Raw genomic sequence first — 111,653 nt, forward strand, 5'->3', positions numbered from 1 at the left:
AATATCACAGATGCGTAATAAACTGATTTTATTATTTAAAATTTGGTGTTTTTAAATTTGTACATTTTGACTTCAAACGTGCTTAATTTTTAGCTTGTGATAAGAACACCAATAATGATGAGTTATTGGTGTTTTTTCTTTTTGGGCAAAGTGCGGTCAAATTTGAAATCGTTTTAGGAGTATTTTCCAATGAAGATAGCCTTAGGCATTGAATATAACGGAAAACAGTATTGTGGCTGGCAGCGACAAGAGAAAGTGCGTAGCGTACAAGAAGAATTAGAAAAAGCGTTATCTTTTGTGGCAAATGAAAAAATTGAAGTATTTTGTGCGGGCAGAACAGACTCTGGTGTGCACGGCACAGGACAAGTCGTTCATTTTGAAACCAAAGCGGTTCGCCCTGAAAAAGCCTGGGCATTTGGTACTAATGCGAATTTGCCTGATGATATTTCAGTGAGTTGGGCAAAAGTAGTGGATGATGAATTTCATGCCCGTTTTTCGGCAACCGCGCGTCGTTATCGTTATATTTTATATTGTAATAAATTGCGTTCAGCCATTTTGCCGGAAGGAATTACCCATTGCCATTTAGATTTGGACGAAGAGAAAATGCACCAGGCGGGGCAGTTTTTATTGGGCGAAAATGATTTTTCCTCTTTCCGTGCGGCACAGTGTCAATCAAATACCCCTTGGCGAAATGTGCATCATTTAAATGTGATGCGAAAAGGGCAGTACATTATTGTGGATATTCAAGCCAATGCTTTTGTGCATCATATGGTACGCAACATTGTGGGAAGCTTGATTGAAGTCGGTGCCGGTAATCAACCTGTTGAGTGGATGAAATGGTTGTTAGAGCAAAAAGATCGTAAATTAGCCGCTCCAACAGCGAAACCCGAAGGCTTATATTTAGTGAATGTCATTTACCCTGAAAAATTTGCGATTCCACAGAAAAATTTAGGGCCGTTGTTTTTAGAAGATAATCTCATCTGACTAGCAAATTTCGCTAAATTATGATTAAATACGCAAACTTTTCTAGTTAATAAAAAAGGTAAAAAATGAGCTGGATTGATAAAATTTTTAGCAAAGGAACCTCTTCCGCTACATCACGTAAAGCAAACGTGCCAGAAGGGGTTTGGACAAAATGTACCTCTTGCGAACAAGTCCTTTACGGCGAAGAAGTAAAACGTAATTTACATGTTTGCCCAAAATGCGGCCATCATATGCGCATTGATGCTCGTGAGCGCCTTTTAGCCTTATTAGATGAAGGTTCAAGCCAAGAATTATCGGCTGATTTAGAACCAAAAGATATTCTTAAATTTAAAGATTTAAAAAAATATAAAGATCGTATTACTGCTGCACAAAAAGAAACCGGTGAAAAAGATGCGTTAATCACAATGACGGGTACACTTTACAATATGCCTGTAGTTGTCGCTGCATCTAACTTCAGTTTTATGGGCGGTTCAATGGGCTCTGTTGTGGGTTCAAAATTTGTGAAAGCGGCAGAAAAAGCAATGGAATTAAATTGTCCGTTTGTTTGTTTCTCTGCAAGTGGTGGTGCACGTATGCAAGAAGCACTTTTCTCATTAATGCAAATGGCAAAAACCAGTGCGGTATTAGCTAAAATGCGTGAAAAAGGTGTGCCGTTTATTTCAGTATTAACGGATCCGACATTAGGTGGTGTATCTGCAAGTTTTGCGATGTTAGGTGATGTAAACATTGCTGAACCAAAAGCATTAATCGGTTTTGCAGGCCCACGAGTTATTGAACAAACCGTACGTGAAAAATTACCAGAAGGCTTCCAACGCAGTGAATTCTTACTCGAGAAAGGGGCAATTGATATGATCGTGAAACGTTCAGAAATGCGTTCAACCCTTGGAAACCTTTTAAGCAAACTCACCAATCAACCTTCACCTTTTGTTGAAGTAGAAGTTGTTGAACATGAGTAATATAATGAATTTAAAAGCCACTTCGCCACTCGCTGAGTGGCTTTCTTATTTGGAAAACAGTCACTTTAAAGCTATTGATTTAGGGCTAGAGCGCATAAAATCCGTGGCAGAAGAATTGGATCTCTTGAATCCCGCACCTTATGTGATCACGGTAGGGGGGACAAATGGCAAAGGCACGACTTGTCGTTTGCTTGAAACTATTCTGTTAAATCACGGCTTGCGTGTGGGTGTGTATTCCTCACCTCATTTATTGCGTTATAACGAACGTGTTCGTATTCAAAATCAAGACTTGCCGGATAAAATGCATACTGCTTCTTTTGATTTCATCGAAAAGCATAAAACGCAGTCCCTCACTTATTTTGAATTTAGCACTTTATCAGCGTTGCATTTATTCAAACAAGCGAAGCTTGATGTCGTCATTTTAGAAGTGGGGCTTGGTGGACGCTTAGATGCAACCAATATTGTGGATAATGATCTGGCGGTTATCACCAGTATTGATATTGATCATACAGATTTTCTAGGTTCAACTCGCGAAGAAATTGGCTTTGAAAAAGCGGGTATTTTCCGTACGAATAAACCGGTTGTGATTGGCGAACCTAATGTTCCGCAGCCTATGTTAGAACAAGCTGAGAAATTACATTGTCATGTTTCACGCCGAGATGTTACTTGGTCGTTTAAAGCTAATGAACAAACTTGGATGTGGCAGAGTAATAAAGTGCGGTTAGAAAATCTGCCGTTTTGCCAAATTCCATTAGCTAATGCCGCAACAGCTTTGGCAGCTGTTGAACTGCTGCCTTTTGATATTTCTGTTGAGACTATCAAACGTTCATTAATTGAAGTGGAATTGGTGGGGCGTTTCCAACAATTGAAAGGTAATCAGTTAGAAAAGCTAGCAGATCGCTTGAATGTATCCTATTCACAGTTGCCAAAAGTGATCATTGATGTTGGGCATAACCCTCATGCGGCAAAATATTTAGCCGAAAAATTGACCACACTTAAAACACAAATTTCAGGTCGCATTATTGCCGTTTGTGGTATGTTAAAAGATAAAGATGCCGAGTCGGTGTTTATCCAACTTACTTTCATTATTGACCAATGGCATTGTGTCACATTAGGTGGTTACCGTGGTCAATCGGGTGATGACTTGAATGCAAAATTAACATCAGTTTACCCATCAGCAAAAAGTGTTTCTGAAGACTCTGTCATTGAAGGTGTGCAAAGTGCGGTGAAAAATGCAGATAAAAATGACATTGTGCTGGTATTTGGATCTTTCCACACCGTAGGGGAATTTTTAGAATATTTAGCATAATGGGTTTGCAAAGTAAAAAGGCTGATAAAATGTCAGCCTTTTGTTTTTAAAGTATATTATGGAAATAATCACTTAATTCTGAATATTTGAATGTAAATCCACAATCTAACAAATGTTTTGGATAGGCATTCTGACTGTCTAATAGAATGCAAGTACGTTCACCGAGAAGAGAAGTGAGTAAAAATTGAGGCACGTGAGCAAAACAAGGACGATGTAATGCTTGACCTAATAATTGGTTAAAGGTCTTGTTTTTAACTGGATGTGGTGCAGTAAAATTAAATGCACCTTCACAATTATTATGATTAAGTAAAAAGAGCAGGCCTTCTACCATATCCTCTAACGCGATCCAACTCCAATATTGCTCACCATTCCCTAATTTTCCGCCTAATCCGAAGCGATAGAGCGGTAGAATTTTTGCAAAAGCCCCACCTTTTGGAGAAAGCACTAACCCGGTTCTCACTAAACAGACTCTTGTGTTGGCTTGCTTTGCCGCATTTTCCCAATCAATACAAAGTTGAGCGGTAAATTGAGTATTTGGATTTGTATTTTCAGTGATCTGCTCGTCACCGCAGTTTCCATAAATTCCCGTTGCAGAACCCGAAATCAAGGTGGGTGGATTATCACTTTGATTAATAAGTTGGACAAGCTGTTGTGTTAAATTAATTCGGCTATGACGCAGTTTTTCTTTTTGTTGAACTGTCCATTTTTTATCGAAGATTGGCTCACCGGCAAGATTAATAACCGCATCAAAGGTATTCAAGTCTTTGAGTGTTAAAAGTGCGGTCAAAAATTGAGGTGTTTTTTCAAGAAAAATAGATTGGGCTTTTTCAATAGAGCGAGTTAATACTGTCACGGTATCGCCACGTGAAAGTAGCGCTTCAACTAAGGGTTTTCCAACGAATCCCGTTCCGCCGGTCACTAAGATATTCATGATAGATTACTTTCAAAAAGCATTTGAATTTGCTCTAGAAGTGATTTGATTGTTATGTCTTTTGTTGGTGTTACAAAAATGGTGTCATCTCCCGCAATCGTACCCAAAATGCCTTCAGGTTTACCAATGGAATCCAATAAGCGGGCAATTAACTGTGCCGCACCGGGAGAGGTTTTAATGACGATAACGAAATCATTGTGATCAATATCTAAAACCAGATTTTTTAATGGGCTGCTAGTGGCGGGAACGCTTAATTCACTTGGTAAGCAATACACCATTTCCATTTTCGTATTTCTTGCACGAACTGCACCAAATTTACTTAGCATGCGTGAAACTTTAGACTGGTTAATGCTTTGAAATCCTTGGTTTTTTAAGGCTTCAACAATTTCACTTTGAGAAGCAAATCGTTCTTGATTGAGCAGTTCTTTAAATGCTTTAGTTAATTGATCTGACATAGATATTCTCATATAGGGGAATCTGCATAAGAATTGCATAAAAATTCATTTTAGGCAATTAAAATAAACCTGTCATTTGAAAAGTTTGAACTAGATCTCATAATTGAATTTCTCTGTTTGTAATTTATTAATGAAAACCTTAAAATCCTACCTAGTTAGGATTGATTAATACATGAGGAGTATTTTATGAAAGTTGCAGTATTAGGCGCAGCAGGCGGCATTGGTCAAGCATTAGCCTTATTACTTAAATTACAATTACCCGCTGAAAGTGAATTAGCACTGTATGATATTGCACCAGTGACACCAGGTGTGGCTAAAGATGTGAGCCATATCCCAACAGCGGTTAAAGTAGAAGGTTTTGCAGGAGAAGATCCAACACCTGCACTTAAAGGTGCGGATGTCGTTTTAATTTCTGCAGGGGTAGCTCGTAAACCGGGCATGGATCGTTCAGATCTTTTCAATATCAATGCAGGTATCGTGCGTAACTTAATTGAACATGTTGCAAAAACTTGTCCAAAAGCTTGTGTAGGTATTATCACCAATCCTGTGAACACGACGGTTGCGATTGCTGCAGAAGTATTGAAAAAAGCGGGTGTTTACGACAAACGTAAATTATTCGGTGTCACCACTTTAGACGTGTTACGTTCTGAAACATTTGTATCTGAATTAAAAGGCTTAAATGTTTCTCGTACAAGCGTACCGGTAATTGGTGGACACTCAGGTGTGACGATTCTTCCATTACTTTCACAAGTTCAGTATGCTGAGTGGAAAGAAGAGGAAATTGCACCATTAACTAAACGTATCCAAAACGCAGGTACTGAAGTGGTTGAAGCAAAAGCAGGTGGCGGTTCTGCAACACTTTCTATGGCTCAAGCGGCAGCACGTTTTGCGCGTTCATTAGTGAAAGGCTTAAGCGGCGAAACTGTGGTTGAATGTACTTATGTTGAAGGTGACGGTAAATATGCACGTTTCTTTGCTCAACCTGTACGTTTAGGTAAAGAAGGTGTAGAAGAAATTTTACCAATCGGTACCTTAAGCAAATTTGAACAAGAAGCTTTAGAAGCAATGTTATCAACATTGCGTGCGGATATTGAATTAGGCGAAAAATTTATTAACGGCTAATTTAATTCTATTTCTGGAGAAGAGGAGTAGTCAGCTCCTCTTTTTTTATACGAAAACGATTAAACATAAAAAAGTGAAGAAAAATCGTGATTTAGCTCACAAATTTGAATATTGCTATTTGCAATGTAAAGGACTTTGTCGTATTCTTTAATCACTAAAAACAAGTGCTATTTTTAAATAGCCGACATCTATTTTGCTTTCCGAGTAGTGCCCCAATGGGGCACTTTTTTTATGTCTATTTTTAACGAAAGTATAAAAAAGTGCGGTCGAAAAACACAAGATTTTCCGACCGCACTTTTAAAATGAATACTAAGCGAAAGAATTATTCAAACATTGCTGAAATAGATTCTTCATTGCTGATACGACGAATTGCTTCAGCAAGCATGGTAGAAAGAGTCAGTACGCGAACTTTACCAAGCGCTTGCATTTCAGGTGAAAGTGGAACAGTATCTGTCACGACAATTTCATCAATCGCATCGCTCGCTAAATGTTGTGCGGCTGCACCAGAGAATACGGCGTGAGTTGCGTAAGCAAATACACGTTTTGCACCACGTTCTTTTAATGCTTCAGCGGCTTTACATAATGTACCACCTGTATCAATCATATCATCGACAAGGATACAATCACGATCTGCGACATCCCCGATAATGTGCATCACTTGCGATACGTTTGCACGTGGACGACGTTTGTCGATAATTGCCATTTCGGTATCATTTAATAATTTCGCTACCGCACGTGCACGTACCACACCGCCGATATCTGGCGAAACAACGATAGGATTGACAAGATCGGTTTTCTTCAAGATATCATCAAGTAAAACAGGTGAACCGAATACGTTATCAACTGGTACATCAAAGAAGCCTTGGATTTGCTCTGCGTGTAAGTCACAAGTTAATACTCGGTCAATTCCTACTGTTGAAAGTAAATCTGCTACCACTTTTGCAGTGATTGGAACACGAGCAGAACGCACACGACGATCTTGACGAGCATAACCGAAATAAGGAACAACGGCAGTAATACGACCAGCTGATGCACGACGTAAAGCATCAACCATTACAATCAATTCCATCAGGTTGTCATTCGTTGGTGCACAGGTGGATTGAATAATAAATACGTCTGCACCACGCACATTTTCATTAATTTGCACTTGGATTTCACCGTCGCTAAAGCGTCCAACGGTGGCATCGCCTAATGAAATGTAAAGACGTTCAGAAATCTTTTTTGCTAGCTCAGGCGTAGCATTTCCAGCAAAGAGTTTAATGTCTGGCATTTTATATAACCTCAGGTTGAGTGTAGATAAATTAGTTGGTCGAGAGTTGTTTCAACATGGTATGTAATGGTGAAACGTTTAATCCTTTAGCAACAAAACCGAAAAATTCCTTCGGTTTTTGTTGGAAAACAGCTTGTGCTGATTTTTCATCATCAAATTCAGCAAAAACACAAGCCCCAGTTCCTGTTAATCTGGCTGGTGCATATTGTAGCAACCATAGTAGTGCTTTTTCAACTTCAGGATATTGAGTTCGCACGACTTTTTCGCAATCGTTTGCAAACGGTTGATTCAACAGTTCGGCAAGGGATCTTTTTTCTGTATTGCGTGGCAAATCGGGATCGCTAAAGACCACTGCAGTAGAAATCGAGGTTTCAGGTTTCAGTACTACATAATATTTTTCTTGCGGTTCACAGTATTGAATTTTTTCACCCACACCTTCAGCAAAAGCGGCTTGGCCATGAACAAAGATAGGCACATCAGCCCCAAGTTTTAGCCCAAGTTCGGCAAGTTCATCAATGGATAAATGGGTTTGCCATAAATAGTTTAAAGCAAGCAGTGTCGTTGCGGCATTGGATGAGCCGCCACCAATCCCCCCGCCCATTGGCAGAATTTTATCTAAATGAATTGTTGCACCGAGTGTACAGCTGGTTTTTTCTTGTAGGAGCGTGGCTGCACGATAGATTAAGTTTTGCTCTAGAGGTAAGCCAGGGATTTCAGGAGTGATCCGAATTTGTTTATCTTGGCAAATATCAATAGTGAGCCAATCGCCGAAATCAAGAAATTGGAAAAGGGTTTGTAATTCGTGGTAGCCGTTTGGCAGTTTACCGTTTATATAGAGAAATAAATTGAGTTTTGCGGGGCTTGGAAAGCGGTTAGGCTTTCCAAGCGAAGTTGAAAGTGCGGTCGAAAAGTGATGTGTTTTCATTAGAACGCCCATTCATCCACACGAATTTTTAGGGTTTGTGATGTACTTTTATTCTTTAACAGAATATTTTCAGGCATCGAATTATCGGCATGATAACTTAAGTAATCGGCTGTCCACATTGAGCCATCAAGTGGGTAGCTAAATTCGGATAAAAGATGATTCGTTCCAACTTGGTAATCTGCGTTATCTGCTGGCTGACCTTTTAACCAATAAGATAAGTGCTCTAATGGCACATCCATTCCGATGATTTCGCGTAACAATAATTTGGCATTTTTATCAGATTGTTGATTGCCTTTATTATCTGAAATCGTCATGCCATTAGGATGCATTTCCATAGTTAGCGTCGTTTTGCTAATCAGAGAATAAAGTTTTAACTTATAGGCTTTAGGGTTTTGATATTGCCATTCAAAGCGACTAGAAAAACGCTCTTGTGGACTGATGTAACCAATTTGTCCTTTTGTGCTATAAGATTGAATTTGTTTGATTTTTTTGAGGTGCTGTTGCCACGTAATATCGTTCTTATCGATATGTTGAACATCTGTTGGGCGTTCTGCATCAAGGGTACAAGCGGATAAGATCACACTTGCAAATACAGGTGCAAGAAGAGATTTTAATAATTTCATAACAAAATATTTACTAAAAAATTGCGCATATTGTAAGGGGTAGTTTACTTTTAGTAAAGCTGGATTAAGCATTTAAGTGAGTTTTCTCGGCTTTCACTGCGGCAATTCTTCGACGTGTTAATTCATCTCGAATACCTTGCTTTTCAAAACCATCGGAAATCACTTGTTGCACATCAACAGCTAGAGCAGCTTGATAAAGTGTTTTGAGGTAATCAATTTGCGGATATTCTTTATTTTCAAAGCCCGTTCGTCCGCGAGTATCAGATAAACATACCAATAAAAATTCCTCAAATCGCTGAGGTTTGCGCCAAACATCAAAAGTGTTAAAGAGTTTCACTACCGTTTCTGGACGAAGTTCTAATGCTTTGTGTGCATGCGTGTGATATTCACAAGTTAATTCAGCTAATTCTTGAAGATAGCCAGAGACTCTAAGACGTTTACATAATGAACGAGTCGGTTTAATCCCCGCTTTTTCATGTCCATGATGACTAGGCCAATTTTCTTTGGGTGTAAGGACTTTACCAAGATCGTGACAAATTGCTGCAAAACGGACCGCACTTTTATTCAAATTGGTATTTTCTGTCAGTTTAACGGCTTGCTGTAATACGAGCATGGTATGAACAAAGCTATCAATTTCAGGATGATATTTAGCTGGGTTTGGTACGCCATCTAAGGCGGCAATCTCAGGGAAGAGCACTTTGAGTGCGCCGACTTGATGCAGTGTTTCAAAATAAATTTCAGGATGCGGTTCGTTTAATGCTTTTTCCGTTTCCATCCAAACACGCTCAGCCGTTAAGTGTGCAAGTTCACCTTGTTCAGTAAGTTCAGCCATTAATTTAAGGGTTTCTTCGGCAATAGAGAAACCTAAATGATGGAATCGAGCCGCAAAGCGAGCGACACGTAATACACGAAGTGGATCTTCAGCAAAAGCAGGCGAAATATGACGTAAAATACGTTGATGAATATCCTCTACGCCATGATAAGGATCGTACAGCTTGCCTTCCTTATCTTTTGCAATGGCATTAATGGTGAGATCTCGACGAATTAAATCTTGTTCAAGTGTAATATCATTTGAAAAATCACAAATAAACCCCGTATAACCTTTGCCTGATTTTCGTTCTGTACGGGCAAGTGCGTATTCTTCATGGCTTTCAGGATTGAGAAAAACAGGAAAGTCTTTGCCAACTTGTTGATAACCTTGAGCCAGCAACATTTCTGGTGTAGCTCCCACGACAACCCAGTCACGATCTTTCACAGGCAAACTTAAAAGTTGATCACGTACTGCACCGCCGACAAGATAAATGTCCATTTTACTCTCCCATTAAAATATAAAGAAAAGGTAGGCGAATGCCTACCTCTGCGATGAATCATTACCAGCTATTACGACGTTTACGTCTTGGTAAAAGGTAAGGTAATATTAAACCGATTAATAAACCTACGCCTAATACCGAGCCACCATAAATAAACCATTGGATCGCAATTTCACGTTTATTGGCATCAAGCATTGCTTCTAAATCACGATTTTTATTTTTTATCATGTCTAATTCACGTTTAAGTTGTGCATTTAGTTCAAGTAACTCCCCACTTTGTTGCTCAGATTGCTTATTGCGACGTTGAATTTCACTTGTGCGCTGCTGCCAATCAGAATCAACACGATTTAATTTTAAAGTCAGTTCTTGAATTTGAGCTTTTAATTTTGGATTTTCTTCACGGCTACTTGGGGTAGAACTCAGTTCCGAGGTTAAAATCCATGCCTCGCGATTTTTATTATCACGAATCAGGGTATATTTTCCCTGTTGTTCCAATGCGGTCACAGCTTCACCAGATTGAATGGCGCCTGCGATCTTAAATTGATCGCCAGCACCACGACGTAAATATGTATTCAGATTTTCTGTCACATATTTTGTCTCTGCTTGTACTGTTCCAATAGTTGAAATCAATACAACGCAAGAAAATAAAACTTTATTGATTTTTGACATAATACTTCCCAAAATTGTAAATAAGCTAAGTGCGATTAAAAAATGTAATGAAAAATCACCGCACTTTTAATAATTATATTAGTGAAAAATTGCTCGAAGAACGTAGAAAATCATAATTGCAAAGAATGCACCAGCAGGTAATGTGACAACCCATGAACTAATGATGTTACGGATAACTGTTAAGTTAAGCGCCGCAATACCACGAGCGAAACCGATACCTAAGATTGCCCCTACTAGGGTTTGTGTCGTGGAGATTGGTAAACCCGTACCAGATGCCACTACAACGGTCATCGCTGTTGCAAATTGTGCGGCAAAACCACGGCTCGGAGTTAAATCGGTAATACCTGAGCCTACTGTCGCCATCACTTTTTGTCCCATCGCAATAAGACCTACTGCGATACCTAATGCACCTAAGGGTAAAATCCACCAAGTTAATTTCCCACCGCTGAGGATTTGCCCACCATTTTCTACGATTGATACCACCGAAGAAAGCGGACCAATTGCATTGGCTACATCATTAGAACCATGTGCGAATGCCATAGCACAAGCGGTTAAAAGCATTAAGATACTAAAAATCTTTTCTACTGAACCGAATGTGCCTTTTGTCGCTTTTTCAGTGAATCTTTTACTACGGAAGTAGAAGTGGCAGAAAATCATACCAATGATGCTGATTAGAAATGAAATACCGAGCGTTTCATTTGTTGATAGGTTTAATCCAACGTGTTTTAAACCTTTTGCCATGGTCACAATACAAAGTACGAATACGGTAATCGCCATGTAGTAAGGCCCGTATTTTTGTGCGTTTTTCAGCGGTTCTTCTGTATCGAAAATGAGTTTCTGGATACTTGCAAAGATGGTATAAGCTAAAAGTCCTGCGATCACGGGGGTGATAAACCAGCTTCCAACGATCCCACCGATAGTAGACCAGTCAACAGAACTTGGACCAATCGTAATACAAGCAAAACCAATTAAAGCCCCAATGATGGTGTGAGTACCTGAAACAGGCCAACCCATTTTAGTAGCAATAAATAACCAAGCGCCTGATGCAAAGAGAGCAGAAAGCATTCCTAATGCCAATACGTCTGGCATTTCGACAAATTGAGTGGGGTCGATCACACCACTTTTGATGGTTTCTGTTACTTCACCACCGGCTAAATAAGCCCCGGCAGATTCAAAAATAAGGGCAATAATAATTGCTTGTTTGGCTGTAATGGTACCAGAACCAACCGAGGTACCCATTGAGTTTGATACGTCGTTGGCCCCAATACCAAATGCCATAAAAAAACCGAATGCCGCGGTAATTAAGACTAACCACGAACCGTATGCATTAATAATTTCCATAGTGATTTCCTATGTTGTAGTTAATGTCGTCAAAATTAGGAACGAGCAAGCATTAATTCAATACGAGAGCCAACACGTTGAGCTTGATCAGCTAATACACCTACCCATTCGATGATTTTATATAGGAACATCACATCAATAGGATTATAATGACTTTCAATCGTATAGAGCATATTACGTAGCTTAATTTGCATTTGATCTGTATCATCTTCAATGCTATCAAGCTCTTGAATCATATTGTTAACTAATGTTAACTCACGTCCTTTGAAACCAGTTTCAAGTAATTTATCCATTTCCTCAATCACCAAGTGTGCTTGATGAATAGAATCTAAGCTACGCTGAACATAATGTAAAAATTCCTCCTGCATTTTCTCAGGAATACCAAATTGTCGACCAACCATACGACCAGCAATATCTTTGGCATAATTAGCTAATTTATCTTGTTGTGTAACTAATTCGAGCAAATCAGTACGATCAATAGGTAAAAATAAACCACGAGGCAATTTCAAACGAATTTCGCGTTTTAAGCTATCAGCCTCACGTTCACATTGAGAAATATCCAAACGTGTTTGTTCTGCATCATTCCACTGTTTTAAAAACGTATATTTGAAAAATGGAACCAGTAAGTCACAGCATTCTGTTACTTTTTTTGAGTGTTTTTGCAGAGGCTTCAAAGGAGAATGGGCAAATAATCCGAGAATATTATTCATTGCCATAGGGGAGGTACTCCATAACAAGGGTTAAAATTTCCGTTGCATATTACCTGATTTTATAAGGAAATACACGAAAAAGATCTTGATTTGTATAAAATTATCTGTATATTTAAACAGTTAAAATTGATAAGGAAAAATAAAATGAGTAATGAAGTTGAATTAAAACTTGCTGTCGCCCCTGACGCCTTCGACATCCTAAAAACACACCTCAATCAATTCAATATTTTAGAGCAAAATACGATCTTTCTAGGAAATACTTATTTCGATTATCCCGATCATTTTTTGGCAAAACAAAAAATGGGATTGCGTGTTCGTCGAGAAAATAATGATTTCACACTAACCTTAAAAACTGACGGAAAAGTGGTTGGCGGATTGCATAGTCGTCCAGAATACAATTTATCTATACCTGATAATTCCGTACCTACATCGGCACAATTAACCTCATTGTATCCATTTGAAAGCTTGCCTTCCGCTACATTACAACCAATTTTCTCAACAGATTTTAACCGCACTTTTTGGTTGATTGCATTTGGTGCATCAAAAATTGAAGTGGCTTTTGATCAGGGGAAGATTCTATCAGGGGAGAAAACACAGCCTATCTGCGAAATTGAATTTGAATTAAAAGAAGGGCTTGTTTCAGATCTTTTCTATTTTGTCTCACTTTTACCTTTTGAACAGGATGTGTATTTTAGTTCAGCAAGTAAAGCGAAACGAGGCTATCAACTAGGCAGTAAACCACTTCTGATTGATTGGTTAAATAAATGGCGGGATTTCTTAAAAGAAGAACGTGAGGGAAGTGCGGTTGATTCTCGCGAACAATTAAGTGCGGTCATGAAAATGGAGCAGCAATTGATTGAGGAAACGCTTTCATTCCCAACGGATGTGTTTGCTTTCGATTTTATGAAAACCGTTGAACGTGTCGGCGCATTTTTCAATCTTTATCATTATTATGATGATAACAAAGCCTTGTTTGAAAAACTGGAAGAAAATCGATCCGCTGAATTATTAGCAAGTAATCAATTTTTCCTTAATGAAATAAAAGGTTTGATTACCTTTCATAGCGAAACAAAAGATAATGTTCAAACTATTGAGAAGTTAAAAGCCTTATTAAAGCGCCGTGCGTATTTTGAAAGAATGCTTGGCTTAATGATGTTGATGGCGTAAAACGGGTTCTCGAAAGGATAATAAAAATGGCAAAAGCTCCTAAAACCGCTTACGTATGTAATGATTGTGGCGCAGAATTTTCGCGCTGGCAAGGGCAGTGTTCTGCCTGTAAAGCCTGGAATACCATTAGCGAAGTGCGGTTAATTTCAGCCTCAAATTCCACAAAAAATGATCGTTTTAGTGGTTATGCAGGAGAAACTCGCGCAAAAATCCAAACGCTTTCTGAAATTAGCTTGCAAGAGACACCGCGTTTCACCAGTGGATTTAAAGAATTAGATCGCGTGTTAGGTGGTGGGATCGTGCCGGGGAGTGCCATTTTAATTGGTGGGCATCCTGGTGCGGGGAAAAGTACCTTGCTACTTCAAGTGATGTGTGGATTAGCAAAAAATATGACCGCACTTTATGTAACAGGGGAAGAGTCGCTTCAACAAGTGGCAATGCGAGCTAATCGCTTGAATCTACCGACAGATAAATTAAATATGTTATCTGAAACCTCAGTTGAGCAAATTTGTAATTTGGCGGATCAATTAAAACCGCAAATTATTGTGGTGGATTCGATTCAGGTTATGCATCTTTCAGATATTCAATCCTCTCCAGGAAGTGTGGCACAAGTGCGTGAATGTGCCTCTTTTCTTACTCGTTATGCGAAAACCCGACAGGTCGCTATCATTATGGTTGGGCACGTCACCAAAGACGGTACCCTTGCGGGGCCAAAAGTATTGGAGCATGCCATTGACTGTTCATTATTGCTGGAAGGGGAGGCTGATTCCCGTTTCCGTACGTTACGTAGTCATAAAAACCGTTTTGGTGCAGTGAATGAGCTAGGGGTATTTGGTATGACCGAACAAGGCCTACGCGAAGTGAAAAATCCATCGGCAATTTTCTTAAGCCGTGGAGATGAACAAACACCAGGTAGCTCGGTCATGGTACTTTGGGAAGGAACGCGTCCGCTTTTGGTGGAAATTCAAGCGTTAGTGGATCATTCCATGCTTGCAAATCCGCGCCGTGTGGCGGTGGGGTTAGAGCAAAATCGTTTAGCTTTATTGCTTGCGGTATTACATCGTCATGGTGGACTACAAATGTCGGATCAAGATGTTTTTGTGAATGTCGTTGGTGGGGTAAAAGTCGGAGAAACTGGAGCAGATCTTGCGTTATTGCTTGCATTAATTTCGAGTTTTCGTAATCGTCCATTGCCACAAGATTTAGTTGTCTTTGGTGAAGTAGGGTTAGCCGGTGAAATTCGTCCGGTAACCAGCGGTCAAGAACGCATTAGTGAAGCGGCAAAACATGGTTTTAAACGCGCGATCGTCCCTTTTGCCAATAAGCCGAAAAGTGCGGTTGAGAATATGGAAGTTTTTACGGTGAAAAAACTCGCTGATGCACTTGCCATTTTGGATAATTTCTAAAAAAACGTTGTCCTATTGCTGTCTGATTACTGAAAGTTTTTGATAAATTAGATAGAATATACGCCGTACATAAGGAAAGGTTATGGAAAAGAAATTAAATAAAGCGTTAGATAGCATTGATATCAAAATCTTAAATGAATTACAACGCAACGGTAAAATCTCTAATATCGATTTATCAAAGAAAGTGGGGTTATCCCCAACACCTTGTCTAGAAAGGGTAAAACGCTTAGAAAAACAAGGTGTGATTATGGGCTATCGGGCACTATTAAATCCTGAATTATTGGATGCCCCTTTATTGGTGATCGTTGAAATTACGCTCGTGCGTGGTAAACCGGATGTTTTCGAAGAGTTTAATGCGGCGATTCAAGCGCTTGATGAAATTCTCGAATGTCATTTGGTATCAGGTGATTTCGATTATTTACTCAAAACACGTGTAGCAGATATGGCGGCATATCGAAAATTATTGGGTACCACATTATTGCGCTTACCTGGTGTGAATGACACCCGAACTTATGTTGTCATGGAAGAAGTGAAACAAACTAATTATCTCGTACTAAAATAAAAATGATTAAACGAATTACAAAACGATTTACACCGAAACAATATTTAGCAGAATTATTACTCGGATTGACCGCACTTTTAGGTTTATATTTAATCGTAGCATGGTCAAGCTATACGCCATTAGATAACTCTTGGTCTACAGCAAGTTTTCAGACTGAAACTATTAATAAGACAGGTGCTTTGGGTGCTTGGATGATTGATACGTTTTTTGTTTTTCTCGGCTATGTAGGTCATCTCATTCCGTTTGTCATTTTTATCGTACCGATTTATTTACTGAAAATCAAAGCGGTGCATTCTCTCTCTGTAACCCGTATTACATTACGTTTCTTTGGCTTTATTGCTCTCATCGTTGGCTTAACCATGATGGCAACATTGCTGCTTTCAAATACGAACTACTATCTAGCTGGTGGCGTATTTGGTGGCAGTTTAGTGGTGAATTTATATCCTACACTCGGTAAGTTTGGTTGTATTTTAGTGGGCTTTATCTGTGCAGTTGTAGGCTTTATTTTCTGTTCCGGTGCATCATTAATTCGTTTAATTGTGAAATTCTATCATTGGCTAACCATGAAAAATCAGCCGGCAGAAGAGGAGCATGCAGAACATACTTCTGTGGATGATCTTGAACAAATTGTGATTGAGGCACCTCAACAACTGGCTTTCTCTGATTCTCAATTGGAAACTGAATCTACAGAAGATGAAAAAGAGGAGGGTTCTGAAAATACCTTTGTTAAGCCTGAGCAACTCATTAATATCAGTGGGCTATACTCACCGAGTACTTCAGAGCCTGCAGATATTGAAAAATTAGAAGATAAGTTTAAAGGTTTCACGGTTGGATCTGACCATTTACCTCATGTATCTATTTCTACCGCTTCTTCCGTTGAATTACCAACAAAAGAAGATTTTTCAGCTACATGGAAAAACTCACAAGTGAATCATCAAAGTGCGGATGATTCAGATGATATTTTTGAAGAAAATGTCATACCAAAAGTGTCACTTAAAACACCTGAAAATACGACCGCACTTTATCCAACTTATGATGAACCTTTAGAATCAGATAATGATGGTTTAGAAGATGAATTAGCGCGTCAGTTTGCTGCGCAAGAGCAAGCTCGTATGCAAGAAATGGAAGTGCGAGCAAAAGCCTCAAATGCTGAAGATGCATTAAAAGTGATCTTGAATGAGCCGACAGCTTCACCAGTTAAAGCGCGTGAAATTTATACTGAGAATACCGATGAAATAACCTATAAGCCATATTCTGATACGCTTATACATCCAGCATTTCAACAACCAACGAATAAACGAGAGAAACCGACAACACCTTTACCAAGTTTAGATTTACTTGAGCATCGTCCTACACAGGCTCAAGATATTACGCGTAAAGAAATTTTAGACACATCCGCACGCATAGAACAACAATTAAAGAATTTTAATGTCAAAGCTACGGTACAAGATGTGTTAGTTGGCCCTGTGGTAACTCGTTATGAGCTTGAATTACAACCGGGTGTAAAAGCATCTAAAGTAACAAGTATAGATACCGATTTAGCTCGTGCATTGATGTTCCGTGCGATCCGTGTGGCAGAAGTGATTCCAGGCAAACCTTATATTGGTATTGAAACGCCAAATGCGCACCGTCAAATGGTACCATTGCGTGATGTACTTGATAGTAATGAGTTCCGCTCGTCAACATCATTACTTTCAATGGCTTTGGGGAAAGATATTGGAGGAAATTCTGTCATTGTAGATTTGGCTAAAATGCCTCATTTGCTGGTTGCGGGATCAACAGGTTCAGGGAAATCTGTTGGAGTGAATACTATGATTTTAAGTTTACTTTTCCGTGTCAGACCCGATGAAGTGAAATTTATTATGATAGATCCAAAAGTGGTCGAGCTTTCTATTTATAACGATATTCCTCACTTACTGACTCCAGTTGTGACTGATATGAAAAAAGCAGCGAATGCACTACGTTGGTGTGTAGATGAAATGGAACGTCGCTACCAATTACTATCAGCTTTACGTGTGCGTAATATTGAAGGTTATAATGAAAAAATTGAAGAATATGAAAAACTGAATATGCCTATTCCAAATCCAATTTGGAAGCCAGGTGATACAATGGATAAAATGCCGCCACCATTAGAAAAATTAAGTTATATAGTCCTAATTGTTGATGAGTTTGCTGACTTAATGATGGTAGCGGGTAAACAAATTGAAGAATTAATTGCTCGCTTAGCACAAAAAGCCCGAGCCATTGGTATTCACCTTATTTTAGCAACGCAACGTCCTTCAGTTGATGTTATAACTGGTTTAATTAAAGCCAATATTCCGAGTCGTATTGCTTTTACGGTAGCAAGCAAAATTGACTCTAGAACGATTCTGGATCAAGGCGGTGCTGAAGCCTTATTGGGGCGTGGTGACATGTTATATTCAGGTCAAGGTTCGTCGGATCTTATTCGAGTACATGGCGCCTTTATGAGCGATGATGAGGTTGCAAGAGTAGCTGATGATTGGCGAGCAAGAGGTAAACCGAATTATATTGATGGAATTTTAGACGGCGCGGATGATGAAGACTCAGGTGAGAAATCAACGGCAAGCAGTGGCGATCTTGATGTGTTATTTGATGACGTTGTGGAGTTTGTATTAAGTACTGGCAATACGTCAACCTCTTATGTTCAACGTAAATTTAGTGTGGGGTTTAACCGAGCAGCTCGAATTATGGATCAGCTTGAAGAACAAGGCATTTTAGGTCCTATGACAAATGGAAAACGAGAAATTTTAGCTCGACGTTCCGAATATTAATTCTCTTAAGTTTCACTTTACAAAAAGGAAAGTAGAATGAAAAAAACATTATTAAAAATGACCGCACTTACTGCACTTTTAAGCGCAAGTAACTTTGCCTTTGCTGATGCCGCAGATGAGCTACAAAATCGCTTAAATCAAGTAACGGTATTAAGTGCTGATTTCTCACAAACTGTGACGTCTGCTGGCGGTAAAAACGTTCAACAAGGAAGTGGAAAACTTCAAATTAAACGTCCAAATCTTTTCCGTATGGATACCAAATCACCGCAAGAAACACAAATTATTGCAGATGGTAAAACCCTTTGGTATTATGATCCATTCGTGCAACAAGTTACTGCTCAATGGGTGAAGGATGCGGTAAATAATACCCCTTTCGTCCTTTTAACCAGTAACGATAAAAACCACTGGAATCAGTATTCAGTGACGCAGAATGCAGATACATTTGTGCTAAAACCAAAGGCAAAAAATAGCAACATTAAACAGTTTGATATTCGTGTAGATACAAATGGTGTGTTAAAAAATTTCAGCACCACAGAAAAAGATGGTCAAACCAATCTTTATGTGTTGCGTAACATTACGAATCAAACACTAGCTGATAGCTTATTCCAATTTAGCGTACCAAAAGGCGTGGAATTGGATGACCAACGTAAAGGTAAAAAATAATCCATAAGGTGTGAATGATAATCTTCACACCTTTTGCTTATTAAGGAAAGAATATGTCTAATCTTAATTTTGATTTTGCTGAAAATGACTTTCGCCCTTTAGCAGCCCGTATGCGTCCAACAAATTTGGAACAATATTATGGACAGACGCATTTAATTGGGGAAGGAAAGCCGCTTCGTAAAGCAATTCAAGCAGGGCATGTTCATTCTATGATTTTGTGGGGACCGCCGGGTACAGGTAAAACAACACTGGCGGAAATTATTGCTCATCGTATCAATGCAGAAGTTGAACGGATTTCAGCGGTAACAAGTGGCGTGAAAGAAATTCGAGAATCAATTGAGCGCGCGAAACAAAATCGACTTGCAGATCGACAAACGATTTTATTTGTGGATGAAGTGCATCGCTTTAACAAAAGCCAACAAGATGCATTTTTACCCCATATCGAAGATGGTACGATTATTTTTATTGGTGCGACAACGGAAAATCCTTCCTTTGAATTAAATAATGCATTGCTTTCTCGTGCCAGAGTGTATCTCCTTAAGTCATTGACAGTGGCTGAAATCGAACAAGTTCTACAACAAGCGATTTCTGATCCTGAGCGAGGATTAGGTAAAGAGCGGTTAGTTTTAGAAGAGAATTTGCTACAGGTTTTAGCTGAATATGTGAATGGTGATGCTCGCCTGGCTTTAAATTGTCTTGAACTGATGGTTGATATGGCTTCTGAAACTGAAAACGGTAAAAAATTAGACCGCACTTTGTTGCAAGAAGTATTAGGAGAACGACAAGCGCGTTTTGATAAACAAGGCGATCGTTTTTATGATTTGATTTCTGCTTTACATAAATCTATTCGAGGCTCAGCAGCAGATGCAGCACTTTATTGGTATGCACGAATTATCACTGCAGGCGGCGATCCTCTTTATGTTGCACGACGTTTATTAGCGATTGCTTCAGAAGATGTGGGTAATGCGGACCCTCGCGCAATGCAAGTGGCGCTAGCGGCTTGGGATTGTTTTACGAGAGTGGGCGCTTATGAAGGAGAGCGAGCTATTGCTCAAGCCATTATTTATTTGGCTGTAGCGCCGAAGAGTAATGCGGTTTACAACGCATTTAATGCAGCCAAACAACATGCAAAAGATTTTCCTGATTTTGATGTGCCGCCTCATTTACGTAATGCGTCAACGGCTTTAATGAAAGAATTAGGTTATGGCGCTGAATATCGTTATGCTCATGATGAACCTAATGCTTATGCTGCTGGAGAAAATTACTTCCCAACGGAACTGAAAGATACGCAGTATTATTTCCCAATTAACCGAGGCATGGAAATTCAGATTAAAGAAAAACTTGAGCGTTTACAAGAGCAAGATAAAAACTCGTTAAAAAAACGCTATAAATAGTTTCTTTAAAAACAGTAAATATAAAAAGAACGGTCAAATTGATCTGACCGTTCTTTTTGTTATCACTTAAAAACGCATTATTTTGCTGCTTTTAACTCTTGGTAATACTGTTCATAGTATTGAATTGCATCACCTACATCATCTTGCCAGTAGCTTTTTTGAAGGATTTCTGCTGGTGGATAAATAGATGGATCTTCTGTAATTTCTTTTGGAAGTACTTTTTTCGCTTCAAGGTTAGCTGTTGGGTAACCAATTGCTAAAGTCAATTTTTCCGCTGCTTTTGCACCTAATAAGTAGTTAATTAACTTGTGTGCACCATCTGGGTTTTTAGAGGTTTTAGGAATCGCTAAAGTATCAACCCAAAGAACAGGACCTTCTTTTGGGAACACCATATTTAATGGCGCTTGTTCTTTTTTTGCGATACGTACAGAACCATTCCATAACTGACCTAATTCCACTTCACCAGAGATAAAAGAGTTTGCAGGGTTATCAGAATTGAAAGAAAGTACGTTTGGACGTAGTTTTAACAACTCTTCATAAGCTTGCTTGATAATTGCAGGATCTTTGGTGTTTGGATCTTGACCAATTTTTAATAACGCAATATTGAACACTTCACGCGCATCATCTAATAATTGGATTTTGTTTGCATATTCAGGTTTCCAGAAATCGCCCCAAGAAGTGAAGTCAGAACCTTTATAGGTATTGGTATTAAATGCAATACCTGGCGCACCTAACAACTGAGGAAGTGAGTATTTATTGCCTTTATCATAAGGCTTGTTGAGCCAATCAGGGTCTAATTCTTTGATAACAGGTAATTTACTGTGATCTAATTCTTGTAGCATGCCTTCTCGTGCCATTTTAGATACGAAGTAGTTAGATGGTGCAATCACATCATAACCGCCCGCATCACCTTGGGTTTTCATTTTGGCATACATCGTTTCATTAGATTCAAGACTTGCTACAATAACTTTGATACCAGTTTCTTTTGTGAAGTCATCCAAAAGACCATCTGGTACATATTCAGTCCAAGTATATAAATACACAGTATCATTTGCTGGAGCCTGTGCTTTTGTTGCATCAGACTTGGCTTCTTTGTCGTTACAAGCAGTTAATGTAGCGGCAACTAAACCAGCAGTAAGCAAACCTGCAAATTTTTTCATTTTTCTCTGTTCTCCGTAAAAGAGGGGTAAAAAACCACCTGCATTAATGCAGGTATAAAAAAACGCCTTGATTGTGCGTCAAGGCGTATTCTATTTGATCTTAAAAGATTTGTGAAACCTTTTTATATCAATGTTTAATGATTATTTTTACGTGCAATTAATTGGCTTAAAATGACTAACCCTAATGAAAGCACGATCATAATCGTTGCTAATGCGTTTACTTCCGGTGTTACACCTGTTTTTACAAGTGAGAAGATACGCAACGGTAGGATTTCATAGCTTACACCACTTACGAAAGAGGATACAACAACATCATCTAGTGAAATAGTAAAGCTTAACAACCAACCAGATACGACAGCCGGTAAGGCAAGTGGTAGAATAATTTTACGTAAAATCGTGACTTCACTCGCACCTAAATCTTTTGCTGCTTCAAGCATTCTTGCATCAAAGCCATTTAAGCGAGAGAAAATCGTCACGGTAACATAAGGTAAACAGAACGTTACGTGCGCCAATAATAATGACCAGAAACCTAACGAAATTCCTACAACCATGAATAAGGCAAGTAGAGAAACCGCCATTACGATATCTGGTGACATCATGACGATAAATAACATACCGCTTACGGCTTGTTTTCCGCGGAAACGATAGCGATAAAGTGCAATCGCGGTCAAACCGCCCACAATAGTTGCTAACGTAGCGGCAAAGAAAGCAATCGTGACAGAGTGGAATGCAGCTTGGATTAAGGTATCATTATTAAATAAACGCTCATACCAGTTCCAACTAAAACCTTTCCAACTTAAACCATAACGGTCTTCGTTGAAGGAGTTAGTCACCAAAATAATAATTGGGATATACAAATAAGCGTATACCACAAACATAAAAATATTACGCAGTAAACGACTCATTATTCTAACTCCACTTTCTTATTCAACAATTTATTTGCACGATAGTAAACGAAAATCAGCAATGCCATTAAGATAGTTAAACCGATGCTGATCGCCGAACCGAATGGCCAGTTACGGGAAATTAAGAATTCACTCTTAATCACGTTACCAACTAATAATACTTTCGCCCCACCAAGCAAGTCTGCTACATAGAACATCCCCATTGCTGGTAGTAATACTAATAAACAACCTGCAACAATACCCGGCATGGTTAATGGCAGAATAACACGGAAGAAACGTTGAACTGCATTCGCCCCTAAATCTCTTGCCGCTTCTAATAAGCGTCCATCTAATTTTTCAATAGCAGAGTAGAGCGGTAGAATCATAAATGGTAAAAGAAGATACACTAAACCAATGATTACAGCTACTTCGGTATTTAAAATACGAATAGGCTCATTCAAAATCCCCATATCCATTAACATGGTATTTAACACCCCTTTCACACCAAGGAATACTTTCATCCCATAGATACGAATGAGTGAGTTTGTCCAGAATGGCAATACCACAAGGAATAACAAAAATGGACGATATTTAGGGTTAATTTTGCTGACCATAAAGGCAAATGGATAGCCAATGAGTAAGCAAATAATTGTCGCAATGCCAGACATATACAATGAATTCCACACAACCTGTGCATAAAGCGGATTAAACAGGTTCGTGTAGTTATCTAAAGTAAATGGCAAAGCATAAAAGTCGCTACCATCTCGGGTTAAAAAACTTACGGTTAAAACCAATAAGTTTGGAATTAGCACAAAGAAGATTAACCAACTGAAGATAATTGCAACAGTAATTTTCTGGAATTTATTATTGATTATCTTCATCGTTGAGTACAACCTCCCAACCTTCGTGCCATGTAATACCTACACGTTGACCAACGCTGTGATCCATATGCGGGTCATCTTCGTTAAAGAATTCACTCACTAATACGCGTTTACCGTTGTGATCAAATTCTACTGTAGACTCAAGAGTCATCCCTTTATAGGTACGATCTACAATACGACCAATAATGGCATTTGAGTGCTCATTTTCGTCAAGCTCCTCAATCACAATATCTTCTGGGCGTAACAACACTTGTAGCTTTTGATCTTTTTCAGCAGAGATACTGGTGTGAATATCACATACACGACCTTCTACGTTAGCAAGTAATTCATCGTCAGATTTACGTTCAATCACAGTAGCATCAAATACGTTGATTTCACCAATGAAGCGAGCGACGAATAGGTTAGCTGGATCTTCATAGATTTCACGAGGTGAACCATCTTGTGCAATTTTACCTTTACGTAATAAAACGATACGATCAGACATGGTGATTGCTTCTTCTTGATCATGAGTAACGAAAATAAAGGTAATGCCAAGTTGACGCTGTAATTGTTTAAGTTCATTTTGCATTTGTTTACGTAACTTATAATCCAGCGCAGATAAAGATTCATCAAGTAGCAACACTTTTGGTTTATTCACAACAGCACGAGCAATCGCGATACGTTGTTGCTGACCACCAGAAAGTTGGGTTGGCTTACGATCTGCCATTTCTTCTAATTGCACCATACGCAATGCATCCAGAACGCGAGATTTAATTTCGCTTTCTGCCACTTTTTGCATACGCAAACCAAAAGCTACGTTATCAAAAATGGTCATATGCGGGAATAATGCATAACTTTGGAATACGGTGTTAATGTGGCGTTTTTCTGCCGGAACATTAGTAATATTTTCACCGTCCAAAATAATATGACCTTCATCTAATTCTTCTAAACCTGCTAATAAACGTAGCACTGTAGTTTTACCACAGCCTGACGGGCCAAGAATTGTGACGAATTCACCGTTATTAATGGTTAGATTAAAATCATTAATAATTGTGTTAGAACCATAGGATTTTTTGATTGAACGAAGCTCAATAATAGGCTTTTGAACCAGATTTTCCACTAGCTTTGGTTTTCTCCCTAATTTCACCAATTTAATCGGTACTGAGTAGAAATGAACCTGCAAAAATGATGCAGGGGCGACATAAAATTGAACAGCTATGATATAGCGAATTGTTAATGATGAAAAGGATTTAATCACGTTTTTAGGAAAAATTTTATTGAAATACTGACCGCACTTTTTTCAGAAAATTTTATAACTCTTCACTTTCTTGTTATATATCAAGAACAGCAAGGATTTTTGGGATTAGACTAGCAGTAAAACAAAGGAGAATATCAAAATGGAAGAACAAGATTATAATAAATTACTGGAGCGATTTTTAACTTATGTTGCGTTTGATACGCAATCTAAATCGTCTGCAAAGCATTCACCAAGTTCAGTAGGGCAAATGAAGTTGGCTTTACATTTGCAGCAAGAATTAATTAAACTTGGTTTACAAGATGTCAATGTGACTAAGCATGCCGTTGTCACAGCTTATTTACCTTCAAATCATCCCGAGTTAACACGAACTATTGGATTTATTTCCCACCTTGATACCTCACCACAATGCAGCGGTAAAAATGTTCAACCCGAAGTGATTGAAAATTATCGGGGGGGAGATATTGCATTAGGTTTAGGAATTGAATTTATTAGTCCCGTGTATTATCCATTTTTACATCAGCTTATTGGTAAAACCTTGATTGTGACAGATGGAACGACTCTACTTGGTGCAGATAATAAAGCTGGAATCGCAGAAATTATGACTGTACTTTCTATCTTGCAACGAGAAAATATAGCACATTGTAATATTAGGGTTGCATTTACACCAGACGAAGAAATTGGCTTAGGGATGCATTATTTTCCATTGGACGATTTTCCTTGTGATTGGGCATATACCATTGATGGTGGAGAAGTGGGTGAATTAGAGTATGAGAACTTTAATGCTGCGACTGCAAAAATTACCTTTAAAGGTCGGAGCATTCATCCGGGTTATGCTAAAAACAAATTAGTGAATGCGCTTACGTTAGCTTGTGAATTTCAACAAGGTTTTCCAAAAGATGATGTCCCTGAAAAAACATCGGGTAAAGAGGGTTTTTTCCATTTAGATGATTTTAAAGGGGATATTGAGAAAGTTGAGCTACATTATCTCATTCGAGATTTTGACCAAGCTCATTTTGAGCAACGCAAGGCGTTTATTTATCAATTAGTGGAAAAATTTAATAGAGAGAAAAGCCTGAAAGAGCCCGTGGAATGTGTCATTGAAGACAGTTACAAAAATATGTATGACACAGTTAAAAATGTTCCACTGGCGATTAAACTTGCGGATGCAGCAATGAAAGCTTGCGGTATTACACCAAATCACAAACTAATACGCAGTGGAACGGATGGGGCATTTTTAGCGGAAAAAGGATTAGCTTGTCCAAATATTTTTACTGGTGGCTATAATTTCCATAGTAAGCATGAATTAATTACTCTAGAAGGAATGGGAAAATCGGTTGAAGTAATACTACAAATTATAAAGGTTTGTAAATTAATGTAAAGAAAAAACTTGCATTTGTTATAGCGTAACAATATAATAGTTAATGTTTTATCGAGATTCCTTTGATAAAGCTAAACTTTAGAGATTTTATTCATAAATTCCTTTTTGGTGCTCCTAAGAAATTAGGAGCTTTTTTTTAGCCAAAATTCAGATCTTTACTTCAAAAACGGATTATTTTGTTTCTCTTGTCCAATAGTTGTGTAAGGACCATGCCCTGCAACAATAACCATGTCGTCGTTTAATGTAAATAATTTATTTTTAATTGATGAGATCAATGTATCGAAATTCCCACGAGGAAAGTCTGTACGCCCAATGCTATTTTGAAAAAGGACATCGCCAGTAAAAGCGATATTTTTTTCATGCTCAATAAAGCCAATGTGACCTGGTGTATGGCCTGGAAGGCGAAAAATTTCAAAGGTTAATGTGCCAATTTGAATTTCTTCGCCTTCTTGATTAAACCAGCGATCAGGTGTAAATGCGGAAACATAAGGTAAACCAAATTGTTGAGATTGCTGTGGTAGACTTTCAAATAGAAAACGATCTTCTTCTTGCGAACCCCAAATTTCAATGTTGAAATGATCACGAATCGCTTCAGCGGCACCCACATGATCAAGATGTCCATGTGTTAATAGGACTGCTTTAAGGTTTAATTCGAGTTCTTCAATGCGTTGAATAAGCTTTTCCGCATTACCACCAGGATCGATAATTGCTGCATTTTTTTCATCATCCCAAATAAGTGAGCAATTTTGCTGAAAGGCTGTAACTGGAATAATTTCAATATTCATCTTTTTTCCTTATTGTTGATAACAAAAAAACACACAGAAGTGCGGTTTTAATCACATTTTTCTATGCACCACGCCATGCTCTTATTGGTCCAGTATCAACATGAATAAAATTACTATAGGGATAATATCCTACGCCACCACTCTTGAGATTTTCAGCGGCCTGACGTAATTTAGCTAAAGGGATAGCGGGTATTCTAAAATCAATCGCTTGTCCTTTAATATGATAGCTATTACTTGCTACACCACGACTTTGGCGATGGCGTACAGCATTCGTTTTAGCACTACGATAACCACAAATTACATCAATTTGTGCAGTACGTAAGCCCAAATCACTTTGTAGATGATAAAACTTCATGAAGAGATTGGGATCCATACGACGCACTTGGTCTGTACGGCGATCTCTCATAAAATAATCAAGTTTAGCAAGTAGTGAACGACTAAACCCTGTGGTTGCAGAGAATTCACCACTTAATCGTTCATTGGTGTTGACATTATAAAAGCTGATAATGCGAGGTTTGGGTGTAGAGACCATGGCTAATACCGAAGTTGGCATCATGCTTGCGCCTAAAGCAATGCCGCCTAATGAAATCCATTTGCGACGATTATTATCAATTTTAGTCATTTGCTAGTTTCTTTTTTATTAATGTTTAACTTTAGACAATTTCTATCAGAAAAAGTTCTAATTTGTATGTTTTCTAAAGGTATTTTTTTACGATATTCCAGTCAATACCGCTAAAACTTGCCGCGTCATCATATTTATAAATATCGGGTAAAACTTGTATTTGACCATTTTCTACCCATGCGGTGACATAATATAAGAATACAGGGTCATTTGTACGAATATTCGCAGAAGTCGTTTTCTTACTTGCTAAAACATTGCGTTTTTTATCATCTGACCAGCCCGCTTCTTGTAATAAAAGGGAGGCTAGTTGGTCGGATTTTTCTACGCGTACACAGCCAGAACTTAATGCGCGATCTTTTTTACTAAATAAACTATGATTTGGTGTATCGTGAAGATAAATTGCATCAGAACTTGGCATATTGAATTTATAGTTACCTAATGCACTGTCACCAGCAGCTTGACGGATGCGATATGGAAATTTATCACCAATACGACTCCAATTAATAGAGTGAGGATCAATGGCATTGCCTCGGCTATCCAAAATAGAATAGTTGTGAGCTGTTGCATAGCTAGGATCACGTTTTAGTTTCGGTAAAATATCCTCATTGATTAAGCGTGTAGGAGCATTCCAAGGCGGGTTAACCACTACATTGCTTAAGCGACTATACATAACAGGTGTACGGCGTTCATTTTTTCCTACGATAACACGTGATTCTAAGATTGCTTTCCCATCACGGTAATATTTTAATTTATAACTCGGAATATTGACAAAAATGCCATTTTCAAAATCAGGAATAACACGTAAACGCTGCGCATTGAGAGCAAGTTTTTTACCCATTGCAGAAATACCTGAAGATGAAATCATTGACGGGAGCGATTGTACAGTTTCACGGTATAAACGATTATGATTGGATAATCCATTCACAAAGTCAGAAACCGCATTGTTTTTAACCGCACTTTGCCATTGGTCAATAATTTCTTGATTTGGTAATTCTGGTTTGTAAGCATTCGTTGTATATAACCAACGTTGTGCTTGTTGATTTACATTCTTGCTGTAATACAAGTAATCAAGGAAAGCATCACTTAGTAATACATCATAGGTGAGCCCGCCCGTTTTTTCAGCGTTATGTAAATTAATTAATGATTGCGCAGAACGTTTAGAAATGCCTGATGCTACCATGGCGGCATATTCACGTAGGAATTGTTTTTCTGCAGCCTTGTCTTTCCACATTAAGTCATATTTATTATCGGCATATAATTTTGCCAAAATTGGTTTGAACTGCAGATTTTGTTCGCCAATTTCATGGGTTAATGACATCTCTAGCATAGTTTGCTTTTCAGCTGCTAGGCGAGCTTGGTCTTCTTTGATTTCCGCTTCAAGTTTTGCACGCTCTTCAGGGCTTAATTTAGACATATCAACGCCTTTATTTTCGGCTTGTTGAGGTTGCCCAACTGTTTTTGCCCAGTCTGCTAACGCACAACCTGACGTCATCATTGATAATGATAAGACTAATGTGCTTAATTTCATTGTTCCTTTTAACATTACTGTACCTTTAAAAATATTCATAAAAATAACCGCACTTCAGTTTTTTTATCTGCTAAAGTGCGGTCAAAATAATCGTTATTTTGTTGCTTTTGTCGCTTCTTGTTTTATTTCAGCATCCACTTTTTGTTGATTAGCATTGAGTTTTACTAAATCAGCTGCCATTTTTTCCGCTTCTTTTAAGAAGAAATCTGGCGCTTCATAGTCTTTCGGTAAATCATCAATATCTTTTAATGCTTTTTTACCTTCACGTTTAAAACGATCATTGAGATCTTTTAAACGTCTTGCATCATCTTTGTCATTTTCCGCTTTGCGTTCTTGGAAATTCAATGACAAGAATTTGCGCTCACGACGTTCATCACGGATTTTAAGATCTTCATTTAACGCAATAAACTCAGGATCTTTTGCAATACGCTCAAGATGTTTTTCATTTAATGGTTCAACATCTTTACGCGCTTTATTGGTTTCAGAATAAGTCGCTGCAGGAATTTTATCCCAAGGCAATGCGTTATCTTCTTTTTCTTCACCAATTTCTTTTGCATCGATAATTTCAGGGAAATTGATATCTGCTGCCACACCTTTTAATTGGGTTGAACCACCATTAATTCGGTAGAATTTTTGGATAGTATATTGCAACACACCAAGTGGTGTTTGATCTAAATCATAAACAAAGTTTAATGAACGACTTTGTTGTACTGTACCTTTACCAAAGGTATTTTGCCCAATAATGATACCACGGTTGTAATCTTGCATTGCGGCAGCAAAAATTTCAGAGGCAGATGCACTGAAACGATTAATCATTACCAGCAATGGCCCTTTGTATTGCTGAGCATTGTCGTCATCTTCGTGTACACGAATACGTTGATAAGCATCACGAACTTGAACCACCGGACCATCAGTAATGAATAAACCACTCAATGCGACGGCTTCCGTTAACGCACCGCCGCCATTTTCACGAAGATCCACAATTAGGGCGCCAATTTTTTTCTTCTCAGCATCCACTAATAATTTTTTCACATCATCAGTTAGACCAATATAGAAACTTGGGATTTTAATGACGCCAACCGTTTCACCCTCAACTTTAGAAACAGTGAGTTTGGCTGCTTGATCTTCAATACGGACTTTATCGCGCACTAAAGTGATAATACGGCTTTTTCCACCCTTTGCAGGTTCAATTTCAAGACGAACTTTTGTCCCTTTTTTACCTTTGATTTTGTCAACGATATCTTCTAAACGCCAACCGATAATATCTTCGATTTCACCTTTTTCTTGACCTACACCAATGATTTTATCGCCCGCTTGTAATTTTTTACTGCGTTCAGCAGGCGCACCTGGCACTAAAGACTTGATGCTGGTTTCGTCATCTTCAGATTGTAATGTTGCACCAATTCCTTCTAAAGAAAGGTTCATACTTTCATTAAAGCTTTTTGCGGTACGTGGCGCAAGATAGCTTGTATGCGGATCGATTTCTCGAGCAAAGGCATTAATATAAATCTGAACAATGTCATCAGCCTTGGTTTGAGTTAATCGACGGATGGCTAAATTGTAACGTTTAGTCAGTTTTTCTTTAATTTCAGGCCATTTTTTATCTTTTAACTTCAGACTGATTACATCATTTTTGACTCGTTGTTCCCAAAGCTTGTTTGCATCTTCTTCGCTTGCTGGAAAAGGTGCTTTTTCACGGTCGATCTCAATTTGATCATTACCTTTTAAATCAGGTTCTTTATCTAATAAGGATAGTGCATAAGCATAACGCTCATAGCGACGCTTCATCATCAGATCGTAAATCGCAAATGCAGCTGAAAGATCACCCTCATTAAGTTGATTATCTAATTTAGAACCATATTTAGCACGTAAATCATCAATATCTGATTTTAAAAAGGTGTTATGGCTGTAATCTAAGCTTTTAATGTAACGATCAAAAATCTTGTCGGAAAAGGCGTCATCAAGCTGGAATTTGCGATAATGTGATTGGGTTAAACGTGTTGTTGCACGCTTTGTTGCCAACTGATTTGCATCAGTTGCGGAAGGAATCGTAATATCATTTTGCTTTAATTTCGGCTGCACAGCAAATGTGTCAGACGAATGAAGAAATAACGCACCTAAAATTGCTGTCGCAATAAGACTTTTGGTTGTATGTAATTTCATTTAACCTTATCCCGATAAGAAATAAATTATTAGGCAAATAAACGATCTGCGGTGACTGTCATCACTAAACCATTTTTAAGTTCTACGCGTGCGCCATCTTTTTCCAAATTTAATACGGTCGCATTTTTTGCTTGCTCACCAACTTTTACTTTAACTTTACTGCCAGTAGAAAGTGTCGTGAAATCAACCGCACTTAGTTTCACTTGTGGTGCTTTCGGTTTGCGAGTTGTTTGATTTGTATTTGGTTTACGAGCAGGGCGTTTTTGTTGTGTTTTTTTCGCTGCTAATTCTGCTTTGCGCTTGTCTGCAAATTTTGCCTTTGCCTCAGCTAATTGCTGAGCCGCATGAGAAACATGTTCTGCATCTAAGACACCTGCAGGATTGCCGTATAAATCCACACGCTCAGCACCTTCGCGACAGCCGTGTAAATAGCGCCAGTTAGAGGTGTATTGACGTAAAGCCTGACGTAATTGAGTTTTGCTGACACGTTCATCATCTTTTAATGCTTCAGCAAGATCTTGGAAAAGACCAATTTTTAATGGTTTAGCTTCACCTTCTGCAATAAAGCAAAGTGGGAATTTTTCCACAAGATATGCAATGATCGCTTTTGTATCAGTTAATTTTTGAATGCCTTCAGCACTATTTTCAACTTGGGCTTCAACTTGAGAATCTGTCATTTCTGAGTTTTCCTAGGATAAAAAATAAAAACTTGCACAGTTTACCGCACTTTTATAAGAATTGACAATGGCTGGACAGAATAATTCCGTTTCTAGCTCAAATGTATAACTTTACAAATTCCCTTAATTCAGGCTAAAATAGTCCACTTTTATAATTTCTCAAAACATAATGACAAAAACACCTGATTTTTCTCATGCCACTTATAAACTCGTGCGTTGTATCGGATGTGATGCAACGGTGTCTGTTTGTCGTCCGCAAGAAGGTGAGTATGCGCAATGTCCGCGTTGCCATCATAAATTGCAATCGGGAAGTCGTTGGTCTCTTAAACGTTGTTCATTAATCGCCCTTTCTATCTTAATTTTAATGCCATTTGCTTTAGGTTATCCTTTATTGAGCTTAGATTTACTGGGTACTAAAATTGATGCTTCTGTTTGGAAAGGGATTTGGAAAATGGCAGTAGAGGGATATTCCTATACTGCATTTATGATTTTTATCTGTGCTGTTTTAATGCCTGTATCTTTTGCGATTTTAGTCATTATGTTGCAGCTTTCTAAATTACTCAAAATTAAGCCTCGTAATGTCTTATTATTTTTGGGTTATATTAAGCCTTGGGTCATGTTTGACGTGTATTTAGTTGCACTCGCTGTTACCATGTTTAAAGTGCGCGAATATGCCACGTTAGAAGTAGATGTATATTTAATTGCTTTTGTTTTTACTGCACTTTTAACCACTTTATTGTTTATTAAAATTAATTTAGATGACTTATGGCATGATTTTTATCCCGAGCAGAAACCCGTTACTCAAAGTGATAAGCCGTTAGTACTTTGTACAGCTTGTGATTACACTTTTTTAAAAGAAGATCAAGAATATGATCACCGTCATCGTGCAATTTGTCCTCGTTGTGAATCAGTTATTGATATACCCGATAGTATTAAGTTACAGCGAGTTTGGGCAACATTAGTCTCAGGGGTTATTATGCTTTTTCCCGCAAACTTACTTCCTATATCAGGTGTTTATTTAACAGGTAGTCTATCAGAAGATACTTTAATGTCTGGTGTTATTTCCTTTGTTAGTATGGGCAGCTATTTTGTTGCCTTCGTGGTATTCTTCGCCAGTGTTTTTGTTCCAATAAGTAAAATTCTCATTATGGTATACTTGCTTGCGAGTGTACATTTTAAATGGCGACATTCGATCAAATGGCAAATGCGGTTATTACATATTGTTCATTTTGTAGGACGTTGGTCAATGTTAGATCTTTTTGTGTTAGCTTTGATGATGTCTCTAGTAACACGCGGACAGATTATTAATTTTACTGTAGGCCCTGCCGCATTTTATTTTGGCGCAGCTGTGTTTTTAACTATGATTTCAACTTCTCAGTTTGATAGTCGATTAATTTGGAAAATTTATGACAGAAAACAATAAACCAGAATCTCAATCTATTGATGAGCAATATAACAATGTAGAAGCGTTATTACGCAAGAATAAACGCATCTCACCGTTTTGGTTGTTGCCTTTTATTGCATTATGTATTGGTGCCATTTTATTTTTCCAAATTGTGCAAGAACGAGGGAAGACTATTACGATCACGTTTTCCAATGGCGCAGGACTCGTTGCAGATAAAACGCCTATACGTTACCAGGGTTTGCAAATCGGTGTTGTGAAGAAGGTTAACTTTACCGACAACATGCAAAAAGTGAAAGTTGAGGCTAACGTTTATTCTGAAGCCACCGATGTGTTAAAGGAAAATACCAAATTCTGGCTTGTCCAACCGAGTGTATCGCTTGCGGGGATTTCGGGTTTAGACTCTTTAGTGTCAGGAAATTACATTACGCTTCAACCGGGTGATGGCGATTCAGAAGATGAATTTATTGCTGAAGAGCAAGGCCCTATTGCACAAGTCAATCCTGGCGATTTGCTCATTCATTTAATTTCAGATGATTTAGGCTCAATTTCGATTGGCGCTTCCGTGTATTTCAAAAAAATGCCGGTCGGGAAAATTTATGATTACCGCTTCAATAAAGAGAATAAAGTAGAAATTGATGTGGTAATTGATAAATCTTTTGCACATTTTGTGAAGAAAGATTCACGTTTTTGGAATATTAGTGGTATTAACGCAAACATTAATTCATCAGGGATGCATGTGGCAATAGAAAGTTTAAATTCTGTGGTGCAAGGTGCGGTATCATTTGACTCGCCAGCAGATAGCACACAGGCCGTTGCAGACAGTAATTACAAACTTTACTCTAATTTACAAGCAGCCAAACGAGGGATTGAAGTAAGTATAACAATTCCGGTCACAGCGGGTTTACAGGCAGAGCAGACTTCGGTTTATTATGGTAATGAACCGGTAGGTATTCTTTCATCTTTAAGTGCGGTTGAAAATAATGAAGAAATTTTAAAAGGCACATTATTAATTGATCCAAGTCAAGCTAGCCTGTTAAAAACAAATACACGTATTGTGTTAAAAAATCGTAAGTTAGATTTGGGTGATGTGGCTAATCCGAAAAAATTCTTCCGTGGAGATTATTTTGAAATTATTCCGGGTAGTGGAGAAAGCAAAACGCAATTTGATGTGATTCGAGAATATGAGTTATTACTCAAAGCACCGAATACTTTAGTCTTAACTTTAACCGCACCAGAAACTTATGGTATTGCTGAAGGGCAATCGGTGTTTTATAACAATATTGCCATTGGTCAAATTGTGAAGCAGCACTTAAATGTTGATGGTGTGAAATTTGAAGCGGCAATTGCGGCGGAATACCGCAATCTTATTCATGAAAATACTCAATTTGTGGCAGCCTCTAATTTTGATGTCAGTTTTGGTATCGACGGATTACGTTTTGAATCAGCAATGCCATCAAAATGGCTACAAGGTGGGGTGAGAGTATTACCCAAAAAAGGAAGTGGTGCCCCACATTCAAGCTATCCACTTTATAAAGATATTAGTAGTGCAGAAACGGGCATTACGGGTAATTTGGTAAATCCAACTATAGTATTACATTCGACTAATTTACCAAGTATTAGTAAAGGTTCAATCGTGCTTTATCGTCAGTTTGAAGTAGGTAAAATTATTAACGTAAGACCGAAAGCCAATAACTTTGATATTGATGTGTATATTTATCCGGCTTATCAACATCTTCTGACAGATAAAAGTGTATTCTGGGTAGAAAGTGCAGCACAAATTGATATTACGCCAAAAGGTATTAGTATCCAGGCATCACCGGTTGCGCGATCATTAAAAGGTGCAATAAGCTTTGATAATACAGGTTCAGGTAAAAATAAAACGCTTTATCCAAGTGAATTGCGAGCAAAATCAGCAGGGCAAGTGATTACGTTACTCACAGATGATGCAACGGCTTTAAGTAAAGGAATGAGCTTACGTTATCTTGGTATGAATGTGGGTGAGGTCGAGCAGATTGCTCTTGATCAAAAGACAAACCGTATCACAGCGAAAGCATTAATTAACCCAAGTTATATGGGGATGATTGCAAAAGAGGGTACTGTATTTAAAGTGATTTCCCCACAAATCTCAGCGGGTGGAATTGAAAACTTAGATAGCCTTTTACAGCCTTACATTGATATTGAGTTAGGCAAAGGTCCATCAAAAACACAGTTTAATTTAGCACAAACTGCACAACCTCGAAATAAATACAGCAATGGCGTGCCATTTATTTTGGAAACCAGTGATGCGATGAATTTAACGGAAGGCTCACCAGTGCTTTATCGCGGTGTTGAAGTGGGAACCGTTCGTAAGTTTGAATTGAATTCTTTAGGCGATCGTGTGTTGGTACATATTGCGATTACACCGAAGTATCAACATTTGGTACGTAAAAATTCAGAGTTCTGGGTTTCATCGGGTTATGATTTCAACCTTGGTTGGAAAGGCGCAGAGTTTAATACTGGTAGTGTACAACAATTGTTAAAAGGCGGTATTTCGTTCTCGACTCCATCGGGTACGATCGTTCAACCACAAGCAACGGCAAATCAGCGCTTTATGTTACAAGTGAAGAAACCCGCTGAAGCACCGACTTGGAATTCAGGTGCTTTACCGGCAAATCAATAAAACATAAAAAGAAATAACCGCACTTTTGAATAATCAAAGTGCGGTTATTTTTTTAGGTGTTTTGAGGAGTGCTATTGGCCCATATTTTTGACGGATTTTAAAAAACCTTTGGCTGAAGTATAGACTTCATCTTTGCCCTGAGCATGTAAAATCATATCAGACATTTCACGGAATGCACCTTTTCCGCCGCCAAGTGAAAGCACATAATCCACAGCATTTTGCACATAAGGTGCAGAGTCTGCCACAGCAAAAGAAAGGCCACAGGTTGCAAAAGCGGGGAGATCGACACTGTCATCACCAATATAGGCCGTTTGTTCAGCAGTAACACCAGCTTGTTTCATGAGATCTAAACAAGCACTTTCTTTTTCAAGCTTACCTAAAAAGAACAACTTAATTCCGAGATCACTAATTCGCTTACGCAGAATCGCCGAATCTCTGCCCGATAATACGGCTACTTGAATACCCGCATCCATCAACATTTTGACACCAAGCCCATCGCGCACATGGAAACTTTTAATGGCTTCGCCATTTGCATCATAATGGAGTAGTCCGTCAGTTAATACGCCATCAACATCGGTGATGACCAATTTAATTTTCTTTAATTTTTCGTTAATCATTAGCTTGAGAACTCCACTAAGCCCACAACATTATTTTCATCATTGACCACAACAAGAGAGTGAATTTTCTTCTCTTTCATTAAGTCTTCTGCTTTTGCTAAGAATTCATTTTCATGAATAGTTTTCGGTGACGAGGTCATCAATTCTTTCGCGGTTTTATTAAGCGTGTCAGCTCCGTTAGCCGTTAATGCTCGGCGCACATCACCATCGGTAATAATACCTTTAAGTTGTTGGTTTTTCATGACTAATGCCACACCCATACGACCTTCATTCATAATAGTTAAGCAATCAGTGAAGCTGGTATCTGGTGTGGTAATCGGTAGGCGAGTTTGCATTTGATCTTTTACTTTGCATAACAAACGACGACCAAGGCTACCACCCGGATGGAATTTCGCAAAATCAGCTGGTTGGAAATGACGCGCAGTAATCAATGAAACCGCAAGAGCATCGCCTAAGGCTAACGTGACTAACGCAGAAGTGGTTGGTGCGAGATTGTTTGGGCAGACTTCACGCTCTACCGTGATATCTAAAACATAATCCGCATGGCGAGCAAGCGTAGAGTTTTTATTGCTGGTTAAAGCAATAATTTTATTACCAAAGTTTTTCAAACTTGGAATGAGCTTATTTACATCATCTGTCTCACCGCTATAAGAAATCAGCATCACAATGTCGATCGGTTTTAGCATACCTAAATCGCCATGAAAGGCTTCAGTCGGGTGAAGGAAGAAACTTGGCGTCCCTGTAGAAGCAAAGGTCGCCACCATTTTTTTGCCAATTAGCCCCGATTTACCAATACCACCGATGACTAAACGACCTTCGCAAGTAAGGATAAGATCGACAACTTGAGAAAACGCATCATCCAAACGTTGGCTTAGTTGAGCGAGCGCTTGGCTTTCAACGGAAAGGGTTTCTCGTGCGATTTGTAAATAATTCATAGGAAATCCTTATGATAAAAGTGCGGTTGAAAATAACCGTGTTTTGTAGGGCTATTTTAACGGAAGTTATTAAAAATAAGAATGAAAATTTGACCGCTCTTTGAATTCCCCCTATACTACGCCGCGAGTTGGTTAGACAATCGCTGGTTTATTGAAGCCCTTAACCGTGTTCGCACGACCTAGTGGGACAAGTAAACGAGAGGAAAGTCCGAGCTACAAAGGGCAGAGTGCCGGATAACGTCCGGGCGGCGTGAGCCGACGACCAGTGCAACAGAGAGCAGACCGCCGTGAAAACGGTAAGGGTGAAAGGGTGTGGTAAGAGCACACCGTGCCGTTGGTAACAACGTGCAGCAAGGTAAACTCCACTCGTAGCAAGACCAAATAGGAACTCAATGGATGGCCCGTCCAGAGTTCGGGTAGGTTGCTTGAGCGGCAGAGTAATTTGTCGCCTAGAGGAATGATTGTCCACGACAGAACTCGGCTTATCGACCAACTCAACAAGTTCATCAAAAAATGACTGCACTTTTGTTTTTTAGTTATCCAACTCGGGATGGAATGAATAAAAGTGCGGTCATTTTCTTTTGTGTTTTACCACAAGCTCATTTGTTCTAAATGGCTTTCTTCTGGTAAATTCACGTGTAATCCAACGAGACGAATGGATTTCCCATGGCTACGTTGCCAAATTTGTTCCAGTAATTGCTGAAAGCTTTTTAACGATAAAGTTAGGCCAGTTTTTTCTAAGGTTGTCACCTGAAAATCTTCAAATTTTAATTTCACCCCAATTTTGCGAAAAGCGGTTAAAGGGATATTCGGCGCGCTTCGTTCAATGCGACGAATAAGCTCGGTATAGAGATTATCTAACAATGCTATGCCTTGTTCGAGATGACGAACATTTTCGGATAAAGTGCGTTCTACGCCGATAGATTTTCTCTCCCGATGCGCTTGAATTTCACGATCATCAATGCCATGGCTAAAATCCCAAATTCGCTTGCCCATTTTACCGAAGATATTTAACAAAATAGATTGGTCGAGTTTTTGCACATCTTCGCAAGTTTCTAGCCCCATTTTCAATAAACGTTCAGAGGTGACTTTCCCCACACCAGGGATTTTCTTCAATGGTAACGTTTTTACAAACTGCTCAACTTCATGAGGTTTAATCACAAATTGCCCATTCGGTTTATTCATATCGGAAGCAATTTTGGCGAGAAATTTAAGGGGAGCCACACCAGCAGAGGCAGTCAGCTTTAATTCATCAAAAATGGCTTGGCGAATTTCTTGTGCGATCCAAGTGGCGGATCCTGAACATTGTGTACAATCCGTAACATCTAAATAAGCTTCATCTAAGGAAAGTGGCTCAATAATAGAAGTGTAGCGTTGAAAGATATGATGAATATGTGCGGATACCTGTTTATAAAGGGGCATATTAACTGGCACTAAAATTAGATTCGGGCATTTTTTGATAGCTTGTGCTGTCGGCATCGCACTGTGCAGTCCAAATTTTCGTGCTTCGTAATTACAGGTAGTGAGTACACCACGTTGTCGAGAACTTCCCCCCACCGCGACAGGTTTTCCCTGTAGCGTTGGATTTTCACGGATTTCAACAGAGGCATAAAAGCAATCCATATCAATGTGAATGATTTTTCGGGTGGAATTCATAGTTGAAGTGCGGTCAAAATTAGGCGTGTTTTTAGTATATCGAAAAGAAAATAGCTGTTCAAGTATACAGTTGTTAAAAGCCCGCATTGCGTGGGCTAGATAAAAGAATTAACGATCAGAAAGGATAGTTTTATCGGAGAATTTTACAATACGTTCAATCGTATAAACGTCAATTTTTTCTTGTTGATTCATAAAGGCTTTGCGTGCGTCTTCAGCCAGTTGAACAAACGGGATTTGCAAATTAATATTTAAAGATTTACCTGGTTGTAATGGGCTTTGTAAATTGATTTGCATATCTTGGCTGTAAATAACTTTACGGTTATTCACATACACGCCTACCCATTGAATATTTTGGATTGGCTTTTGCCCAATGTTAGTGATTTCATGTTTGAATGCACTTAATGCTTGACCATTTTCATCAACCACCATTTCACGGTTACCAATATTGATGGCAAGGTATTTGTCGATGTTATCACTCGCTTTTGCTACTTGTTGGGTTGCTGGTGTCGCTTCTTTTGCAATAACTTGCGTGTTAAATGCTAAACATAATACACCTAATGAAAGTGCGGTCAGAGATTTTAATGTTTTCATTGATTTGATTCCTTATAAAAAAGTGGCAAAATTTTACCTTGACTTTCCTGATTAATAAATAGCATCTTTTCCTTTCTTGAATTTTTTGATAAAATACAAAAGAATTTTGGGGCTGATTTTGGATTCGACGGGATTAGCGAAGCCCAAGGTGCACGTCGAGGTGCGGTAGGCCTCGTAAATAAACCGCAAAAAAATAGTCGCAAACGACGAACAATACGCTTTAGCAGCTTAATAACCTGCTCATAGCCTTCGCTCCCCAGCTTCCGCTCGTAAGACGGAGATAAAGCGGAGTCAAACCAAAACGAGATCGTGTGGAAGCCGCTGTTTGAGGATCGAAGCACTAAATTGAATCAAACTAGCTTAAGTTTAGCGTGTCTGTCCGCATGCTTAAGTGAAATTAAAGACGAGACTAAACGTGTAGTACTGAAGGTAGAGTAATTTCGGACGCGGGTTCAACTCCCGCCAGCTCCACCACTAAACAACATCATAAAAGATCACAAACGGTCAAATTTATTGAAAAATCAATAGTTTGACCGTTTTTATTTAGTGTCTTAATACTGCTCAAAAGATCAGTTAATTTCACAAGCGATCATATTTTTTAGTAGTAAAAATGGAAGTAAGAACTTACAATGCGCAAAATCTTACTACCATTTTATGAAATTCCTACCATGGCAAAAATCATCAAACAGCTAACTATTGCGCAAGTGAACAACGCCAAAGCGGCAGAAAAGATCTATTATTTATTTGATGGGGAAGGGCTGAAACTTGTCGTCAAGCCCAACGGGGTGAAAACGTGGGTGTTTAATTATACACGGCCCCACACATTAAAACGCACAGAAAAAACCATCGGCGCTTATCCCACTGTATCGTTAAAAGATGCCCGCCAAAAAGCACTCGAATTTCGCCAACTTTTAGCCAATAAGATTGACCCGCACGAATTTGAGCGTAAACAAGCCATAGATGCACTAAAAGAACAACAAAGCACATTCGCCCATGTTGCAAATGAATGGTTGCTCTATCGTGCGAAAATCGGTAAAGAACAAGGCAATTACACAGAAAAGACAAGGATTGATACCGAAAGACGTGTCAATTCCGCCATTGATTTAATTGGTAACGTGCCTTTTAAAGAATTGACATTAAAACACGGCTTATCCGTGCTTGAACCTTATCGCCAATCAGGCGCAACGGCTGAATTGAAAAAACGTTACTTGGTTTTAAAGTCAATCGCAGAATATGCCGAACGTTTTGAATATTGGGAAAACAACAAATGGAAATATCTTGGCGATGATCTCCCTGCAGTGAATAAAAATAAACATCACCCGTCAATCCATTACAAAACTTTACCGGAATTTATGATCAGCCTTGCACGGGCCAACATATCCCAAACAGTGCGACTTGCAATTTTGTGGGGATTGCTCAATGCCACAAGGGCGAGCGAAACTGTCAGTGCAAAATATTCTGACATCATCGAACACGAACATTTGCCGAATGGCAAAGTGTGGCAAGTGGAAATTTCAAAAGGCGGGAAAGGGGAGCGATTGCACCTTGTGCCATTAAGTAAACAGGCAGAAACCTTGCTTTCATATATCAAGCAACATACAAGCAAGGAATATTTATTCCCGTCCACTTTGTCAAAGGCGAGAAATGAAAAGCATATAAATAGCCAAACGCCGAATGAAGTGATTAAAACAATGGACGGCGGCAAATACAAAGGCACCATGACAAATCACGGCATACGGTCGCTATTCAGCAGCTATTGCAATGATAATCGCCTAGAACTCGGATTAGATAAAGAAGTCATCGAAATTTGCCTAAGCCATTTGAATTCAGATGAAATACGAAACGCCTATAATCGGGCAGAATATTTGCCTTACCGATTAAAGACGTTTCAAGAATGGGCCAACTATGTTGAAAAATGCGCGAATGGTTTATTCAAAGAAATTATTGCCGACAAGTCTTAATGTATTCGTTCAAGTCGCTTTCCGCAATCTTGCGGGAGCGACCGAATTTATAAGACTTTAACTTGCCGCTAGAAATCCAACGTTTCACCGTTGCTTCTGAACAAATTCCCGTCTGCACGATCTCTTTAATTGAAAAATAGCGTTCCATTATAAATCACCTTCTTTCACAAACACGCCGTCAATCATACGCCCTTTGCGGTCCTTGATTTCGTTATATGCTGCGTTTAAGCAGCTCTCAAAATTAAACTCGAAATTCAATGCGATTTTACTTATATAATAAATAAATCTAAGCAAGATATCTGCCAATCTAGACTTAGATTCACTACTCGTCATATACATTAAATAACTTGATGCATTACCTAAAACGCTAGATGCTCTCAGACAAATAATTTCGCTATTTTCCGTTGAAAAATCCGCTGCTTTGTACGCAGTTATAAAATTAAGATTATCTGCGTTTAATTGTTTAGTTAAAATAATAACAACAACCGCGCAATCACCAATACTGTCTTTGATTTTATCTTTATCGTTTCGTGCGATACCTGCACATAGCTCCCCGAATTCTTCCATTAATTTAATGAATTGTTTTTTCGGTGTAGAACCTTCAATCAAATTGCGAGCTTCTGCCCAATTTTCGATATTTTTAATAAGTTTTGTTAATGTTGTCATTTTATAGTTCTCCATAATGTTTAATATTGAATTTTTAATTCTCGGCATCGCTCTCTTGTTCTTTCAAGTGCAATATCGCCTTGTTCTTTAGTTAAAAATCTGAATAATTCATGAATTAAAATAGAATGAAATGAAAGTTTCTCTTTTGCTTGACCAATAATACCCATTTTCTCTTTTATCACATCCTTTTCTTTTGCTAATTCTGAAAGACGATCAATATAAGGTTGCTTTAATTTTTTATGTTCATCAGCCATAGCAACCATCAGAAGCTTCTTGTCTCTATCTGATAAATCTAGATTTTGAATTTTTTTAAAATTTCTCTTATGTTCAACATTAATCTTGCGTAATTCATGATTAATTTTATTAATAGCAAATAAAATATCTCCAAGTTCATCGCACCGCTCGATTCTTGCATCTTCTCTATACCCAAGATTTGGGCGATACACGGTGAAGTATGCAGTTTTATTAATCGGTTCTGAATGCGTTGCAAACACTTCTGGTCTCATTGATCCCCCTATTAATCTATATTTTTCCCAATTTTTCCCAATCTTTCCCAAAATCCAGTCACTTTCTGACTAAATTTTTTCACAGAAAAGAGCGGTATTTTTTCTTCTTTAATGAAAACGTGGTCGTTTTCATAACAAATCCACTGAAAGTCATTAAGCCGTAACCGTTTATGTTTGATTAATAGGTCAATTTGTGAACGATTTATCATAAAACCGACAGGTAAAAGTGCATTTTTTACCTTTTGTTCAATTTCTGAACGGTTACAGTTACTGACACAAGTCCAAGCGTCGCTACGCTCCTTGTTTGTTTCGGTGGTCTCCGCATTGGCATCAGTTGCAACATCTGCCACTATGCCTTTTTTGATAACCCAATTTTTTAATTTTGTTCTTATGCTTGCTAAACTGAAACGATTTTTCACCCCCACAATTTTCTTTCTTGTTTCGCCGTATTGATTAGGCTCGCTTTCTTCATATTCCACGCACAACGGCTGATCTTCACGTTTAGCCATTGCGCCCCCTTGTAAATCTAAATAACTGGCAAAACAAGCCACATCACAAATTGCTTGAGCGTCTGCAATGGTCTTGTCATCAACATCGTCTAACTGCCATTTCTCTAATTTGCGTAATTCACGCCACACAGAAATTGGCGGATTGCCGTAAAACTGGAATTGACGAATGCCCCAAAGGTTCGCCCACGCACGCACACGTTGCACGTTTTCGTCTAGTTTCAATCCTTCCACTTCGTCTGATGTTTCGTCTTTTTGATTGCCCGCATAAATGTTTTTAGCAATGTATTTCGCAATATAAGAAACGGCAGAACCTTTTGCAGGGTCAATTTCATCTACTCTGCAGCGGTGTTTTTTCGCCCCGAATTCATCGCCGTCTAACTCTAAGGTTTTTGATTTGAATAAACGGATCACTTCTTCTTTATCTTCCGCTTTCACATACACAAGCAAGTGCCAGTGCGGTGTGGCGTCATGGTGTGGCTCAACGCCACGCATACCAAAAAAGCCGATGCCACGTTTAGCGAACAAGGCACGCAACTGCGCCCAATTCTTACTTAAATAAGCGTGCGTTGTGCGTGGGTCTGCGCCTTTCCATTTCTTGTTATTTGTGCCGTTGTTATGGGTTGCATGGAACGATGAAGGGGCGGTCATGGTAAGGAACAATGACACATAGCCTTTTTCTGTCGCCCATTCGTCCACGCCACGCAAGCGGTTCATCATCTCGTTAAAACGAATGGCAGGATTACCGGAAGATTTTTGCCACATTGCCATCAATTCCACCTGTTCGGATGGATCGTCAATGTTTTCAATAATCATCTGTTTTAAATATTCAAGATTGGCTTTTTGTTGATTGCGGTAATCGCTTAATGCACCTGTTGAAATGTAAGGGCTAACTTTTGCCGACACTTCACCGCAACCAATCGCCAAATGCTCGATAAGGCGTTTTTGCGTGCTGCGTAATGTGCGGAACCAGTATTTTTCGCATACCACACGCAACAATTCGCCTTCTTGTTGTTGCACAGAAAGGCGTTTCCCTTCTTCAAGGCGGTGTTGGCTTTTAAGTGGAAAGCCAATGTTCTTGCAAACATCAGCACAAAGGCGGTGCAGATCACTGCTTAAACGTGAAAAATCGACCGCACTTAATAGCCCAACGGCTTTTTGATTGGCACAATCTTCCACGAAATCGCTTTGCAATCCGTTGAAGTGCAAGGCGAGTTTATAGGCGATTTCTTTTAATTGGCGTTCACCTAATAGATAAAAATGCAAGCCTTGACTATCCACAGGCTTTTGCATGGACAAATTGGCGGAATAGCGTTTGCGTTCAAGCAACCACGAAACAGAAATGCGATATTGCTCAAAAACGGCTTCCAAACGATTGGTCAAAACATCACGCAAGGTTGTATTTGCAATGCGGGCTTGTTTATTGCCTAAGCTAAAACTAATTGACCCATCATCTTTCACACTGCGATAAGCACGCAACCACACATTGCGGAAGTGTTCACGTTGGCGTTTACGTGGTAAATCGGAAAGCAGTTTTTCAACATAATCAAAATGATTAGGGGCAACCGCAAACAACTCCATTTGTGCGGCTGTTGCTTGTGGCAAGTCTAAAGTGCGGCTAGTTTTAACCGCACTTTCCATTCTTGCCAAACGAGCTTCTTCCATCGCCAAATCACGTTTGGCGATGTTATTGTCTCGTTGTTGCTCCCAGTTCATCATTTTCTTTCTATGCTCTTTGTACGTTGGCTAAATATTCATTGTGTTGATCAAAGTAATCTTTAATGGCTTGATTGGTTGAGTTGATCGCACTTTCCATTTCCGTCAGTGAAAGCACTTCATATTGTGCTAAGGCAAAGTTGCGGACTTCATTCACTGCACCAATAATGGTGTGATGTAATCGTCCAATCACTCTTGCTTTTTGTTTTCGCCAACCGTCACTATCTGCCACGATTTCTAATACTTGAAAGCGGTCGCCAATCTTGGTGATTTGCAATTCCGCACCGCAATCTAAATTGATGTAAATGTCAGTACTCATTTTGTTTTCTCCTTAAAAGTGCTTGCTTATCCAACTTGCCAACCAACACAAGGCGGCATCTAATAAGGCGGCGGCCATAAAACAGCCCAACATCACCACCGCTAATCCAATGAAAAAATCACTCATTGCCTTTCTCCAAAAAATCCTTGAAATCTAACTGTCTGCTTTTTCTTACCTTGATTGCGCCTGTATCAATGGCGGCTTTAAAACAATGATCTGCACGTGCAAAGCACCAATCTTCATCCTGTGTACTTGGTGCCAACTGATAGGCTTTTCGCCAAATCTGTGCGGCTTTTAAATATTGTTTAGTGCGTTCTGCTTCTGCTGCAGTTTCGCTTGCCGTTCTAAAGGCGATGAATTTTGTTCTCATGCTGTTTTTCTCCGTGGATTGGCTTGCCATTGCTCCCAATCGCTGTATTTTTGTAAAAAGATTTGGCGGGCTTTTGTCGCTAAATCACCGTTTTCAATAAATTCGTTAAATGCTTGTTTTGCTTGTTCTTCATCGCCTTTATCTAAGTGATAGATATAAGCGAATAATTTTTCCTGTGCCTTATCGAGTTTTTGATAATATTCCTTTGCGACAATGCTCAATGCGCCACGGCTCAAAATCACGGTTGCCATACTTCCCCCTAATTCAATGCTTTATCAATCAATGTGAATTCGCGTTCGGTAATGCCTTCCGGAAATTTTTTTGAAAGCTCCCGTACTTTGAAACGAAACGCCCTGCCAATTTTGCGTCGTCCGTTTACGGTGAAGTGGTGTAGTTTCTCGCCTGAAAATGTGCTGCTAACTAAATCATTGATGTCGAGTTCTGCCATTGCCAACAGGATTTCTCTTTCGCCTTGTAAAAGGTTGCTGAAAGCGTATTCCACGCGATAGCGACTTTTGCCGATAACATGGCGGCAATCGCCCCAACTTTTCACTGGCTCAACCGCAATTTGATTTTCTTTGCAGAATTTTTCCGCCGCACTTTCGTTGCCTGAAACGTACATCACACGCCCCTTTGCTTATTTACCTTGCACCCAACTTAACCAACGACCAAACATCCCTTGCTTTCTCCAACTGGCTTTTTCAAGCAATGCCACACGGTCGTGAAGGCTTTCATTCAATAGCACTTGTTGTTGGTTTAATCCTGCTTGATGATTAACGTGACGGCTGATGATTTGAATTTGCGCTTCCAACTTTTTCACACGTTTTTCTAACTGATACACATTCACACGTCCTTTGCGTGTTTTCCCGTTGTCGTACACATAGTTTTTACGTGCCATTTTCTTGTTCTCCCTAAATTTTGGTTGCAAAAATCCTGTCGAATGAATTTCTTCAAACGACTGGCTTTAAATTAATGTTTAAAAATTAAGAATTAATCGGTTGGAATTTCGACTTGTCGAGTGTCCGTCTCGTCTAATGGCTTACTGCCTAACATGGCTTGCTGATTGGTTTCAAAGCTTGCTGTTTCAACTTCGACAATTTCACTAATCACTTTAAAACGACACTCACGACAGCCACTGCAATAGCCAAATGTTTGCGTGGTTAACTTTGATAATCTTTCTGAGGTTCGCACATAGATATTTTCTGAACCGCATTTCGGGCATTTAACATTAACTTTCACTTTTTCCACCTTTATTTTTTAATTGGTTGATAACGTCTAACAATTTCCATCACATCGGCAAAAACATTTTCATTGGTTTCCCATTTAATCGATTCAGTGTTATGCTTAAATTTCTCTAATGCCACAATAAGCTGAATACTGTACGTTGCCAGCGTGCCAGCATAGTAAGAAAGTGCAGTAAATAAAGGAGTGTCTAATGGATTACTACGCAAATGACCCATTTCATCCTGGTAATCAGAACATAATTGATCTAGAACTTGAGAGACTTCGACAAATTTCTCGGGACAAGCGAGATAGTACAGCGTTTTGTCTGCTGCAAAGCCTTGTTCGAGCAATGTATTGCAATACGCCAATCCAGCATTTTTGTAAGCAGACCATTTTGCCAATCTATCAAGCAGTAATGTCTGCGAAGTTGATAACCCACAAGGAACTTGCTTATCACATTCATTGCTATTGCCTTGAACTGGCAAAAGAGAAACGTCCACAACAAGCTCGCGGATTATTTGCGTTAGCACTCTCACTAGATGAACACTTGGCTCGCGAATTGCGAGTTCTTCCGCCGTTAGATTAATTGTTTCACACATACACACCACCTTTTCTATTTAACTATTCCGAATCACTGACCAATTAATTGACTTGCTAATAAAATTAGCAAATAATCAACACCATAAAGCACGATACAGTTGAAAATAACGCTACAAGGTATGCCATGCTGACTCGATTTTTACGATTTCTCATATTTATCCTTAACTGGTCTATTGTTGCTGGAATTGTTTGGCTTAATTTCATCTTATTAAGTAACAATCCCACTCTTACCCTGCTTGATTACACCTTTAACCCACGCCAACTGTGTTTTTTAAATGCGTTGTTAATGGGTTTATTCACTTACAAAGAACGCCACTGCATAAAACAAGAAATCATTCGTTTCGTTCATTGGTTTAAAAATCTTTAATTCCCTTCAAACACCTGTTTCAGACTTTCGTAAATTATTGACCAATCTAAATCGGGTCTAAGTTCGATTGGGTTTACTTCATATTCTGTGGCTTGGATGATGGATGGGATGTATTTCACATCCATACTCGCACCATTTATCCATCCATTTACAGTAGGCTGACTAACTCCACATACTCTTGCTAAGGCTGATTGATTGCCGCAAATTTCTGTAGCTAGTATCACTTTTTCATTCATTTAAAATCGCCTATAAGTTTTCCTTTAAGTGTATTATAGGAAAACCTTTAATAAATGCAAGAAATATTTTATTGTTTTATTCAAGGTTTACCTATAACTTATACACAAGGAGAATTTATGTCTGATTTATCAACCCGATTAAAGCAACTACTTGATGATAGAAACTTATCTATGAATGCTTTTGCAAAGCAGCTTGGAGTATCTCAACCATCAATTAGCGATATAGTGAATGGTCGAACTCGGTCACCTAAAAATATTTTAGAAATTGCGACCGCACTTAATGTGGACCCGCATTGGCTAAAAACAGGGGAAGGCGACCCTGATCCGTCTTATCGCATTGTAGAAGTGAGCGAACCGCAAAACCCAAACACAGTGCGGATTGATATTTTGGATGTGGAAGCGAGTGCCGGAAACGGAGCGTATTTAAGCCCAACCGAACAAGGCTTACTTTCACAAGAATTTAATTTAACGTTCTTCCGTCAACAATTTGGACGTGCTGATGCAAAATATTTGAAGTTGATCACAGTGAAAGGGGATAGCATGGCGCCAACCCTTGAAAGCGGCGATCTGCTTTATGTGGATATTTCCGAAAATTACTTTGCCGCCGATGGGCTTTATGTTTTCACCTTTGACGGCCAAACATTCGTCAAGCGTTTGCAAAAAGTGGGAAAAGAAATGCTCGTCATTTCCGACAACCCAACCTACAAAGAATGGACATTCACGCAAGATGACGATGTATTTATCCACGGCAGAGTAATATTCAGCATGCCGATGAAGTGGCGGAAGTGGTGATAAAATGACGGGATTTCTAGCATTTTTAGTTTTTGTAGCAGCGACTTACGGCTTTTATTATATTTTCCTCCTAAAAGCCGAATGGACTCGATTGGCTTCAGCGCCTCCTGCGGTGATTCTTGGTTGGTTGTTCATGGGATTGTTTTATGCCTTCGCCACAACGGAACATTATTTTATTGCATTTGTTGCATTTGTCTTATCAATAGGCGTTTTTGGCAAAGGTGATGAATTGAAAAAGCAGAAAGAAACAAAAACAAGTGATGTTTCATCTTCTGCATCTATTTTATCATTTGAATCTAATTCTTTAGATAGTTCAAATTCAAGATTTCGTACACAAGGTAAAAACATTATTGAGTTTACATATACGAATGCAGACGGTGACACTAAGCATCGAGAAGTGCGAGTGGATTATACCGATGATGTTTATATTGAAGGTTATTGTTATATAGCAGGGGATAATAGAACTTTTCGTCTTGATCGTATAGATGGATTAATTGAACAAAATGGTGAATTTTATACTGTAGATGAGTGGTTAGAACAACGTGGAATTCGAAAAAATCAATATCAATCCAAATTATCTAGCAAATACACATCAAGTCAGCTTGAAATTTGTTTTACCGGCTTTTCAAAAGTAGATCGGGAATATTTAGAAACCCTTGCCGAAATCCACGATTTCAAAGTGCGTAAAACTGTTACCAAAAACCTTAATTTTCTTATTATGGGTGATAATGCAGGACCGACAAAAATCAATTCTGCAATAGATGTTGGTGCGATTTTGCTTGATGAAAATGAATTCAAAACAATGATTGAAACAGGGGAGATACCGCAATGAAAAAACTATTCGCTTTAACATTATGTGCCATGGCTGTGGTGGGGTGTAAAACAGAAATCGAGAAAGATGTGTCCTTGAACACGCTTTTAAATGATCCAATCAAAACCGAAACAGCATTGTTAAATGTTGAAGTGTCGGCTTGTGGTTCGCATGAAGATAGCCGTAAACCATCCGATAGCTTAATTAAAGTTCAACAAAAAATCCCAACAGTATTTACTCAAGCTAAATACAAAGAATGTTACCAACAGAATATGACATCTTATGCCAGTTTTGAAATTCCTATTGGTGTTGGTGTCGCACCTGAAACTGGTGACATAAAAGATGAGATTAGTATTTATAGTTTTGGCGATAGAAAATTGAACGTCAGAACACAGCAAGCTTTGGCAAAAAGAATTCGTGATTTTGTTAAATCAGAATATATTTCCAACTTAGAAATGATTATCTCATTGAACGTAATTAATGATACTCAACAAGATCAGGTTTTTTCTGTACTTTCATCTTATGTTGATGGCGTACCAGTATCTTATTTCCCCAAATTGCCTTTAAAGAAAGGTCAGAAAATGAACATTCGTTTATCTAATGTTTCTGCGGATATGTTGTGGAAAAATACGAATCAAAGTCTGAATTACACGACAGTTCTAACTTCGCCATTTAATATTAATGAGATAAGTAAATGAAAAAACTTCTCATAGTTTTAACCGCACTTTCCCTTGCTTTCTCAACAGCAACTTTTGCCAAAAGTAAAAAAGCAGATGCAGAACAGTTTAGTTGTTCTGACAGTAAATATTGCAAAGAGATGAGTTCTTGCGCTGAAGCTAAATTTCATTTAAACGAATGTGGTGAAAGCCGCTTGGATCGTGACCACGATGGTGTGCCTTGTGAGAATGTGTGTAAATAAGTCATTGGCTATAAATTCAATTTGGTTAGGTCATTGTTCACAACAAAATAAGGATAAAAAATATGTCTGATAATAATAAACTCCTCAATAACGATGAAAAATTGGCAATATTGACTGCGCAATTAATGCCGGACCCTTATGAGGAGGACGCTGATGACGACAAACGAGAAAATGACCAACAAGACGATTAATTTAGAGGTAAGAAAGAAAAATCTGCTTTTTAGCATAGAACGTTCGATTCGTTACAATACGAAAAGACAACGTTTTTTTGAATGTTGGGAGCGTGGCACGAATTTCTTATCGGTATTATTCAGTTCCGGTACGCTTTATGCTACATTGCAATCATACCAATCCGTTGCGATAGCGGTGAGTATTGCTCTAACTGTATGTTCTTCTTTGAGTTTAGTTATTGGATTTAGTGAGAAAGCACGTGATCACCGTGATTTTAGCCAACAGTTTTTACGGTTAAAAGAACGCTTAATTGCAGAACCGCTAACACTAGCACTTTGTAATGAAATTAAAATCGGAATCAATCGAATAGATTTAGAAGAGCCACCCGTTTTAGTGGTGTTAGAGCAAATTTGTTATAACGAACAACTTAATGCCGAAGGGCTTCCACGAGAGATGATGACAAAAATTAAATGGTATCAAAGGTTATTTGCGAATTATATTGATATTTTTCCTCATAGTTTATTGAAAAAATAGCGGTCAATCGACCGCTTTATTTTTTCTCTTTCTTCACATCCACTTCTTCATCTTCCACCTTTAATTCGCACTCAATTTGACTGGTAAAACCACCGTCTGAAAGATTGTGTGTCACTTTAGTGATTAGCCAGTTGGTTGCGTCAATTTCGGCTTTAAAGCCTGAAAGCTCAATGGGTGTTTCGGGGATTAAATCGGGTTCTCCAAAGGCAAGATTTAGGCTAAATGTTGCCACGCCTCGTTTGAGTTTATCAAAGGCGGATTTTGCGGCATTGATGGCGGTTCTTTCGCTTGCATAAGTGTGGCGGAGTGATTTTATTTGCGCATTATCACTGGTGATTGGCTCTTGTTGCTCAATAGTGTTGTATTTGCGTTTGCTTAATCGTCTTCCTTTCACTGTGCCATTTTTCAGCGTTCTGCCTTTCGTCATACGCTGTTTTTTCACTATCTTGGTGTTTTCATCCACCGTGATTTCGCCACGTTTGCCTGTGTCCGTATCGTGCCAATACGCCCGCACGGCTTTGTAGTTTTCGCTTTCTGCAATGGAGAAAGTGTAGCTGTCACCACTTTTGCGAGTGATTTTTCGTAGTGGAATCGGCTTGCCTGTGGCGGTTTTGCCTTGTCCTAGCGGCATAAATAATAGCGTGCCATTTTTAACGGTGCACATTGCCCCGTGCTCTTCTGCTAGGCGGCTTAATAGATTAATGTCGCTTTCGTTGGTTTGGTCGATGTGCGCAATAAAGGTGTTAGCCAGCTTTTTCTCGCACTGGCTTTTGAGTTGGTTCTCTTTGGCGATGGTGTCAATAATTTCGCCCAACGTTTTTTTATCAAATGACCGCTCTTTTTGTTCGGAAAATGAGCCTTTTAAATCAGCCGCTCTTGCTCTGATGGTTAATCGGTCTGCCGATCCTGCACCGCCTGAAAATTGCACTTCATCCACTGAATATTGCCCTTTGTCAATCAGTGGTTTGCCTTTCCAACCTAGCGCAACTTGGATTGTGGCATTGCGTGGCGGTAAGGCGAGTTTGCCGTCATGGTCGGATAATTCTAGGTCGAGTGTATCCGCTTCTAAGCCGCGATTATCGGTTAAAGACAAATTGATCAGACGGCTTGATACCACTTGCGTGATGTCTTGCTGTTTGTTGTCTTTCGTGGTGATCACCACTTTAAAAGCGGGTGTGCGGTGATTGTCGTTAAAATCTAAGCCTAACATTACAGATTACTCATTAAACTGTCTGCAATGGCAATCAACATCGGATCGTCAGTGCGTTTTAGGTTCATGGTGAAGTCAATGGCACGGGGAGCACCATCGCCAAAAAATTCTGTTCGGGTTTCTTGTACGCTTTCGATTACAAAAAAACCGATAATTTCAAAGGTTGCACCGTCAATTAGTGGGAACGCACCGCCACTGTCTGCCATTAATTCCAACGCTTTAATGGAAAATCTGCCGCCCGTGATTTCAGGGATAAGTCGCCCGCCGATTGTCACGGTTTCGCTTTCCTTACCGGTGAATTGTGTTTTTGGCATTGCCCCGACAATGGCATTGGTTGGATGCCGCCAATTTGATGTGCGGTCTAAACTTTGAAAAGGCACGGTTTTCCGAGTGAACACAAACATGCCCAATGTGGCAAGTGCGAAGTTTTGGAACATTATTTTTCTTCCTTAACTTTGACTGTCATTAATGCCAATAAAACATCAATAAAAATAATCCAACCCCACCCGTCAATGTTGTGATACATCAAAAAAGTGGCGTACCCTGTGACGGCAATAATTGATAAAAAATAGAAAAAGAAGATTAGAATTGATTTCATGTTCTATCCTAAAGAAAAATGCGGTCAAAAATCCCGTGATTTCTGACCGCACTTGATGAATTAGCGAAAGAGAAATGCAATGCCGAAAATCACAAGCAACCAAAAGTTAATGGAAAGAATGAAGATTCCACGCCATACAATATACCGTGGCATATTTAATAAATAATCAATCAGTTTCTGTTTCATTTCGTTCTCTTGCTTTTTCTCGCCATTGCATTAATTCGGAAAATGTCATTTGCTCAAAGGCTTGTGGTGGCCAATGAAAAATCAGTGCAATGTCCGCCATGGCATCTTCTACCGTGGCGGCAATCATTATTCGGTCGCTTCGGTTTCCACTTCCGAGTTCTTCCCTAAAAAACCGACAGCCGCCGCAGCAAGCTCGGTAAAATCCGCCACTTCCATAGTGACAAAGTCGGATTTGTGTAAAACAGGTGTGGTGACACGTACAAGTAACACTTGTAATGCGTCCACATCCATTTGCAACACATCAAACATTTTTAAGCCTTTTAATGCGGGTACCGTTGGTTTATTGACGGTGATTTCCGTGATTTGGTTTTCGCCACGAGTAATAGGGTTGGTTAAGGTGATAATTTTGGTGTTTTCTGTTTTCATTTTATGTTTCCTTTAAAATCCCTCTTTTTTTTGTAAAGAGGGGAGGGGGATTTAATAAAAGCCCCTTTCGGGGCAAGGTGTGTGTGAATTAAATGCCGATTGCTGCGCGATGTTCTGCGAGACGATCAACGCCACCGACAATGAAAACGGAATTGATTAGGTCAATTTCCACGAGGTCTTTGCCGTTTTCGATGATTTTGTAGTAGGTTAATGGCACGGTGTAGCTTTGTTCGGTGTCATCGCCCGATTTACTGGTGCCGTTGTCAATTTCGCTGAAACGACCACGCATGACCAGTTCGATTGAAACCACTTCTTCGGTGTCATCTTGTTGATAGGCGCCCGCAAAACGTAATGCTGTGCCGTCAATTTTTCCGCCAAATTCTTTGATAAGTTCGGTCATGTAACCGCCCATCTTGAATTGCGCTTCCAAGCCTTCTACCCCTAAATTCACTTTCACTGGGCCAAACATTCCGCCTGCGCGGTATTCTTCCAGTTTCATGGCTAATTTAGGTTGGGTGATTTCGGTGACTTGGCCACGGTAAGAATTACCGTCAGCCAAAAAATTCATTAATTTGAGTTTACGAGGTAATGCCATTTTTTACGCTCCTACTTTTGCAATGTTTGCGGCAAATTCCACAAGGTATTCATCGCTAATGTATTGGTTGAAACCAAGTTGTTCTAATGGTGGAACAGGGCAGTAGTCATAAGCCACAAGTAATTTTGCATCTTTTAAGGTTGCGGCAGTATTGAGGTTGGCTTTGATAAATGCTTTCCCACCGATTAAATAACCTTGTGTCACATATTCACGCCATTTTGCGTTGATCGCTTCTACGATTTCTTTTACCAGATTCACAGAAATGTCTTTATCCATCGCCCAGTCAAAGGATTGCGCAATGGTGTCTTTCAACACTTGTGCCGTGCGAGTGTAGTTTTCGTAGATAAATAATTTGTCAGCCGAACGAGTGCGTAATCCCCAGAACTTAAAGCCATTGTGGTTTACACAGCAAGTAATGCCTTGTTCGTTGAGGTAATTCACGTCTGTTGCACTGTCGTTAATATCAAAAGAAAGTGGCTTGGTGACACCCGTTACGCCAGTTAAACCTTTGTTTGAAATTGAAGTATGCCAGCCATATTCTTTGTCTTGATATGCACGCATTGCGGCAGCACGAACAACGGCATAATCCACTTCGGTTTGTTTTGTTTTTGGGTTAAACGATAAGAAATCACCGAAAATCAGCATTAATTCACGTTGTGAGAAATTGCGACCGTATGTCACTGCTTCTTCTTTGGTTTTTGCTGAACCGCACGATGCATACACAAAGCCATTCAATTTTTTAGCCACGCTTAAAAGCTCGGTGGTGACGTCTTGGCTGTCATATTTCGGGATACAGAAAATACGTGGTTTGACACCACAAACTGCAGCAGACACGAGGAACGCTTTTAATCCAGTATAATTGCCTTCGTTATCGACTGAACCTATCACATTGGCTTTCATGGTGCTTTCATCTTCGTTTTCTTCCACGCGAATGACGACAACTTTACAATTCACAATGTCCGCAATGCCATCTAACGCACGTGATAGTGTGCCTTGTTTACCGGCTTTCGCTTGTACTTCAGCGGTGATACCTGTTAAAAGAGTGGGTTTGTTGAGTGGGAAAACAGTTGCGTCTGCATCTGCTGCCGTTGCCACTAAACCGATCACGGCAGTGGATGATGTGGTGAGTGTTCGCAAGGCTTCGGCAATTTCCGTTACCTTGACCCCATGGAGATATTCATCTGTCATAATTTTAGCCCTGTTGTTGAGAGATAGGGCTATTTTGTAAGGATTTAAAAACGAGTGGTAGCGCTTGGCGTTGTGGTATTTAAACTAACAAAGTGCGGTTGGGTAGAGTCGGATGGATAAAACGGCGGAATTACCCGCCGTTATTTTTATCACCCCACCTCAGTCTCAAAATCCACATGTCCCTCTTGGTCTGCAATGGCAATAAAATAAACCGGAAAAGCATCTTCATCTTTTGGTATTTCAAAATAGTCATCCAACTGTTCAAATGTTGGAGCATAATGCCCCTGTTTAACAGCACAAATTTTATTGACCAGGTTAGGATTGACTTTGATTTTTACCGTCCCGCCAAAAACCGTACCTGGTTTAGCCGTCACTTTTTGCACCCATTTGGTTTTTGTCCCCTGTTGAGCGGTAGCGGCGGCTTGTAATGCTGCTACAGCCTCTTGTAATTGGGTAATATCTTTGCCAACCTGATAGGCAAATCTTCTCGCTTGCACTGCCTAAAGGCACGATATCGCAATCAAATCGACTGCCGGGAAAATCTAAGGGTTCGCCGTTTTCTTCGGTAAAAACTAAGGTTTCCGCTTCATCATCTCCGCGAATCCAGTTAAAGATAATATCAGTCATGTTGCACCGCCTTAAAGCGTTCATCATGTTGTTTGCCCGAAATCTCGCTTTCATAGGCCGTTTTACAGTGATTGCGGTCAAAGAAAAGGCCGTTAATCAAACGATACAACACACGCCAACGTTTTTTTGGTTGCTCGGCTAACATGGCACCGCGATAAGTGCGGCTAGAAAGAGTTTCATCTGCTGCGCCACCTGTTAAGGCGTTAAACAACTGGTCTAAGGCGATAATAACGTGATAGCCATAGCGTGTTAATTTGTTTGGAATTGCCATTGCTCAATCTCCTGTTCAAGTGCGGTTAATTCCTCGGGTGTTTTTAAAGCCAGCAAACGGTCTTCAAATGCCTGACGTTGCCCAATAATGATGCCAATAACCACAGAAAACTGAGCGGATTTTTCAATCACTTTGCTAATTAGCATATCCAGTGGCACACCACGTACACGCGCAATTTGTGCAAGCATTGGTGTGGGTGTACTGTGGTCGGCTTGCCATGCAAGAGCCTCTTTTTCCTGACGGTAAAAACTTTCGATTTCCGTTTGTGGATACCCTGCCAGTAGGATATTTTTAAGTTGGTCGGATTTGTCCGCTAACTTATTGAGTAAATCTTCTTTTTGTTGTGCTAAAAGTGCGGTTTGTTTTTCGGCTGAAATTTCCCATTGTAAGCTGTTAGGATTTAACACATGTGTCTCACTGGGTTGTGGGTCAACTAAAACCGGATCACCTTGCTTATTGGCAATAATTTGCTTACCGGCGGCTTGTCCATCTAATAAAGTGCGGTAGGTTTCGTCCGTGATTTCTATTGCACCTTTTGGAATTTCATGAATACCGTCAATATAAAATCCGTTCGTTTCTTTGTCGTAAAAGTACATTTTTAAACCTCGTTAATATCCAATAGCAAACCAATATGCCGATGTGCTAGTATGTCCGGTTGAGTTCATTTTGAATGTAAATTTTGTATTAGTTACATCAAGCGCTACTAGGTGTGTGGCGTTCTCTGCAACGGTACGCATTTGATTTTCAGTTAATTGAATATTAATAACCTGAATCGGGAATGCGATTGGGAAAACAATATCGGTGCTTTTCCCATTGTGATTTACGGGTGTTTGACCCCATTGAATAATTAACCCGCTAGGAAGCTTTATCCAACCTGTTTTACCTAAATAATATGAATATCCTTGTTCGGCTGCGGTCGGCCATCTAGTCGCGAATGCAGGTTTCCCATATATCTTGTTCCACGGTGTTGATCTAGTTTCAACCCAACTTCTATATGCGACTATTTCACTGTTATCCCCGATAGTTGGGAATGACAAGTAAACTACCTTATCTCCGTTATACTTCATATTGAATCGGCGGTTTTCTGAAGTATGTGAATCTGGATGAACTTCTAATTCCCACAAGCCTATTTTAGAACCAAACTGAATCTTGCTCCAACTTCCATTTTGGCCATTAATTCTAAAATCGCCGTCAATCACATCTCCGCTTTTAGAAACTCTACCGTTTGCATTGGTGTTAGCATTATCGGCAGAACGCTGTGCGTTATCTGCTGCAGTTTTTGCTTCAACTCCTTTATCATAAGCAATTTTAACTGCTGATGATGTCGCCACATTGTCATTGCTGTTGCTAGTGACTGAATTTGATTTTTTGTTGTTTGGAATGTAATTACCAAGGGCGAGTTGAACCTTGCTGATTAGCTGTGCCAGTTTTTTGCCTGCTCTTGCTGATAATCCTAGCTTATCACTGTCAAGCCCTGTGTCATTTGTGAGTTGTACAATTCCCGCTTTTGTTGTGTCGGCTTTTTCGATTTCGTGTGTATGCCCGCTTTCATCAAATCCGTTTGTGGTTGATGATGTGATTTTTTGTGGAGTTAATTGCTGACGTGTAACAAAGATTACCGAATTATCAATGCTTAATGTAACGGCTTGGGAATTGCTTACTTTTAAAATCATCCGCAACACTTGTACTTTGCCGCTTCCGCTTTCGAGTCTTGGCTTAAAGCTTTCAGGCGCATTTGCATAAGCCACTAATTTGTTTGTGCTATCGAAAACGCCCATTTCTCGGATATAAAAACCGCCGATATTTTCAGGAATGGTTAATTCCACAATAATTTGTTTATTATTGCGTGGGTCGAGAGAGACGGCGCTTACAGGTGCAATGTGCGTTTGATGTACAAGTGCTGTGGCGCTGGCCTTTGGTGTGACAGCTTTCCCATTGCCATCGCCCACTGCAAATTTGGTGAGTTGTAACGGTTGCCCTTGGCTTAATGCTTGGACGAAAGCACGTGTTCCGTATTCGGTTAATATTGCAAAATATTGTGATGCCATAAATATTCCTATTGTGGATATACAGTGATGATTTCACCACAATGCTGACCAATAAAGGTTCTGAGTACCCCTGTTGGTGAGATTGCGATAGCGAGCTGATTGAGATGTCTTGATACCGGTTTAACATCGTTAATAAGTCGCACGAGTTCGTTATAGGTTTGTTCATTTAAACCACTTTCAGACACTTCCACTGTTAAGCTAAATGTTCCAGGCGTGCCTTGCGGATTAGTTTGAAACCATTCTTTCAGTTCAATAAGATAGCCTATTGGCTCAACCACACGTTTTACTGCGCCAATTGTGCCTTTGTGTTTGTGCACAAAATAAGACTGTTTAATCGCAATGCGTTTAACTTCTTCCGTCCAGTTTTCGTCCCATTTATCCACCGAAAACGCCCAAGCTAAATAAGGGAGTAATTCAGCGGGACAACGTTCAGGATTGATTAAATCTGCAATAACAATGGGATTTTCTACCGCACTTTTTAGAATTTCAGCCGCACGTTTTTCTAATGGGGTTGAGCCTATCGGCAGTAAATGATTAGTAATCATCACTTGTCACGATCTCCAAATTAATTGCCGTGCAGTAGGCTGATTTTGAGCTTGGTAGCACAATGTCGGCGGTAGGTGAGAGAAGTTCTACCCGTTGCACCCCTTCTAAATGTAAGGCAGCATAAATACCCGATAGGCTAATGTCTCGCCCTAAACGGTGTTTTTCTTCGGTGTAAGCAGTCAATTTTTTTAATGCTGCAGCTTTGATTGGCTCGTATTCAGGGCCACGATAAAGATGTAATTTGGCGCGGATTTCGTAAGATTGAATTACTGCACTTTGTACAATAACTCTGTCGCCAATAGGGCGGATGTCATCATCGTTGAGTTTTGCTCTAACTACATTTAACAGGCTTTCGTCAGCCTCACCTTGACCATTGCGGCTTAATATCGTGACGGTGACATTGGCAGGCTGTGGTGATACCACCGATACATCTGCCACATCAGGGTGTGCAGAGAGCGCGTGGAAGATATAAGCAGAGCGAGGACCCGCCACAGAAAGCCCCTCAAAGGCTAATTGCGTACGCAATCTTAATGAGGTGTCATCTTCTAAAATTTCGGGGATTTTAGGCGTAACATTATTATTCGCCTCTTGAATGACTTGTCTTTTTACATTGTAATTGGCGGCAATTACATCTAAATCTGAACCGCTTGCATAGGCTAACATTGTGGCTTTTGCCGCGTTGTTGATGCGGTTTCTTTCCATCAGCTGTAAGTAAACCACTTCTTGTAATAATTTCGTGATAGGTTCACTTTCTAAACTTAATCGGGACTGCCAAAATGCTCTTTCATATTGTGGGAAAAGCGCGATAAATTCCGCTTTTCTGTCTGCGAGCAAACTTTCAAAATCTAAATCTTCTAGCACTTTTGGTGAATCTAGTTTTGATAAATCGACTAATTCGCTCATTGTTTATGTCCTAAAAATAGTTTTTCGTTGTGCATTTCTTGGTTATCTTTACGACTACGTGCGACATAACTTGCCACAATGCCACCTTCAACCAATTCTGGTTTAAATTGTGTGATCTGTACTCTAGGCTCCCAACGATTAATCGCGGTGACGGCACAAGCCGCCAGTTGTAATAACAATGTGTGGCTAATAGGGCGGTCTATTAACATTGGGATTAAACTGCCATATTCACGCCGCTGAATACGCGAGCCAACTGGCGTTAGCAAAATATCGGCAATGGATTGTTTAATGTGGTCGCTTTCGTTTTTTAATGTTTCGCCAGTGTATCGATTCATTATTCTGGTTTTCCTGTTTTACTTGGGCCACCTTGTACGCCACTGTGTTTATGGTTAATTTGACTGATTCCCCCTGCGACCATATCGCCTGTTGATGTTACCTTTCCGTCAATATTCACATTGCCTTTGATATTGATAGTGGGGCAGTCAATGTCAATTTGATTAGCGGCAGTAATACTGGCGGTTTTGATGCCTGTGACAACCAATGCGCCACTTGATTGGTTGTAAGTGATTTTGGCGCCGTCAGCAAATTCAATTACGTGTTCATTGGGCGATTGGCTAGGGCTATTTTGTGTATAAAGCCCAACTAATATGCAAGCAGTGGTAAATTCGCCACTAACCGATAACATTACACATTGTTCGCCCACCGTAGGTGGCGACCAGGTTTTAGTTGTACCCGCACGAGGTGTGATGAATGGTAAAAACTCTGTGAGAATGTCACCGCTCTTTACGCGAGCACGTGCGGTGGCGTGATTCACTTCAGCAATCACCCCAAAGCGGATAATGTTGTCTAGTTTTCGTTGTAATTCAGCAGACATAGGCATTCATAGTTAAAGAAAATGCCTTATTGTTGGCAATATTGTGTGGCGTGGCGAGTGGGGGAGCGTGTGGAATAGTCGGTAACAAAAAAAGGGCTTGCGCCCTTTGATTATGCTCTGTCCCACATTGAACTTCTAGCCCTTGCTTGGCGTTGGTTTTCGATGCGTTGTATTTCTTTTGCTACTTGTTGTGCGATGGCTCGTTCGTCCATGCCTTGTGCAGCATGGATTGTGATGTTTACACTCATTGGCTGATTGGATTGAGTCATTACTGGACGAGTGGATATTGGTGCGCGAGTATCAACTTGCACAGGGGCGGCGGTTACAACACTGATCCCTAATCCACCCGCAATAAGTGCTTGTTTACCGTAATTAAGGGCGTTGAGTGTATTTATGCCAAGTCGAGATGTGGCTTCTTTCGTCATCACGTATTCGCCACCGTGGACAATGCCCATGGGTTCATATTTGCCGCCATTGCCGGTGTAGCCGCCTGAAGAATACATATTCCAATCAGAAAGTGCATCGAGCGTTCTTTCAGTTGTACTCCCTGATTTGATAACCTTGTTTGTTTCTTCATTTCTTGATTGTTTAGCATTTTCAATAATTTTTGCTCCCGCCTGAATACCTGGCATATTATCGATTACCCATTTAATTGGTGCACGAGTATCAACTTGCACAGGGGCGGCGGTTGCAACGCTGATCCCTAATCCGCCCGCAATAAGTGCTTGTTTGCCGTAATTAAGGGCGTTGAGTGTATTTATGCCAAGTCGAGATGTGGCTTCTTTCGTCATCACGTATTCGCCACCGTGGACAATGCCAGCTGGTTCGTATTTGCCGCCGTTGCCAGTATATCCTCCAGTTGCCCAGCCTTTAACAAAGCCGCCTTTCCAATGTTGTAGATCGGGGTCGCTTAAGATCTGCATTGTTCTTCCCCAAAAGCCATTACCAAATGCTTCCGTAATGCCTTCGCGTTTGATTTGTTGGGCTTGTTGGGAAATTTGATTGCCTTTGTCGATGGCTTTTCCGATTCCCTCAACGCTTGGCATATTGTCAACAATCCATTTGATGCTATCCATCACCCATTGCAATGGTTTTGTGACCAAATCAATCCCTGCTGCAAGCCATTCGCCAAATTTTTTACCCGCACTTGCGGCAGCATCTAAATCTTTTTGAGTGGTTTGCACTGGTGAAAGTAAATCCGTAAACCATTTTACGGCTTTTTCAATCCAGCCAACGACTACGCCAAAGAGATTGCCAAGTGGTTTAAATTTTTCAATAACGGGCGCAAGTCCTAATTTTAAGCCCTCCCAAAAACCGCCGAAAAAGGCTTTAATAGGTTGCCAGTATTTATAAATTAATGCAGCAACGGCCAATAAAGCTATCCCTAGTGGACTGATAGCCAGTGCAATTAATTTTAGCGGAGAAAGTAATCCTCTTAAGATGAGCCGACCTGCAGATGATAAATGTCCTGAAAATTTAGGAAGAATTACGTTTAATTTGGATAAGCCTAAAAATAGCCGGGCGGCTGGGTAAAGTATAAAACTTAAAGCAAGGCTTAATGCACCAAATAGACTTAAACTTCCCCCGATTGCAGCTGCTGTTTTTGCTATAGTAGAGGTTAATTTAGGATGTTCATCAATCCATGTCTCGATTTTATCAAGCAAATTGCCAACCCCGTCCATTAAGCTAGTCATCGAATCTTTTAAACTGGCTCCTACAGAACTATTTACGTTGAATAAACGATTTTTAAATAATTGCCATTTTGCTGATAAAGTAGTCATTCTAGTTTGAAATTCCCTAGCCATACTATTTTTAGCTTCTTCACTATTTGCCAGTTCAATTTGTCTGCGCCATTCTTCGGTATTGGCAACAAGCCCTGCTAATTGGGTATTATAATTTCCTCCTGCAATATCGCTAATTACGCCAGCCTGTAAATGTTTAGGCAATTTTTTTATTTTTTCAACAATCATCATTAATGTGCCTTTGGCATCTTTTACCATTGCTTTTTGAATCGCTTTTGGATCTAAACCTAACGCTTTTAGTCCGTTATTAACCGGTTTCATTCTAGTGGCTTTACTTAGACGGTTGAACGTACTTTCGATTGCTTTGGCTGATGTACTGGCGTCGTTTCCTGCAGTTAATAAAGTTGAACCAAGTGCAGCAAGATTCTTTTCACTAATTTTGACTAAATTACCAATTCCTGATGTATTATTTAGGAAATTAATAATATCTGTCCCCTTTGAAATGGCATTATCATCTAAATAGTTAATAGTATCGGCTAGCTCTTTGGCATCTTTGGTGGTTAATTTAAAGTTTTTCTGTACTTTACCAAATAACTCTACTAATTCATCGGGGTTTTCTGCATCAAATGCTGTTGCCATTTGGGTATTTAAGCGAATAAAATCTTCCAATTCATTTTCCTGAATATCCATTCTCGCTGCAGCAGTAACCATATCACCAATTTGATTTGTGGTAAGAGGTAATTCGGTTGAAAGCTGTTTAATCTTGTTTTTCCATTCATCGTATTTAGGGGTAAATTGCCCAAATTTGTCTTTTAGCCCTGGAACTTGGCGAGCAACCCCCGCCATAACATCTTCAAACGACATAAAATCTCGAATGGAATTGACAATTGGTGCTGTGATCGTTGTACTCGCAGCAGAGGCTTGAGCGCCAATAATTTGTGCTTTTCCACTAATATTTTTGAGCGTTTCAACTTGTCCACGGTATTGATTGTAAGCAGCCTGTTTTGCGTTGAGTTTTTTCAATGCGGCTTCTTGATTTTTAATTTGATCCGTTGCACTTTTGGTGTTTTTCTGTAGTTCTCTTTGTTTTTGCGCGAGTTTCTCTGCGGAAATGCCTGATCTTGCTAATTCTTGGCGTGCTTGCTGTAATTTATTTGCTGCATCAATTTGTTCTTGCTTGAGTTTGTTTACCGCACTTTTCGCTTTCTCTACTTCCTTTTGAAAGCCTGCAGTAGGATGTTGAGCATTCTTCATATATTGAGCATAAGATGCGGCTTTTTGTTTTGCTTGCTCTAATTCTTGATTCAGTGAATCTAATTTTGATTTCAATGGGTTGATAGCAGAAGCATATTGTTTCATTGCAGCTTGATGCTGCTTATTTTGCTGATTTAGTTGTCGATGAATCGATTTGCTTTCTTTTAGTTTTGCCGATAGCTCATGAACGCTTTTAGATGCACTGCGAACTGGAGCAGACATTTTATCAATGGCATTTAATAAGACGGTAAGTTGTAAATTATTCATTTTTATTCACTTTTCTATTGACAAGATTAATTATTTAGCTCAATAATCGAGTAAGCAAAAGGGGGGGATATGATTGCGATACTTTCATTATTTATTCTGTCTGTTGGCTTACTTGGGCTTGCAATTGGTTTTGGTGTAATTGCAGTGCCTTGGTTTGTTTCTCTGATCATCGCTGCTCCAGCTATTTTCATTTATATGTTGATGATTGGCTCAGTATTGTGGCTTGTCGAAGTTAATTTTTTTCTCGGTATGGCTGCATTAGTTGTTTATGCCTATTGGATACACATCATTCGCAAACACCTCAAATCTAAAGGCTTAATTTCTCAATAATTAAATCTTCAATCATTTCTAAATCACTATCACTAAAGCCTAGTAATTCACGCTGGGCATATTGCACTTTGAAATCTTTATTTTTAGATGGGCTAGCACTTAAACCGTATTGATGCACTGCAGCAATGGCAGCACTTGAACCATTAAAACCCACTGAAACTTCGTTACCATTTGACCGCACTTTTAAATGACGGGCGGTGCGGAGTTTGGCGAACATGGCTTTGCGTTTGATTCGTCCTTTCTTTTTTCCAAATTCTTTACGTGGTTTTCTCGGTTTAAAGACAGAACCATCGGGATTTTGTTGGCGTGCAATTCGGTTTGATTGGCTTTTTCGCAAGGCTTGCCCGATTTTTCGCCCAAGCTGTCTGCGGGCCTGTGGAGAAAGATTGGCTATAAGTGCGGTCAATTTTGCCTGAACTTCTTCTACTGTTGCCATTAGACGATATCACCCTCAAAAATTAATGAATCCCAGTTTTCCAAATAGACTTTTACGCGGGTTGGTTCGTCCCATACTGGTTCTTTTGCATAATGGATCTGCACGTTATTCCCGTCTTTTTTCGATACGACACGTTCAGTGAGTTGGATTTCGAAACTAATGTCAGCGGTGTTGTTATTGTTGTAATCCACCTGGAATTTAAATGCATTCTCTCGAATTTGTGGATTTTCTAATATTTCAGGTTGATTTGTGCGCAGATAAGCCATTATTGGCACAATCAAGGTGGCAATATCGCCTGCATAATCAGTCACCACGACATTGAGTGTGTAACGATATTCAAAACTAAATGATGCAGCACCCGTTGCGACAATTTGCCCACCGTCCACATAAAGTTGTAGATGGTCGGGATTTTTTACAAAGTCGGCGTGACTTTGTTCAAGGATTTTACGCAGTTGGTTTGGTTTTTTCATTTGCGAAAATTCCGTTGTTGCATTTCAAATCTTTGTTGGCAAGCTACGCAACGTGTTACGCCTTGAATCATTTGTCTGCGCTTTTCGGGGATGGGGGCATCGCAATCTTCACAATAAAGGCGACTTACCGCCTGGAAAGTGCGGTGTTTTTTGAGGGCGATTTCACGTTGCATTTCTTCGAGCTGTTGTGCTCGGTCGAATTGATCTGTCATGGCTGTTCCTTTTTATTAAATTCATCAATGCATTTCTTTAATGCTTGATTTTCAACAATGCATACACTTAGCTTTTGTTGGCTTTGTAGATAGGCGCTCGCCAAATCGCCGTTAGTTTTAATTGTGGTGGCAAATGTCGTACATTCTGCAACTTGCGGGCATAGAATTGGCTGTTTAATGATTTTCGGGGCTGTTGAACACGCTGCTAATATCATCAGGGATAAAAGTGTCAGCCCAATCTTGGTGTTTTTTAAGTGCATGTTTTAAATCCTGTGTTTGCTTGGTTTGAGAGATTTTTAATTGATTTACGGCTTCCGTGAGTGCTTTTTGTTGCTTATTGAATTTATCCACGCTTTCATTCAATGCCATGTAAGATTCTACCCACTGTAATTTTAATTGTTCTTCTTTGGTGGCTTCGGCTCGCCAGTGGTTAGCTTGCCACCCTTGAAACAGGATAATTGCCACAAGCATGAGCGGGCCAACCAATAAAATGTATTTTTCTTTTTTCGTTAAGAACCCAAACATAATGCCGTCTCCTTTTGTCGTCTTTCAATTAAGCCTTTCAGTGGTTTTCCGTCTGCGTAAATCCATCGTCCAAATTGACCGCACATTCCTTTGCTGTATCCTTTCCGTGCCATTTTAAAAAGGGTGCTATTTTTTAATCGACCACATCCAACATTGAATGTGATTGATGTCAACGCATCAAATCCCCCTTGTGGCATAGCTTGACCGTTTGCATAGGTATTCACGCACTTTTCGGCTTGCTTAATGCCTTTCGTGTATAATTCGGCTACTTCTTGCAAGGTGTAAATTTTATTTCGATTAATTCTTTCTACTGCATCCGTTGTGCCAATCCCAACAGTTAAAACATCAGCGGGGCATTGATAGGGTTTTTGCATGCAACCTTCTGCATTGCCAATCAACAACAAGCCTTTTTCTGATGTGCGAATTTCATTCCCATGAGTGGCGATAACAAGTCCAACAACAGCCGTGACGGCACAGACGTATTTTGCTGATCGTTTAATCATGGTGATGGTTCCGTTGATTTAATTCTTTTTCTTTTAATTCAAAATCTTTTTTCTTGTAATACCAATTCACAAGAAAGGTCGCGACACCAATCACAATACCTGTAACCGATGCGACATCAGCCCAATTTACATTTGAGAACATATCGGCAATGCGTCCAATTAAGAAAGCGAATATTCCTGATGTGTAAGACGCTCTTGATGGTGTGTCGTGCATATCAGCTCCAAAGTTGAATTGTGTCATTTGCCACACTAATTTTTTCTGTATCAGCTTCTGGCAATATGACTGGGGTACCTATGGGAATAATGGGCTTGTCCATTAAATGCGGATTGAGTTCGCATGTTATTTCGAGCAAGCCTTCACTGCGCCCAAAATGTCGATAAAGAATGGCGTCTAAATTGTCATTTTGTTGTGCGTAAACTTGCATTAGATTAACTCCGCATCGACGCGTTTTCGGCCCAATATGTCGCTAATCGCAAAGCGAGCATCACGACGTAATTCATCAATGCTGTCTTTGAGTTGCGCCATTTTCTTTTCGCCATCATTGGTGCTGTCATAGCTTGCATAGCGTTCATAAAGGTTTGCTAGTGCCAAGCAACTTACCGCACGTTTATAACGATAAATCAGCACGCTTTCGCCATTGATTGATGGGGCAGTGATTTGTTCTAAACTGTCGTGTTTGCTTTGGGTTTTAAACGTGGAGAGTTCCGCATTGACGCTTGCCATGCCCTCAATCAAGGCATCTTGTAAACGTTGTGTGGTAATGGTGCCGTCTGCACGGTATTGATTACGAAATTGAGCAAGTGACATATCGGGGAAGAAACTATCATTACTGATAATGTCATCTGACGTATCGTCATCATTTAACTGTTGCTGTACTTCGCCCATTTCATAATCGGGGGCAAGTTTGACTGATATTGCGCCGTCGCTCATTGATTTACCCTTATAAAAAAAGTCGGGTGAGGATTAAATTAAGCACGGCCAATAAATCCGTCAGAATTTGACCGCACTTTTAATCCGCCCGACGGCTGCGTGGTTTGCTCTTTACCAAAACCGATTATTCATCGGCTTTGTTTAATTGCTTACGTAATTTTTTAATATCGCCTTTCACGCCAATTTTCTGATCTAAACCCAAAGCACGTTCTAAATATGCCAGTGCTTGTTCAGGGTTCTTTTCAACCAATAACAAGCCCAATTCACGCAATAATCGCGCACGGCTTTCATCGGGCATATCGCAATCAGCGGTGATGCGTTGGACTTGCTCTAAGTAAGCCACTTCAAACGGTTTATTGGCGGCTTGTGCGGCTTTGGCTTGGTCGGCAAATTCTTCTGCCAACAAAGTGCCAAGTGTTCGGGTGAATGGCTCGGGCAAGCGTAAATCATGAAATACGGCATAATCGGCAATCTGTAAGGCGAGATGATATTCGCCACAGTCAATCGCCCACACGCACCATGTCATCAAGACATTATCTTGTTTACCACTTCCGACCGATAACGCCCCTTCAATCCATGGTAGATAGTCAGGCAAAATTTGCTTTTTAAATGCGCCTTTGCGTTCCGTTGATTGGATGTTTTTCAAATCCTTTCGATGTCTCGCAAGAATACGGCACATTTTTTCATATTCCGTAAAGTCGCTTAGATCTTCGGTTTCCGCTGCGTGAGCCACAGCAGCGGAAATGGTACGAAGATGAATTTGTGCGGGTGAAAGACGTTCAGCCATTATTGATGTTCTTCAGAAGTTGATTTTTTTTCTTCAACATCTTCAAACGTGATGTTTTCGATTAATGCCGCGCAACCGTATTCTTCGACTTTGTAGTCGATGTTTTGCGACAAGTAATCTTCTACACGGTTGCGTTTCGGATTATTCTTAATGAAACGGCGCATTGACCCTTCCTGAATGTAGATGGATAAATTATCCAATCGGGTGATCAGGATTGAGTTTTTCGGGAAGAATGGGACGCGGATCGCTTTTAAACCACCGATTTGTTTTTGTGAGATGATCACTTGGCTTGCAAGGTCATCCGTTGGTTTTAAATCCGTGTTAACGATGTTGAAGTATTTATCGTTTAAGATTTCACGACCGCAGATAACCACCAATTCGGTGTCATCGGCGTAAACTTCATCAATTAAGGTGTTGACTGCATCAAGCACTAAGGCATCAATGTTTTCATATCCGTGGTTTTTGGCTTGACCTTTACCCACTTTGATTTTGTTCTCAGTATTTGCACCGTTCATTACATGTGTTGGCATATCGTCACGTAATTGTTGTAGCCAACCTTTTTTCACGTCTTGCAGTTTCGGATTTGAAGACAAATCGGAGGTTTCACTGCGACTTGTGCCGTTTAGCCCCATCATAATGAGGTTTAAGGCGATGGTTTTTTGCGTTAAATTCGCCAATTTTTTCTGGAAGTCAGGGTGTTTCGCCCATTGGTCGAGTTTTGCCCATGGAATATGCGTGTCGAAATTGACTTGTTCGCATTTATATTTGCGACCAGTCATTTTGGAAATATCTTTGGTTTCGCGCTCTTTGGTATTGGTGTCAGTGGTGCTTGCAATCGCGGAAGCCACTTCAAGACCGACCAATTCCGCTTCCATTAATGGATCACGAACGACATTAATCCATTGTAAGAAGTTCGAACTTAACATTACTTTTTCAATCAGTTTTTGCTCTACGCTTGGGGTGACGGAAAATGTTTCTGCCACATCATTACTTGTTACACCGTTTAATTCGGCGACACGGGCCACATAGGCATTAAATTTCTGTTTAGTTTCGTTTCGCATGGTTGTTCCTTTAGCAATCGGTTAAAAATTCTGATTTACCTTCACCGGCAACGATTGGACGTTTGCCAAAGTCGGCGGACGGTGTTTTTTCAAGCGTGGTGAATTTGGCTTGAATGCTTTCATTGGTTGCTTTCACTTCTGTTAATTCGGTTTGCTGTTTTGCTAAATCGGCAGAAAGTACGGTCAATTTTTCCAATGTTTCTTTGGTTTGTCCCGCTAAAAGCTCAATGGCTTGCGTTTGGTCGGCAAAGCGTTCATCGTCGGTTTTTTCTTTGTCTGCAAATAATGCGCGGATTTTGGCAAAGACAGACAGCCCTTTTTCTTTCACTTCTTCAAACTCTAATTCGGTTTCAATTGCGGCAGTGAAAAGGTTTTCGGCTTTTTCTTTGCGGTTGTTGAGAGGATTTGCGCTTGCACCGGCAGAAAATACCAACATTTCTGTGCCAAGACTTGCAGGATTGTCCGTTACAGCCAAACCGACTAAATAGGCTTCACCTGTGTCGGCGAAATTAGGATCACATTCAATTGATGTGTAGATTTTTTGGCGTTCTTTATTGAGTTTGATTAAATCGTCCGTTGGGTCGATTTGAGCCAGTAACTGCAATTTACCTTCAGCATTTTCTTCCGTTTTTAAACCAACCACATCACCATAGCATTTTGAGTGCGGATCATCGTTCCACATATAACGCCATTTAATGTGTTCAAGATTAATGCGTGCACCGTATTTTTTAGGGTCATAATTTGCCGCCATTTGTTCAATCAAAGTGCGATTGATTGTGCGACCGTCTGTAGTTGCCCCTTCCGTTGCGACTACAAACCATTTTGAAGTTTTTGCCATTGCTTATCCTTTGTTTGGTTTGATTCAAAGATTGCCATTATTCTGAAAGGTTTAATTTTGGTGGTCTATGAGTTGCTTTTGTTGTATGCCGATTCACAGAGCAAGCGGAAAGACTAACATTCGCCTCCTTTCTATTATGCGGTTGTAAATTGAAAGGATGATGAATGGACGAACAAGTTATCAATCAAGCTTCGCCCGATGTAACGGCGGAAATAAAAAGAAAAGCACAACAAATGTATTTTAGCGGTTATAAAATCGCTGAAATATCTCGTCAGCTTGATATTCCTGCATCAACGATTGCCAGTTGGAAAGACAGAGAAAAGTGGGACGATATTGCGCCTGTCGGTCGGGTGGAATTAGCACTTGAGACAAGATTAAATTTGCTGATTGCGAAAGAAGAAAAGAGCGGTTTAGATTACAAAGAAATTGATTTGCTCGGGCGACAAATGGAACGCATGGCGAGAGTGAAAAAATATTCTTTCGGCGATGGCAATGAAGTGGATTTAAATCCGAAATTGGCGAACCGCAACAAGGGCGACCGCAAGAAAGCCGAGCCCAATGCCATTGATCAGGAACAAGAAGAATTGCTGATTAATGGCTTTCTTGATGGGATGTTTAATTATCAGCGTGTTTGGCATAAAGCGAAAGAAAACCGCATTAGAAATATTTTAAAAAGCCGACAAATCGGGGCGACTTACTATTTCGCCCATGAAGCTTTTATTGATGCGCTGACGACGGGCCATAACCAAATTTTTCTTTCAGCTAGTAAAAAGCAGGCGTTGCAGTTCCGTTCTTACATTGTGGAATATGCGAAAAAAACCGCAGATGTGATATTAAAAGGAGAAACTATTAAGCTGCCAAATAGCGCGGAGTTATACTTTTTGGGAACGAATTCTGCAACCGCACAATCCTACCACGGTAACTTGTATTTCGATGAGGTGTTTTGGGTACCGAAATTTGATGTGATGCGGAAAGTCGCCAGTGGTATGGCGGCCCAAAAGATTTATCGGCAAACCTACTTTTCTACACCTTCGACAATCGCCCATCCTGCCTATGCGTTCTTTTCCGGGAAATCGTTTAATCGTGGACGGGCGAAATCGGAAAAAGTAGAAATTGATATTTCACATGAAAATTTGGGCATGGGGAAACTTTGCGGTGACCGTCAGTGGAAACAGATTGTGACGATTTATGATGCTTTAGAAGGTGGTTGCAATTTGTTCGACATTGAAGATTTGTTAGCAGAAAACAGCAAGGAAGAATTTGAACAGCTTTTTCTGTGCCAGTTTGCTGATGATAACAGTTCCGCCTTTAAATTTGCCGACTTGCAACTTTGTCAAGTTGACAGCCTAGAAGAATGGCACGATTTTAAGCCATTTTATCAACGACCTTTTGGCAATCGAGAAGTGTGGTTAGGCTATGACCCTGCTTTTAGTGGCGACCGTGCAGCCTTAGTGATTGTTGCACCGCCGAAAGTGGAAGGGGGAGATTATCGCGTTTTACACAAACAAACTTTTCACGGTATGGATTACGAAACACAAGCAAACCGCATTAAACAGTTTTGCGATGATTACAATGTGACTCGCATTGTGATTGACAAAACGGGAATGGGTTCCGGGGTGTTCCAAGAAGTGAAGAAATTCTATCCGATGGTGCAAGGCTTGGATTATAACGCAGACCTGAAAAATGAGATGGTTCTGAAAACCCAAAATCTGATTCAAAAACGTCGCTTGAAATTCGACAGTGGCGACAATGATATTGTGACCAGTTTCATGACCGTGAAAAAACGCATTACGGGAACCGGAAAGATTACTTATGTTTCTGACCGTTCGGAAGATGCAAGCCACGGCGACTTATCATGGGCAATCATGAACTGCATTTTAAATGTGCCTTATGGTTTAGGCGGTGATGTATCAAGCAACAAATCAACAATATTTACCTTTGAATAGGATAATCCAATGAGCAAAAACACAAAAAAATCTACCGCACTTTCTACTGGAAATCAAGCACAGGCATTTAGCTTTGGTGAACCTATTCCGGTGCTTGACCGTGCAGAAGTACTGAATTATTTCGAAAGCGTGTTGATGTATGAAAAATATTATAATCCGCCAATTAATTTAAGTTACTTGGCTAAAGCCTTAAATGCCTCAGCCCATCACAACAGTGCGATCACAGTGAAGAAAAACATTTTACTTTCAACGTGCAAAACAACCGCACTTTTACCTCGTACCCAATTAGAAAAACTGGTGCAAGATTACTTAGTATTTGGCAATGCATTCATTGAAGTCGTGAAAAATGCATTCGGTGATGTGATTGCACTTAGATCGCCTTTAGCAAAATATATGCGTGTTGGTGTTGATGAAGGTCAATTCTTCCAAATCGTGACTGGCTATGAAGAATATGAATTTAAAAAAGGTTCCGTGATGCAACTTATCAATCCTGACATTAACCAAGAGATTTACGGCGTGCCAGAATATTTGGCCGCACTTCAATCGGCTTTTTTGAATGAAAGTGCAACATTATTTCGTCGCAAATACTATTTGAATGGCGCGCATGCGGGTTCGATTATTTACATGACCGACCCAACACAGAACCAAGACGATATTGAAGCAATTAAAACGCAAATCAGACATACCAAAGGGACTGGCAACTTTAAAAATTTATTTGTGTATATTCCGAATGGGAAGAAAGATGGGATGCAAGTTATTCCATTGTCTGATGCTATCGCCAAAGATGATTTCCTAAACATTAAGAACGCAAGCCGTGATGATGTGTTAGCTGCGCACCGTGTGCCACCGCAACTAATGGGCATTGTGCCTAACAATACTGGGGGCTTTGGTGACGTTGAAAAGGCAACGCGAGTGTTTTTTATTAATGAGATAATCCCATTGCAAGAACGATTGAAAGAGATTAATAGTTGGGTAGGGGAGGAAGTGATCACATTCTCCGATTACAAATTGCTAAATTAGATCCTTTAAAAAATAAACAGCCCGCAGAAATGCGGGTTTTTTATTGCTCAAACAGCGGCTTTTGTCTTGTATAGTATTAATACCGCCCCATTTTATTATATCAAATCAATCAACAAAACAAACGTTAAAGCCCTGTTTTAACCCGATTTTTCGCCCAAATGCACGCACGAAAAATCGCAGTCAAACCCTCGCCACGCCCGCACAGTAAATGTGTGTCTTTCAACGCAAATTTAGATCCTTTACAAAGCCTTTTCAGATCTAACGCCTTTCAGATCCTTTTAATCAGATCTTTCAACGCAAAATAACGCAAGTAAATGCAAATTTTGATGATATAATCGTTGTCCCTAAAAGGCAAAAGATCATCTGAATTGGCGTCTTGTTTTTTATGGTAGTAAGCTGGGTAGTAAGACAAATTGACCTGAAAAATATCTTTATTAAAAACAATTGGATATATAGATAGATCAGTTTTCGCCAGCTCCACCAACAATCAAAATCATACGTCATTATACGACATCACAAAGCCTTGATTTTACTGGAATCAAGGCTTTTTTATTCCCTATACGCCACTATAAAACACTATTTAACCCTAGAATTTTAGGAGTAGATTTAGTAGGATCTTTTTTAACAAGGGAAAAATTATACTCCTAAAACGCTGAACCCCCTTGCAAACACTGGGCGCAACCGCTATCAGTTTTATACTACTAAAATAAGGCTGTACTACTATGGCACGTACTACTAAAACTCTTTCTAATACCCAAATAGAGAAAGCGAAACCAAAAGATAAACCCTACAAGCTAATAGATGGGCAAGGTTTATTTTTATCTATAACGCCCAATGGCTCTAAGCTATGGCGATTTAATTATTACAAGCCTTTTACTACTCCACCTAAACGCACTGAAATAAGCCTAGGTTCATTCCCTGATTTATCGTTAGCAGAGGCGCGCACAATCCGTGAAGAATATCGTGCGCTATTGGCGCAAAATATAGATCCTAAAACCCACAGGGAGCACCTACACAAAACAAAGACAGATGATTTAGCTAATACTTATGAATCGATGGCGTGGGCATGGTTCGAATATCGTAAAACAAAAAAGAACTTTTCTTTGGATTATCAAAAAGACGTAGCCAGCTTAATAAGAAGAAATCTTTTACCGCACTTTGGCCCATTGCCTATCTCTGCAATTACTGCCCCTATGGCACTGAAAGCGTTCAAACGCTATCAAGATGAGGGAACGCTAGAGAAACTAAAACGTACCATTCAAAAGCACAATGAAATAATGACTTACGCCTTGCATAGAGGCTACATATCAAGCAACCCTACCGAAAAAATATCTAAAGAATTTGATAGCCCTACGGTAGAACACTTTAAAACCATTAAGCCAGAAGATTTAGGGGAATTTCTTTACACCTTAAACAATGCTCAAATTCACTTACAGACTCGTTTTTTAATTCTATGGCAGATGCTCACTATGACACGCCCAAATGAGGCGGCTACCGCAAGATATGAGGATATTGATGAGCAAGCGAGAATATGGACGATTTACATCAAAAAAGGGATTAAAGAAACAGACAAAGGGCGTGAGCATAAAATCACTCTATCACGGCAAGCGATGGCATTATTGCGAGAAATTAAAAAACGAAGTGAAAGTAAGGTTTATTTATTCCCTAGCGCAAAGAACCCTCAAACCCACGTAAACACACAAACGGCAAATTCTGCAATAAAGCGCATGGGTTATCACGGTAAATTAGTTGCACATGGATTGAGAGCTATCGCAAGCACCTATTTGAATGATAAAGGCTATGACAGCGAATTAATCGAGGTTGCTCTATCGCACATGAAATCAGACAGAATCAAGGCAGCCTATGACCGTGGGGAACGATTAGAGCAGCGTTTTAAACTCTTACAGGTATGGGGCGATTTTATTGAGGAATGCTCAAACGGTGCATTGCCTAAGCATCATTTGAAAATGGTTGTTTAAGCCACCACCGATAGCCGATAACCTTTTTTGTTATCGGTTATTTTTTTGTCTATTTTTTATATACCCCCTGTGATTTTTTTTATAAATCTTAATCACTTATTCACTTATTCACTTCTAATATTTATATCTTTTTGATTTTAAAGAAAAAAATAGAGTAAAAAGAGAAGTGATTAACAAGTGATAAAGTGATACATGAAGTGAGCAAAGTTATTTTTTAACCAAAAAACAGAGAAATAAGGCTAATTGAAGAGTGAAGAATTGCGATGAAATTGTGATGCTGGTGGCAAGGAAAAAAGCGAAGAAAATTTATACTTGAACTGTACAAAATAGCAGGTAAAATAGGCACTATAAAGCACTATATAACAATATAGACTAGCATTGCTATATAGATTCAAATTAAGTGCGACTAGGTGAGGATTAATTACCCACACTGAAAGAATAAAACCCTATTTTTATTTTGTCGCACTTCCTTTCATAAATAGGGGCAACGCATAGGGGCGTTTTATGGATCAATCTGATTCTTATCAAAGTTCATTTATTAGCCAAAATAGAGGCGAATATATAAGCCTTTATGAATTGATTGAGTGGGCAAAGTCTCAAACTGGGTTTGATTACACTAATACAGCCAATGATATTTTAAGAATCATAGGTGATAGATACATTCAATTATACAAAGAATATGGCGGTTTAAAACCTAGTATTGAAAGAGACAATAATAACTTTAAAAGGTCTCTTCAATTTGTATCAGAAAACAATGGCTATGAACCTTTTTTCGATGAACAGATTCCATTTTAGGACGATATTATGAATATAAATGACTTTAAAACACTGCTTATAAATCGTAGTGAAATTGAAAATATATTAGGGAGAACTATTAGTGTAAAAAATAGTGACAATGACTATTTAGAGGATTATAGATTATTCCCCGAATTATCTTTGCACGATGTCACTTGCCTGATTTTAGATATGTGGCCAAAAGATTGGAACGCCCACCAGCACCCACGCTATGAAACTATTAAAGAGGCAATTAAACAATCGGCGGAAAGAGGCTATATTAGCGCCAGAATTGAAAACGATATAAACGGCAATGTTGAAGATGTTTTTCTAACTCACGAGGCAGCCGAAAAATGGGCAAGAACTTACGGCTTGAAGTGGAATGTGCCACCATATCGGAAACCTTTAGAAGTCGCTAGAGATAATAGTCAAATCATAGAACTTAAAGACCAATCAGATCTTTCTGTAAATTCAACCGAATTACAGGAAGAAAAAGCCAAAAACACACTGCTGCAAACTGAAAATGAACGCTTAAAGGCAGAATTAAAAGCACAACAAGATAGAATGACAGAGCTTGAACAAAAGCTACAACAAGGTGCGGTAGATTCTGAACCAGTTTTAGAAAATGCTAAGGCTTACGATGTTAGGGAGCGAGAAACTCATTTATTGATGATTGGTGCACTTTCTAATCTTCTTGCAGGATATAAACAAAAGTATCAAAAAGGAAATGGCGGAATTAATCAAAGTGCGATTAGCAAAGATATAGAGAGCGAAATTATAGAGTTACTACAACCAGAAACCAAGACGCGAACAAATGACACAATCAGACCAAGAATCAGAGAATCACTTAATCTTATCACTAAGGCGGAATAACACCGCCTTTTTTATTTCTAACCACTTTTTACCAAAAAATTTACTTCTTACCAAAATTGCATAAACCCAGTAAGAACAAGGCTTAAACTCTCTTACCAAAACTTCTTACCAAAAGATTTTGGTAACTTACCACCTATAAAAATTCAATTCCCCACAATACCCCTCGAACCGCAAATGACACTATAAGGCGGTATATGTATCTATCTACAACATAAGGGGGCATTATGCCAGACAAAACGATCACACCACCAAACGACACAGAACAAGCACCACGCTTTTTAAGACGTAAATCAACTGCCGAACGATTAGGCGTGAGCCTTACCACCTTAGACGACTGGCGCAATCCAAAAGCCAAACGCTATCGCCCTGATTTCCCTAAGGCAATCAAGGTCGCAAACGGGGCGACTTGTTTCCTTGAATCTGAAATTAATGCTTACGTTTTAAAACTCGCTAACGAATGTAGAGTTAGCTAAGGCGGAACTATGGCAATCAATACAACTAGCGTTTATGAGCAACAGAAATACATTTTACAGCGCTTATATGTGCGCCCGCATAGTACCAACGAATTGCGAGAGCTAGGAATTTACTTTCCACCCGCACGAATTAAGGAACTCAGAGATAAAGGCTTTCATATTGATACCTTTTACCGCAAAGAAACTGATTCAAGCGGATTAGCGCACCGTGTGGGCGTGTATGTACTGCACCAAAATGAAGTAAGCCAAAACCATCAATATAACGACTAAGGAGAAATTAAAAATGACCGATTGCAAAGACTGCACAACAGAACAAGGGCGTAAAGATTTAATTAATACCCCGATTTCAATTACTTATTCAAAGGCGCAATTTCCACATTTAACGGTAACTTCTGAAGATTGGGGGGTAAATACCGTTTTATGGCTTGAAGTGGGTGATTTTCTGCCCTTAGGCATTGATGCTGACACAATGCAAGAGGCGTTGATCATGATTGCTTTTCTTCAACAAAGCACAAAAGCCCCGTTACTGATTGATGAGGAAATGCAACAAGAACTTACCGCACTTTCTGAAAATGGCATTGCATTTAACCCGATGAAAAAAGGAAATGGCGCACTCATTCCACTTGCTGAAATCCTCTCCACTGATACCAAACAAGAAACCGTGCGACACCTTGAAGAAAAGTTCTCACAGGGCGAGAAATGCCAGTTTGTAGAAATGGGCGGAATGTTGAATTAAACGAGCAAGGCGCGACTGAAAAAATGACCAATACAAATCAACAGACCAACGCAAGCATGCAACGCTATGGACGATTTCGGGCACGTTAGAAGGTTTACGCTACCTTACCTACACAGCCATAACGGGCACGATTCTTGATTATCCCGATAAAGATGGGAATCGACCACCAGCAACCCCTAAGCAAATCTACGAATTAATCCTTGAGGAAGTAGATTTTGCGATTGAGCAAGTCAATGACTTGAAACGGCAAATCGAAGTACTGGCTATTCATCAAGAACATAGAGCCGATGCGAATTATTTACCGCTGGTGGATTAACAAGAGTTTTGCGACCAGTACGCGCGCGCTAGGGTATGCCCAAATTTGGGCGCTAGCTAAAGAGGGGAGATTTAAAAATGAGTTACGGAAAAGAGATACAAAGAGAGTTTGCCAAAGCCTATGCCCGAATGGGTAACGCTACGCATGCTTTATTGGCGGTTTTAGGTGATGAGCGAGCTAATCGAATGAAACCGCACACACTACGAGCAAGAGCCAGTGACCTACTGAATCATTACCGAGTATGGGAACAAATCGAGCAGGAAAAAGCAGAGATGCAACAACGTGGGGAGACCTTACCGCATTACAGGGGGAGAACATGGCGGGCGGATTTAATTACTGATGAAGTCTATGAGCCGATAAAGATACCGCCCCACCCTTTTGTTATTCCTCGTGGAATGAAAGGGTTGTTTAAAGGGATGGAGCGGTTAAAAAGATCCACCATGAAAACCCCATGATTTTTTTTAATTAGGAACAAAAAGATCCGCTAATAAAAGGGTAAGTATTTAATGAAATGCACCATAGCAAAAAACAATGAATTACTGCTTAAACAAGCCATTCAACATTATAGAAAATCATCTCAAATCTTCACGTTTATGAGCCTATACAGCGATAACGAGCCATACCCGATAGATGAGGTTATTGAAGTGTTAAAACAGCGTCTTGTAGCGATTCAGTGCGAAATAGACAACTTCACGAAGATGACGGCAGGACTACGGAAGAATGAGCGATTAGAAACGAGTTTTTACACCACGAAAAAACACTTAGAGATGATGAGAAAAAGAAAACAGGAGTTAGGCGATTAAAAATTTAGATTGTTCAGAGGAATTTAACGCCCTTAATTTTCAGGCGGTTAAATATGTTGATGAAAAGGGCAAAAAGCGACCAATGCACCAAACAGCGCAAAGCAGCGTAAGGAGATAGACAATGAAAAATAGAATTGAACTAGATTTATCAGAGCTTGATACAAGCAAAGCAGAAATTATCAACCTATTAGCTAATCCGCAGAACCGTTTTAATGGCGTGAGCGGAATCAATGCCCGAGATGTGCACCGATTCTTAAAAGTTGGGCGGGATTATTCCACATGGATTAGAGCCAGAATCAAACAAGCAGGCTTTATCGAAAATCAAGATTTTGTGATTGTAGAGAATTTGAGCTCCCCCGAATTGGTGAGCGCAAATAATGAACAGCTTTCACCGATGGCACGACCGCAAAAGCTGATTGATTATATCGTTTCTTTAGATATGGCAAAGCACCTATGCTTAATGGAAAAGAACGAAATAGGGCGAGCAATAAGACAGCATTTTATTGAGGCTGAAAAACAGCTAAGAACTTCATCACCTGCCATATATAAAAACACCCTATCAAAAACTATAGAGAGATTGGAAAGCATTGACCGAAACAAGGAAATGACCGATGCAATCAAGGCGCAATTAGTGCGGGCAGGCGTGAAACCTAAAGCCTATCACTACAGCCAAAATCAAGAAATGCTAGATAGCCTTGTTATTGGTTCAAATGTGCGGAAATGGAAAGCTAAACACGGCATTGTAGGCAATGTTCGAGATGCGCTTGATGTATCGCAACTGAAACTATTAAAAACATTACAAGCAACGAACACAGCCTTAATCAATCTTGATATGAGCTATCACGAGCGTAAAGGCAGATTATCCGAGCTGGCAGAGCGTGAAAGAGCGGAATAAAGGAGAAACACAATGAATGACTTTACCGAGATGATTCAATTTCTAATCTTTATCGCCTTATTGCTGGTGGCTTTTAGCCTTGCATCAACCCTATAAAACAAAACGCCATAGGGGAATAAACAACCCTAAGGCGTAACTAAGGAAATATCTTATGCAACCAATTAAACCAGGAATTAATATGAAGTTAATTCACAAGCATTATAGCAATGATGAAAACTTTTACAATTTAAACCCTTTACAAAGTGCGGTGAAATTTGGCATTATTTCCCTGCAGTCGCAAAAAACGATTGCCGGGCCTCGAAACTCGACTTATTTACATACGGCGCAGAGCACGCCTAAAGCGTGTTTTTTTATGCGTAACATTCGCACACCCAAAGAATTTGCGGATTTTGTTTTTATTCATCAAATCTACAAATCTCTCTCAATGGTAGCGTGTAGCGGTAAAGGTTCGCCCTTTGCTGCTAACCGTATGTGGCAGTTTTCGAGACCGTTACACGTTACCGCCAAAGCCTCGAAACTTTACGCGGTAACTTTCAAGTGTTTACATACGGAGTTACGCAAAATGTATCAATTCATTTTCGCGCTTATTCGCGCACCTCAAATCAAAATCAGACTTCTTGCCGATAATGAACAACAAGCACGTTCACGTTTTACCGATGGCGATACCTTGTTATTCGTTGGCAAAATCAACCAAAACCCACTGAAAAACAACCGCACTTTAGCGGCACTTCCTACCCTTTCTGTATCTGCAGCACAAGGGGCGCAAATGTTTGATCAAGCCGTTCTAAAAGCACTGCAGGATAAAGCCAGTTTTAACGAGTTCAACCCTTTTTCTCGGATAGCTAAAGCGACTAAAAAGGATTTAGAGAGCTTACGCAATGAATCTGAAATGTTATGTGAATCTATCGAATATGGATTGATGCACTTAGGCGACTTAATGCAAACGCTGGGCAATCTTGCCGACACAGAGCAGGATTTTACACGCGAGGCAATGAGTAACGATAACGTGAAACATATCGGTGGCTTGATCAAAGCTAATGCCTATCTACTCAATGCGTTGAGAGAAACTGCAGAATTAGCAGACTATTACATTCCCAAAAATAAGGGGGTGGAGTGATGATCAAACAAGTGAACCTACCCTATCAATTAATCTTTGTTTATGACGATGGCGAGCAGTTCATAGCGGGCGAATATGGCACGCTTAGAGAGGCGTTACAGGCAAAAATCAGATGTAAGCACAAAATAGGACAAGCCGATATTTGCGGTCGAGTGTTAGAAGTTATTACAGTTTTGAAAGGGGAAGAAAATGAAACCAACTAATGCAATGGCACAGCTTGAGCAATGGAAAGCTAACCATAAAGCCACCAGCAACAACGAAACCAAAAATGAATCGGTTAAAAATACGCAAGGAAACGCACGTAGCGAGGTTAAAAGCAAATATCAAGGGAAACTATGGGCTAATCCCTTAGCCTTTAAATTTGCCCAGCTTACACGCCAATTTAAGCTGATTCATGATAGCAACCGTAAATGTTTAGAGGTTTACCCCGATGATTTTCATCATAAGCTCAAAATGCGTGATGAGATGGTGGACTTAATCGACCGATTAAAAGCTGGTGGCAAGCTCTTTAATGCGCTGGCTAAATCTCAAGGGATAACATTTTGCCGAGACAATCAATCCACCTTAAAAGACTTTAATCAAGCTAACGGCTATTTGATTCATAAGTTTGAAGAAGTGATCACACAAATAAACCACCTCAACATTGAACGAGTTAAGAGTGAGAGATTACAGGGGGTGGGCAATGAGTAAAACCGCATTTATTTTAACTGCTGGCTATCATGTTGTTGATGATTTATTTATGCTGACTGTTGTCGCAATGCGAGAAAGCAAAGGGGATATTTTAATTCTTCATCGCGCTTATGCTAAACAAGGGAAACTCACAAATATCAAAGCCATTAATTTAAATCACTACACACTAGAGATTAGCTTAGGCAATGCACGCGCGCCCATTATTCATGCAGAGGGGAGAAGAAATCGTGCAGAGGCTGAGGAAGCGATAGCACCTTTCAAAACACTCTACCCTACAGCTCAAATTCGAGTGATTCAGTTCAAGGACGCATTTTTATTTAAGCAATGTGCGGGAATTGGATTAGGGATTGATGCAGAGCAAGGGGGCAAGAAATGGCTAAATTAATCAATGCCCCTTACGCTAAACAACAAGACTCCACAGGGCAAAGCCTTGTGACTATCTGCATAGGCACGCAAGCACAAACCATCGCAAAGCATTTTAATGAAATGGGCAAAAGTGCGGCAGAAATTGAGTTAGAAAACGCACTAGGCGAGCAAGGGAAATTATTCCCTTGTGTGGTGGTGGATAGTGAGATTTTAGAGCAGATAGAAAGCTATCGCATTGCGCCTAAAAATACCCAGTATATCCGCTTAATACAGGCAAATAATGGCGTAGCACTCTCAAATGAAACGCTTGAGCGAATTTATTTAAATATCGTGCAGACCACCAGCGCAGAGAGTGTTATTTATTGCAATGAGGCGGGCGAATTACTGGATGATGTAAGCCGATATATTCAACGGTTACGCAATGGAGAAACCTATCACGGAGAGATTAAAGAAGTTGATGATAATTACGCCAAGATGTTCGACCATTTAAGCGATAATCTCAAAGTGAGGGATTTTTTAGCGTGGACAGGCGAAACCTTAAAGGTTGATAGCGTTAATACACTGGCTTATTTATGGACTGGCAAAAAGTGGCAATTCCTCACGGATAAAAAATTAGGGCGAGAAGTAAAAAGATTCTTTGAGGAGAAAGAGATTGGTTACAGCAAGCGCAAAATAGAAAATATGGTAGGGCTTATGCTGGATTATTATCTTGAGCCAATGGGCGAGCGCAGAAAGAATCTGTTGGCATTTTCTAACGGTGTACTTGATACGAAAACAGGGGATTTTTTACCGCACTCTCCTGATTATTATCTTACTTCCTATATCGATATTGATTACAGCGAAACGCCAATCTTTACGCCTAATTTTGACAAATGGCTTGATTGGGTAAGTGGTAACGATGAACGAAAGGCTAAGCGCATTTTAGCGGCACTCTACATGGTGCTAACCAATCGCTACGACTGGCAATTATTTTTAGAGATTACAGGAGTAGGCGGTAGCGGTAAAAGTATTTTTAATGAGCTGGCGAAGATGTTGGTTGGTGCGGATAATACTGCATCAATTACCCTCAAAGAATTAGAAAATATCAATCATAGAGCGAAACTCATTGATAAAACGTTAATCTATTCAAGTGATCAAGAAAACTACATAGGCGATGGCGCAGAATTAAGGGCGATAACAGGGGGCGATACCATTAGCGTAAGATTGCTTTATCGAGACCCTTTCGACACGACTATCAATGCAGTGTATATGATGACAAACAACAAGAGCGCAACATTCAAAGAGCATAACGGGGGTATTGCTCGTAGACGCGTAATCTATCATTTCAACAAGGCAGTACCTGAATCAATGATTGATACAAAGCTGGTGGATAAGCTGCTTTCAGAATCGGCTGGTATTGTGCGCTTGTTATTAGATACGTTCAAAGACCCGAAAGAGGCAAGGGCATTACTACTTGAGCAGAGGGAATCAATGGAAGCCTTAGAAGTGAAACAGAAAGCCGACCATATTCTAGATTTCTGCCGACACTTTACCGCACGAGAAGAAATGAACGGCTTGTATATGGGCAATGCAAGGGCTCAAATTAAAAACGCTGAACGGCAATATCTTTACGCATCATATCTTTTCTATTGTGATTGTATGGGCATCAATAAACCACTAGGGCGCAGTCGTTTTCTTGATTCGTTTAGACAGGCAACCAAAGAAAGCAAATACCCCCACGAGTTCAAAAAGCGATTAAAGGACGGCAAGAACGTTACCAATATTTACTACATAAACATAGGTCAAACTATGGCAGAGTGGCAAGAATAACCGCAGATGGATAATTAAAAGGCTTAGTGCAGTGCATTGAGCTTTTTTTATTGAGTTTTGTCAGCAGTACGCGCGCGCGAGGGGTAAAATAGCTATGGGCTTACCTGTCAAAACCGTACATTCAACTCAATTTTTACAACCGCAAAATTAATATTTTAGATGAAAGATGATGATGCCTAGAAAACTAAAAATTAGCCGAAAACCGCGCGCCCGAAACCCCGTGGAAAGGGGCGCCCTCTTAGGAGTACCTTTTAATCTCTAGCTACTAGCGATAATCATCACTCATCATTGCACGACAAGCAGCAGAAACAAGATGCTTTATTCCTTCCTTTTGTGAATTAGAAAATTTGTCAAATAGATCGCATTTTTCTTTTTTGCTGGCGGCTAGAAGTGATTAAATGGCAAAAAAAGTGATAAATTACTTTCATTAATCACTTTATCACTTGTGTATCACTTGTTAATCACTTGTCTTTTTCTTTTTTATAATCAAACAGTTATAGTGAAAAATTGCCGTTAGAAGTGAATAAGTGATTAAACTTCACAAAAAAAATCTCCCGCGAAAATTTTTATTTTTTACAGATAACCGCCCTATAATTACCCTAACTTGAAAAACCATAGATTGAAACTTAGAATCTCAAACGGTTATGAATAGTTATTTGCAAAAATGAATAGAATTTAGGGAGTACTTTGGATTTTAGGAGTAGATTTAGGAGTATATTTTAACTTTGAATTTTAAAGAACCCTTATAGAATAAGGCTTGAATCGCATCAATTCAGATGACGCCAGCCCACAAAATAAACCTATCAAGTCCTATGAAAGACTTTAAAGCCTTGAAAATAATGACTTCAAGGCTTTTTTATTGCGCTTTTAACTTCTATCAAACTCTCGAATTTGAGTAGTATGTTTAATAGTTGGAGCTTATTGATTGGTTAAATTGTTGCATTACTAAAGTGCTTAGTAATCGGTAAATTATTAGCTAAAGGAGAAAAAATGAATATTTTATTACTAGACGGTGGTAAAGATTTCGGACATTCACATGGTGAGTTAAATCACACACTTCACAAAAAAGCGAAAGAAATTTTGACCGCACTTGGACACAATGTAAAAGAAACCGTGATTGATGCCGGCTATGATGTTGAAGCAGAAATCGAAAAATTCTTGTGGATGGATGCCGTGATTTGGCAAATGCCGGGCTGGTGGATGCACGAACCTTGGACAGTGAAAAAATACATAGACGAAGTATTAACCGCTGGACACAGCAAGCTTTACCACAGTGACGGCCGTCATCGTGTCAATCCGACAGAAGGCTACGGCACAGGTGGCTTGTTGCAAGGCAAAAAACACATGCTTTCGCTTACGTGGAATGCGCCGATTGAAGCCTTTACCCGCGAAGGCGATTTCTTCGAAGGCAAAGGCGTGGATGCGTTATACATGCACTTCCACAAACTCAACGAATTCATCGGCTTGACCCGTCTGCCAACATTCTTATGTAACGATGTGATTAAAAACCCACAAGTAGAACAATACTTAGCAGACTACCAAGCACATTTGGAAAAAGTGTTCGGATAATTACAAAATATGAGTTTAGAAGGTGAGCATTTTGGCTCACCTTTTTTATTTTTATCTAATCAAATTTCCTAACGGGGAGAGGGAAGAGAAATAGACTGAGTTTAGATCAAACAAGCGGTCTAATTTTGAATTGAATTTGTAAAAACATCCAAAAATCTGACCGCACTTTAAAATAAAAAGATCTAAATATCCTCAATTTGAAACTGCTTACGCCAGTGATTTGGTGAAATCTTATGCTTTTTCAAGAAGTGCTGACGCAAGGCGGTATCGCTATGAAACCCACTTTGTTCTGCAATATCAGTAATAGATAAATCTGTGCTTTCCAAAAGCTCTCTTGCTCGCTGTAGTCTTGCTTCAATTAACCATTGATTTAATGACATTCCGGTTGCTTTACGGAAATGTCGGGTGAAAGTGCTACGGCTCATTGACAAACGTTCTGCAAGACTATCAGTCGAATGAAGTGCGGTCAGATTTTCATTTAAATAAGCAAGCAACGCATTGATATTATGATTAGGTGTGGAACGAGAAATAGGACGTTCGATAAATTGTGCTTGTCCGCCTTCACGATGAGGGGGGATAACCAGTATTCGGGCAATATGATTGGCAATTTTTACACCATATAATTTACGGACAATAGAAAGGCAACAATCCATGGAAGCTGCCGTTCCTGCTGAGGTAATCAGTCGATCTTGTTCCAAATAAATGGGATTTAAATCCCATTTCACCTGCGGAAAACGATTAGTAAAATCACTATCTCCTAGCCAATGCGTGGTTGCTTTTTTGCCGTTAAGTAGGCCACTGCACGCCAACACATAGGCACCATAACATAAACCCACTACTGTCGCACCACGTTGATACGCTTGCCGTAACGCTGTTAATAAAGTCTCACTCGGCATCACTTGAGTATCATGCCATCCAGTCATCACAACAATATCGGCATTATCCAACCATTCTAAACCTCCATCTAAATGTATGTGAAATAGCGAGTTTGTCAGGTTGTCCGAATCGCTAACGATTTTACAGTCAAATAACGGCTTGCCGTTTAAATCCGACATAGAAAAAACGGAATATGCCATCGCAAAATGAATGGGCATCATTTGTTCATACACAATCAAAGCAACTGTGGGTGTATTCATTTTATTCTCCTACTTTGATATGAGCATAACACAGAAATGACCCGATTATTACGTTTATTGATTTTTTATCCATTTTTACGCAATCTTGTTCTCACTATAATATGTTTATTCATTCAATAACGTATAGAAAAGGAAAAACAATGAACTTAAAAACCTTAATTAGCACTACTGCATTGGCTATTAGCGCAAATACTTTCGCCGTAGATCTTGCCTCTAAAAACACTGATAGCTACCAACATATCCGCAATGCTACTGGTCGCCTGAACTACGCAGGGAAAACTTTTTTAATTGACCCGATGCTTGCTGAAAAAGGACGTTATGCAGGCTTTGAAGGAACATTAAATAGCCATTTGCGTAATCCACTTGTGGAATTGCCAATGAAAGCAGAAGATACTTTTAAAGATGTTGATGCCATTATTTTAACTCATACACATGAAGATCATTGGGATAAGGTTGCACAAAAAATTTTACCTAAATCCATCAAAATTTTTGTGCAACATGAACGGGATGGCGACTTACTCAAAGCGCAAGGTTTTACTAACATAACCAGTTTATCGCTAGAAAAACCGGTGGAGTTCGAAGGTATTATTTTAAATAAAACCGGCGGTTCTCACGGCACAACGGAAATGTACGCTGTACCACAATTAGCCGAGATTTTAGATGAGGCGATGGGCGTAACATTCCAAGCGAAAGACCATCCAACGGTTTATTTGGTTGGTGACACAGTTTGGACTGCCGAAGTAAACAAAGCCATTAATCGTTATAAACCTGATGTAATGATTATGAACACAGGTGATGCGCGTACCTTAGCTTTTCCGAATGATGGCATTATTATGGGGTTACAAGATGTTGCTCATGCTCGTAACATGCTACCAAATACAAAACTTATCACGGTGCACATGGATGCAGTAAATCATATGTCTGTTTACCGTAAGGATTTACGCCAATTTGTCCAAGCAAATAAGCTTGAAAATGTAGCAATTCCAGAAGATGGTGAAACAGTGAAGTTTTAAAAACAAGTGGTTGAGTTCTTAGGATAATTCACAAAAAACACCTAAAAATTTAACCGCACTTCGTTATATAAAAGCCGTCTGAATTTTCAGACGGCTTTTGATTATAGCCAGGCAAAGTCAGGCTATAAAAACCATACGCTATGCGTATGGAGACAAATAGCTTAAGCGATGAACAGAAAAAAATCCTCGCTATATAATGAACAAGGCTGACAACCAAAATTCAACATATAGGAGGATTATTTACCCCTCGTAGCGTGCATCTTGATGCACGACCGAATCACGCACGGAACGTTATTTAACCCTTTCGGGCATTCACGATTTCGTGCAACAAGTTGCACGCTACAATTCTTAAACCGACAGAATGCCCGATTATTCACAGCGACCAAGGTGTATTGTATGGCACGGCGGAATGGGTAAAGATGTTGGAGGGTAAAGCGGTGCAAAGTATGAGTCGCCGAGGAAATTGCTACGATAATGCGGTGATTGAAAGTTTTTTTGCGATACTAAAATCAGAGTGCTTTTACTCTCGGACTTATCATTCAATTGCTGAATTACAGGCTGAAATTGAAGAATATTTAGTGTATTACAACCAAAAACGAATTAAACTTGCTTTCAAAGGGTTGAGCCCGGTGCAATACCGAGCTCAATATTTAAGTTAACTAACCTGTCTAACTTTTGGGGGCAGATCAAAGTGCGGTCAAAACCACGATTAATAATTTGATTGATTTCCTTTTGAACCCTATTAAACATTCAATATCCTAGCCATTTTTACTAATATGCCTTACAATTTGGCACATAATTTATTACAATGCATTTGTTATGTTACGTCTAAATCTGAGATTTTTATATTTTCTGCTCTGCATAAGCTAAAGTGTAGAATTACAGGCTGCGCCAAGTATTCCAACATTTTTAACTGAAAATGGCTTAACTTATTGCACCCACGCTTCAGGTTTTTCATTTAATCCACAAACTGATGTTACTCGTCGCTTAGTCGAAAGCTATTTTGGCAAAATTTTAGATGAAACCGCTTGACTCACTAAGGAAAGGAAAAATGAACACTCGTCCCTTTTATTTCGGACTTATATTTATTGCGATTATCGCTATACTTGCTAACTATTTAGGAAACACTGATTTTTCCCATCATTATCATATCAGTGCTTTAATTATTGCCATCTTGCTGGGAATGGCAATCGGCAATACCATTTATCCGCAATTTTCAACACAAGTGGAAAAAGGTGTGTTATTTGCGAAAGGCACGCTTCTTCGCACAGGCATTGTGTTGTATGGTTTCCGCCTCACTTTTGGCGATATTGCCGATGTAGGATTAAATGCTGTTGTCACTGATGCGATTATGCTAATTTCAACCTTCTTTTTTACCGCACTTTTAGGCATTCGTTATCTAAAAATGGATAAACAATTAGTTTATCTCACTGGGGCTGGATGTAGTATTTGTGGTGCGGCAGCGGTTATGGCGGCAGAGCCTGTTACCAAAGCAGAATCTCATAAAGTTTCAGTAGCGATTGCCGTAGTGGTCATTTTCGGGACGCTTGCTATTTTTACTTACCCCTTTTTCTACACTTGGTCACAACATTTAATTAATGCTCATCAATTCGGTATTTATGTTGGCTCTAGCGTGCATGAGGTGGCTCAAGTTTATGCGATTGGGGAAAATATTGATCCTATCGTGGCAAATACTGCCGTCATTTCCAAAATGATCCGAGTGATGATGCTCGCCCCATTTTTATTAATGCTTTCTTGGTTATTAACACGTAGTAATGGAGTATCAGAAAATACATCACACAAAATTACAATTCCTTGGTTTGCTGTACTTTTTATTGGTGTTGCGATTTTTAATTCTTTTGATTTATTACCAAAAGAACTTGTAAACTTATTAGTTGAAATCGATTCTTTCTTATTAATTTCAGCGATGGCTGCGCTCGGCTTAACTACACAAGCAAGCGCAATCAAGAAAGCAGGATTAAAACCTCTGATTTTAGGAATACTAATTTATTTATGGCTAGTGGTTGGTGGATTTTTAGTGAATTATGGAATATCAAAATTAATATAAAATTCACTTAAGATTGACAGCACTTTGATCTGCACCCCAAAACCTGGACCCCACGATAGCGCGCGTTTCCTAACGCGTGCCTGAAAATCAATTTCGTTTGATTCAGATTTTTACTATTTTCATGAATAACTTCAATTTGCTTATTTTTTAGATAGATAAAACTACGCGTCAGAAGGAGGGGCTATCTGGGGAGCCGTTGGCAAAGCCAACGTTCAGAATCCTTTTGATTTTATAACCGCACTTTTTTGTCATTAGAAGAAAATTGAAGAACTTAAACAGGTAATCACTTTATCGCCAAATATCACTTTTCCGGTAAACTTTATTCGTGAGCTTGCCTCGGGATTTTGCTAACTCCGAAACCACAATAGATTGTAATGGCACAAGCGAGGACGCTTGCGCTATCAGGGGGACTTCGACGGTGATGGCTTATGTGGTGTTGGTTATCGTGTTTGTGTCACTGTTTGAATACCTGATTACCAAGCCTTTGGAAATTTTGTTTATGCCGTGGAGAAGGTGATGCTCTGTCTTGAAAACGTGCGTTTTGAAATTCTCCGTGACCCCATCGTGCACGATTTCAGTTTGAACCTGCAACATGGCGAAGTGAAAGCTTTGTTCGGGCCGAGCGGCTGTGGCAATACGACGGTTTTGCGTTTGATTGCGGGCTTGGAAACGCCGAAATCGGGCACGATACGCAATACTTTCCGCAAAACGGGTTTTCTGTTTCAGGAAAACCGCCTGCTGGAAAACTTGACCGCGATGCAGAATATCGCTATTTTTATGGACAAACCCGATGAAGGCGAAATCATCGCGCTGGCGGCGAAAGTCGGGCTGACTGCGGGCGATTTGAACAAATATCCGACCGAATTGTCCGGCGGCATGGCGAAACGGGTAGCATTTTTGCGCCTGCTGCTGTGCGGCTGCGACCTTGCCTTGCTGGACGAGCCGTTCGTCGGTTTGGACCGCGATTTGCGCGATATTTTGGTCGCCATGCTGGTGAAAAAAATCGAGCGGCAGGGCATGGCGTGTATGCTGGTAACGCACGACCGCTTCGAAGCCGCACGCCTGAGCTATGAAATCATGCTGCTTTCCACTAAGGGCATGAACGTGCAAAACGTGATTACCCTGCCTACGCCGCTGTCCGAACGCGATTCGGTTTTTGAAAAAGCCGTGGTGCCAAGGGGGCAGGGGATTCATTATGAGGTGCTTTATGTTTTCGACTGTGATTACTGCTACTGTTTTATATATTGCTACAGCAGTAGATTTGTTGGTAATACTATTAATATTTTTTGCTAGAGCAAATACTAGAAAAGAATATCGAGATATTTATATCGGACAATATTTAGGTTCTGTAATTTTAATATTAGTTAGTTTATTTCTAGCTTTTGTTTTGAATTATGTTCCGGAAAAATGGGTGTTGGGTTTATTAGGTTTAATACCGATTTACTTAGGTATTAAAGTTGCTATTTACGACGATTGTGAGGGCGAAAAAAGAGCTAAAAAAGAATTGGATGAAAAAGGGTTGTCAAAATTAGTCGGTATTGTTGCTTTGGTTACAGTTGCTAGTTGTGGTGCAGATAATATTGGACTTTTTGTTCCTTACTTTGTGACTTTAGATCTTGTCGACTTATTAGTTACTCTTCTTGTATTTTTAATATTGATTTTTGTTTTAGTATATACAGCACAAAGATTGGCTAATATTTCAGGTGTTGGTGAAGTTGTAGAGAAGTTTAGTCGTTGGATAATGGCTGTTATTTATATTGGTTTAGGGTTATTTATTATTATTGAAAATAATACAATTCAAACAATAATATCAATAATATGAATGATACGGGCATTTGAGTATCTGACAAACCTTCGGCTTGCTTCTTCAATACAAGATACAACCCTGTCCGCCCAATAAATCCATATTCGAAAGCATCTTCATGCAGAATTAAGCCAAACCATGAATAAGTTTTTCACCCACCCCATGCGGCCGTTTTTCGTCGGTGCGGCGGTGCTTGCCATACTCGGCGCGTTGGTGTTTTTCATCAGCTCCGGTGCCGTCATTTTGAAATGAAACCAAATCAAAGCTGATTGAACCGTCGTCCAATTGAGTACGACCATCACGTCAGCCGGTTGCTGTTGCTGATGTTTTGTAGAAAATTTTCATAATGTTTTCCTCATTTAATGTTGGTTAATATGGTTTGGCGTACCGCCGTTAAAAGTGAGTTCATTATATTGAACGGCAATATTAAGTGTTATATGATTTATCCAAATTACTTGCCTATTCCTACAAAATTATGTTCTCAACTGAAATGATAGAACGATTATTAAAGGTTATTCCACATAACGAACTCTATTCATCATCGATTAAAGGCTTATTTCTTCGCCATTCAGATCAACCATTTTGTTACGAAGGTATTATTCAAGAGCCGAGCATTTGCATCGTGTTAAGCGGAGAACGTGAAGTGCAGCTAGGCGAACAATGCTACCGATTTGATAATCAACATTTTATGTTTTGCCCAGTAAACATACCGATGCGTGGCGAGATTAAATATGCAGAGCCGCAAAAGCCGTTTTTAGTGATGTCGATGAAAATTGATATTGAAAGCGTTAGCAAGATTTTATTAGCAAATCCAAACCTTGCAGATGATGTCCAACAGGGCGACGAGGGTTTTGCACAATGGCATTTGGATGAATCTCTCAAAAATGCTGTTGAACGCTTATTACTCTTGCACGAAAATCCAAAAGATATTGGGTTTCTTGCACCGCTTATCCAACAAGAAATATATTATCGACTCCTTACAGGCGAACAAGGTGGCAAATTTAAAGCCATGGTAAGCAATGGATCGCACACCAAAAAAATCGCCCAAGCTACCTATTATCTGCAACAACATTTTAGTGAAACCATCACCGTGGAAACCTTGGCAAATCTAAGTGGTATGTCATTATCTGGCTTTCATAGTTATTTTAAGAAGATAACCAGCCTTTCTCCGCTGCAATATCAAAAATCCTTACGTCTGATGGAAGCCAGACGACTGATCGCACAAGAAGAGCGAGGCATTACCGAAACCGCTTACCAAGTCGGCTACGAATCACCTAGCCAATTCAGCCGTGAATACAAACGGTATTTCGGGCATGCGCTCAAGGGGGATATTAAATAGATGGGGCTTAAAGATAGGTTTAAAAACACCTAAAAATCTGAAACGTTAATTTCAGACGTTTTTTATTTAACCAAGATTTTGTGAAAGACATGAAAAATGAGATAATTCTCAAACCTTTTAAGAGGCGTTATTTATAAAAATATTTGGAGAAAGCATGGAACATAAATTTGAGGACATCATTGCGATTTTTAATCAATGTTTTGAAGAAGAATATAATACTCGATTGGTCAAAGGCGGTGATGAACCCATTTATTTACCCGCAAATGATGACGTGCCTTATAACGCGATTTATTTTGCGCGAGGCTTTTACAGCAGTGCATTACACGAAATTGCCCATTGGTTAGTGGCAGGAAAAGAACGCCGTAAACTAGAAGATTTTGGTTATTGGTATGAGCCAGATGGACGTTCTGAAGAACGCCAACGTGATTTTGAAAAAGTTGAAGTTAAACCGCAAGCATTAGAGTGGATTTTGGCAACAGCGGCAGGTTTCCGTTATTTTGCCAGTGCGGATAATTTGAATGGCAATCCGGGCGATACACAGCCTTTTAAACAAGCCGTGTATGAGCAAGTGAAAATCTACGCGGAAAAAGGTTTACCAAAACGAGCTGAAACGTTACGTCATGCCCTTGCTATGTTTTATGGCACAGAAGATCGTATTGATTTAAGTAAATTTGATGTGACGCGCATTTAAAGTAATATTATTTTTTTACCCTGTTTATAGGGAGTGTAATCAATATTATCAACTAAACACATAGTTTGTTTTATAATTTTTTACAAAAATAAAGGACTAATTTCTATGAAATTTCCAAAAACACTTATCACTACTGCCATTCTTGGCTTTTCACTTGCTTCTTTTCATTATACTGCTTGGGCAGATACACCTGTACAGCAATTCCAACAAGGTGTTGAAGCCATTGATAGGAGCGATTATCAAACCGCCTTTAAACTTTGGTTGCCTTTGGCAGAACAGGGACAAGAATATGCTCAATATAATTTGGGCGTGATGTATAGCAGAGGACAAGGCGTGAAACAGGATTATTTCGAAGCGATGAAATGGTATCGCCAAGCGGCGGAGCAGGGGAATGCAATGGCTCAATATAATTTGGGCGTGATGTATGATAACGGGCAAGGCGTCAAACAAGATTATTTTGAAGCCATGAACTGGTATCGGAAAGCGGCGGAGCAGGGACAGGCGGATGCTCAATTTAATTTGGGTGATATGTATGCCAACGGACAAGGCGTAAAACAAGATGATTTTGAAGCGGTGAAATGGTATCGGAAAGCGGCGGAGCAGGGGAATGCAATGGCTCAATTTAAGTTGGGCAATATGTATTACAACGAGCGTGGAGTCAAACAAGATGATGTTGAAGCCGTGAAATGGTATCGCAAAGCGGCGGAGCAGGGATATGCTAAGGCTCAATTTAATTTGGGCAATATGTATTACAATGGGAAAGGCGTCAAACAAGATGATTTTGAAGCTGAGAAATGGTATCGCAAAGCGGCGGAGCAGGGACATGCAAAGGCTCAATTTAATCTGGGCCTGATGTATAGTAACGGACAAGGAGTGAAACAAGATTACTTCGAAGCGGTGAAATGGTATCGCAAAGCGGCGGAGCAGGGGGATGCAAAGGCTCAAGCTATTTTGGGCATGATGTATTCCGAGGGAATAGGTATCAAACAAGATGATTTTGAAGCGGTGAAATGGTATCGCAAAGCGGCGGAGCAGGGGGATTTAAGAGCTCAATTTAATTTGGGCACTATGTATTCTGAGGGAATAGGTATCAAACAAGATGATGTTGAAGCGGTGAAATGGTATCGCAAAGCGGCAGATCAGGGGGATTCAAAGGCTCAAGCTACTTTGGGCATCATGTATTCCGAGGGAAGAGGTATCAAACAAGACGATTTTGAAGCGGTGAAATGGTATCGCAAAGCGGCGGAGCAGGGGTATGCAATTGCTCAAGCTAATTTGGGCAGTATGTATTACAACGGGCGTGGTGTCAAACAAGATTATTTTAAAGCAGTGAAATGGTTTAGCAAAGCGGCGGATCAGGGAGATGCAAAGGCTCAAGTTCTATTAGGATTAGCATATATTTTTGAAAAAGGTGTTCAATTCAATAAATCTTTAGCTAAAGAATGGTTTAGTAAGGCTTGTGATAATGGAGAACAAACAGGATGTGAATATTTTAGTAAGCTAAATAGCGGGGAACACTAATGCCAATCTTACAATGCTAATTTTGGAATGTAGGGCAAGGGTTATTCTCAAGTGGGCGTATTCAAATGGGAGACGCCCCAGCTTTCCATTGGGTTTATGATTGTGGTACAAGTTCAAGCTAGCAACTTATTCAAAATGCCGTGCAAAAATATAACCAGCAAGAAAACAATGCTGATATTGATTTATTAGTGCTTTCGCATTTTGATAAATATCATATTAGTGGTGTGAAGGAGCTTGTTAAAAAACAGAAAAATAAATAGTTCATTTGATTTTTTCCACTATTACTTGGACGTGTAGATTTTGATATTTACCAAGTTATTAGGCTTAGGCACGCAAAAAAATACTTTGGCGATGCTTGCGATTTACGCAGTCAATAAGGGTGTGATAAATATCGTGAGCTCAATCAAAAACAAGACACCAATAAATAGTGGGTTAATCACAAATAAAGCGTCTGAGATTCTTAATCTCCTTCGCTGTCAATTTTCCTTAAAATCGGCTAAAATAGGCCGATTTTATTTTTTGATTTAACTTTAGAAAGATATGAAAGATTCTATTATTGCAAAACTTGAAAGTTTAAAAGAACGTTATGAAGAACTAGAGGCATTGCTAGGCGATGCGTCGGTGATTTCGGATCAGGATAAATTCCGTGCGTATTCTAAAGAATATTCACAACTTGAAGATGTGGTGAAATGTTTTAATCGTTGGAATCAGCTTAATTCTAACATTGCTGAAGCAGAGTTGATGTTAGATGATCCTGAAATGAAAGAAATGGCAGAAATGGAAATTGAAGAATCCAAAGCCGAAATTGAAGAAGTGGAACAACAACTTCAAATTCTTTTATTACCGAAAGATCCAAATGATGAATATAACTGCTATTTAGAAATTCGTGCAGGTACAGGTGGGGATGAAGCGGGTATCTTTGCTGGCGATTTATTCCGTATGTACAGCCGTTATGCAGAAAGTAAACGCTGGCGTGTTGAAATGCTCAGCGCAAATGAAAGCGAGCAGGGCGGTTATAAAGAAGTGATCGTTAAAGTAAGCGGTGATGGCGTGTATGGTCAGTTAAAATTTGAATCAGGCGGCCACCGTGTACAACGTGTACCAAAAACGGAAAGCCAAGGTCGTATTCATACTTCAGCTTGTACTGTTGCGGTTATGCCTGAATTGCCTGAATCTGAAATGCCGGAAATCAATCCTGCAGATTTACGTATTGATACCTACCGTTCATCTGGTGCGGGTGGTCAGCACGTTAATACCACAGACTCTGCGGTACGTATTACCCACATTCCAACAGGTATTGTGGTGGAATGTCAGGATGAACGTTCACAACATAAAAACAAAGCCAAAGCGATGTCGGTATTGGCTTCACGTATTGTTCAAGCGGAGCAAGAACGTCAAGCGGCAGAGCAAGCGGATACCCGACGTAACTTATTAGGTTCAGGCGATCGTTCAGATAAAATTCGTACTTATAACTACCCACAAGGTCGTGTAACCGATCATCGTATCAACTTAACGCTCTATCGCTTAGATGAAGTGATGAACGGCAAAATTGACGAGCTTATTCAGCCGATTATTACTGAATATCAAGCCGATCAATTAGCAGCGTTATCTGAGAATAATTAATGACCTATCAACAATGGCTTGCCGATGCTGCGCAAGCCTTAAATCAGGTAAATCCAACAGAGAATGGCAAAGTTGATGCGTTAGTGCTATTGCAACATGCAACGGGCAAATCGAGAACGCAAATTTTAGCTTTTGATGAAACGGAAATTGATGAACAAGTGCGGTTAAAATTGACCGCACTTTTAGATCGTCGTTTAAAAGGCGAACCTATCGCTTATATCCTCGGTGAAAAAGAATTCTGGTCCTTGCCTTTAAATGTGTCTGAAGGAACATTAATTCCTCGTCCAGATACTGAAATTCTCGTAGAAAAAGCATTGCAAATTGCGTTAGAAAAACTGGAAGAAAATCCACCGCACTTTCGTATTCTCGATCTTGGTACCGGCACTGGCGCCATTGCGTTGGCGTTGGCTTCTGAGCTTTCTCCTATTTGTCAAAAAAAGCATATTCAATTAGATGTTATTGGTGTTGATTTGATGCCAGAAGTCGTCAAATTAGCGCAATCCAATGCCGAAAAAAATCAGCTCAAGGTGCAATTTTTTCAGAGTCGTTGGTTTGAAAATGTTGAAGGGCAGTTTGATATTATCGTCAGTAATCCGCCTTATATTGATGCAACCGATGAACATCTTTTCCAAGGTGATGTGCGTTTCGAGCCTCGTTCGGCGTTGGTGGCAGGTGAAAACGGTTTAGCTGATTTACGTCATCTTATTGAGAATGCGCCAGGACATTTAAAAGATAACGGCTATTTATTGTTAGAACACGGCTGGAAACAGGGCGAAGAAGTGCGGTCAATTTTCTGGCAAAATCATTGGCAAGGGGTTGCAACCATACGGGATTATGGCGACAATGAGCGCATAACGTTGGGATATTGGAAGCGGTAATGAAATACGATCAAAAAGCCTTATATGCTGAACTGACTCATTTTTATCTGAGCATTTGTGAGAAAGAGCAACTTGATGAGCCTCGCTTAAGAGGGCTTGTTGGAAGCTTGGTGCGCAAAGCTCGCCAAGCTATTCCTGAAGAATGGGATGATAAAGCTAAAATTCATCAACTCTTGCAGTTATTTTACGGTGATTGGGGCTTTCATTGCGATGCGGATAATTATTTCTATGCCCGAAATTTATACCTTCCGTATATTTTAGAAGAGCGTGAAGGCATGCCAGTGAGCCTTGGCGCCTTAATACTTTATTTGGCAGCAAGTTTAAAATTGCCGATTTATCCCGTGAATTTCCCGACCCAACTGATTTTACGTGCAGAAGTCGATGGTGAAGTGGCGTTTATTGATCCTTGGAACGGAAAATATATTTCAGTGGATGAATTGAAAAAACTCTATGAAGGTGCCTTTGGTTTTGGGGCTCAAATTCAACCTGAAGATTTAGCCCGAGCAGATATTCCGATGCTGACCGCACGTTTCCGTCAGCTCGCCAAGAATGCCTTAATTCGTGAAGAACAAAACGATTTGGCTTTTAATTATATCCAATTCTTGTTAGCAGGAAGAAAAGATCCTTATGATATTCGCGATCGTGGCTTAGTGTTGGCGCAAATGGGCGCTTATCCTTCAGCCATTGAGGATTTGGAATATTTTGTGGATCAATGTCCAAATGATCCCACTTCTTCTTTGTTAAAAACTCAACTTTTAGAACTGAAAGGCGAAGCATTGAAAGATGCCAATGCCATCCATTAAAAAGGAAATATTATGCAAAATAAAATTGTAAAAATTGGCAATATTGATGTCGCAAATGACAAACCTTTTGTACTTTTCGGCGGAATGAATGTGCTTGAAAGTCGCGATATGGCAATGCAAGTTTGCGAAGCTTACGTAAAAGTGACTGAAAAGTTGGGTGTGCCTTATGTTTTTAAGGCATCTTTCGATAAAGCTAACCGTTCTTCAATTCATTCTTACCGTGGTCCAGGCATGGAAGAAGGTTTAAAAATTTTCCAAGAGATAAAAGAAACCTTTGGCGTGAAAGTGATTACCGATGTGCACGAAATCTATCAATGCCAGCCTGTTGCTGATGTGGTGGATGTGATTCAATTACCGGCATTCTTGGCTCGTCAAACCGATTTAGTCGAAGCCATGGCAAAAACGGGTGCGGTAATTAACGTGAAAAAACCACAATTCTTAAGCCCGGGTCAAATGGGTAATATCGTGGATAAATTTGAAGAATGTGGTAATGATAAAATTATCCTTTGTGATCGTGGTTCAAACTTCGGTTACGATAATTTAGTGGTGGACATGTTAGGCTTCGGCGTAATGAAAAAAGTATCTAAAGGCAGCCCTGTCATTTTTGACGTGACCCATTCATTACAATGCCGCGATCCGTTTGGTGCCGCTTCAGGTGGTCGTCGTGAACAAGTGACCGAATTAGCTCGTTCTGGTTTAGCAATTGGCATTGCAGGCTTATTCTTAGAAGCGCACCCAAATCCAAATCAAGCAAAATGTGATGGGCCTTCTGCATTGCCACTTTCAGCATTAGAAGGTTTTGTCTCACAGATGAAAGCCATTGATGATTTAGTGAAATCTTTTCCTGAATTAGATACGTCCATCTAATGGAGAAGTGCGGTTGAAAACAGCGTTGTTTTTGACCGCACTTTTGTTCTATTAAAAGGAGAAAACAATGAATATCGTATTTTTAGACAGCACCGCAATTCCAAAACATATTCCTATTCCTCGTCCAAGCTTTCCGCATAACTGGGTAGAGTATGAATATACTTCTGCGGAACAAACCATTGAGCGAGCAAAAGACGCGGATATTATTATTACCAGTAAAGTGATTTTAAGCCGCGAGGTGTTGCAACAATTACCTAAATTAAAATTGATTGCTATTACCGCAACAGGCACCAATAACGTGGATTTAGACGCGGCAAAAGAATTTGGCGTGGCGGTTAAAAATGTGACAGGTTATTCTGCTACGACGGTACCAGAGCATGTGTTGGGCATGATTTTTGCGTTAAAACACAGCTTGGCTGGCTGGCAACGCGATCAAATCACCGGTAAATGGACAGAGAGCAAACAGTTCTGCTACTTTGATTATCCCATTACAGATGTTAAAGGTTCAACGTTAGGTGTGTTTGGGAAAGGCTGTTTAGGTACAGAAGTAGGGCGTTTAGCCGAGCTTTTAGGCATGAAAGTGCTTTATGCTGAACATCGACATGCCACAATGTGCCGTGAAGGTTACACCCCTTTTGAAGAGGTGCTAAAACAGGCAGATATTCTGACATTGCATTGTGCATTGACTGAAACAACTAAAAATTTAATCAATCAAGAAACCTTGTCACTTTGTAAGCAAGGTGCGTATTTAATTAATACTGGTCGAGGTCCATTGATTGATGAGCAAGCAGTTTGTGACGCATTGAAGTCAGGACAATTAGGTGGTGCCGCATTAGATGTGTTAGTGAAAGAGCCACCAGAGAAAAACAATCCACTGATTGAATTAGCGAAAACGATGCCGAATTTAATTATCACACCTCATATTGCTTGGGCGAGTGATAGTGCGGTAACCACGCTAACGAAAAAAGTGACGCAAAATATCGAAGATTTCGTTCAACAATTAAATCAAAAATAATGAATTTACCTATTTCTTTATATATCGCCCTGCGATATTGGCGTGCAAAAAGCGCCGATCGTTTTGGGCGACTTGTTGCTAATTTGGCAAGCTTTGGCATCGTACTGGGTGTGATGGCGTTGATTATTGTGCTTTCTGTCATGAATGGATTAGAAGGCTATCAAAAACAACAGGTGCTTTCGACAATTCCGCATGCGATTGTGAGCCAAGAAGCGCCTATTTCGGCAGAAAAATCGCTTGAAAACACACCGCACTTTGTGCAAAAAGCTGTGCCGATTAATACGACAAATGTTGTGTTTCAAACGGCAAAAGGTGTGAGTGCGGGACAAGTGATTGGTATTCAGTCTTTTTCAGATGATCCTTTACTGGACGCTTTCGATCCTAGCCAATTTAATCAACTTTTACCGCAAGGTGAGTTTAAGCTAATTATTGGCGATAAATTGGCACAAAAATTAGGCTTAGCGGTGGGCGATAAAGTTCGCTTAATGATTACGGAAAACAGCCAATACACCCCATTTGGTCGCGTGCCGATGCAGCGTTTATTTACGGTGAGCGAGCTTTACTATGATTATGGCGAAGCGTCAGGTTATGAAGTTTTTGCTAATTTAGCTGATATTGGTCGCCTAATGCGAATTCAGCCAGGCGAAGCTCAAGGCTATCGTTTATTCCTGGATGATCCTTTCCAAATCACAGAATTGCCAACCTATTTTAAAGAGAGCCATATCAGTGATTGGCGTGTCCAAAAAGGGGAGTTTTTCCAAGCGGTTCGTATGGAAAAAAATATGATGGGCTTGTTGATTAGCTTAATTATTATTGTTGCGATTTCCAATATCGTGACCTCATTAAGTTTAATGGTGGTGGATAAACAAGGGGAAATCGCCATTTTGCAAACACAAGGTGTGACTAAATCACAAGTGCGTTCTATCTTTATTTATCAAGGTTTATTGGTTGGGCTAGTGGGTACATTGATTGGTGCTGTACTGGGCGTATTAATCACCTTAAACCTTGGGGCAATTTTAAGTGCGGTCAATCCGAACGGTGTTTTCTTGCCAACATCCATTGAGCCAGTGCAAGTCATTGTTGTGATTGCCTTTTCTCTATTATTATCCTTATTATCAACCATTTACCCAGCTTATCGTGCGGCGAAAACTGAGCCGGCGGAAGCATTACGTTATGAGTAAAATATGAATAACTACTTATTAGAATGCCAAAATATTAATAAATTTTACCAAGAAGGCGAGAACCAAACCCAAGTATTAAAAGGCGTGAGCTTTGCCATGAAACCACAAGAATTAGTGGCGATTGTGGGAAGCTCTGGTTCGGGAAAAAGTACTTTATTACACACCTTAGGCGGTTTAGATCAGCCAAGTAGTGGGGAAGTGTTTATTAAAGGGCAATCTTTGCAAAAAGCGTCTGAAAGTGAATTGGCTAAATTGCGTAATCAAAATCTCGGTTTCGTGTATCAATTTCACCATTTAATGGCAGATTTTACCGCATTGGAAAATGTGATGATGCCGATGTTAATTGGTCGTCAGAATAAAACAGAAGCAAAAGATCGTGCTGAAAAAATATTAGGCGCAGTAGGCTTAAGTCATCGTATTACTCATCGTCCATCTGCACTTTCTGGCGGTGAACGTCAACGTGTTGCGATTGCTCGTGCATTGGTGAATAACCCTGCTCTTGTCTTGGCTGATGAACCAACAGGTAACTTAGATCATAAAACCACAGAAAGTATTTTTGAGTTGATTCAAACCTTGAATGCGGAACAAAACATTGCGTTTTTATTGGTTACACATGATATGTCATTAGCGCAAAAACTGTCTCGTTGCTTAACCATGCAAGACGGAATTTTGAAGGAAGGTGCATAATGAATACGCCTTTTTTCATTAGTTGGCGTTATCAACGGGGTAAGCAAAAGAATCCGTTGGTGGCGTTAATTTCAAAATTCTCTGCTATCGGTATAGCTCTTGGCGTGGCGGTGTTGATCGTGGGGTTAAGTGCCATGAATGGCTTTGAGCGTGAACTGAATTCACGTATTTTGGCAGTCGTACCACATGCGGAAATCACATTAAACCCACAGGGCAATGAGAGCACATTAAACCATTGGCAGAACCTTGCGGAACGTCTAAAAACAAACAAAAAAATTACCGCACTTTCACCTTTTGTGAGTTTTACTGCCTTAGTCGAAAATGGCAATAAACTTAAAGTCGTTCAAGTGAAAGGGGTCGATAAACAAGCTGAAGATCAAGTGAGTTCTCTTGGTAAGTTTGTGGAAGGTGATGGCTGGCAGAAATTCGCAGAAGAAGGTGGATTGGTGCTGGGCTCTGGTATTGCCAAAGAGCTAGATGTTAAAGCAGGCGATTGGGTGTCGTTATTGATTTCTCAACCGAATGGTGAAGATCAAATGGCTCAGCCTAATCGTGAGCGTGTTCAAGTGACCGCTATTTTACGTTTAGATGGTCAGTTAGACCACAGTTATGCTTTACTCTCCCTGCCTCAAGCACAGGAATTAATGGGATATCGTGAAGATCAAATTACCGGTGTTGAATTGAAAGTGGATGATCCATTTAAAGTACAAGAAATGGATTATTCGATGCTGAATGATTATCCGCAACTGCTTTATATTCAAAACTGGGTGGCAAAATTTGGCTATATGTATCGTGATATTCAACTTATCCGTACGGTGATGTATATCGCGATGGTGCTTGTAATTGGGGTAGCGTGTTTTAATATCGTTTCTACCTTAATTATGGCGGTAAAAGACAAGCAAGGTGATATTGCGATTATGCGAACCCTGGGGGCAAATAATGGCTTTATTAAGCAGATCTTTATTTGGTATGGCTTGCTTGCAGGAATGAAAGGGTGTTTGATTGGTATCGTGTTAGGCGTCGTACTTGCACTGAATCTCACGCCGATTATTCAAGGCATCGAGACATTACTCGGTAGAAAATTGTTATCAGATGGCATCTATTTCGTTGATTTCTTACCAAGTGAATTACATTGGTTCGATGTTGTATTGGTTCTCGTGGCGGCATTAGTATTAAGTTTACTCGCCAGTCTTTATCCAGCCAGTCGAGCCGCGAAGTTACAACCGGCTCAAGTATTGAGTAATCATTAATAAAAAATCAGGGATTAAGTATTTAATCCCTGATTTTTTATTGTTCAACCGTTAATCATTATTGGTTTTCTTTATCTGTTTTTAATAAGCCAGATGAACCTTCGGAATAATCGCGAGGTGGTTCTTCTGATTTACTTTCTGATGAGGCTGTCACCAATTGCTGGGTAAATAAACCTTTATTGGTAGGTTTATTGCCGAGTAAAGCTTCAGATGAAACCGCATAGTGACGATACAGTTTTTGATAATCACCAATTAAGGTTTTAAATAATTCAGCACTTTCAGCGAAATGTTTTTCAAGTTGTGCTTGTTTATCGCTTAATTGTGTTTTCACTTCTTTCAGTTCAGCTTCTGTCTGAGCTTGTTTTTTAACAGACCCTTTTGTTAAACGTAATAGCAAATAGCCGAAGATTACGCCAACGACAAGCCCGATCACCGCTGCTTGCCATATTTCTGGTGTCCATGATTGCATACATTACTCCTTATTTGAATTTTGTGTTTAGTGTAAAGGAAAAACAAAAAAGTTTCTTTGCGGTTGATCACATTTTGAAAAAGCTATACTTACACGGCTGCAATAATCACGATTTCAACTTTCCAATCAGGATCTGCAAGTTTCGCTTCTACCGTTGCTCGGCTTGGTGGATTTTGACTATCGACCCATTCATCCCATGCTTGGTTGAGTTGAGCATAATCTGCCATATCAGCAAGGAAGATTTGCGTGGTAAGAATTTTACTTTTTTCAGAACCAATTTTAGCCAATAATTTATCGATCAGTGAAAGGACTTCTTTGGTTTGCTCGTAAGCATTTTGCTTAACGGTTTTTTCTGGTACTTGGCCTGCAAAATAGGCAGTATTGTTATGAATGACCACTTCAGAAAAGCGTTTGCTTGGTTGAATGCGTTGAATCGACATAATAGCTCCTTTTTGATGACGATAATTCCATTCTAAAGGCGGTTTTAGACTTTGTAAATCAAGAAATTGTGAGATAAAATAATTGAGAATTTTTATCAACTAAAGAAAACTATGAAACTCCTGATTTCGAATCAATATGGCGCCATTGTGATGGCATTATTGCCTTTTGTTTACGGTATGTTATTAGCTTCACCTGTTTGGGCGCATTTCTTTTTGCTTTTAGCTTGGTTCAGCATGTATTTGCTGAGTTACCCAATGCTGAGTCTCTTTAAAGGCAAAAATATGGCGGAATATAAAAAGTGGACAATCATCTATGGTGTCACAGCTTTTTTATTTGCGCTTCCTGCCATTTTTTATAACTGGCAGATTCTTTTCTTTATTGCAGCCATGTTTCCTTTTGTGTTGGTGAGTATCTATTACACTAAGAAAAAAGATGAACGGAATCTTCTCAATGATTTAGCGGGTATTGCGATTTTTGCCCTTGCAGGTATGGGATCCTATTATTTTTCTGACCGCACTTTTGATGAAAAAATCTGGTGGGTCGCGTTATATCCAAGCTTATTTTTTATTGGTACGACGCTTTACGTCAAATCAATGATGCGTGAACGTAAAAATCCGCTTTATCTCAAAGCCTCTATTATTTTCCATGTGCTTTGCGTGCTCGGTTGCTTGTTTACTCAACAATATGTCTTATCACTAGCTTTTGTGCCGGCGTTAATTCGTGCTATTTATTTACCTACCAAGAAACTTTCGGTTAAGCAAGTCGGTCTAATAGAATTCGGAACATCCGCCATTTTTTTGATTATTTTATTGATAGCGACGTTATAAGATGAAGACATTAGCCAAACTTTTACTCCTCACCACGCTCACCTTAAGCAGTTCAGCATTTGCGATGAAAACCATTGATTTGGTCGATAAAGCGCAAATGACGGATCAGCAAAAAATGGATCTGGCGCAAAAATTAGCGGATAAACAAGATTGGAAAGCCGTTTTTGAAATTATGTATCCTTTAGCTTTGGAAGGTAATTTACAAGCACAAAGCAATTTAGGGATGCTTTATAATTTAGGCCGTGGAGTGGATGAAAATAAAGAGTTGGCTTATTGGTGGTTTAGCGAAGCCGCTGAGCGAGGCAGTATTAAAGCCATCAATAATTTGGCAGTCATGTATTTTAACGGCAATAACTATGTGAAACAAGATACCGCTCAAGCGATTAAATTATTTGAAACCAGTGCAACGAAAGATCCTGATGCCATGCTTACATTAGGGGAAATTTATACCAATCAGAAAGAATTTACCAAAGCCTTTGAATGGTTCCAAAAAGCTGCAAATGCGGGGAGCAATCAAGGTAAATTTCGTTTAGCAAGGATGTATGAAGAGGGTATTGGTACACAGATTAACATTGGTTTAGCCAAATTGCTTTATTTAGAAATTATGAATACAGCAAAAAAGAATGAAATTAAAGAAATCGCTAGACAGCGATTACAACGTTTAAGCTTGTATTAAGAAAAAGGCGGTTGATTTTAACCGCACTTTTTTATTTCACGTTCGCCCCCTTCAACCAGCGTCTGACCCAACTACGGTTTGGCATTAAATTATGAATCAGATCTTCACTCATCGGTAAGGGTTCATCATAAATTAAGGAAGCCAGTGTTTCCCCTAAAAATGGCGAAGAGGTTAATCCTCGTGAGCCTAGTGCGCCGATTAAATAGAGGTTAGGGTAGTTTTCAGCTTGTTCTATTGGCTGTTTACGGCGTCGCAAATTAAACAAATTTTGATATTGTGTTTGCTGAGCAGAAAAATGAGGAACAGCGCCCATCATTGGCGTAAGATCACGTACCGAACAACGCACACCGATTCGAGCAAGATTACCCGATGTATCTACTTCTTTTGTCCAATATTCAGGAATATTCTGCTGAATTTTTTGTTGGTTTTCTTGTTGTTCGGTTAGGCTAAATTCACGGCTCGCATTATCACGAACATGACTTGCGCCAATACAATGACTGATTTTCGCTTGATCGACTGGCGTCAGGTAGCCGTCATAGCACAACACGGTTTTGAGTTTAAGTAAGTTTTCCGATGTCGGAATTTGGCTCACTTGCCCGCGAACAGGATAGAGTGGGAGTTTCTGTGTTTGTTCAAACTCAGTGAGTTTATGTCCGTTTGCTAAAACAACCACTTCATGGCAGAAAGTTTCATTTTCAGCTGTGGTGATTTGCCAACTATTTTCTGTTTGAGAAAGTGCAGTTACTTTTTGTGATGTTTTAATCTGGACACCTTGTTTTTCTAAAAAGACAAAAGCATGTTGAACTAACTGACGTGGTGCAAGCCAAGCGCCTTGAGGAATAAAGCCGCCACCAAAAGGTAACGGTAAACCCACTTTTTCGCTTAATTCAGTTTGACTTAATGAGTGATATAAATCAGAAGGTAAATTCAGCGCAGCGATTTTATTTAATTTACTTTCAGCTTTCTCATTGTAAGCATAAAGTGCGACACCACAGAACTTATGTTCAAATTCGATTTGTTGTTGAATTGCCCACTGTAGGAATTGATGACCATAGGCGAAGGCATGAATATAAAAACGAATATTGCGATCGTTATCATCACTCAGTTGCGGATAAAAAGCACCTTGTTTATTGCCAGATGCATTCAGGGCAGTTTGTTCATCTTCGCAATAAATTGTGATGTTAGCCCCACGTTTAACCAATGAAATAGCTGTACAAAGCGAGGCTATCCCGCCACCAATAATGGCAATATCTTGTTCTTTGAGATTGGCTGGCTGACTATGAAACCAGGGCGTAGAAAGTGCGGTTGGTTTTTCCTGCGTTTTTTGGCCGGAAAGACATTCTCGTTTTTTACCAAAGCCTTTGCGTTTTGTAATATCAAAGCCTGCATTTTCTAAGCCTTTTCTCACCGCACTTGCCGCAGTGAAAGTCGCAAAGGTACCTTGTAGCTTGGTAAAACGAAACATTTGCTGATAAAGCTGCTCATTCCACATGTCGGGGTTTTTACTCGGCGCAAAACCATCTAAAAACCACGCATCAATTTTGCTATTCATATAATCGCCCAGTTGCGGCAGATTTTCAGCGACATCGCCAAACCAAAGATCTAACGTGGTTTCATCAAAATGAAAACGATAGCAACCTTGAATGGGATTAAGCCAATGCTGTTGTGAATGCTGAGCAAGACAAGAAAATTGTGGATAGGCTAAATGAGCTTGTTGTAATGCATCAAGTGGCAAAGGGTATTTTTCGAAAGAGATAAAATAAAGGCGTTTTAAAGGTGAATCTGGATATTTCTGACGAAATTCACGGAATAGCGTGGTCACCGCAAAGAAATTTAATCCTGTGCCAAACCCTGTTTCAGCAATAACAAAATGGGCTTCTTGGTAATGAACCCAACGTTCCCACAACTGATTACCTTCTAAAAACACATAGTGGGTTTCTGCTAAACCATCTTGATTGGAAAAATACACGTCATCAAACTTATCTGAAACGGGGGTATTCTCTTCGTTAAAATGAATTTTTGCATGCTGAATGGTGAACATGTGTTAGCCCTTTTTTGCCTTATCAAATTCTTTTATAATAGCACGGAAATTTTGAGACGGTTAAAACTTAACTGGTCGAACAAATGAATTATTGCTTGCAATATTTTCATTTCATAGTAAATTGCGTTCAGCTAACAACTGTAAGTTGAATTAAATTTCCCCTAAATCATAAGGAATAAAGAATGAAAAGAGCTGTAATTACTGGTTTTGGTATTATTTCAAGTATCGGTAACAACAAAGAAGAAGTTTTGGCATCATTAAAAGCGGGTAAATCGGGAATTGAAATTGTCCCTGAGTTTGTTGAAATGAAAATGCGTAGCCATGTTGCCGGCACAATCAAACTTGATCCAAGCGAGCATATCGATCGTAAAGTGTATCGTTTTATGGGGGATGCGGCAGCTTATGCATACCTTTCAATGCGTGAAGCGATTGAAGATTCAGGTTTAACAGAAGATCAAGTTTCAAATGACCGTACAGGTCTTGTAATCGGTGCAGGTACTGGTTCAGCACATAACCAATTAGTGGCTTGTGATGCAGTGCGTGGTCCACGCGGTGTGAAAGCGATTGGTCCTTATGCGGTAACTAAAACCATGGCATCAAGTGTGTCAGCTTGTTTAGCAACCCCTTACAAAATCCGTGGTGTGAACTACTCAATCAGCTCTGCTTGTGCAACTTCTGCACACTGTATCGGTCACGCAGTTGAATTAATCCAATTAGGTAAACAAGATGTGGTTTTCGCGGGTGGTGCGGAAGAATTATCTTGGGAATGTGCAACTGAATTCGATGCAATGGGTGCTGTTTCAACCAAATACAATGATACCCCAGAAAAAGCTTCTCGTGCTTACGATGCAAACCGTGATGGTTTCGTTATCGCTGGTGGTGGTGCTGTTGTAGTGGTTGAAGAATTAGAACATGCATTAGCACGTGGCGCAAAAATCTACGCTGAAATCGTGGGTTATGGTGCAACTTCTGATGGTTACGACATGGTCGCGCCAAGCGGTGAAGGGGCAGAGCGTTGTATGAAACAAGCAATGGCAACGGTAGATACTCCAATTGATTACATCAACGTACACGGTACATCAACACCAGTTGGTGATGTGAAAGAATTAGGGGCAATCAAAAATGTATTTGGTGACAAAATTCCAGCGATTTCTTCAACCAAATCAATGACCGGTCACTCTTTAGGTGCAGCAGGTGCACACGAAGCAATCTATACCTTATTAATGTTACACAATGACTTCATTGCACCAAGCATTAATATCGAAACATTAGACGAAGCGGCAAAAGGCTGCAATATCGTGACTGAAACAAAAGAAAATGCAGGCTTACAAACTGTCATGTCAAATAGCTTTGGTTTCGGTGGTACAAACGCAACTTTAGTGTTCAAACGCTATAACGGCTAATTAAAAATCACTTAAAATCTAACCGCACTTTTGGGCTTCCAAGTGCGGTTTTTTCTTGTCATCGATTCTTTTTCTTCCACTCATAAGAGAACACAACATTTAAAATGTGATCTAGTTCAAATTTCTGAACAAAAGAATAAAATTTTTTTATTTTTATAAAACTCTATATAAAAATACAATTCTCTTTATTTTTTGACTTTAATATTTATTTAAAACTTTATTTTCATATTTTTCCAGATTTTAATTCTTTTAAATTTGTCTTTTTAGACTTTTGCAATGCTAGACAAGTTGTTTTCTTTCGGTATGATGTTTCCATTGTTTTGACTACGAATCGTAGTAATAAAAGTGCGGTCAGTTTTAGGAGTAAAATATGAAGAAATTATCCGGTGCGGAAATGGTGGTTCAGTCTTTGCGTGACGAAGGCGTTGAGTATTTATTTGGTTATCCGGGCGGTGCCGTATTGGATATTTATGATGCAATCCATACCCTTGGTGGGATTGAACATATTTTAGTCCGTCATGAGCAAGCTGCGGTACATATGGCAGATGGTTATGCGCGTGCGACCGGTAAAGTGGGTTGTGTGTTAGTCACATCAGGACCAGGTGCAACCAATGCGATTACGGGGATTTTGACCGCTTATACTGATTCGGTACCAATGGTGATCATTTCAGGTCAGGTAATGAGTGGTTTAATCGGCCGTGATGCGTTCCAAGAATGTGATATGGTGGGGATTTCTCGCCCAGTGGTTAAACACAGCTTTATCGTTAAAAAAGCAGAAGACATTCCAGGTATCTTGAAAAAAGCCTTTTATATCGCTTCAACAGGCCGTCCAGGTCCTGTTGTCGTAGATATTCCAAAAGATACGGTAAATCCAACTTTAAAATATCCTTACGAATATCCAAAATCTGTTGAGCTTCGTTCTTATAATCCAACCGTAAATGGTCATAAAGGTCAAATTAAGAAAGCATTAAAAGCATTATTAGTGGCTAAAAAACCGGTTTTATTCGTGGGTGGTGGTGCAATTGCGGCAGGCTGTCATAAAGAATTAACACAATTCGCACAACGTTTAAATTTACCGGTTACCTCATCGTTAATGGGTTTAGGCGTGTACCCAAGTACGGACAAACAATTTTTAGGCATGCTTGGAATGCACGGGACTTACGAAGCCAATACAGCAATGCATGAAAGTGATTTAATCCTTGGTGTTGGCGTTCGTTTTGATGACCGTACCACTAACAACTTAGATAAATATTGCCCAAATGCAAAAGTGATTCAGATTGATATTGATCCAACCTCTATTTCTAAAAACGTACCAGCAGCCATTCCAATTGTAGGTAATGCGAAAAATGTATTGGATGAATTCTTAAGCTTATTAGGTGAAGAAATCGGTTCACGTCCGCAAAATCACTTAGAAGATTGGTGGAAACAAATCGATGAATGGAAAGCGAAAAAGTGCTTGGATTTCGACCGCACTTCAGGCGTCATCAAACCACAGCAAGTGATGGAAGCGGTGTATCGCATTACAAAAGGCCAAGCTTATGTGGCATCCGATGTAGGGCAACACCAAATGTTTGCCGCGTTACATTATCCGTTTGATTTACCGCGTCGTTGGATCAACTCAGGTGGTGCAGGTACGATGGGCTTTGGTTTACCAGCATCATTAGGGGTAAAACTTGCACATCCTGATGCAACCGTGGTTTGTGTAACGGGTGATGGCAGTATTCAAATGAATATTCAAGAGCTTTCAACGGCAACACAATATCGCATTCCAGTTGTGGTGATTTGTTTGAACAACCACTTCTTAGGCATGGTAAAACAATGGCAAGATTTGATTTACTCAGGTCGCCATTCCCAAACTTATATGAATTCTTTACCAGATTTCGTGAAGTTAGCCGAGTCTTATGGTCATGTGGGGATTCAAATTTCGACACCTGATGAATTAGACAGCAAATTACAAGAAGCCTTCAGCATTAAAAATAAATTGGTTTTTGTTGATATTAATGTTGATGAAACCGAACACGTTTACCCGATGCAAGTTCGCGGCGGGGCGATGAATGAGATGATTTTCAGCAAACCACAAGAGGAGAAAGAATAATGCGTAGAATTTTATCTGTTTTATTAGAAAATGAATCCGGTGCATTATCTCGAGTGGTCGGCTTATTTTCCCAACGTGCATTTAACATTGAAAGCTTAACCGTGGCACCTACGGACGACCCAACCCTTTCTCGTATGACGATTGAAGCGGTAGGGGATGAGCAAGT

Annotated in this window: 128 protein-coding genes, 2 other RNA genes and 1 pseudogene (1 of these 131 running past the window's edge); 63 read left to right on the plus strand and 68 right to left on the minus strand. The window is 39.7% G+C overall.

All coding sequences use genetic code 11. The annotated features are described in order from the left end of the window. Window positions 1-189: 189 nt before the first annotated feature. The 3 genes from truA to folC all read left to right on the plus strand — a co-directional run bounded on the left by truA (window position 190) and on the right by folC (window position 3,249). On the plus strand, window positions 190-984 hold the full coding sequence (gene truA, locus ACXVWB_RS00005; protein ID WP_289901867.1) for a tRNA pseudouridine(38-40) synthase TruA: 795 nt from the start codon (window positions 190-192) through the stop codon (window positions 982-984). Window positions 985-1,049: 65 nt separating this feature from the next. Beyond that, the gene (accD, locus tag ACXVWB_RS00010; RefSeq protein ID WP_197546806.1) at window positions 1,050-1,940 is read left to right on the plus strand and encodes an acetyl-CoA carboxylase, carboxyltransferase subunit beta; all 891 of its coding nucleotides are present in this window, start codon (window positions 1,050-1,052) and stop codon (window positions 1,938-1,940) included. Window positions 1,941-1,944: 4 nt separating this feature from the next. Next, window positions 1,945-3,249, plus strand: coding sequence for a bifunctional tetrahydrofolate synthase/dihydrofolate synthase (gene folC, locus ACXVWB_RS00015; protein ID WP_128787998.1), 1,305 nt, complete (start codon window positions 1,945-1,947; stop codon window positions 3,247-3,249). A gap of 46 nt (window positions 3,250-3,295) precedes the next feature. On the opposite strand, the gene ACXVWB_RS00020 is transcribed toward folC, so the two are convergent. Together ACXVWB_RS00020 and argR are read right to left on the minus strand one after the other, a co-directional pair. Then, window positions 3,296-4,180, minus strand: coding sequence for a TIGR01777 family oxidoreductase (locus ACXVWB_RS00020; protein WP_289901866.1), 885 nt, complete (start codon window positions 4,178-4,180; stop codon window positions 3,296-3,298). Further along, window positions 4,177-4,635, minus strand: a complete 459-nt coding sequence (argR, locus tag ACXVWB_RS00025; RefSeq protein ID WP_049362727.1) for a transcriptional regulator ArgR — start codon at window positions 4,633-4,635, stop codon at window positions 4,177-4,179. The genes ACXVWB_RS00020 and argR overlap by 4 nt, the downstream gene beginning before the upstream one ends. A gap of 186 nt (window positions 4,636-4,821) precedes the next feature. On the opposite strand from argR, the gene mdh reads away from it, so the two are divergent. Then, window positions 4,822-5,757 (plus strand): malate dehydrogenase, encoded by a 936-nt coding sequence (gene mdh / locus ACXVWB_RS00030; protein WP_128787158.1) that lies wholly within the window; start codon window positions 4,822-4,824, stop codon window positions 5,755-5,757. Between the two features lie 322 nt (window positions 5,758-6,079). Here the strand turns inward: mdh and ACXVWB_RS00035 are convergent, their stop codons facing one another. From ACXVWB_RS00035 to ACXVWB_RS00065, 7 genes are all read right to left on the minus strand, one after another. Then, entirely contained in the window at window positions 6,080-7,027 is a 948-nt protein-coding gene (locus ACXVWB_RS00035; protein ID WP_128787159.1) for a ribose-phosphate pyrophosphokinase, read from the minus strand. A gap of 31 nt (window positions 7,028-7,058) precedes the next feature. After that, window positions 7,059-7,952 (minus strand): 4-(cytidine 5'-diphospho)-2-C-methyl-D-erythritol kinase, encoded by an 894-nt coding sequence (gene ispE / locus ACXVWB_RS00040; protein ID WP_049356514.1) that lies wholly within the window; start codon window positions 7,950-7,952, stop codon window positions 7,059-7,061. Further along, window positions 7,952-8,575 (minus strand): lipoprotein insertase outer membrane protein LolB, encoded by a 624-nt coding sequence (lolB, locus tag ACXVWB_RS00045; protein WP_005698818.1) that lies wholly within the window; start codon window positions 8,573-8,575, stop codon window positions 7,952-7,954. Before lolB ends, ispE begins: the two co-directional genes overlap by 1 nt. Window positions 8,576-8,639: 64 nt before the next feature. After that, window positions 8,640-9,884 (minus strand): multifunctional CCA addition/repair protein, encoded by a 1,245-nt coding sequence (locus ACXVWB_RS00050; protein ID WP_049356516.1) that lies wholly within the window; start codon window positions 9,882-9,884, stop codon window positions 8,640-8,642. A gap of 61 nt (window positions 9,885-9,945) precedes the next feature. After that, complete coding sequence (locus ACXVWB_RS00055) at window positions 9,946-10,554, minus strand: TIGR04211 family SH3 domain-containing protein (protein ID WP_049356518.1); 609 nt, start codon at window positions 10,552-10,554, stop codon at window positions 9,946-9,948. A 78-nt stretch (window positions 10,555-10,632) separates the two neighbouring features. Beyond that, entirely contained in the window at window positions 10,633-11,895 is a 1,263-nt protein-coding gene (locus ACXVWB_RS00060; protein WP_128787160.1) for an inorganic phosphate transporter, read from the minus strand. A 35-nt stretch (window positions 11,896-11,930) separates the two neighbouring features. Next, entirely contained in the window at window positions 11,931-12,611 is a 681-nt protein-coding gene (locus ACXVWB_RS00065; protein WP_128787161.1) for a TIGR00153 family protein, read from the minus strand. A 138-nt stretch (window positions 12,612-12,749) separates the two neighbouring features. On the opposite strand from ACXVWB_RS00065, the gene ACXVWB_RS00070 reads away from it, so the two are divergent. From ACXVWB_RS00070 to ACXVWB_RS00095, 6 genes are all read left to right on the plus strand, one after another. After that, window positions 12,750-13,772, plus strand: a complete 1,023-nt coding sequence (locus tag ACXVWB_RS00070; RefSeq protein WP_128787162.1) for a CYTH domain-containing protein — start codon at window positions 12,750-12,752, stop codon at window positions 13,770-13,772. A gap of 26 nt (window positions 13,773-13,798) precedes the next feature. Beyond that, window positions 13,799-15,178, plus strand: coding sequence for a DNA repair protein RadA (radA, locus tag ACXVWB_RS00075; protein WP_049380993.1), 1,380 nt, complete (start codon window positions 13,799-13,801; stop codon window positions 15,176-15,178). An 82-nt stretch (window positions 15,179-15,260) separates the two neighbouring features. Beyond that, complete coding sequence (gene lrp / locus ACXVWB_RS00080) at window positions 15,261-15,740, plus strand: leucine-responsive transcriptional regulator Lrp (protein ID WP_005695827.1); 480 nt, start codon at window positions 15,261-15,263, stop codon at window positions 15,738-15,740. Between the two features lie 2 nt (window positions 15,741-15,742). Next, a complete protein-coding gene (locus tag ACXVWB_RS00085) occupies window positions 15,743-18,532 on the plus strand; it encodes a DNA translocase FtsK (RefSeq protein WP_289901865.1) in 2,790 nt (929 codons plus the stop codon). Between the two features lie 36 nt (window positions 18,533-18,568). Beyond that, the gene (gene lolA, locus ACXVWB_RS00090) at window positions 18,569-19,195 is read left to right on the plus strand and encodes an outer membrane lipoprotein chaperone LolA (RefSeq protein ID WP_289901864.1); all 627 of its coding nucleotides are present in this window, start codon (window positions 18,569-18,571) and stop codon (window positions 19,193-19,195) included. 53 nt (window positions 19,196-19,248) lie between these two features. After that, window positions 19,249-20,589 carry a replication-associated recombination protein A gene (locus tag ACXVWB_RS00095; protein ID WP_289901863.1) on the plus strand — a complete coding sequence of 447 codons (1,341 nt, stop codon included), beginning with the start codon at window positions 19,249-19,251 and terminating at the stop codon, window positions 20,587-20,589. Between the two features lie 77 nt (window positions 20,590-20,666). Here the strand turns inward: ACXVWB_RS00095 and ACXVWB_RS00100 are convergent, their stop codons facing one another. The 4 genes from ACXVWB_RS00100 to potA form a co-directional block, all read right to left on the minus strand. Continuing rightward, window positions 20,667-21,749: an extracellular solute-binding protein gene (locus tag ACXVWB_RS00100; RefSeq protein ID WP_005698550.1), complete on the minus strand. Its 1,083-nt coding sequence runs from the start codon at window positions 21,747-21,749 to the stop codon at window positions 20,667-20,669. A gap of 134 nt (window positions 21,750-21,883) precedes the next feature. Beyond that, on the minus strand, window positions 21,884-22,654 hold the full coding sequence (gene potC, locus ACXVWB_RS00105; RefSeq protein WP_049356535.1) for a spermidine/putrescine ABC transporter permease PotC: 771 nt from the start codon (window positions 22,652-22,654) through the stop codon (window positions 21,884-21,886). Then, complete coding sequence (gene potB / locus ACXVWB_RS00110) at window positions 22,654-23,514, minus strand: spermidine/putrescine ABC transporter permease PotB (protein ID WP_289901862.1); 861 nt, start codon at window positions 23,512-23,514, stop codon at window positions 22,654-22,656. Before potB ends, potC begins: the two co-directional genes overlap by 1 nt. Next, window positions 23,498-24,613: a spermidine/putrescine ABC transporter ATP-binding protein PotA gene (potA, locus tag ACXVWB_RS00115; RefSeq protein ID WP_289901861.1), complete on the minus strand. Its 1,116-nt coding sequence runs from the start codon at window positions 24,611-24,613 to the stop codon at window positions 23,498-23,500. The genes potB and potA overlap by 17 nt, the downstream gene beginning before the upstream one ends. Window positions 24,614-24,890: 277 nt before the next feature. On the opposite strand from potA, the gene pepT reads away from it, so the two are divergent. Further along, on the plus strand, window positions 24,891-26,129 hold the full coding sequence (gene pepT, locus ACXVWB_RS00120) for a peptidase T (protein WP_289901860.1): 1,239 nt from the start codon (window positions 24,891-24,893) through the stop codon (window positions 26,127-26,129). A gap of 155 nt (window positions 26,130-26,284) precedes the next feature. Here the strand turns inward: pepT and ACXVWB_RS00125 are convergent, their stop codons facing one another. The 5 genes from ACXVWB_RS00125 to proQ form a co-directional block, all read right to left on the minus strand. Beyond that, the gene (locus ACXVWB_RS00125; RefSeq protein ID WP_289901859.1) at window positions 26,285-26,914 is read right to left on the minus strand and encodes an MBL fold metallo-hydrolase; all 630 of its coding nucleotides are present in this window, start codon (window positions 26,912-26,914) and stop codon (window positions 26,285-26,287) included. A 61-nt stretch (window positions 26,915-26,975) separates the two neighbouring features. Beyond that, on the minus strand, window positions 26,976-27,536 hold the full coding sequence (locus ACXVWB_RS00130) for a YcbK family protein (RefSeq protein ID WP_289901858.1): 561 nt from the start codon (window positions 27,534-27,536) through the stop codon (window positions 26,976-26,978). Between the two features lie 73 nt (window positions 27,537-27,609). Then, window positions 27,610-29,079 carry a L,D-transpeptidase family protein gene (locus ACXVWB_RS00135; RefSeq protein ID WP_289901974.1) on the minus strand — a complete coding sequence of 490 codons (1,470 nt, stop codon included), beginning with the start codon at window positions 29,077-29,079 and terminating at the stop codon, window positions 27,610-27,612. A 78-nt stretch (window positions 29,080-29,157) separates the two neighbouring features. After that, on the minus strand, window positions 29,158-31,227 hold the full coding sequence (prc, locus tag ACXVWB_RS00140) for a carboxy terminal-processing peptidase (RefSeq protein ID WP_289901857.1): 2,070 nt from the start codon (window positions 31,225-31,227) through the stop codon (window positions 29,158-29,160). Between the two features lie 29 nt (window positions 31,228-31,256). After that, window positions 31,257-31,904, minus strand: coding sequence for an RNA chaperone ProQ (gene proQ, locus ACXVWB_RS00145; RefSeq protein ID WP_458485173.1), 648 nt, complete (start codon window positions 31,902-31,904; stop codon window positions 31,257-31,259). A gap of 169 nt (window positions 31,905-32,073) precedes the next feature. On the opposite strand from proQ, the gene ACXVWB_RS00150 reads away from it, so the two are divergent. Both ACXVWB_RS00150 and ACXVWB_RS00155 read left to right on the plus strand, forming a co-directional pair. After that, a complete protein-coding gene (locus tag ACXVWB_RS00150; RefSeq protein ID WP_289901855.1) occupies window positions 32,074-33,327 on the plus strand; it encodes a paraquat-inducible protein A in 1,254 nt (417 codons plus the stop codon). Continuing rightward, the gene (locus tag ACXVWB_RS00155) at window positions 33,311-35,968 is read left to right on the plus strand and encodes a PqiB family protein (RefSeq protein ID WP_289901854.1); all 2,658 of its coding nucleotides are present in this window, start codon (window positions 33,311-33,313) and stop codon (window positions 35,966-35,968) included. Before ACXVWB_RS00150 ends, ACXVWB_RS00155 begins: the two co-directional genes overlap by 17 nt. 71 nt (window positions 35,969-36,039) lie before the next feature. Here the strand turns inward: ACXVWB_RS00155 and ACXVWB_RS00160 are convergent, their stop codons facing one another. Next, on the minus strand, window positions 36,040-36,585 hold the full coding sequence (locus ACXVWB_RS00160) for a KdsC family phosphatase (RefSeq protein WP_165819669.1): 546 nt from the start codon (window positions 36,583-36,585) through the stop codon (window positions 36,040-36,042). Further along, window positions 36,585-37,520: a KpsF/GutQ family sugar isomerase gene (locus ACXVWB_RS00165; protein WP_289901853.1), complete on the minus strand. Its 936-nt coding sequence runs from the start codon at window positions 37,518-37,520 to the stop codon at window positions 36,585-36,587. The genes ACXVWB_RS00160 and ACXVWB_RS00165 overlap by 1 nt, the downstream gene beginning before the upstream one ends. Before the next feature lie 124 nt (window positions 37,521-37,644). Here ACXVWB_RS00165 and rnpB point away from each other — a divergent pair. Beyond that, window positions 37,645-38,021, plus strand: an RNA gene (gene rnpB, locus ACXVWB_RS00170) — RNase P RNA component class A. A gap of 87 nt (window positions 38,022-38,108) precedes the next feature. Here the strand turns inward: rnpB and dinB are convergent. Beyond that, window positions 38,109-39,176 carry a DNA polymerase IV gene (gene dinB / locus ACXVWB_RS00175; RefSeq protein ID WP_289901852.1) on the minus strand — a complete coding sequence of 356 codons (1,068 nt, stop codon included), beginning with the start codon at window positions 39,174-39,176 and terminating at the stop codon, window positions 38,109-38,111. 108 nt (window positions 39,177-39,284) lie between these two features. Continuing rightward, on the minus strand, window positions 39,285-39,767 hold the full coding sequence (locus tag ACXVWB_RS00180) for a hypothetical protein (RefSeq protein WP_289901851.1): 483 nt from the start codon (window positions 39,765-39,767) through the stop codon (window positions 39,285-39,287). Window positions 39,768-39,875: 108 nt separating this feature from the next. Between ACXVWB_RS00180 and ssrA the strand changes: the two genes are divergently transcribed. Next, window positions 39,876-40,241, plus strand: a transfer-messenger RNA (tmRNA) gene (gene ssrA / locus ACXVWB_RS00185). Between the two features lie 155 nt (window positions 40,242-40,396). Next, window positions 40,397-41,728 carry an integrase arm-type DNA-binding domain-containing protein gene (locus ACXVWB_RS00190; protein WP_289901850.1) on the plus strand — a complete coding sequence of 444 codons (1,332 nt, stop codon included), beginning with the start codon at window positions 40,397-40,399 and terminating at the stop codon, window positions 41,726-41,728. Here ACXVWB_RS00190 and ACXVWB_RS00195 read toward each other — a convergent pair. The 11 genes from ACXVWB_RS00195 to ACXVWB_RS00245 all read right to left on the minus strand — a co-directional run bounded on the left by ACXVWB_RS00195 (window position 41,709) and on the right by ACXVWB_RS00245 (window position 47,634). Continuing rightward, window positions 41,709-41,876, minus strand: coding sequence for a helix-turn-helix domain-containing protein (locus tag ACXVWB_RS00195; RefSeq protein ID WP_049367448.1), 168 nt, complete (start codon window positions 41,874-41,876; stop codon window positions 41,709-41,711). The genes ACXVWB_RS00190 and ACXVWB_RS00195 overlap by 20 nt on opposite strands. Beyond that, window positions 41,876-42,394, minus strand: a complete 519-nt coding sequence (locus ACXVWB_RS00200; protein ID WP_289901849.1) for a MazG-like family protein — start codon at window positions 42,392-42,394, stop codon at window positions 41,876-41,878. The genes ACXVWB_RS00195 and ACXVWB_RS00200 overlap by 1 nt, the downstream gene beginning before the upstream one ends. Before the next feature lie 20 nt (window positions 42,395-42,414). Continuing rightward, window positions 42,415-42,900 carry a hypothetical protein gene (locus ACXVWB_RS00205; protein WP_128787179.1) on the minus strand — a complete coding sequence of 162 codons (486 nt, stop codon included), beginning with the start codon at window positions 42,898-42,900 and terminating at the stop codon, window positions 42,415-42,417. An 11-nt stretch (window positions 42,901-42,911) separates the two neighbouring features. Then, the gene (locus ACXVWB_RS00210) at window positions 42,912-45,125 is read right to left on the minus strand and encodes a replication endonuclease (RefSeq protein ID WP_458485174.1); all 2,214 of its coding nucleotides are present in this window, start codon (window positions 45,123-45,125) and stop codon (window positions 42,912-42,914) included. 7 nt (window positions 45,126-45,132) lie between these two features. Further along, entirely contained in the window at window positions 45,133-45,441 is a 309-nt protein-coding gene (locus ACXVWB_RS00215; protein WP_289901846.1) for a hypothetical protein, read from the minus strand. Between the two features lie 118 nt (window positions 45,442-45,559). Continuing rightward, window positions 45,560-45,811 carry an ANR family transcriptional regulator gene (locus ACXVWB_RS00220; RefSeq protein WP_289901845.1) on the minus strand — a complete coding sequence of 84 codons (252 nt, stop codon included), beginning with the start codon at window positions 45,809-45,811 and terminating at the stop codon, window positions 45,560-45,562. Further along, window positions 45,808-46,062: a hypothetical protein gene (locus ACXVWB_RS00225; protein ID WP_289901844.1), complete on the minus strand. Its 255-nt coding sequence runs from the start codon at window positions 46,060-46,062 to the stop codon at window positions 45,808-45,810. The genes ACXVWB_RS00220 and ACXVWB_RS00225 overlap by 4 nt, the downstream gene beginning before the upstream one ends. 8 nt (window positions 46,063-46,070) lie before the next feature. Next, window positions 46,071-46,433, minus strand: a complete 363-nt coding sequence (locus ACXVWB_RS00230) for a hypothetical protein (RefSeq protein ID WP_289901843.1) — start codon at window positions 46,431-46,433, stop codon at window positions 46,071-46,073. A 15-nt stretch (window positions 46,434-46,448) separates the two neighbouring features. After that, on the minus strand, window positions 46,449-46,709 hold the full coding sequence (locus ACXVWB_RS00235) for a hypothetical protein (RefSeq protein WP_289901842.1): 261 nt from the start codon (window positions 46,707-46,709) through the stop codon (window positions 46,449-46,451). 92 nt (window positions 46,710-46,801) lie between these two features. Beyond that, entirely contained in the window at window positions 46,802-47,050 is a 249-nt protein-coding gene (locus ACXVWB_RS00240; protein ID WP_118879002.1) for an ogr/Delta-like zinc finger family protein, read from the minus strand. Between the two features lie 11 nt (window positions 47,051-47,061). Then, entirely contained in the window at window positions 47,062-47,634 is a 573-nt protein-coding gene (locus ACXVWB_RS00245) for a hypothetical protein (RefSeq protein WP_289901841.1), read from the minus strand. A 125-nt stretch (window positions 47,635-47,759) separates the two neighbouring features. Between ACXVWB_RS00245 and ACXVWB_RS00250 the strand changes: the two genes are divergently transcribed. Beyond that, complete coding sequence (locus ACXVWB_RS00250; protein ID WP_289901840.1) at window positions 47,760-48,002, plus strand: hypothetical protein; 243 nt, start codon at window positions 47,760-47,762, stop codon at window positions 48,000-48,002. Here the strand turns inward: ACXVWB_RS00250 and ACXVWB_RS00255 are convergent. Next, a complete protein-coding gene (locus tag ACXVWB_RS00255) occupies window positions 47,999-48,238 on the minus strand; it encodes a transcriptional regulator (protein WP_289901839.1) in 240 nt (79 codons plus the stop codon). The genes ACXVWB_RS00250 and ACXVWB_RS00255 overlap by 4 nt on opposite strands. Window positions 48,239-48,355: 117 nt before the next feature. Here ACXVWB_RS00255 and ACXVWB_RS00260 point away from each other — a divergent pair, with 117 nt between their 5' ends. From ACXVWB_RS00260 to ACXVWB_RS00285, 6 genes are all read left to right on the plus strand, one after another. Next, entirely contained in the window at window positions 48,356-49,030 is a 675-nt protein-coding gene (locus tag ACXVWB_RS00260; RefSeq protein ID WP_289901838.1) for an XRE family transcriptional regulator, read from the plus strand. Window positions 49,031-49,034: 4 nt separating this feature from the next. Continuing rightward, complete coding sequence (locus ACXVWB_RS00265) at window positions 49,035-49,862, plus strand: BRCT domain-containing protein (RefSeq protein WP_369866717.1); 828 nt, start codon at window positions 49,035-49,037, stop codon at window positions 49,860-49,862. Continuing rightward, the gene (locus ACXVWB_RS00270) at window positions 49,859-50,539 is read left to right on the plus strand and encodes a DUF7424 family protein (protein ID WP_369866716.1); all 681 of its coding nucleotides are present in this window, start codon (window positions 49,859-49,861) and stop codon (window positions 50,537-50,539) included. The genes ACXVWB_RS00265 and ACXVWB_RS00270 overlap by 4 nt, the downstream gene beginning before the upstream one ends. Beyond that, window positions 50,536-50,760: an excalibur calcium-binding domain-containing protein gene (locus ACXVWB_RS00275; protein WP_369866715.1), complete on the plus strand. Its 225-nt coding sequence runs from the start codon at window positions 50,536-50,538 to the stop codon at window positions 50,758-50,760. The genes ACXVWB_RS00270 and ACXVWB_RS00275 overlap by 4 nt, the downstream gene beginning before the upstream one ends. A gap of 62 nt (window positions 50,761-50,822) precedes the next feature. Further along, entirely contained in the window at window positions 50,823-50,951 is a 129-nt protein-coding gene (locus tag ACXVWB_RS00280; RefSeq protein WP_256867607.1) for a hypothetical protein, read from the plus strand. Then, window positions 50,914-51,465, plus strand: coding sequence for a hypothetical protein (locus ACXVWB_RS00285; protein ID WP_458485175.1), 552 nt, complete (start codon window positions 50,914-50,916; stop codon window positions 51,463-51,465). Before ACXVWB_RS00280 ends, ACXVWB_RS00285 begins: the two co-directional genes overlap by 38 nt. A 16-nt stretch (window positions 51,466-51,481) precedes the next feature. Here the strand turns inward: ACXVWB_RS00285 and ACXVWB_RS00290 are convergent, their stop codons facing one another. From ACXVWB_RS00290 to ACXVWB_RS00370, 17 genes are all read right to left on the minus strand, one after another. Then, the gene (locus tag ACXVWB_RS00290) at window positions 51,482-52,675 is read right to left on the minus strand and encodes a phage late control D family protein (RefSeq protein ID WP_458485176.1); all 1,194 of its coding nucleotides are present in this window, start codon (window positions 52,673-52,675) and stop codon (window positions 51,482-51,484) included. Then, window positions 52,675-53,112, minus strand: a complete 438-nt coding sequence (locus ACXVWB_RS00295; RefSeq protein WP_289901832.1) for a phage tail protein — start codon at window positions 53,110-53,112, stop codon at window positions 52,675-52,677. Before ACXVWB_RS00295 ends, ACXVWB_RS00290 begins: the two co-directional genes overlap by 1 nt. Continuing rightward, window positions 53,112-53,273 carry a hypothetical protein gene (locus tag ACXVWB_RS00300; RefSeq protein WP_289901831.1) on the minus strand — a complete coding sequence of 54 codons (162 nt, stop codon included), beginning with the start codon at window positions 53,271-53,273 and terminating at the stop codon, window positions 53,112-53,114. Before ACXVWB_RS00300 ends, ACXVWB_RS00295 begins: the two co-directional genes overlap by 1 nt. A gap of 166 nt (window positions 53,274-53,439) precedes the next feature. Then, window positions 53,440-53,586, minus strand: a complete 147-nt coding sequence (locus ACXVWB_RS00305; RefSeq protein WP_289901830.1) for a GpE family phage tail protein — start codon at window positions 53,584-53,586, stop codon at window positions 53,440-53,442. Continuing rightward, window positions 53,586-53,885, minus strand: a complete 300-nt coding sequence (locus ACXVWB_RS00310; RefSeq protein WP_112130604.1) for a phage tail assembly protein — start codon at window positions 53,883-53,885, stop codon at window positions 53,586-53,588. Before ACXVWB_RS00310 ends, ACXVWB_RS00305 begins: the two co-directional genes overlap by 1 nt. Window positions 53,886-53,973: 88 nt before the next feature. Then, window positions 53,974-54,480, minus strand: a complete 507-nt coding sequence (locus ACXVWB_RS00315; RefSeq protein WP_005642260.1) for a phage major tail tube protein — start codon at window positions 54,478-54,480, stop codon at window positions 53,974-53,976. Between the two features lie 3 nt (window positions 54,481-54,483). After that, window positions 54,484-55,668, minus strand: a complete 1,185-nt coding sequence (locus ACXVWB_RS00320) for a phage tail sheath subtilisin-like domain-containing protein (RefSeq protein ID WP_458485177.1) — start codon at window positions 55,666-55,668, stop codon at window positions 54,484-54,486. Between the two features lie 149 nt (window positions 55,669-55,817). After that, the gene (locus ACXVWB_RS00325) at window positions 55,818-56,042 is read right to left on the minus strand and encodes a hypothetical protein (protein WP_297567563.1); all 225 of its coding nucleotides are present in this window, start codon (window positions 56,040-56,042) and stop codon (window positions 55,818-55,820) included. Next, on the minus strand, window positions 56,032-56,295 hold the full coding sequence (locus ACXVWB_RS00330) for a hypothetical protein (RefSeq protein WP_297567561.1): 264 nt from the start codon (window positions 56,293-56,295) through the stop codon (window positions 56,032-56,034). The genes ACXVWB_RS00325 and ACXVWB_RS00330 overlap by 11 nt, the downstream gene beginning before the upstream one ends. Further along, window positions 56,288-56,566, minus strand: coding sequence for a DNA helicase UvrD (locus tag ACXVWB_RS00335; RefSeq protein ID WP_297567558.1), 279 nt, complete (start codon window positions 56,564-56,566; stop codon window positions 56,288-56,290). The genes ACXVWB_RS00330 and ACXVWB_RS00335 overlap by 8 nt, the downstream gene beginning before the upstream one ends. Beyond that, the gene (locus ACXVWB_RS00340; protein ID WP_297567555.1) at window positions 56,545-57,162 is read right to left on the minus strand and encodes a hypothetical protein; all 618 of its coding nucleotides are present in this window, start codon (window positions 57,160-57,162) and stop codon (window positions 56,545-56,547) included. Before ACXVWB_RS00340 ends, ACXVWB_RS00335 begins: the two co-directional genes overlap by 22 nt. Window positions 57,163-57,174: 12 nt before the next feature. Next, window positions 57,175-58,614, minus strand: a complete 1,440-nt coding sequence (locus tag ACXVWB_RS00345) for a phage tail protein (RefSeq protein ID WP_458485178.1) — start codon at window positions 58,612-58,614, stop codon at window positions 57,175-57,177. Between the two features lie 8 nt (window positions 58,615-58,622). Further along, window positions 58,623-59,159 (minus strand): phage tail protein I, encoded by a 537-nt coding sequence (locus tag ACXVWB_RS00350; RefSeq protein WP_369866710.1) that lies wholly within the window; start codon window positions 59,157-59,159, stop codon window positions 58,623-58,625. After that, window positions 59,149-60,063, minus strand: coding sequence for a baseplate assembly protein (locus ACXVWB_RS00355; RefSeq protein WP_458485179.1), 915 nt, complete (start codon window positions 60,061-60,063; stop codon window positions 59,149-59,151). The genes ACXVWB_RS00350 and ACXVWB_RS00355 overlap by 11 nt, the downstream gene beginning before the upstream one ends. After that, window positions 60,060-60,398, minus strand: coding sequence for a GPW/gp25 family protein (locus ACXVWB_RS00360; RefSeq protein ID WP_005633786.1), 339 nt, complete (start codon window positions 60,396-60,398; stop codon window positions 60,060-60,062). Before ACXVWB_RS00360 ends, ACXVWB_RS00355 begins: the two co-directional genes overlap by 4 nt. Beyond that, complete coding sequence (locus tag ACXVWB_RS00365; RefSeq protein ID WP_458485180.1) at window positions 60,398-60,943, minus strand: phage baseplate assembly protein V; 546 nt, start codon at window positions 60,941-60,943, stop codon at window positions 60,398-60,400. Before ACXVWB_RS00365 ends, ACXVWB_RS00360 begins: the two co-directional genes overlap by 1 nt. Before the next feature lie 104 nt (window positions 60,944-61,047). Next, window positions 61,048-64,200 carry a phage tail tape measure protein gene (locus ACXVWB_RS00370; protein WP_458485181.1) on the minus strand — a complete coding sequence of 1,051 codons (3,153 nt, stop codon included), beginning with the start codon at window positions 64,198-64,200 and terminating at the stop codon, window positions 61,048-61,050. A gap of 69 nt (window positions 64,201-64,269) precedes the next feature. Between ACXVWB_RS00370 and ACXVWB_RS00375 the strand changes: the two genes are divergently transcribed. After that, window positions 64,270-64,530, plus strand: coding sequence for a hypothetical protein (locus ACXVWB_RS00375; RefSeq protein ID WP_116945372.1), 261 nt, complete (start codon window positions 64,270-64,272; stop codon window positions 64,528-64,530). Here ACXVWB_RS00375 and ACXVWB_RS00380 read toward each other — a convergent pair. The 12 genes from ACXVWB_RS00380 to ACXVWB_RS00435 form a co-directional block, all read right to left on the minus strand. Further along, window positions 64,508-64,966, minus strand: a complete 459-nt coding sequence (locus tag ACXVWB_RS00380) for a phage virion morphogenesis protein (RefSeq protein ID WP_458485182.1) — start codon at window positions 64,964-64,966, stop codon at window positions 64,508-64,510. The two genes, ACXVWB_RS00375 and ACXVWB_RS00380, sit on opposite strands and share 23 nt — an antisense overlap. After that, entirely contained in the window at window positions 64,966-65,436 is a 471-nt protein-coding gene (locus ACXVWB_RS00385; protein ID WP_458485183.1) for a phage tail protein, read from the minus strand. Before ACXVWB_RS00385 ends, ACXVWB_RS00380 begins: the two co-directional genes overlap by 1 nt. Next, a complete protein-coding gene (locus ACXVWB_RS00390) occupies window positions 65,433-65,648 on the minus strand; it encodes a TraR/DksA family transcriptional regulator (RefSeq protein WP_179227406.1) in 216 nt (71 codons plus the stop codon). The genes ACXVWB_RS00385 and ACXVWB_RS00390 overlap by 4 nt, the downstream gene beginning before the upstream one ends. Further along, entirely contained in the window at window positions 65,645-65,908 is a 264-nt protein-coding gene (gene lysC / locus ACXVWB_RS00395; protein WP_458485184.1) for an Rz1-like lysis system protein LysC, read from the minus strand. Before lysC ends, ACXVWB_RS00390 begins: the two co-directional genes overlap by 4 nt. Next, window positions 65,823-66,173, minus strand: coding sequence for a chemotaxis protein (locus tag ACXVWB_RS00400; RefSeq protein ID WP_289901817.1), 351 nt, complete (start codon window positions 66,171-66,173; stop codon window positions 65,823-65,825). Before ACXVWB_RS00400 ends, lysC begins: the two co-directional genes overlap by 86 nt. Next, on the minus strand, window positions 66,158-66,676 hold the full coding sequence (locus tag ACXVWB_RS00405) for a lysozyme (protein ID WP_289901816.1): 519 nt from the start codon (window positions 66,674-66,676) through the stop codon (window positions 66,158-66,160). Before ACXVWB_RS00405 ends, ACXVWB_RS00400 begins: the two co-directional genes overlap by 16 nt. Then, on the minus strand, window positions 66,669-66,890 hold the full coding sequence (locus tag ACXVWB_RS00410) for a phage holin (protein ID WP_289901815.1): 222 nt from the start codon (window positions 66,888-66,890) through the stop codon (window positions 66,669-66,671). The genes ACXVWB_RS00405 and ACXVWB_RS00410 overlap by 8 nt, the downstream gene beginning before the upstream one ends. A gap of 1 nt (window position 66,891) precedes the next feature. Continuing rightward, a complete protein-coding gene (locus tag ACXVWB_RS00415) occupies window positions 66,892-67,101 on the minus strand; it encodes a tail protein X (protein ID WP_005641176.1) in 210 nt (69 codons plus the stop codon). Then, window positions 67,101-67,607, minus strand: coding sequence for a head completion/stabilization protein (locus ACXVWB_RS00420; RefSeq protein WP_289901814.1), 507 nt, complete (start codon window positions 67,605-67,607; stop codon window positions 67,101-67,103). Before ACXVWB_RS00420 ends, ACXVWB_RS00415 begins: the two co-directional genes overlap by 1 nt. Window positions 67,608-67,731: 124 nt before the next feature. Continuing rightward, complete coding sequence (locus ACXVWB_RS00425) at window positions 67,732-68,394, minus strand: phage terminase small subunit (RefSeq protein WP_118856167.1); 663 nt, start codon at window positions 68,392-68,394, stop codon at window positions 67,732-67,734. Further along, window positions 68,394-69,455, minus strand: coding sequence for a phage major capsid protein, P2 family (locus tag ACXVWB_RS00430; RefSeq protein WP_289901813.1), 1,062 nt, complete (start codon window positions 69,453-69,455; stop codon window positions 68,394-68,396). Before ACXVWB_RS00430 ends, ACXVWB_RS00425 begins: the two co-directional genes overlap by 1 nt. 10 nt (window positions 69,456-69,465) lie before the next feature. Then, on the minus strand, window positions 69,466-70,293 hold the full coding sequence (locus ACXVWB_RS00435) for a GPO family capsid scaffolding protein (protein WP_458472647.1): 828 nt from the start codon (window positions 70,291-70,293) through the stop codon (window positions 69,466-69,468). A gap of 164 nt (window positions 70,294-70,457) precedes the next feature. On the opposite strand from ACXVWB_RS00435, the gene ACXVWB_RS00440 reads away from it, so the two are divergent. The 17 genes from ACXVWB_RS00440 (at window position 70,458) to ACXVWB_RS00520 (ending at window position 85,659) form a co-directional block, all read left to right on the plus strand. Further along, window positions 70,458-72,239, plus strand: a complete 1,782-nt coding sequence (locus tag ACXVWB_RS00440) for a terminase large subunit domain-containing protein (protein WP_289901811.1) — start codon at window positions 70,458-70,460, stop codon at window positions 72,237-72,239. A 9-nt stretch (window positions 72,240-72,248) separates the two neighbouring features. After that, complete coding sequence (locus tag ACXVWB_RS00445; RefSeq protein WP_458485185.1) at window positions 72,249-73,259, plus strand: phage portal protein; 1,011 nt, start codon at window positions 72,249-72,251, stop codon at window positions 73,257-73,259. Window positions 73,260-73,981: 722 nt separating this feature from the next. Beyond that, window positions 73,982-75,238 (plus strand): integrase arm-type DNA-binding domain-containing protein, encoded by a 1,257-nt coding sequence (locus ACXVWB_RS00450; RefSeq protein ID WP_369866694.1) that lies wholly within the window; start codon window positions 73,982-73,984, stop codon window positions 75,236-75,238. Between the two features lie 504 nt (window positions 75,239-75,742). Further along, window positions 75,743-76,033: a hypothetical protein gene (locus tag ACXVWB_RS00455; RefSeq protein ID WP_369866693.1), complete on the plus strand. Its 291-nt coding sequence runs from the start codon at window positions 75,743-75,745 to the stop codon at window positions 76,031-76,033. 9 nt (window positions 76,034-76,042) lie between these two features. Continuing rightward, complete coding sequence (locus ACXVWB_RS00460) at window positions 76,043-76,885, plus strand: hypothetical protein (RefSeq protein WP_369866692.1); 843 nt, start codon at window positions 76,043-76,045, stop codon at window positions 76,883-76,885. Window positions 76,886-77,109: 224 nt separating this feature from the next. Continuing rightward, on the plus strand, window positions 77,110-77,358 hold the full coding sequence (locus ACXVWB_RS00465) for a helix-turn-helix transcriptional regulator (RefSeq protein ID WP_005641968.1): 249 nt from the start codon (window positions 77,110-77,112) through the stop codon (window positions 77,356-77,358). A gap of 9 nt (window positions 77,359-77,367) precedes the next feature. After that, window positions 77,368-77,628, plus strand: a complete 261-nt coding sequence (locus ACXVWB_RS00470) for a helix-turn-helix domain-containing protein (protein ID WP_046939356.1) — start codon at window positions 77,368-77,370, stop codon at window positions 77,626-77,628. Between the two features lie 13 nt (window positions 77,629-77,641). Further along, window positions 77,642-78,094, plus strand: coding sequence for a hypothetical protein (locus tag ACXVWB_RS00475; protein WP_289901806.1), 453 nt, complete (start codon window positions 77,642-77,644; stop codon window positions 78,092-78,094). A 393-nt stretch (window positions 78,095-78,487) separates the two neighbouring features. Then, window positions 78,488-78,865 (plus strand): terminase, encoded by a 378-nt coding sequence (locus tag ACXVWB_RS00480; RefSeq protein ID WP_289901805.1) that lies wholly within the window; start codon window positions 78,488-78,490, stop codon window positions 78,863-78,865. A gap of 51 nt (window positions 78,866-78,916) precedes the next feature. Beyond that, window positions 78,917-79,213, plus strand: coding sequence for a hypothetical protein (locus ACXVWB_RS00485; protein WP_289901804.1), 297 nt, complete (start codon window positions 78,917-78,919; stop codon window positions 79,211-79,213). Window positions 79,214-79,334: 121 nt separating this feature from the next. After that, on the plus strand, window positions 79,335-80,108 hold the full coding sequence (locus ACXVWB_RS00490) for an antA/AntB antirepressor family protein (RefSeq protein ID WP_289901803.1): 774 nt from the start codon (window positions 79,335-79,337) through the stop codon (window positions 80,106-80,108). A gap of 151 nt (window positions 80,109-80,259) precedes the next feature. Further along, complete coding sequence (locus ACXVWB_RS00495) at window positions 80,260-81,225, plus strand: host cell division inhibitor Icd-like protein (protein ID WP_289901802.1); 966 nt, start codon at window positions 80,260-80,262, stop codon at window positions 81,223-81,225. After that, window positions 81,225-81,428 carry a hypothetical protein gene (locus ACXVWB_RS00500; RefSeq protein ID WP_458472679.1) on the plus strand — a complete coding sequence of 68 codons (204 nt, stop codon included), beginning with the start codon at window positions 81,225-81,227 and terminating at the stop codon, window positions 81,426-81,428. Before ACXVWB_RS00495 ends, ACXVWB_RS00500 begins: the two co-directional genes overlap by 1 nt. Then, window positions 81,415-81,915 carry a hypothetical protein gene (locus ACXVWB_RS00505; RefSeq protein ID WP_458472641.1) on the plus strand — a complete coding sequence of 167 codons (501 nt, stop codon included), beginning with the start codon at window positions 81,415-81,417 and terminating at the stop codon, window positions 81,913-81,915. The genes ACXVWB_RS00500 and ACXVWB_RS00505 overlap by 14 nt, the downstream gene beginning before the upstream one ends. Then, entirely contained in the window at window positions 81,908-82,300 is a 393-nt protein-coding gene (locus ACXVWB_RS00510) for a hypothetical protein (protein ID WP_458472640.1), read from the plus strand. The genes ACXVWB_RS00505 and ACXVWB_RS00510 overlap by 8 nt, the downstream gene beginning before the upstream one ends. Then, window positions 82,288-84,090 carry a DNA primase family protein gene (locus ACXVWB_RS00515; RefSeq protein ID WP_458472639.1) on the plus strand — a complete coding sequence of 601 codons (1,803 nt, stop codon included), beginning with the start codon at window positions 82,288-82,290 and terminating at the stop codon, window positions 84,088-84,090. Before ACXVWB_RS00510 ends, ACXVWB_RS00515 begins: the two co-directional genes overlap by 13 nt. A gap of 990 nt (window positions 84,091-85,080) precedes the next feature. Next, window positions 85,081-85,659, plus strand: coding sequence for an NAD(P)H-dependent oxidoreductase (locus ACXVWB_RS00520; RefSeq protein ID WP_289901664.1), 579 nt, complete (start codon window positions 85,081-85,083; stop codon window positions 85,657-85,659). Window positions 85,660-85,841: 182 nt separating this feature from the next. On the opposite strand, the gene ACXVWB_RS00525 is transcribed toward ACXVWB_RS00520, so the two are convergent. Next, a complete protein-coding gene (locus ACXVWB_RS00525) occupies window positions 85,842-86,795 on the minus strand; it encodes a GlxA family transcriptional regulator (RefSeq protein ID WP_289901665.1) in 954 nt (317 codons plus the stop codon). 140 nt (window positions 86,796-86,935) lie between these two features. Here ACXVWB_RS00525 and ACXVWB_RS00530 point away from each other — a divergent pair, with 140 nt between their 5' ends. From ACXVWB_RS00530 to ACXVWB_RS00555, 6 genes and pseudogenes are all read left to right on the plus strand, one after another. Next, window positions 86,936-87,808, plus strand: coding sequence for an MBL fold metallo-hydrolase (locus ACXVWB_RS00530; protein WP_289901666.1), 873 nt, complete (start codon window positions 86,936-86,938; stop codon window positions 87,806-87,808). A gap of 332 nt (window positions 87,809-88,140) precedes the next feature. Continuing rightward, window positions 88,141-88,467, plus strand: a complete 327-nt coding sequence (locus ACXVWB_RS00535) for an IS3 family transposase (RefSeq protein WP_133253120.1) — start codon at window positions 88,141-88,143, stop codon at window positions 88,465-88,467. 392 nt (window positions 88,468-88,859) lie between these two features. Continuing rightward, a complete protein-coding gene (locus tag ACXVWB_RS00540; RefSeq protein ID WP_065244871.1) occupies window positions 88,860-89,876 on the plus strand; it encodes a YeiH family protein in 1,017 nt (338 codons plus the stop codon). Between the two features lie 388 nt (window positions 89,877-90,264). Continuing rightward, window positions 90,265-90,393: pseudogene (locus tag ACXVWB_RS00545) on the plus strand (ABC transporter permease); the annotation flags it as partial. Then, window positions 90,393-91,169 carry an ATP-binding cassette domain-containing protein gene (locus ACXVWB_RS00550; RefSeq protein WP_289901667.1) on the plus strand — a complete coding sequence of 259 codons (777 nt, stop codon included), beginning with the start codon at window positions 90,393-90,395 and terminating at the stop codon, window positions 91,167-91,169. The pseudogene ACXVWB_RS00545 and the gene ACXVWB_RS00550, both read left to right, overlap by 1 nt. Further along, window positions 91,084-91,698 carry a CadD family cadmium resistance transporter gene (locus ACXVWB_RS00555; protein ID WP_289901668.1) on the plus strand — a complete coding sequence of 205 codons (615 nt, stop codon included), beginning with the start codon at window positions 91,084-91,086 and terminating at the stop codon, window positions 91,696-91,698. The genes ACXVWB_RS00550 and ACXVWB_RS00555 overlap by 86 nt, the downstream gene beginning before the upstream one ends. A 108-nt stretch (window positions 91,699-91,806) precedes the next feature. On the opposite strand, the gene ACXVWB_RS00560 is transcribed toward ACXVWB_RS00555, so the two are convergent. Further along, entirely contained in the window at window positions 91,807-91,965 is a 159-nt protein-coding gene (locus ACXVWB_RS00560; RefSeq protein WP_289901669.1) for a hypothetical protein, read from the minus strand. A 190-nt stretch (window positions 91,966-92,155) separates the two neighbouring features. On the opposite strand from ACXVWB_RS00560, the gene ACXVWB_RS00565 reads away from it, so the two are divergent. The 11 genes from ACXVWB_RS00565 (at window position 92,156) to lolE (ending at window position 103,535) form a co-directional block, all read left to right on the plus strand. Continuing rightward, a complete protein-coding gene (locus tag ACXVWB_RS00565; RefSeq protein WP_289901787.1) occupies window positions 92,156-93,019 on the plus strand; it encodes an AraC family transcriptional regulator in 864 nt (287 codons plus the stop codon). A gap of 154 nt (window positions 93,020-93,173) precedes the next feature. Then, on the plus strand, window positions 93,174-93,710 hold the full coding sequence (locus ACXVWB_RS00570) for an elongation factor P hydroxylase (protein WP_289901670.1): 537 nt from the start codon (window positions 93,174-93,176) through the stop codon (window positions 93,708-93,710). 105 nt (window positions 93,711-93,815) lie between these two features. Beyond that, window positions 93,816-95,231: a tetratricopeptide repeat protein gene (locus ACXVWB_RS00575; RefSeq protein WP_458472976.1), complete on the plus strand. Its 1,416-nt coding sequence runs from the start codon at window positions 93,816-93,818 to the stop codon at window positions 95,229-95,231. A 540-nt stretch (window positions 95,232-95,771) separates the two neighbouring features. Then, window positions 95,772-96,854 carry a peptide chain release factor 1 gene (gene prfA, locus ACXVWB_RS00580; protein ID WP_005695856.1) on the plus strand — a complete coding sequence of 361 codons (1,083 nt, stop codon included), beginning with the start codon at window positions 95,772-95,774 and terminating at the stop codon, window positions 96,852-96,854. Then, window positions 96,854-97,732: a peptide chain release factor N(5)-glutamine methyltransferase gene (prmC, locus tag ACXVWB_RS00585; protein WP_289901671.1), complete on the plus strand. Its 879-nt coding sequence runs from the start codon at window positions 96,854-96,856 to the stop codon at window positions 97,730-97,732. Before prfA ends, prmC begins: the two co-directional genes overlap by 1 nt. Further along, the gene (locus tag ACXVWB_RS00590; protein WP_289901672.1) at window positions 97,732-98,535 is read left to right on the plus strand and encodes a SirB1 family protein; all 804 of its coding nucleotides are present in this window, start codon (window positions 97,732-97,734) and stop codon (window positions 98,533-98,535) included. Before prmC ends, ACXVWB_RS00590 begins: the two co-directional genes overlap by 1 nt. 12 nt (window positions 98,536-98,547) lie before the next feature. Further along, window positions 98,548-99,402, plus strand: a complete 855-nt coding sequence (gene kdsA / locus ACXVWB_RS00595) for a 3-deoxy-8-phosphooctulonate synthase (protein ID WP_005695859.1) — start codon at window positions 98,548-98,550, stop codon at window positions 99,400-99,402. Between the two features lie 67 nt (window positions 99,403-99,469). Further along, window positions 99,470-100,417 carry a 2-hydroxyacid dehydrogenase gene (locus tag ACXVWB_RS00600; protein ID WP_289901673.1) on the plus strand — a complete coding sequence of 316 codons (948 nt, stop codon included), beginning with the start codon at window positions 99,470-99,472 and terminating at the stop codon, window positions 100,415-100,417. Beyond that, window positions 100,417-101,598 carry a lipoprotein-releasing ABC transporter permease subunit gene (locus tag ACXVWB_RS00605; protein WP_289901674.1) on the plus strand — a complete coding sequence of 394 codons (1,182 nt, stop codon included), beginning with the start codon at window positions 100,417-100,419 and terminating at the stop codon, window positions 101,596-101,598. The genes ACXVWB_RS00600 and ACXVWB_RS00605 overlap by 1 nt, the downstream gene beginning before the upstream one ends. Before the next feature lie 3 nt (window positions 101,599-101,601). Next, the gene (gene lolD, locus ACXVWB_RS00610) at window positions 101,602-102,285 is read left to right on the plus strand and encodes a lipoprotein-releasing ABC transporter ATP-binding protein LolD (protein WP_014065207.1); all 684 of its coding nucleotides are present in this window, start codon (window positions 101,602-101,604) and stop codon (window positions 102,283-102,285) included. Next, window positions 102,285-103,535: a lipoprotein-releasing ABC transporter permease subunit LolE gene (lolE, locus tag ACXVWB_RS00615; protein WP_289901675.1), complete on the plus strand. Its 1,251-nt coding sequence runs from the start codon at window positions 102,285-102,287 to the stop codon at window positions 103,533-103,535. Before lolD ends, lolE begins: the two co-directional genes overlap by 1 nt. A gap of 58 nt (window positions 103,536-103,593) precedes the next feature. Here the strand turns inward: lolE and ACXVWB_RS00620 are convergent, their stop codons facing one another. Further along, entirely contained in the window at window positions 103,594-104,004 is a 411-nt protein-coding gene (locus ACXVWB_RS00620; RefSeq protein WP_049355555.1) for a Z-ring associated ZapG family protein, read from the minus strand. Between the two features lie 89 nt (window positions 104,005-104,093). Beyond that, window positions 104,094-104,444, minus strand: coding sequence for a RidA family protein (locus ACXVWB_RS00625; RefSeq protein ID WP_128787230.1), 351 nt, complete (start codon window positions 104,442-104,444; stop codon window positions 104,094-104,096). Between the two features lie 111 nt (window positions 104,445-104,555). Here ACXVWB_RS00625 and ACXVWB_RS00630 point away from each other — a divergent pair, with 111 nt between their 5' ends. Further along, window positions 104,556-105,272 carry a YwiC-like family protein gene (locus tag ACXVWB_RS00630; RefSeq protein WP_049355553.1) on the plus strand — a complete coding sequence of 239 codons (717 nt, stop codon included), beginning with the start codon at window positions 104,556-104,558 and terminating at the stop codon, window positions 105,270-105,272. A 1-nt stretch (window position 105,273) separates the two neighbouring features. After that, complete coding sequence (locus ACXVWB_RS00635) at window positions 105,274-105,948, plus strand: tetratricopeptide repeat protein (RefSeq protein ID WP_289901676.1); 675 nt, start codon at window positions 105,274-105,276, stop codon at window positions 105,946-105,948. A 31-nt stretch (window positions 105,949-105,979) separates the two neighbouring features. On the opposite strand, the gene mnmC is transcribed toward ACXVWB_RS00635, so the two are convergent. Then, window positions 105,980-107,989: a bifunctional tRNA (5-methylaminomethyl-2-thiouridine)(34)-methyltransferase MnmD/FAD-dependent 5-carboxymethylaminomethyl-2-thiouridine(34) oxidoreductase MnmC gene (gene mnmC, locus ACXVWB_RS00640; RefSeq protein ID WP_289901677.1), complete on the minus strand. Its 2,010-nt coding sequence runs from the start codon at window positions 107,987-107,989 to the stop codon at window positions 105,980-105,982. 182 nt (window positions 107,990-108,171) lie between these two features. Between mnmC and fabB the strand changes: the two genes are divergently transcribed. From fabB to ilvN, 3 genes are all read left to right on the plus strand, one after another. Beyond that, entirely contained in the window at window positions 108,172-109,392 is a 1,221-nt protein-coding gene (gene fabB / locus ACXVWB_RS00645) for a beta-ketoacyl-ACP synthase I (protein ID WP_049355550.1), read from the plus strand. Window positions 109,393-109,762: 370 nt separating this feature from the next. After that, window positions 109,763-111,487, plus strand: a complete 1,725-nt coding sequence (locus tag ACXVWB_RS00650; protein WP_289901678.1) for an acetolactate synthase 3 large subunit — start codon at window positions 109,763-109,765, stop codon at window positions 111,485-111,487. Beyond that, window positions 111,487-111,653, plus strand: partial view of an acetolactate synthase small subunit gene (ilvN, locus tag ACXVWB_RS00655; protein ID WP_289901679.1) — the 5' end (the start) only. It continues 325 nt past the right edge of the window; only the first 167 of its 492 coding nucleotides appear in the window; it begins with the start codon at window positions 111,487-111,489; the stop codon falls past the right edge of the window. The genes ACXVWB_RS00650 and ilvN overlap by 1 nt, the downstream gene beginning before the upstream one ends.

This window comes from Haemophilus sp. SZY H53, assembly GCF_054332375.1.

Excerpts from the sequence above, each read along its gene's own strand:
- truA (WP_289901867.1), top strand. The coding sequence starts at position 190 with ATGAAGATAGCCTTAGGCATTGAATATAACGGAAAACAGTATTGTGGC.
- accD (WP_197546806.1), top strand. The coding sequence starts at position 1,050 with ATGAGCTGGATTGATAAAATTTTTAGCAAAGGAACCTCTTCCGCTACA.
- folC (WP_128787998.1), top strand. The coding sequence starts at position 1,945 with ATGAATTTAAAAGCCACTTCGCCACTCGCTGAGTGGCTTTCTTATTTG.
- ACXVWB_RS00020 (WP_289901866.1), bottom strand. The coding sequence starts at position 4,180 with ATGAATATCTTAGTGACCGGCGGAACGGGATTCGTTGGAAAACCCTTA.
- argR (WP_049362727.1), bottom strand. The coding sequence starts at position 4,635 with ATGTCAGATCAATTAACTAAAGCATTTAAAGAACTGCTCAATCAAGAA.
- mdh (WP_128787158.1), top strand. The coding sequence starts at position 4,822 with ATGAAAGTTGCAGTATTAGGCGCAGCAGGCGGCATTGGTCAAGCATTA.
- ACXVWB_RS00035 (WP_128787159.1), bottom strand. The coding sequence starts at position 7,027 with ATGCCAGACATTAAACTCTTTGCTGGAAATGCTACGCCTGAGCTAGCA.
- ispE (WP_049356514.1), bottom strand. The coding sequence starts at position 7,952 with ATGAAAACACATCACTTTTCGACCGCACTTTCAACTTCGCTTGGAAAG.
- lolB (WP_005698818.1), bottom strand. The coding sequence starts at position 8,575 with ATGAAATTATTAAAATCTCTTCTTGCACCTGTATTTGCAAGTGTGATC.
- ACXVWB_RS00050 (WP_049356516.1), bottom strand. The coding sequence starts at position 9,884 with ATGGACATTTATCTTGTCGGCGGTGCAGTACGTGATCAACTTTTAAGT.
- ACXVWB_RS00055 (WP_049356518.1), bottom strand. The coding sequence starts at position 10,554 with ATGTCAAAAATCAATAAAGTTTTATTTTCTTGCGTTGTATTGATTTCA.
- ACXVWB_RS00060 (WP_128787160.1), bottom strand. The coding sequence starts at position 11,895 with ATGGAAATTATTAATGCATACGGTTCGTGGTTAGTCTTAATTACCGCG.
- ACXVWB_RS00065 (WP_128787161.1), bottom strand. The coding sequence starts at position 12,611 with ATGGCAATGAATAATATTCTCGGATTATTTGCCCATTCTCCTTTGAAG.
- ACXVWB_RS00070 (WP_128787162.1), top strand. The coding sequence starts at position 12,750 with ATGAGTAATGAAGTTGAATTAAAACTTGCTGTCGCCCCTGACGCCTTC.
- radA (WP_049380993.1), top strand. The coding sequence starts at position 13,799 with ATGGCAAAAGCTCCTAAAACCGCTTACGTATGTAATGATTGTGGCGCA.
- lrp (WP_005695827.1), top strand. The coding sequence starts at position 15,261 with ATGGAAAAGAAATTAAATAAAGCGTTAGATAGCATTGATATCAAAATC.
- ACXVWB_RS00085 (WP_289901865.1), top strand. The coding sequence starts at position 15,743 with ATGATTAAACGAATTACAAAACGATTTACACCGAAACAATATTTAGCA.
- lolA (WP_289901864.1), top strand. The coding sequence starts at position 18,569 with ATGAAAAAAACATTATTAAAAATGACCGCACTTACTGCACTTTTAAGC.
- ACXVWB_RS00095 (WP_289901863.1), top strand. The coding sequence starts at position 19,249 with ATGTCTAATCTTAATTTTGATTTTGCTGAAAATGACTTTCGCCCTTTA.
- ACXVWB_RS00100 (WP_005698550.1), bottom strand. The coding sequence starts at position 21,749 with ATGAAAAAATTTGCAGGTTTGCTTACTGCTGGTTTAGTTGCCGCTACA.
- potC (WP_049356535.1), bottom strand. The coding sequence starts at position 22,654 with ATGAGTCGTTTACTGCGTAATATTTTTATGTTTGTGGTATACGCTTAT.
- potB (WP_289901862.1), bottom strand. The coding sequence starts at position 23,514 with ATGAAGATAATCAATAATAAATTCCAGAAAATTACTGTTGCAATTATC.
- pepT (WP_289901860.1), top strand. The coding sequence starts at position 24,891 with ATGGAAGAACAAGATTATAATAAATTACTGGAGCGATTTTTAACTTAT.
- ACXVWB_RS00125 (WP_289901859.1), bottom strand. The coding sequence starts at position 26,914 with ATGAATATTGAAATTATTCCAGTTACAGCCTTTCAGCAAAATTGCTCA.
- ACXVWB_RS00130 (WP_289901858.1), bottom strand. The coding sequence starts at position 27,536 with ATGACTAAAATTGATAATAATCGTCGCAAATGGATTTCATTAGGCGGC.
- ACXVWB_RS00135 (WP_289901974.1), bottom strand. The coding sequence starts at position 29,079 with ATGTTAAAAGGAACAATGAAATTAAGCACATTAGTCTTATCATTATCA.
- prc (WP_289901857.1), bottom strand. The coding sequence starts at position 31,227 with ATGAAATTACATACAACCAAAAGTCTTATTGCGACAGCAATTTTAGGT.
- proQ (WP_458485173.1), bottom strand. The coding sequence starts at position 31,904 with ATGACAGATTCTCAAGTTGAAGCCCAAGTTGAAAATAGTGCTGAAGGC.
- ACXVWB_RS00150 (WP_289901855.1), top strand. The coding sequence starts at position 32,074 with ATGACAAAAACACCTGATTTTTCTCATGCCACTTATAAACTCGTGCGT.
- ACXVWB_RS00155 (WP_289901854.1), top strand. The coding sequence starts at position 33,311 with ATGACAGAAAACAATAAACCAGAATCTCAATCTATTGATGAGCAATAT.
- ACXVWB_RS00160 (WP_165819669.1), bottom strand. The coding sequence starts at position 36,585 with ATGATTAACGAAAAATTAAAGAAAATTAAATTGGTCATCACCGATGTT.
- ACXVWB_RS00165 (WP_289901853.1), bottom strand. The coding sequence starts at position 37,520 with ATGAATTATTTACAAATCGCACGAGAAACCCTTTCCGTTGAAAGCCAA.
- dinB (WP_289901852.1), bottom strand. The coding sequence starts at position 39,176 with ATGAATTCCACCCGAAAAATCATTCACATTGATATGGATTGCTTTTAT.
- ACXVWB_RS00180 (WP_289901851.1), bottom strand. The coding sequence starts at position 39,767 with ATGAAAACATTAAAATCTCTGACCGCACTTTCATTAGGTGTATTATGT.
- ACXVWB_RS00190 (WP_289901850.1), top strand. The coding sequence starts at position 40,397 with ATGCGCAAAATCTTACTACCATTTTATGAAATTCCTACCATGGCAAAA.
- ACXVWB_RS00195 (WP_049367448.1), bottom strand. The coding sequence starts at position 41,876 with ATGGAACGCTATTTTTCAATTAAAGAGATCGTGCAGACGGGAATTTGT.
- ACXVWB_RS00200 (WP_289901849.1), bottom strand. The coding sequence starts at position 42,394 with ATGACAACATTAACAAAACTTATTAAAAATATCGAAAATTGGGCAGAA.
- ACXVWB_RS00205 (WP_128787179.1), bottom strand. The coding sequence starts at position 42,900 with ATGAGACCAGAAGTGTTTGCAACGCATTCAGAACCGATTAATAAAACT.
- ACXVWB_RS00210 (WP_458485174.1), bottom strand. The coding sequence starts at position 45,125 with ATGATGAACTGGGAGCAACAACGAGACAATAACATCGCCAAACGTGAT.
- ACXVWB_RS00215 (WP_289901846.1), bottom strand. The coding sequence starts at position 45,441 with ATGAGTACTGACATTTACATCAATTTAGATTGCGGTGCGGAATTGCAA.
- ACXVWB_RS00220 (WP_289901845.1), bottom strand. The coding sequence starts at position 45,811 with ATGAGAACAAAATTCATCGCCTTTAGAACGGCAAGCGAAACTGCAGCA.
- ACXVWB_RS00225 (WP_289901844.1), bottom strand. The coding sequence starts at position 46,062 with ATGGCAACCGTGATTTTGAGCCGTGGCGCATTGAGCATTGTCGCAAAG.
- ACXVWB_RS00230 (WP_289901843.1), bottom strand. The coding sequence starts at position 46,433 with ATGTACGTTTCAGGCAACGAAAGTGCGGCGGAAAAATTCTGCAAAGAA.
- ACXVWB_RS00235 (WP_289901842.1), bottom strand. The coding sequence starts at position 46,709 with ATGGCACGTAAAAACTATGTGTACGACAACGGGAAAACACGCAAAGGA.
- ACXVWB_RS00245 (WP_289901841.1), bottom strand. The coding sequence starts at position 47,634 with ATGTGTGAAACAATTAATCTAACGGCGGAAGAACTCGCAATTCGCGAG.
- ACXVWB_RS00250 (WP_289901840.1), top strand. The coding sequence starts at position 47,760 with ATGCTGACTCGATTTTTACGATTTCTCATATTTATCCTTAACTGGTCT.
- ACXVWB_RS00255 (WP_289901839.1), bottom strand. The coding sequence starts at position 48,238 with ATGAATGAAAAAGTGATACTAGCTACAGAAATTTGCGGCAATCAATCA.
- ACXVWB_RS00260 (WP_289901838.1), top strand. The coding sequence starts at position 48,356 with ATGTCTGATTTATCAACCCGATTAAAGCAACTACTTGATGATAGAAAC.
- ACXVWB_RS00265 (WP_369866717.1), top strand. The coding sequence starts at position 49,035 with ATGACGGGATTTCTAGCATTTTTAGTTTTTGTAGCAGCGACTTACGGC.
- ACXVWB_RS00270 (WP_369866716.1), top strand. The coding sequence starts at position 49,859 with ATGAAAAAACTATTCGCTTTAACATTATGTGCCATGGCTGTGGTGGGG.
- ACXVWB_RS00275 (WP_369866715.1), top strand. The coding sequence starts at position 50,536 with ATGAAAAAACTTCTCATAGTTTTAACCGCACTTTCCCTTGCTTTCTCA.
- ACXVWB_RS00280 (WP_256867607.1), top strand. The coding sequence starts at position 50,823 with ATGTCTGATAATAATAAACTCCTCAATAACGATGAAAAATTGGCAATA.
- ACXVWB_RS00285 (WP_458485175.1), top strand. The coding sequence starts at position 50,914 with ATGACGACAAACGAGAAAATGACCAACAAGACGATTAATTTAGAGGTA.
- ACXVWB_RS00290 (WP_458485176.1), bottom strand. The coding sequence starts at position 52,675 with ATGTTAGGCTTAGATTTTAACGACAATCACCGCACACCCGCTTTTAAA.
- ACXVWB_RS00295 (WP_289901832.1), bottom strand. The coding sequence starts at position 53,112 with ATGTTCCAAAACTTCGCACTTGCCACATTGGGCATGTTTGTGTTCACT.
- ACXVWB_RS00300 (WP_289901831.1), bottom strand. The coding sequence starts at position 53,273 with ATGAAATCAATTCTAATCTTCTTTTTCTATTTTTTATCAATTATTGCC.
- ACXVWB_RS00305 (WP_289901830.1), bottom strand. The coding sequence starts at position 53,586 with ATGATTGCCGCCACGGTAGAAGATGCCATGGCGGACATTGCACTGATT.
- ACXVWB_RS00310 (WP_112130604.1), bottom strand. The coding sequence starts at position 53,885 with ATGAAAACAGAAAACACCAAAATTATCACCTTAACCAACCCTATTACT.
- ACXVWB_RS00315 (WP_005642260.1), bottom strand. The coding sequence starts at position 54,480 with ATGGCATTACCTCGTAAACTCAAATTAATGAATTTTTTGGCTGACGGT.
- ACXVWB_RS00320 (WP_458485177.1), bottom strand. The coding sequence starts at position 55,668 with ATGACAGATGAATATCTCCATGGGGTCAAGGTAACGGAAATTGCCGAA.
- ACXVWB_RS00330 (WP_297567561.1), bottom strand. The coding sequence starts at position 56,295 with ATGACTGATATTATCTTTAACTGGATTCGCGGAGATGATGAAGCGGAA.
- ACXVWB_RS00335 (WP_297567558.1), bottom strand. The coding sequence starts at position 56,566 with ATGGCAATTCCAAACAAATTAACACGCTATGGCTATCACGTTATTATC.
- ACXVWB_RS00340 (WP_297567555.1), bottom strand. The coding sequence starts at position 57,162 with ATGTACTTTTACGACAAAGAAACGAACGGATTTTATATTGACGGTATT.
- ACXVWB_RS00345 (WP_458485178.1), bottom strand. The coding sequence starts at position 58,614 with ATGGCATCACAATATTTTGCAATATTAACCGAATACGGAACACGTGCT.
- ACXVWB_RS00350 (WP_369866710.1), bottom strand. The coding sequence starts at position 59,159 with ATGATTACTAATCATTTACTGCCGATAGGCTCAACCCCATTAGAAAAA.
- ACXVWB_RS00355 (WP_458485179.1), bottom strand. The coding sequence starts at position 60,063 with ATGAGCGAATTAGTCGATTTATCAAAACTAGATTCACCAAAAGTGCTA.
- ACXVWB_RS00360 (WP_005633786.1), bottom strand. The coding sequence starts at position 60,398 with ATGAATCGATACACTGGCGAAACATTAAAAAACGAAAGCGACCACATT.
- ACXVWB_RS00365 (WP_458485180.1), bottom strand. The coding sequence starts at position 60,943 with ATGCCTATGTCTGCTGAATTACAACGAAAACTAGACAACATTATCCGC.
- ACXVWB_RS00370 (WP_458485181.1), bottom strand. The coding sequence starts at position 64,200 with ATGAATAATTTACAACTTACCGTCTTATTAAATGCCATTGATAAAATG.
- ACXVWB_RS00375 (WP_116945372.1), top strand. The coding sequence starts at position 64,270 with ATGATTGCGATACTTTCATTATTTATTCTGTCTGTTGGCTTACTTGGG.
- ACXVWB_RS00380 (WP_458485182.1), bottom strand. The coding sequence starts at position 64,966 with ATGGCAACAGTAGAAGAAGTTCAGGCAAAATTGACCGCACTTATAGCC.
- ACXVWB_RS00385 (WP_458485183.1), bottom strand. The coding sequence starts at position 65,436 with ATGAAAAAACCAAACCAACTGCGTAAAATCCTTGAACAAAGTCACGCC.
- ACXVWB_RS00390 (WP_179227406.1), bottom strand. The coding sequence starts at position 65,648 with ATGACAGATCAATTCGACCGAGCACAACAGCTCGAAGAAATGCAACGT.
- lysC (WP_458485184.1), bottom strand. The coding sequence starts at position 65,908 with ATGCACTTAAAAAACACCAAGATTGGGCTGACACTTTTATCCCTGATG.
- ACXVWB_RS00400 (WP_289901817.1), bottom strand. The coding sequence starts at position 66,173 with ATGTTTGGGTTCTTAACGAAAAAAGAAAAATACATTTTATTGGTTGGC.
- ACXVWB_RS00405 (WP_289901816.1), bottom strand. The coding sequence starts at position 66,676 with ATGATTAAACGATCAGCAAAATACGTCTGTGCCGTCACGGCTGTTGTT.
- ACXVWB_RS00410 (WP_289901815.1), bottom strand. The coding sequence starts at position 66,890 with ATGCACGACACACCATCAAGAGCGTCTTACACATCAGGAATATTCGCT.
- ACXVWB_RS00415 (WP_005641176.1), bottom strand. The coding sequence starts at position 67,101 with ATGCAAGTTTACGCACAACAAAATGACAATTTAGACGCCATTCTTTAT.
- ACXVWB_RS00420 (WP_289901814.1), bottom strand. The coding sequence starts at position 67,607 with ATGAGCGACGGCGCAATATCAGTCAAACTTGCCCCCGATTATGAAATG.
- ACXVWB_RS00425 (WP_118856167.1), bottom strand. The coding sequence starts at position 68,394 with ATGGCTGAACGTCTTTCACCCGCACAAATTCATCTTCGTACCATTTCC.
- ACXVWB_RS00430 (WP_289901813.1), bottom strand. The coding sequence starts at position 69,455 with ATGCGAAACGAAACTAAACAGAAATTTAATGCCTATGTGGCCCGTGTC.
- ACXVWB_RS00435 (WP_458472647.1), bottom strand. The coding sequence starts at position 70,293 with ATGGCAAAAACTTCAAAATGGTTTGTAGTCGCAACGGAAGGGGCAACT.
- ACXVWB_RS00440 (WP_289901811.1), top strand. The coding sequence starts at position 70,458 with ATGGACGAACAAGTTATCAATCAAGCTTCGCCCGATGTAACGGCGGAA.
- ACXVWB_RS00445 (WP_458485185.1), top strand. The coding sequence starts at position 72,249 with ATGAGCAAAAACACAAAAAAATCTACCGCACTTTCTACTGGAAATCAA.
- ACXVWB_RS00450 (WP_369866694.1), top strand. The coding sequence starts at position 73,982 with ATGGCACGTACTACTAAAACTCTTTCTAATACCCAAATAGAGAAAGCG.
- ACXVWB_RS00455 (WP_369866693.1), top strand. The coding sequence starts at position 75,743 with ATGGATCAATCTGATTCTTATCAAAGTTCATTTATTAGCCAAAATAGA.
- ACXVWB_RS00460 (WP_369866692.1), top strand. The coding sequence starts at position 76,043 with ATGAATATAAATGACTTTAAAACACTGCTTATAAATCGTAGTGAAATT.
- ACXVWB_RS00465 (WP_005641968.1), top strand. The coding sequence starts at position 77,110 with ATGCCAGACAAAACGATCACACCACCAAACGACACAGAACAAGCACCA.
- ACXVWB_RS00470 (WP_046939356.1), top strand. The coding sequence starts at position 77,368 with ATGGCAATCAATACAACTAGCGTTTATGAGCAACAGAAATACATTTTA.
- ACXVWB_RS00475 (WP_289901806.1), top strand. The coding sequence starts at position 77,642 with ATGACCGATTGCAAAGACTGCACAACAGAACAAGGGCGTAAAGATTTA.
- ACXVWB_RS00480 (WP_289901805.1), top strand. The coding sequence starts at position 78,488 with ATGAGTTACGGAAAAGAGATACAAAGAGAGTTTGCCAAAGCCTATGCC.
- ACXVWB_RS00485 (WP_289901804.1), top strand. The coding sequence starts at position 78,917 with ATGAAATGCACCATAGCAAAAAACAATGAATTACTGCTTAAACAAGCC.
- ACXVWB_RS00490 (WP_289901803.1), top strand. The coding sequence starts at position 79,335 with ATGAAAAATAGAATTGAACTAGATTTATCAGAGCTTGATACAAGCAAA.
- ACXVWB_RS00495 (WP_289901802.1), top strand. The coding sequence starts at position 80,260 with ATGCAACCAATTAAACCAGGAATTAATATGAAGTTAATTCACAAGCAT.
- ACXVWB_RS00500 (WP_458472679.1), top strand. The coding sequence starts at position 81,225 with ATGATCAAACAAGTGAACCTACCCTATCAATTAATCTTTGTTTATGAC.
- ACXVWB_RS00505 (WP_458472641.1), top strand. The coding sequence starts at position 81,415 with ATGAAACCAACTAATGCAATGGCACAGCTTGAGCAATGGAAAGCTAAC.
- ACXVWB_RS00510 (WP_458472640.1), top strand. The coding sequence starts at position 81,908 with ATGAGTAAAACCGCATTTATTTTAACTGCTGGCTATCATGTTGTTGAT.
- ACXVWB_RS00515 (WP_458472639.1), top strand. The coding sequence starts at position 82,288 with ATGGCTAAATTAATCAATGCCCCTTACGCTAAACAACAAGACTCCACA.
- ACXVWB_RS00520 (WP_289901664.1), top strand. The coding sequence starts at position 85,081 with ATGAATATTTTATTACTAGACGGTGGTAAAGATTTCGGACATTCACAT.
- ACXVWB_RS00525 (WP_289901665.1), bottom strand. The coding sequence starts at position 86,795 with ATGAATACACCCACAGTTGCTTTGATTGTGTATGAACAAATGATGCCC.
- ACXVWB_RS00530 (WP_289901666.1), top strand. The coding sequence starts at position 86,936 with ATGAACTTAAAAACCTTAATTAGCACTACTGCATTGGCTATTAGCGCA.
- ACXVWB_RS00540 (WP_065244871.1), top strand. The coding sequence starts at position 88,860 with ATGAACACTCGTCCCTTTTATTTCGGACTTATATTTATTGCGATTATC.
- ACXVWB_RS00550 (WP_289901667.1), top strand. The coding sequence starts at position 90,393 with ATGCTCTGTCTTGAAAACGTGCGTTTTGAAATTCTCCGTGACCCCATC.
- ACXVWB_RS00555 (WP_289901668.1), top strand. The coding sequence starts at position 91,084 with ATGTTTTCGACTGTGATTACTGCTACTGTTTTATATATTGCTACAGCA.
- ACXVWB_RS00565 (WP_289901787.1), top strand. The coding sequence starts at position 92,156 with ATGTTCTCAACTGAAATGATAGAACGATTATTAAAGGTTATTCCACAT.
- ACXVWB_RS00570 (WP_289901670.1), top strand. The coding sequence starts at position 93,174 with ATGGAACATAAATTTGAGGACATCATTGCGATTTTTAATCAATGTTTT.
- ACXVWB_RS00575 (WP_458472976.1), top strand. The coding sequence starts at position 93,816 with ATGAAATTTCCAAAAACACTTATCACTACTGCCATTCTTGGCTTTTCA.
- prfA (WP_005695856.1), top strand. The coding sequence starts at position 95,772 with ATGAAAGATTCTATTATTGCAAAACTTGAAAGTTTAAAAGAACGTTAT.
- prmC (WP_289901671.1), top strand. The coding sequence starts at position 96,854 with ATGACCTATCAACAATGGCTTGCCGATGCTGCGCAAGCCTTAAATCAG.
- ACXVWB_RS00590 (WP_289901672.1), top strand. The coding sequence starts at position 97,732 with ATGAAATACGATCAAAAAGCCTTATATGCTGAACTGACTCATTTTTAT.
- kdsA (WP_005695859.1), top strand. The coding sequence starts at position 98,548 with ATGCAAAATAAAATTGTAAAAATTGGCAATATTGATGTCGCAAATGAC.
- ACXVWB_RS00600 (WP_289901673.1), top strand. The coding sequence starts at position 99,470 with ATGAATATCGTATTTTTAGACAGCACCGCAATTCCAAAACATATTCCT.
- ACXVWB_RS00605 (WP_289901674.1), top strand. The coding sequence starts at position 100,417 with ATGAATTTACCTATTTCTTTATATATCGCCCTGCGATATTGGCGTGCA.
- lolD (WP_014065207.1), top strand. The coding sequence starts at position 101,602 with ATGAATAACTACTTATTAGAATGCCAAAATATTAATAAATTTTACCAA.
- lolE (WP_289901675.1), top strand. The coding sequence starts at position 102,285 with ATGAATACGCCTTTTTTCATTAGTTGGCGTTATCAACGGGGTAAGCAA.
- ACXVWB_RS00620 (WP_049355555.1), bottom strand. The coding sequence starts at position 104,004 with ATGCAATCATGGACACCAGAAATATGGCAAGCAGCGGTGATCGGGCTT.
- ACXVWB_RS00625 (WP_128787230.1), bottom strand. The coding sequence starts at position 104,444 with ATGTCGATTCAACGCATTCAACCAAGCAAACGCTTTTCTGAAGTGGTC.
- ACXVWB_RS00630 (WP_049355553.1), top strand. The coding sequence starts at position 104,556 with ATGAAACTCCTGATTTCGAATCAATATGGCGCCATTGTGATGGCATTA.
- ACXVWB_RS00635 (WP_289901676.1), top strand. The coding sequence starts at position 105,274 with ATGAAGACATTAGCCAAACTTTTACTCCTCACCACGCTCACCTTAAGC.
- mnmC (WP_289901677.1), bottom strand. The coding sequence starts at position 107,989 with ATGTTCACCATTCAGCATGCAAAAATTCATTTTAACGAAGAGAATACC.
- fabB (WP_049355550.1), top strand. The coding sequence starts at position 108,172 with ATGAAAAGAGCTGTAATTACTGGTTTTGGTATTATTTCAAGTATCGGT.
- ACXVWB_RS00650 (WP_289901678.1), top strand. The coding sequence starts at position 109,763 with ATGAAGAAATTATCCGGTGCGGAAATGGTGGTTCAGTCTTTGCGTGAC.